The 115,343-nt window shown below is 40.5% G+C and carries 97 protein-coding genes, 2 pseudogenes and 1 riboswitch (2 of these 100 cut by a window edge); of the genes and pseudogenes, 19 read left to right on the top strand and 80 right to left on the bottom strand.

Features of this window, described 5'->3' with window-relative positions:
- On the bottom strand, positions 1–610 hold the 5' portion of the coding sequence (locus AA980_RS10565) for an SDR family NAD(P)-dependent oxidoreductase (protein ID WP_024031257.1). The gene continues 128 nt to the left of window position 1, outside the view; the window shows 610 of its 738 coding nt (coding positions 1–610); it begins with the start codon at positions 608–610; its stop codon lies off the left edge, out of view.
- 195 nt (positions 611–805) lie between these two features.
- Here AA980_RS10565 and AA980_RS10560 point away from each other — a divergent pair, with 195 nt between their 5' ends.
- Positions 806–1,414 (top strand): TetR/AcrR family transcriptional regulator, encoded by a 609-nt coding sequence (locus tag AA980_RS10560; protein WP_024031258.1) that lies wholly within the window; start codon positions 806–808, stop codon positions 1,412–1,414.
- A 189-nt stretch (positions 1,415–1,603) separates the two neighbouring features.
- Here the strand turns inward: AA980_RS10560 and AA980_RS10555 are convergent, their stop codons facing one another.
- From AA980_RS10555 to AA980_RS10510, 11 genes are all read right to left on the bottom strand, one after another.
- Entirely contained in the window at positions 1,604–2,578 is a 975-nt protein-coding gene (locus AA980_RS10555; RefSeq protein ID WP_024031259.1) for a hypothetical protein, read from the bottom strand.
- Positions 2,579–2,641: 63 nt separating this feature from the next.
- A complete protein-coding gene (locus AA980_RS26895; RefSeq protein ID WP_152681127.1) occupies positions 2,642–2,824 on the bottom strand; it encodes a hypothetical protein in 183 nt (60 codons plus the stop codon).
- On the bottom strand, positions 2,802–2,981 hold the full coding sequence (locus AA980_RS10550) for a YajG family lipoprotein (protein ID WP_034725460.1): 180 nt from the start codon (positions 2,979–2,981) through the stop codon (positions 2,802–2,804). Before AA980_RS10550 ends, AA980_RS26895 begins: the two co-directional genes overlap by 23 nt.
- 298 nt (positions 2,982–3,279) lie before the next feature.
- On the bottom strand, positions 3,280–4,542 hold the full coding sequence (locus AA980_RS10545; protein WP_024031260.1) for an MFS transporter: 1,263 nt from the start codon (positions 4,540–4,542) through the stop codon (positions 3,280–3,282).
- Between the two features lie 296 nt (positions 4,543–4,838).
- On the bottom strand, positions 4,839–6,032 hold the full coding sequence (locus AA980_RS10540; protein ID WP_024031261.1) for a thiolase family protein: 1,194 nt from the start codon (positions 6,030–6,032) through the stop codon (positions 4,839–4,841).
- A 25-nt stretch (positions 6,033–6,057) separates the two neighbouring features.
- On the bottom strand, positions 6,058–6,372 hold the full coding sequence (locus AA980_RS10535; RefSeq protein WP_024031262.1) for a DUF3870 domain-containing protein: 315 nt from the start codon (positions 6,370–6,372) through the stop codon (positions 6,058–6,060).
- A 72-nt stretch (positions 6,373–6,444) separates the two neighbouring features.
- A complete protein-coding gene (locus AA980_RS10530) occupies positions 6,445–7,575 on the bottom strand; it encodes a muconate cycloisomerase family protein (protein WP_024031263.1) in 1,131 nt (376 codons plus the stop codon).
- Positions 7,576–7,577: 2 nt separating this feature from the next.
- Positions 7,578–8,246, bottom strand: a complete 669-nt coding sequence (locus AA980_RS10525) for a 3-oxoacid CoA-transferase subunit B (RefSeq protein WP_024031264.1) — start codon at positions 8,244–8,246, stop codon at positions 7,578–7,580.
- Positions 8,243–8,929 (bottom strand): CoA transferase subunit A, encoded by a 687-nt coding sequence (locus AA980_RS10520; protein ID WP_024031265.1) that lies wholly within the window; start codon positions 8,927–8,929, stop codon positions 8,243–8,245. Before AA980_RS10520 ends, AA980_RS10525 begins: the two co-directional genes overlap by 4 nt.
- Positions 8,930–8,945: 16 nt before the next feature.
- Positions 8,946–9,665, bottom strand: coding sequence for a carboxymuconolactone decarboxylase family protein (locus AA980_RS10515; protein ID WP_024031266.1), 720 nt, complete (start codon positions 9,663–9,665; stop codon positions 8,946–8,948).
- A gap of 16 nt (positions 9,666–9,681) precedes the next feature.
- Positions 9,682–10,542 (bottom strand): alpha/beta fold hydrolase, encoded by an 861-nt coding sequence (locus AA980_RS10510; protein ID WP_024031267.1) that lies wholly within the window; start codon positions 10,540–10,542, stop codon positions 9,682–9,684.
- Between the two features lie 706 nt (positions 10,543–11,248).
- Here AA980_RS10510 and AA980_RS10505 point away from each other — a divergent pair.
- The 3 genes from AA980_RS10505 (at position 11,249) to AA980_RS10490 (ending at position 13,253) form a co-directional block, all read left to right on the top strand.
- Positions 11,249–11,902: a GntR family transcriptional regulator gene (locus AA980_RS10505; RefSeq protein WP_024030953.1), complete on the top strand. Its 654-nt coding sequence runs from the start codon at positions 11,249–11,251 to the stop codon at positions 11,900–11,902.
- 281 nt (positions 11,903–12,183) lie between these two features.
- Entirely contained in the window at positions 12,184–12,591 is a 408-nt protein-coding gene (locus AA980_RS10495) for a CidA/LrgA family protein (protein ID WP_034725232.1), read from the top strand.
- Positions 12,561–13,253, top strand: coding sequence for an LrgB family protein (locus AA980_RS10490; RefSeq protein ID WP_024030993.1), 693 nt, complete (start codon positions 12,561–12,563; stop codon positions 13,251–13,253). The genes AA980_RS10495 and AA980_RS10490 overlap by 31 nt, the downstream gene beginning before the upstream one ends.
- A 193-nt stretch (positions 13,254–13,446) precedes the next feature.
- On the opposite strand, the gene AA980_RS10485 is transcribed toward AA980_RS10490, so the two are convergent.
- Positions 13,447–15,009: a right-handed parallel beta-helix repeat-containing protein gene (locus AA980_RS10485; RefSeq protein ID WP_024030992.1), complete on the bottom strand. Its 1,563-nt coding sequence runs from the start codon at positions 15,007–15,009 to the stop codon at positions 13,447–13,449.
- A 204-nt stretch (positions 15,010–15,213) separates the two neighbouring features.
- Positions 15,214–17,925, bottom strand: coding sequence for a beta-glucosidase (locus AA980_RS10480; RefSeq protein WP_024030991.1), 2,712 nt, complete (start codon positions 17,923–17,925; stop codon positions 15,214–15,216).
- Positions 17,926–18,981: 1,056 nt separating this feature from the next.
- On the opposite strand from AA980_RS10480, the gene AA980_RS10470 reads away from it, so the two are divergent.
- From AA980_RS10470 to AA980_RS10460, 3 genes are all read left to right on the top strand, one after another.
- Complete coding sequence (locus AA980_RS10470; RefSeq protein WP_047771538.1) at positions 18,982–19,200, top strand: DUF1659 domain-containing protein; 219 nt, start codon at positions 18,982–18,984, stop codon at positions 19,198–19,200.
- A 42-nt stretch (positions 19,201–19,242) separates the two neighbouring features.
- Positions 19,243–19,461 carry a DUF2922 domain-containing protein gene (locus AA980_RS10465; protein WP_047771536.1) on the top strand — a complete coding sequence of 73 codons (219 nt, stop codon included), beginning with the start codon at positions 19,243–19,245 and terminating at the stop codon, positions 19,459–19,461.
- A gap of 251 nt (positions 19,462–19,712) precedes the next feature.
- The gene (locus tag AA980_RS10460) at positions 19,713–20,471 is read left to right on the top strand and encodes a YheC/YheD family protein (RefSeq protein WP_024030871.1); all 759 of its coding nucleotides are present in this window, start codon (positions 19,713–19,715) and stop codon (positions 20,469–20,471) included.
- 286 nt (positions 20,472–20,757) lie between these two features.
- Here the strand turns inward: AA980_RS10460 and AA980_RS27210 are convergent, their stop codons facing one another.
- The 3 genes from AA980_RS27210 to AA980_RS10450 all read right to left on the bottom strand — a co-directional run bounded on the left by AA980_RS27210 (position 20,758) and on the right by AA980_RS10450 (position 22,762).
- Positions 20,758–20,925, bottom strand: a complete 168-nt coding sequence (locus tag AA980_RS27210) for a hypothetical protein (RefSeq protein ID WP_156351216.1) — start codon at positions 20,923–20,925, stop codon at positions 20,758–20,760.
- A gap of 36 nt (positions 20,926–20,961) precedes the next feature.
- Positions 20,962–21,885, bottom strand: a complete 924-nt coding sequence (locus AA980_RS10455; protein ID WP_034725144.1) for a CPBP family intramembrane glutamic endopeptidase — start codon at positions 21,883–21,885, stop codon at positions 20,962–20,964.
- A 499-nt stretch (positions 21,886–22,384) separates the two neighbouring features.
- Positions 22,385–22,762: a hypothetical protein gene (locus tag AA980_RS10450; protein ID WP_152681126.1), complete on the bottom strand. Its 378-nt coding sequence runs from the start codon at positions 22,760–22,762 to the stop codon at positions 22,385–22,387.
- A gap of 1,081 nt (positions 22,763–23,843) precedes the next feature.
- Between AA980_RS10450 and AA980_RS10445 the strand changes: the two genes are divergently transcribed.
- Complete coding sequence (locus tag AA980_RS10445) at positions 23,844–24,530, top strand: GNAT family N-acetyltransferase (protein WP_024030867.1); 687 nt, start codon at positions 23,844–23,846, stop codon at positions 24,528–24,530.
- A 735-nt stretch (positions 24,531–25,265) separates the two neighbouring features.
- Here the strand turns inward: AA980_RS10445 and AA980_RS10440 are convergent.
- The 9 genes from AA980_RS10440 to AA980_RS10395 all read right to left on the bottom strand — a co-directional run bounded on the left by AA980_RS10440 (position 25,266) and on the right by AA980_RS10395 (position 40,812).
- Entirely contained in the window at positions 25,266–26,261 is a 996-nt protein-coding gene (locus AA980_RS10440) for a LacI family DNA-binding transcriptional regulator (RefSeq protein ID WP_024030866.1), read from the bottom strand.
- Positions 26,262–26,296: 35 nt separating this feature from the next.
- Positions 26,297–27,187, bottom strand: a complete 891-nt coding sequence (locus AA980_RS10435; protein ID WP_024030865.1) for a DMT family transporter — start codon at positions 27,185–27,187, stop codon at positions 26,297–26,299.
- Positions 27,188–28,864 carry an amylo-alpha-1,6-glucosidase gene (locus tag AA980_RS10430; protein WP_024030864.1) on the bottom strand — a complete coding sequence of 559 codons (1,677 nt, stop codon included), beginning with the start codon at positions 28,862–28,864 and terminating at the stop codon, positions 27,188–27,190. It abuts the gene before it with no gap.
- Positions 28,865–28,974: 110 nt separating this feature from the next.
- Positions 28,975–32,034, bottom strand: coding sequence for a glycoside hydrolase family 2 TIM barrel-domain containing protein (locus tag AA980_RS10425; RefSeq protein WP_024030863.1), 3,060 nt, complete (start codon positions 32,032–32,034; stop codon positions 28,975–28,977).
- A gap of 55 nt (positions 32,035–32,089) precedes the next feature.
- Positions 32,090–32,911, bottom strand: a complete 822-nt coding sequence (locus tag AA980_RS10420) for a carbohydrate ABC transporter permease (RefSeq protein WP_024030862.1) — start codon at positions 32,909–32,911, stop codon at positions 32,090–32,092.
- Positions 32,908–33,840: a carbohydrate ABC transporter permease gene (locus AA980_RS10415; RefSeq protein WP_024030861.1), complete on the bottom strand. Its 933-nt coding sequence runs from the start codon at positions 33,838–33,840 to the stop codon at positions 32,908–32,910. Before AA980_RS10415 ends, AA980_RS10420 begins: the two co-directional genes overlap by 4 nt.
- 88 nt (positions 33,841–33,928) lie before the next feature.
- Positions 33,929–35,164, bottom strand: a complete 1,236-nt coding sequence (locus AA980_RS10410) for an ABC transporter substrate-binding protein (RefSeq protein ID WP_047771533.1) — start codon at positions 35,162–35,164, stop codon at positions 33,929–33,931.
- A 1,417-nt stretch (positions 35,165–36,581) separates the two neighbouring features.
- Positions 36,582–39,281 carry a penicillin binding protein PBP4B gene (gene pbp4b / locus AA980_RS10400; protein WP_024031192.1) on the bottom strand — a complete coding sequence of 900 codons (2,700 nt, stop codon included), beginning with the start codon at positions 39,279–39,281 and terminating at the stop codon, positions 36,582–36,584.
- 577 nt (positions 39,282–39,858) lie between these two features.
- Complete coding sequence (locus AA980_RS10395; RefSeq protein ID WP_024031193.1) at positions 39,859–40,812, bottom strand: aldolase catalytic domain-containing protein; 954 nt, start codon at positions 40,810–40,812, stop codon at positions 39,859–39,861.
- A 1,173-nt stretch (positions 40,813–41,985) separates the two neighbouring features.
- Between AA980_RS10395 and AA980_RS10390 the strand changes: the two genes are divergently transcribed.
- Positions 41,986–42,435, top strand: a complete 450-nt coding sequence (locus tag AA980_RS10390; protein WP_024030947.1) for a DUF4362 domain-containing protein — start codon at positions 41,986–41,988, stop codon at positions 42,433–42,435.
- A 377-nt stretch (positions 42,436–42,812) separates the two neighbouring features.
- Here the strand turns inward: AA980_RS10390 and AA980_RS10385 are convergent, their stop codons facing one another.
- Together AA980_RS10385 and AA980_RS10380 are read right to left on the bottom strand one after the other, a co-directional pair.
- Entirely contained in the window at positions 42,813–43,052 is a 240-nt protein-coding gene (locus tag AA980_RS10385; RefSeq protein WP_034723009.1) for a hypothetical protein, read from the bottom strand.
- Between the two features lie 37 nt (positions 43,053–43,089).
- Positions 43,090–44,220 (bottom strand): Fic family protein, encoded by a 1,131-nt coding sequence (locus AA980_RS10380; protein ID WP_024026238.1) that lies wholly within the window; start codon positions 44,218–44,220, stop codon positions 43,090–43,092.
- Positions 44,221–44,818: 598 nt separating this feature from the next.
- Between AA980_RS10380 and AA980_RS10375 the strand changes: the two genes are divergently transcribed.
- On the top strand, positions 44,819–45,130 hold the full coding sequence (locus AA980_RS10375) for a hypothetical protein (protein ID WP_047771529.1): 312 nt from the start codon (positions 44,819–44,821) through the stop codon (positions 45,128–45,130).
- Positions 45,131–45,254: 124 nt separating this feature from the next.
- On the opposite strand, the gene celB is transcribed toward AA980_RS10375, so the two are convergent.
- From celB to AA980_RS10345, 6 genes are all read right to left on the bottom strand, one after another.
- A complete protein-coding gene (gene celB, locus AA980_RS10370; protein WP_024028616.1) occupies positions 45,255–46,532 on the bottom strand; it encodes a PTS cellobiose transporter subunit IIC in 1,278 nt (425 codons plus the stop codon).
- A 42-nt stretch (positions 46,533–46,574) separates the two neighbouring features.
- Positions 46,575–47,663, bottom strand: a complete 1,089-nt coding sequence (locus AA980_RS10365) for a DUF871 domain-containing protein (RefSeq protein ID WP_024028617.1) — start codon at positions 47,661–47,663, stop codon at positions 46,575–46,577.
- A 75-nt stretch (positions 47,664–47,738) separates the two neighbouring features.
- The gene (locus tag AA980_RS10360) at positions 47,739–48,062 is read right to left on the bottom strand and encodes a PTS lactose/cellobiose transporter subunit IIA (protein WP_034724089.1); all 324 of its coding nucleotides are present in this window, start codon (positions 48,060–48,062) and stop codon (positions 47,739–47,741) included.
- A 43-nt stretch (positions 48,063–48,105) separates the two neighbouring features.
- Positions 48,106–48,435: a PTS sugar transporter subunit IIB gene (locus AA980_RS10355; RefSeq protein WP_024028619.1), complete on the bottom strand. Its 330-nt coding sequence runs from the start codon at positions 48,433–48,435 to the stop codon at positions 48,106–48,108.
- 182 nt (positions 48,436–48,617) lie between these two features.
- Entirely contained in the window at positions 48,618–50,555 is a 1,938-nt protein-coding gene (locus tag AA980_RS10350; protein ID WP_024028620.1) for a BglG family transcription antiterminator, read from the bottom strand.
- 879 nt (positions 50,556–51,434) lie between these two features.
- Positions 51,435–52,604 (bottom strand): MFS transporter, encoded by a 1,170-nt coding sequence (locus tag AA980_RS10345; RefSeq protein WP_024028621.1) that lies wholly within the window; start codon positions 52,602–52,604, stop codon positions 51,435–51,437.
- A 104-nt stretch (positions 52,605–52,708) separates the two neighbouring features.
- A riboswitch (purine riboswitch) is annotated at positions 52,709–52,808 on the bottom strand.
- Positions 52,809–53,155: 347 nt separating this feature from the next.
- On the opposite strand from AA980_RS10345, the gene AA980_RS25780 reads away from it, so the two are divergent.
- Positions 53,156–53,647, top strand: coding sequence for a universal stress protein (locus AA980_RS25780; protein ID WP_024028622.1), 492 nt, complete (start codon positions 53,156–53,158; stop codon positions 53,645–53,647).
- A 260-nt stretch (positions 53,648–53,907) separates the two neighbouring features.
- Here AA980_RS25780 and AA980_RS10335 read toward each other — a convergent pair whose 3' ends face one another.
- Positions 53,908–54,153 (bottom strand): hypothetical protein, encoded by a 246-nt coding sequence (locus tag AA980_RS10335; protein ID WP_024028623.1) that lies wholly within the window; start codon positions 54,151–54,153, stop codon positions 53,908–53,910.
- 298 nt (positions 54,154–54,451) lie between these two features.
- Between AA980_RS10335 and htpX the strand changes: the two genes are divergently transcribed.
- Positions 54,452–55,330: a protease HtpX gene (gene htpX, locus AA980_RS10330; RefSeq protein ID WP_024028624.1), complete on the top strand. Its 879-nt coding sequence runs from the start codon at positions 54,452–54,454 to the stop codon at positions 55,328–55,330.
- 376 nt (positions 55,331–55,706) lie between these two features.
- On the opposite strand, the pseudogene AA980_RS10325 reads toward htpX, so the two are convergent.
- The 7 genes and pseudogenes from AA980_RS10325 to AA980_RS10295 form a co-directional block, all read right to left on the bottom strand.
- Positions 55,707–56,156: pseudogene (locus AA980_RS10325) on the bottom strand (FGGY-family carbohydrate kinase); the annotation flags it as partial.
- An 850-nt stretch (positions 56,157–57,006) separates the two neighbouring features.
- Positions 57,007–58,668, bottom strand: coding sequence for a sulfatase-like hydrolase/transferase (locus AA980_RS10320; RefSeq protein WP_053005474.1), 1,662 nt, complete (start codon positions 58,666–58,668; stop codon positions 57,007–57,009).
- 845 nt (positions 58,669–59,513) lie between these two features.
- Positions 59,514–61,235 carry a hypothetical protein gene (locus tag AA980_RS28145; protein WP_053005473.1) on the bottom strand — a complete coding sequence of 574 codons (1,722 nt, stop codon included), beginning with the start codon at positions 61,233–61,235 and terminating at the stop codon, positions 59,514–59,516.
- Positions 61,236–61,485: 250 nt separating this feature from the next.
- Positions 61,486–61,974 (bottom strand): DinB family protein, encoded by a 489-nt coding sequence (locus AA980_RS10310; RefSeq protein ID WP_024031234.1) that lies wholly within the window; start codon positions 61,972–61,974, stop codon positions 61,486–61,488.
- A gap of 276 nt (positions 61,975–62,250) precedes the next feature.
- Positions 62,251–63,447: an MFS transporter gene (locus tag AA980_RS10305; protein ID WP_024031233.1), complete on the bottom strand. Its 1,197-nt coding sequence runs from the start codon at positions 63,445–63,447 to the stop codon at positions 62,251–62,253.
- Complete coding sequence (locus AA980_RS10300; protein ID WP_024031232.1) at positions 63,447–63,872, bottom strand: MarR family winged helix-turn-helix transcriptional regulator; 426 nt, start codon at positions 63,870–63,872, stop codon at positions 63,447–63,449. Before AA980_RS10300 ends, AA980_RS10305 begins: the two co-directional genes overlap by 1 nt.
- A gap of 235 nt (positions 63,873–64,107) precedes the next feature.
- Positions 64,108–64,602 (bottom strand): LURP-one-related/scramblase family protein, encoded by a 495-nt coding sequence (locus tag AA980_RS10295; protein WP_024031231.1) that lies wholly within the window; start codon positions 64,600–64,602, stop codon positions 64,108–64,110.
- Between the two features lie 1,262 nt (positions 64,603–65,864).
- On the opposite strand from AA980_RS10295, the gene AA980_RS26890 reads away from it, so the two are divergent.
- Positions 65,865–66,092 carry a hypothetical protein gene (locus AA980_RS26890; RefSeq protein ID WP_152681125.1) on the top strand — a complete coding sequence of 76 codons (228 nt, stop codon included), beginning with the start codon at positions 65,865–65,867 and terminating at the stop codon, positions 66,090–66,092.
- Positions 66,093–66,168: 76 nt separating this feature from the next.
- Here the strand turns inward: AA980_RS26890 and AA980_RS26885 are convergent.
- Both AA980_RS26885 and AA980_RS10290 read right to left on the bottom strand, forming a co-directional pair.
- Positions 66,169–66,291 (bottom strand): annotated as a pseudogene (locus tag AA980_RS26885) (cupin domain-containing protein); the annotation flags it as partial.
- A gap of 64 nt (positions 66,292–66,355) precedes the next feature.
- Positions 66,356–66,706, bottom strand: a complete 351-nt coding sequence (locus AA980_RS10290; protein ID WP_024030928.1) for a DUF3139 domain-containing protein — start codon at positions 66,704–66,706, stop codon at positions 66,356–66,358.
- A gap of 853 nt (positions 66,707–67,559) precedes the next feature.
- On the opposite strand from AA980_RS10290, the gene AA980_RS26280 reads away from it, so the two are divergent.
- The 5 genes from AA980_RS26280 (at position 67,560) to AA980_RS10270 (ending at position 70,485) form a co-directional block, all read left to right on the top strand.
- Complete coding sequence (locus AA980_RS26280; RefSeq protein WP_328586723.1) at positions 67,560–67,958, top strand: CotD family spore coat protein; 399 nt, start codon at positions 67,560–67,562, stop codon at positions 67,956–67,958.
- Positions 67,959–68,439: 481 nt separating this feature from the next.
- The gene (locus AA980_RS10285) at positions 68,440–69,429 is read left to right on the top strand and encodes an acyltransferase family protein (protein ID WP_024030926.1); all 990 of its coding nucleotides are present in this window, start codon (positions 68,440–68,442) and stop codon (positions 69,427–69,429) included.
- A 359-nt stretch (positions 69,430–69,788) separates the two neighbouring features.
- Positions 69,789–70,007, top strand: a complete 219-nt coding sequence (locus AA980_RS10280; RefSeq protein ID WP_024030925.1) for a DUF1659 domain-containing protein — start codon at positions 69,789–69,791, stop codon at positions 70,005–70,007.
- A gap of 42 nt (positions 70,008–70,049) precedes the next feature.
- Positions 70,050–70,268 (top strand): DUF2922 domain-containing protein, encoded by a 219-nt coding sequence (locus tag AA980_RS10275; RefSeq protein WP_024030924.1) that lies wholly within the window; start codon positions 70,050–70,052, stop codon positions 70,266–70,268.
- A gap of 79 nt (positions 70,269–70,347) precedes the next feature.
- Positions 70,348–70,485 carry a YvrJ family protein gene (locus tag AA980_RS10270; RefSeq protein ID WP_024029820.1) on the top strand — a complete coding sequence of 46 codons (138 nt, stop codon included), beginning with the start codon at positions 70,348–70,350 and terminating at the stop codon, positions 70,483–70,485.
- A gap of 403 nt (positions 70,486–70,888) precedes the next feature.
- On the opposite strand, the gene AA980_RS10265 is transcribed toward AA980_RS10270, so the two are convergent.
- From AA980_RS10265 to AA980_RS10240, 5 genes are all read right to left on the bottom strand, one after another.
- A complete protein-coding gene (locus tag AA980_RS10265; protein WP_235815175.1) occupies positions 70,889–71,629 on the bottom strand; it encodes a GntR family transcriptional regulator in 741 nt (246 codons plus the stop codon).
- A gap of 20 nt (positions 71,630–71,649) precedes the next feature.
- Positions 71,650–72,435 carry a fructoselysine 6-kinase gene (gene frlD, locus AA980_RS10260; RefSeq protein WP_024029822.1) on the bottom strand — a complete coding sequence of 262 codons (786 nt, stop codon included), beginning with the start codon at positions 72,433–72,435 and terminating at the stop codon, positions 71,650–71,652.
- Positions 72,436–72,462: 27 nt separating this feature from the next.
- Complete coding sequence (locus AA980_RS10255; protein WP_024029823.1) at positions 72,463–73,182, bottom strand: GntR family transcriptional regulator; 720 nt, start codon at positions 73,180–73,182, stop codon at positions 72,463–72,465.
- A gap of 292 nt (positions 73,183–73,474) precedes the next feature.
- On the bottom strand, positions 73,475–74,293 hold the full coding sequence (gene frlC, locus AA980_RS10245; protein WP_024029825.1) for a fructoselysine 3-epimerase: 819 nt from the start codon (positions 74,291–74,293) through the stop codon (positions 73,475–73,477).
- Positions 74,294–74,417: 124 nt separating this feature from the next.
- Entirely contained in the window at positions 74,418–75,413 is a 996-nt protein-coding gene (locus AA980_RS10240; protein ID WP_024029826.1) for an SIS domain-containing protein, read from the bottom strand.
- Between the two features lie 315 nt (positions 75,414–75,728).
- Here AA980_RS10240 and AA980_RS10235 point away from each other — a divergent pair, with 315 nt between their 5' ends.
- Positions 75,729–77,276, top strand: coding sequence for an amidohydrolase (locus AA980_RS10235; RefSeq protein ID WP_024029827.1), 1,548 nt, complete (start codon positions 75,729–75,731; stop codon positions 77,274–77,276).
- A 108-nt stretch (positions 77,277–77,384) separates the two neighbouring features.
- On the opposite strand, the gene AA980_RS10230 is transcribed toward AA980_RS10235, so the two are convergent.
- The 31 genes from AA980_RS10230 to AA980_RS10080 form a co-directional block, all read right to left on the bottom strand.
- A complete protein-coding gene (locus AA980_RS10230) occupies positions 77,385–78,764 on the bottom strand; it encodes an amino acid permease (protein WP_024029828.1) in 1,380 nt (459 codons plus the stop codon).
- A gap of 301 nt (positions 78,765–79,065) precedes the next feature.
- Complete coding sequence (gene rhaA / locus AA980_RS10225) at positions 79,066–80,322, bottom strand: L-rhamnose isomerase (RefSeq protein WP_024029829.1); 1,257 nt, start codon at positions 80,320–80,322, stop codon at positions 79,066–79,068.
- Between the two features lie 25 nt (positions 80,323–80,347).
- Positions 80,348–81,787: a rhamnulokinase gene (gene rhaB, locus AA980_RS10220; protein WP_024029830.1), complete on the bottom strand. Its 1,440-nt coding sequence runs from the start codon at positions 81,785–81,787 to the stop codon at positions 80,348–80,350.
- 143 nt (positions 81,788–81,930) lie between these two features.
- On the bottom strand, positions 81,931–82,626 hold the full coding sequence (araD, locus tag AA980_RS10215) for an L-ribulose-5-phosphate 4-epimerase (protein ID WP_024029831.1): 696 nt from the start codon (positions 82,624–82,626) through the stop codon (positions 81,931–81,933).
- Positions 82,623–84,308: a ribulokinase gene (gene araB / locus AA980_RS10210; RefSeq protein WP_024029832.1), complete on the bottom strand. Its 1,686-nt coding sequence runs from the start codon at positions 84,306–84,308 to the stop codon at positions 82,623–82,625. The genes araD and araB overlap by 4 nt, the downstream gene beginning before the upstream one ends.
- Positions 84,309–84,335: 27 nt before the next feature.
- On the bottom strand, positions 84,336–85,289 hold the full coding sequence (locus AA980_RS10205) for a sugar phosphate isomerase/epimerase family protein (protein WP_024029833.1): 954 nt from the start codon (positions 85,287–85,289) through the stop codon (positions 84,336–84,338).
- Between the two features lie 102 nt (positions 85,290–85,391).
- Positions 85,392–86,426: an autoinducer 2 ABC transporter substrate-binding protein gene (locus AA980_RS10200; protein WP_024029834.1), complete on the bottom strand. Its 1,035-nt coding sequence runs from the start codon at positions 86,424–86,426 to the stop codon at positions 85,392–85,394.
- 74 nt (positions 86,427–86,500) lie between these two features.
- Positions 86,501–87,463, bottom strand: coding sequence for an ABC transporter permease (locus AA980_RS10195; protein WP_024029835.1), 963 nt, complete (start codon positions 87,461–87,463; stop codon positions 86,501–86,503).
- A 16-nt stretch (positions 87,464–87,479) separates the two neighbouring features.
- Positions 87,480–88,463 (bottom strand): ABC transporter permease, encoded by a 984-nt coding sequence (locus tag AA980_RS10190; protein WP_024029836.1) that lies wholly within the window; start codon positions 88,461–88,463, stop codon positions 87,480–87,482.
- The gene (locus tag AA980_RS10185) at positions 88,460–90,010 is read right to left on the bottom strand and encodes a sugar ABC transporter ATP-binding protein (RefSeq protein ID WP_024029837.1); all 1,551 of its coding nucleotides are present in this window, start codon (positions 90,008–90,010) and stop codon (positions 88,460–88,462) included. Before AA980_RS10185 ends, AA980_RS10190 begins: the two co-directional genes overlap by 4 nt.
- A 42-nt stretch (positions 90,011–90,052) precedes the next feature.
- Positions 90,053–91,003: a ribokinase gene (gene rbsK / locus AA980_RS10180; protein ID WP_024029838.1), complete on the bottom strand. Its 951-nt coding sequence runs from the start codon at positions 91,001–91,003 to the stop codon at positions 90,053–90,055.
- 2 nt (positions 91,004–91,005) lie between these two features.
- Positions 91,006–91,698 carry a ribulose-phosphate 3-epimerase gene (gene rpe / locus AA980_RS10175; RefSeq protein ID WP_024029839.1) on the bottom strand — a complete coding sequence of 231 codons (693 nt, stop codon included), beginning with the start codon at positions 91,696–91,698 and terminating at the stop codon, positions 91,006–91,008.
- A 187-nt stretch (positions 91,699–91,885) separates the two neighbouring features.
- Positions 91,886–93,520 (bottom strand): response regulator transcription factor, encoded by a 1,635-nt coding sequence (locus AA980_RS10170; RefSeq protein WP_024029840.1) that lies wholly within the window; start codon positions 93,518–93,520, stop codon positions 91,886–91,888.
- 21 nt (positions 93,521–93,541) lie between these two features.
- Positions 93,542–95,332, bottom strand: a complete 1,791-nt coding sequence (locus tag AA980_RS10165; RefSeq protein WP_024029841.1) for a cache domain-containing sensor histidine kinase — start codon at positions 95,330–95,332, stop codon at positions 93,542–93,544.
- On the bottom strand, positions 95,322–96,371 hold the full coding sequence (locus AA980_RS10160) for an autoinducer 2 ABC transporter substrate-binding protein (RefSeq protein ID WP_024029842.1): 1,050 nt from the start codon (positions 96,369–96,371) through the stop codon (positions 95,322–95,324). Before AA980_RS10160 ends, AA980_RS10165 begins: the two co-directional genes overlap by 11 nt.
- 131 nt (positions 96,372–96,502) lie before the next feature.
- Positions 96,503–97,801, bottom strand: coding sequence for a class II aldolase/adducin family protein (locus AA980_RS10155; protein ID WP_024029843.1), 1,299 nt, complete (start codon positions 97,799–97,801; stop codon positions 96,503–96,505).
- 123 nt (positions 97,802–97,924) lie between these two features.
- On the bottom strand, positions 97,925–98,686 hold the full coding sequence (locus AA980_RS10150; RefSeq protein ID WP_024029844.1) for a DeoR/GlpR family DNA-binding transcription regulator: 762 nt from the start codon (positions 98,684–98,686) through the stop codon (positions 97,925–97,927).
- 165 nt (positions 98,687–98,851) lie between these two features.
- Positions 98,852–100,921: a bifunctional rhamnulose-1-phosphate aldolase/short-chain dehydrogenase gene (locus AA980_RS10145; RefSeq protein WP_024029845.1), complete on the bottom strand. Its 2,070-nt coding sequence runs from the start codon at positions 100,919–100,921 to the stop codon at positions 98,852–98,854.
- Between the two features lie 190 nt (positions 100,922–101,111).
- Positions 101,112–102,902 carry an L-fucose isomerase gene (locus tag AA980_RS10140; protein WP_024029846.1) on the bottom strand — a complete coding sequence of 597 codons (1,791 nt, stop codon included), beginning with the start codon at positions 102,900–102,902 and terminating at the stop codon, positions 101,112–101,114.
- A gap of 27 nt (positions 102,903–102,929) precedes the next feature.
- A complete protein-coding gene (locus tag AA980_RS10135) occupies positions 102,930–104,402 on the bottom strand; it encodes a rhamnulokinase (RefSeq protein WP_024029847.1) in 1,473 nt (490 codons plus the stop codon).
- 23 nt (positions 104,403–104,425) lie between these two features.
- Positions 104,426–105,076, bottom strand: a complete 651-nt coding sequence (locus AA980_RS10130; RefSeq protein ID WP_024029848.1) for a class II aldolase/adducin family protein — start codon at positions 105,074–105,076, stop codon at positions 104,426–104,428.
- A gap of 19 nt (positions 105,077–105,095) precedes the next feature.
- A complete protein-coding gene (locus AA980_RS10125; RefSeq protein ID WP_024029849.1) occupies positions 105,096–106,079 on the bottom strand; it encodes a Gfo/Idh/MocA family protein in 984 nt (327 codons plus the stop codon).
- Positions 106,080–106,091: 12 nt separating this feature from the next.
- Positions 106,092–106,829, bottom strand: a complete 738-nt coding sequence (locus AA980_RS10120) for an SDR family oxidoreductase (protein WP_024029850.1) — start codon at positions 106,827–106,829, stop codon at positions 106,092–106,094.
- Between the two features lie 77 nt (positions 106,830–106,906).
- Positions 106,907–107,860 (bottom strand): ABC transporter substrate-binding protein, encoded by a 954-nt coding sequence (locus AA980_RS10115; RefSeq protein ID WP_152681128.1) that lies wholly within the window; start codon positions 107,858–107,860, stop codon positions 106,907–106,909.
- Positions 107,861–107,952: 92 nt separating this feature from the next.
- Positions 107,953–108,939 carry an ABC transporter permease gene (locus AA980_RS10110; protein ID WP_024029852.1) on the bottom strand — a complete coding sequence of 329 codons (987 nt, stop codon included), beginning with the start codon at positions 108,937–108,939 and terminating at the stop codon, positions 107,953–107,955.
- Positions 108,940–108,970: 31 nt separating this feature from the next.
- Positions 108,971–110,473: a sugar ABC transporter ATP-binding protein gene (locus AA980_RS10105; protein ID WP_034724665.1), complete on the bottom strand. Its 1,503-nt coding sequence runs from the start codon at positions 110,471–110,473 to the stop codon at positions 108,971–108,973.
- Positions 110,474–110,716: 243 nt separating this feature from the next.
- A complete protein-coding gene (locus tag AA980_RS10100) occupies positions 110,717–111,148 on the bottom strand; it encodes an RbsD/FucU family protein (protein ID WP_024029854.1) in 432 nt (143 codons plus the stop codon).
- Positions 111,149–111,437: 289 nt separating this feature from the next.
- Entirely contained in the window at positions 111,438–112,946 is a 1,509-nt protein-coding gene (locus AA980_RS10095) for a xylulokinase (protein ID WP_024030079.1), read from the bottom strand.
- A 30-nt stretch (positions 112,947–112,976) separates the two neighbouring features.
- A complete protein-coding gene (locus AA980_RS10090) occupies positions 112,977–113,696 on the bottom strand; it encodes a LutC/YkgG family protein (RefSeq protein WP_024030078.1) in 720 nt (239 codons plus the stop codon).
- Between the two features lies 1 nt (position 113,697).
- The gene (locus tag AA980_RS10085; protein WP_024030077.1) at positions 113,698–115,122 is read right to left on the bottom strand and encodes a LutB/LldF family L-lactate oxidation iron-sulfur protein; all 1,425 of its coding nucleotides are present in this window, start codon (positions 115,120–115,122) and stop codon (positions 113,698–113,700) included.
- An 85-nt stretch (positions 115,123–115,207) separates the two neighbouring features.
- Positions 115,208–115,343, bottom strand: partial view of a (Fe-S)-binding protein gene (locus AA980_RS10080; RefSeq protein WP_024030076.1) — the 3' end only. Its footprint extends 587 nt past the window's final position; 136 of the gene's 723 nt are visible here — the last part of the coding sequence; its start codon lies beyond the right edge, outside the window — the gene reads right to left on this strand; it ends in the stop codon at positions 115,208–115,210.

Raw genomic sequence — 115,343 nt, 5'->3', positions numbered from 1 at the left:
CTGCAGCTAAAACTTGCTTGCTTTCTTCCGGTATAATCGGTGTATCAATAAAACCAGGGCATAATGCGTTAATACGAATATTTTGTTCTGCATATTCAAGTGCAAGTGAACGTGTTAAGTTGATCACGCCACCTTTTGCTGCGTTATAGGCTGCTGAACCGGGCGACCCAACCCAACCGTACATAGATGCTGTATTAACAATCGTGCCGCCACCTGTTTTTAGCATTTCACGAATGGCTTCACGTGCTACTAAGAAGACACCATCTAAGTCAACATTTACAGTGTTGCGCCATTCTGAGTATTCTAATTCATGTGATGGATGAACACGGCCAATACCCGCATTGTTGAAGACCACATCCACTTTGCCGAACGTTTCAACGGTTTGTTTAAAGATATTTGCGACTTCTTCTTCACTCGTAATATTTGCTTTTATAAAAAGAGCTTCAGCATTAAGTGTTTTCAATTCTGCTTCAAAAGCTTTCCCTTTTTCTTCATTTAAATCAACAAGAACCACTTTGGCTCCTTCTGAAACGAATAAACGTGCTGTCGCTGCCCCAATACCAGATGCTCCACCGGTAATCACGGCTACTTTATCTTGTAATTTTCCCATCCCAAGACCCTCCTAGTATTAAAATTGCCTTACCATATTCTCGAGAAAAATAATAGACAAATTCATGATTTGTACTATTTTGTTCACAATTTAATTGTACTCTTTTGTTCACATTTAACAATCATTAAGATATCATTGAGTGTCTACTTGGTAGACACTTATGATTACTTTGTCTATATTAAGGGAGGTTTATTCATGAATAATGAACAAACTACGACATCTCAACGACAAAATCGGACAAAAATACATTTAAAGCAAGCATTGATTGAACTCATAAAAGAGAAGGGTTACCATGCCGTTACTGTAAAAAACATTGTCGATCATGCAGCTTATAATCGCAGTACCTTTTATATCCATTACCCAGATAAAATTGAATTAGCTGAAGATTTACTTGTTTCCATGCTTCAAGGGTTAGAAGCTTCCGTAGGCAAACCGCATGTACCTGGTCACAAAGTTTATACTGCCACGCTAAATGCACCATCTTTTAATATCGTTTCTTATATCTATAAAAACCGAAATTTTTTTGAACTAATTAACTACGATGACACGTTACCAGGATTACACACACGGTTCCCTCAAACGATTTTAAAAATCTATCAAGAACAATTTATTTTTGAAACAATCAACAATATCCCTGTCAATATGGATTATTTTAAACGTTATACTGCCTACGGCTTTTACGGACTCCTTCATAATTGGATCCAAGATGGCTTCAAAGTAACCCAAGAGGAATTTATCCATGAAGTCATTGATCTAACGAAAACGCATATGTATTCATTTAAATATATTGGAGATCACCAATAAGGGCATGTCAATTTCTAGCTCGAAATCCACGAAAACCTTTAAGTAGAGGAGTTCTACTTCTTATATTATTTTTATAAAACAAAAAGGCAATTGAATGTTTGAATAAATCAAACATTCAATTGCCTAATATAAAAGGACTTTTCAGTGGCACCCGTTAAAGCGGTCGGGGACTGTCCCTATTTTTTCATCTTACTCAGGAACCCATTCGGTCTCAAAGCCTTGATTATCTTTATAAACCTTAAAGTCGCCCGAATTCACGAATAGCCTGAAATCGCCTGATCGATCGTCTCTCGTACAGTAAAAGGCATAATAGGTTTGACCATTGGTATCTAAATCCCCATCATACGCGACAATACTAGCAATGCCTTCAATCTTCTCATTTACAATCGCCATGGCTTTATTTAGAGCTGCATTTTTCTCGTCTTCATCCGTCGTAGCAGGCTGTTCCAAGACGTGATTGACAGCCGGAGTTTCCGTTTGATACGCTTCTTTCATTTCAAGACCGGAAACAAAGTCGGATAAATACCTTTGGAAGTCAGCTCCCCCATTAAATTGGAGAATATCAGGGTGATCATTAACCAGTTCAGCAACCACAGCTAGCATCGCTAAACGATTGGCGATCTCTTCCTCTCTCCACGACTTATCTTCCTTTTCCCCTTTTTCATACTTCTCACGATACCACTTGATTTCATCAATGATGGTACAAACTTGTCCATGAAAATAGAGATCCTCACTTGAATCGGGTATGACGGTCCGAAAACTATTCAAATCAGCTTCTAGCTTATTCATCATGGTAATTGGACTCTTCTTCGTCTGAGAGACAGCATAATACCGTTTCTCAAAATTCATATATAACTTAAGATAGGCCTGATGTGATACTTGGTCTTTTACGTTTCTAAGACTATATATAAGGTCATGACTTGATATGATATGCGGCTTTTCCGTTGCCGTATATGGTGTGGTATTAAAGGCTGGATCGATAGCGTTCACCATCTTAATCACCTTCTCTGGAAAAGCCTTTTTCGGATCCTCATAGACACTCCATGTCCTTAAAGCTTCCACGATACCTGTATTGACCATCACCATATCTTCCTGCTTGGTACATGCTGTTGCTATGCCTGCTAGCATCACAACCATACAAAACCCTAGTACATACTTCCTCACTTTCTATTCCCCCAAAGTTGTCCTATTTCTCTATCAATCGGATTAAACAATAAGATTTTCCAGCTATTTTAATGTAATCGAATCAAACGGTGCACCGGAAAACGCTCCATCACTTCTAGCAACAAATAGTGAGTGATTTCCAATCGTGTAATACAACGTGTACGATGAGTCTATCTCACTCATCCCTTCTTCAGCAGGTTTACCTAAGGCCTGAATCACTTCATCATACGATAGATGTATGACCAATTAATTCATAGGAAACCGCTTGTTCGGCTACTGCTTTTTCCGTCGCTGACATATTCGGATTAAAATCACCCTTACCTACCTTCTGTGAAGAATGAGAGCATGAAGTTAACATAAACAGTAAAATCAGTGCCCCCATCCATTTGTTCCATCTACCCACGAAAATCCCCCTATATTTCTCAAGGTTGTATGTATGTTTGTTTGTATACCTTCCATCTTTATTATTTCGGAATAAACTTCTAATTATTTAGAATAATTAGTCCTTCATCTACCTATGAAGATACGGTAGAATTCCAATCCACAATCAGTCACTCGGGTGGTGACTTGACACCGTAACTATTACAAAAAAAATGCCCCTATAGGTAGACTTTTTGTGTCTACTCTATAGGGGCATTTTAACTATCTGAGTTAGTCTTTTAAGTTTTTAAAATTATATAGGAGCAAGGACAAGGTCCCACTCATGCAGAATGACTTTTGGAATTGCCTCCAATTGTTGTTTTGGAGGTGTCTTTTTGAAATGGATCATACATTTTTTCTTTGATAAACAAAGCTGGAATAATTCCTGCTAATGCATAAGCAACCCCAAGTATGGCTAAACCAAATCCAATTGATTGAGCTTGTGAAATAATGCCAATGCTAACAGGTGCGATCGCAGCACCAAACCGCCCAATGTTATACGCCCCTCCAGCAGCAGTTCCACGAATATGCGTCGGGAAACTTTCACTCATGTACGTACCATTAACCCCGTATGGTGTACCATAAAGAAATCCAAAAATAGTGAGTAAAATAATTATATTACTTGGTGTGTGATACATAATAAGGAATGGCAAGAAAATGGCAGTGGATACACCACCAATGACATATACGGCACGGCGGCCAATGACATCTGCTAACCAACCAGCAAGTATCTTACCAAAAATTAAAGCTGTATAGGTTCCAACAAGATATCCAGTCATCTTTTTGAAATCAAAACCTAAATCCTCAACAAGGTACGTTGGCAGCCATGTTCCTACACCATAAAAACCAAACTGTAAAAAAGTTGAAGTAAAAATCCAGAACAAGAAAATAGTTCTTATTTTTGGGTCTTTAAAGATCATGACCCATTCATTTTTCTTGACCTTTTTAGGTGCTTGTTTTGCTTCTATCCACCCTTGAGGTTCTGGTATCTTACGTCTGATATAAATGGCTAAAACGACAGGTACAATCGATATTAAGTAAAGAGGTCTCCATCCGTAAATTGGCAGGATGGCATTTGCTAATAGGGCTGCCACTAGGTATCCCACTGAATAGGCTGCTTGCAATGACCCTAATATCGTCGTGCGGTTTTTGGTTGGTACATATTCTGCCATAAGCATCATGACGATAGAATATTCTGCCCCTATCCCTAGTGCGGATATAAAACGAATAGCTAGAAATTGCTCGTATGTGTGAACAAGCCCTAGCAATCCAGTACCAATACAGAAAAGGACCAACATATAGGTTGCCATCCTTACCCGACCAAATCGGTCAGATAGCCACCCACCTACGATTCCGCCAAGAGCCATGCCGATTAAAGATAATGTGCTGATAAATCCTGCATCTGCTTTTGTAATTTGGAATTCATCCATTAAACTAGGAATGGTTAATGCTAGCACCTGTATATCCATTCCGTCTACTACGAGACCTAGAAAACAAGCAATAAATACAATAACCCACTTGCGATTTGATTGAGTTTTTTTCATAAATACGCCCCTTTTTTCAAAAAATATTTAAAGCGTTTACATAATTGCAATAAAAATGGCTATCCTAAACGTTACTATCAAAAAAAAATGATAGTGGTTGTTTAAGATAGCCATTTGGTTCACTAGTTTATATTAAAAAAGGTTATTTTTTTAATAGCTAATGAATAGGCGATAACTATTTCGATAATTCTACCTTACATTAATTTTTTGATAATTTCAACACCTTTTTTTTTGAAAGAAAAGTGAAGGTTCTTACGGTTCTTGACGTAAAGCAAGAGAATCCCTATGCTTCACTTCTAAACTTGTAAATTTTCCACTATTGTTGATATACCTAACCCACCTGCGATACATAAGGTTACCAATCCATATTTTTTTCCTGTTCTTTCTAGTTCATGGATTAATTTTGTGAATAGAATGGCGCCGGTTGCGCCGATAGGATGTCCCATTGCAATCGCTCCACCATTCGGATTCACTTTATATGGGTTTAATCCTAATTCTTTCATACACCCAAGAGCTTGAGCAGCAAACGCTTCGTTTAACTCGATGATATCTAGGTCATTTATTGTTAAATCAGTTTGTTTTAGTGCTTTTAATGTTGCATGGACCGGCCCCATCCCCATGAATTCGGGAGAGCATCCGGCTGCTGCTTGGGCAATGATACGCACTTTTGGTTTGTAACCGCGTTTAAGCGCTTCTTCTTCTGACATTATTAGGAGCGCTGCGGCTCCATCGTTACGACCGCTTGAATTGCCAGCAGTTACAGTACCGCCATCTTTAAAAACAGGTTTTAAACTGGCAAGTTTGTCTAACGTAGTTTCTCTTGGATGTTCGTCTACTTTAAATGTAACAGTTCCCTTTCTGCCTTTCATTTCATATGGGACAATTTCCTTTTCAAAATATCCTTTTGTAATAGCATTATGGGCATTCACTTGGCTTCTTAAAGAAAATTCATCTTGTTCTTCTCTGGAAATAGAATATTTTTCAGCAATATTTTCTGCTGTCACACCCATTATTAAATCTCCATATACTTCTCTTGGCTGGGATCCAGGTTGACTAGCGGTATTTGGATCTTTTAATAGAGTATCCCCTGCTTTTATACCGAAACGAACATGGTTCACATAATAAGGGGCTGTACTCATCGACTCAGCTCCACCCGCAATAATGATATCACTTAAACCCGTTTGAATTTGTTGAGCAGCAGAGTTAACTGCTTGAACACCGGAACCACATTGTCGGTGCACTGTGTATGCCGGAACTTCAACCGGAATCCCTGCCCTTAGTGCTGCCACTCTGGCTAAGTTAGAAACATCAGCACTTTGTTTTGCTTGGCCCATGATGACTTCTTCAATCGCATGTTTATCTAAGCTCGTGCGGACAATTAACTCTTCGATTACCTTGGCTCCAAGAAAGTCGACGTTTTCATTTCCAAGTGTCCCGCCTAATTTACCAATAGCTAACCGAACTGAATCTACAATTACAACGCTCTTCACGTTATCATCCCCAGTATGATTAAGTTTATAAAAAGTTATCGTGATATTTTTGATGGGCTACTTTTAAGGCAACGACTAAAGCTTGTTGTGACTGAATTATACAATCATTTTCAACATCCGTAATTAGCGGACTAATGTCTTTGCTAAAGTCTGTTCCTACAATAAGGCGCTTTATATAATCCTTTGCTAACGCTGTGATAAAAGTAGCATCTACATTCACGACAATATGATTTTGTTTATGGATTTCAAGCATTACACCGATTTGTTTATTATTCTCGTACATCGGTGTATTTTGTGGAGCTTTTGCATATGCAGAGATAAAAACAGTTGACAATCCCATTCCTTAACACCCTTTCAAGAGAAAATATAGTTATGCTTTATTTTACCAAAACTCCTGATTGATTATAGGAACTTAATTTAAGCTGTACGAATATTCCCTTGAATAATGCTTCACTTTTTCTAGATCTATTTCCATGCCGAAACCAGGTCCATCCGGAATAACAATTTCAAAGTTGTTAAATTGGATGTCCTTCACGGTAATCCGATCCTTAAATAACATTGGACCAAATAATTCAGTACCGAATTCAAATTCAGGAATCGTTGCATAAACAGAAGCACAGACAGCTGTCCCTAAACTAGATTCAATCATTGTGCCGCCATATAACCCAAAGCCCGCTCCTTCTGCAATCGCGGCTACCTTTTTCGTTTCTATTAACCCGCCGTGTTTACATGGTTTAAGAGCAATTGAATTTCCAAAACGATGCTTGGTAATCTGGTATATTTCTTGGACAGAATTGGCCGATTCATCTGCCATAATCGGCACTTTGAAACGTTCGGTTAATCGAGCCATTCCTTCAACATTCCATGTTGGTAATGGCTGCTCAACCATCGAAACTCCACCCTCTTGTAACGCTTCAATACAATAATTAGCAGTTGTTTCATCCCAAGCCTGATTGACGTCAACTGTTATACGGGCCTGATCACCCACTGCAGCAATGATTTTTATAACATGATCGACATTTTTATAAGGATCCCCTTTACCAATTTTCAATTTAAAGATCTTGTGGCGTTTTTGGCGTAAAAATTCTTTCGCTTCTTCAATATCCTTTACTGTATCGCCGCTTGCTAACGTCCATGCTAGCGGTAAAGAGTCATGAATTTTCCCACCTAATAGTTCATAAGCCGGGATATTTTTGCTTTTTGCCAATAAATCAATCATCGCGGTTTCCACAACCGCTTTTGCAAAATAATTTCCCCTTACTGCTTTCGAAATTTCAAACATGATGTTAGAATAATAAATCGGGTCTTTACCAATTAAATGCGGTGTAATATATTTATCAATATTGGCTTTTATCGCTTCCGGGGTCCCTTCACCGTAAGAAGCACCACCAATGGTTGCAACTTCCGACCAGCCTTCTAAGCCTTCATCATTGATAATTCGGCCCACAACAATCGATTGCTCTACAATTGTATGCATCGCTAACTGATGGGGGCGGACTGTCGGAATATCAAGTATGTATATATCAACTGAACGTATTTTCATCGTCAGACATCTCCTAAACTATCAATAAAATCGGCTTCGGTTTTTTCACGAACCTCTTCGATTGTGACACCGGGCATTAATTCAACCAATCTCAATGTTTTATTTACTACCTCAAATATAGCCAATTCGGTAATAATCTTATCTACACTCCTAGTAGAGGTAATCGGATACGTACATTCTTTTAAAATTTTTCTGCTTCCATCTTTATTTGTGTGTGTCATCGCGAGAATGACTTTTTTCGCCCCTACTAATAAATCCATTGCACCGCCAACACCCATAATATTTTTTCCCGGAACGGCCCAGTTTGCAATCACACCGGTTTGGTCTACTTGAAGTACCCCTAAGATTGCAACATCGATATGCCCGCCGCGAATCATGGCGAATGAATCCGCACTATTAAAATAGGAGGCTCCAATTGCTTCCCCTACTGGTAATTTCCCTGCATTTACTAAGTTGGGATCCATATCTTGTTCTTCTACATCTGTTACACCTAACAGCCCATTTTCTGTATGTAAAAAAACATTTTCATCATGAATATATTCTGCTACCAGAGTCGGGATCCCAATCCCAAGATTGACGATACAGGGACCTTCTAATTCTTTAGCCGCACGTTTTGCGATTAAATGCTGAATTTCTTTTTTATCTACTATTGTTTTTTCTCTGGTACTCATTTGTTTACAACTCCTTCCTTAGTTAATACTTGTTGTGCTTCAACAATATAATCAACGTATAAATGAGGTGTAATAATTTCTTCAGGTGAAAGCTCGCCGGGTTCCACAATTTCATCAACTTCTACAATCACCATATTTGCGGCGGTTGCCATCACCGGATTAAAATTACGGGCTGTTTTGTAATAAGAAAGATTGCCTAATCGATCTGCTTTATATGCACGAATAAGGGCAACATCCGCGCGAATGGCTGGTTCAAATATATACTTTATCCCGTTAATCTCACGTTCTTCTTTACCTTCAGCCAACTGAGTCCCAACACCCGTCGTTGTATAATACCCACCTATACCAGCACCACCGGCGCGCATTGATTCAGCTAATGTACCTTGTGGAAGTAATTGTAATTCAATTTCACCCTTTTGATATTTTTCACCCACATCACGGTTACTGGTAAAATAGGAACCTATCGCTTTTTTTATTTTATTTTGATTTAATAGAATACCTAACCCTTTGCCTGATTCACCAAGGTTATTACTGATGATCGTTAAATCTTTTACGTCCTTCTTTGTCAAACCATCAATTAAGGTTAAGGGAGCGCCTACTAAGCCAAAACCACCAACCATTACGGTATGACCATTTTTAATACAAGATAACGCATCATGAATATCCTGCCTTATATTTGCCATCTCTTTTCCCTCCGTTCTATTGATTGGGCAATTTCAGGGAATCACTAAGTTCAAACCAGGTAGGAATTCCTGCGGTAAGAATACAAATCGACCCCAAATCTGCCAAATCGGCTTCTGAGACACCCGCTCGCCTTGCCTTTTCAATCCATGCGACAGCCTCTTTACCTCTTAATTCCACAATGTAATTTCCTACCATATTTAAATATTTTAAACGTGTTGAGACTTTTCCCTCACCAAGAACTTTCTCTTCTATCGCAGCCTTCTTGCCTGATTTAATTACCTCAAGGGTTTCCTCTATGAAACGAGTATCTTCATCACCCATCCACTTTACAAATACTTGGATAATCTCTTCAATGGTTTCAGGGGATGTTGATAGCTGCTCAACATCTACCCCTTTAAGCTGCAATGCATAGGAGAAAGCTTCTAATGACGTTTTCAATGCTGCAGCGTTGTACAGATAAGCGACTAGAAAATATTCAACCAATTCTGGAAGAGTGAGTCCATGGTCAATAGCACCTTTCGTGTGGTACAACATACTTCGCGGGTATAAACGGGCAGCATTCATACTAGCAATCAACACATCTTTTTCTTTCCGCGACAATGCCCCGTCACTAAATGCCTCTCCCCTTATCGCTGTATACGTATCAAGCATCATAGGATTATAATCATGCATTTTTTGAACCCAGTCGGGCACTGTATCATACACCTCTTTGAAATAAGTTAAGCCTTTAGTCATTTTTTCATACCTCCACTCAATTTCGAATCGGGGACAATGCAGTTTCACACTTCTTAAGAAACGACTCAATATAACCATTAATATCTTCGCGGTTTTCAAACACCATGGTGTAATGGTTACAATCCGAGATGACTGTTTCTAGCTTCTTTGTATAGAACTGTGTTTCTTCGTAATGGTTTAAGTAGAACAATGGCGGCATTGTACCAATATCGCCATTTGCATAGACAAGCAAGACTGGACAAGTAATATTAGGACAGATTTGTTTAGGATCAAACTGATAAAAGCTTTCAAAATCGGCTAGAATTCTGGATTCCGTCGACTTATTTTCCCAATGGTCACCAACAGACCCAACTTCATATTCAACTGCACGTTGGAGTGTCTTATCCCAAGCAATCCCCAAATTGCCGTAAATTCTTTTGATTTCTTCAACATAGTGTTCCTGTGATTTGTATTCCCTGCTAATTCGACCTAGGGAGGGGGTTACAATGCCTTGTTGGTGATCAGACATTTTGGCAGCACCATCAAGAAGAATTACTGCTTTGACTGTGTGCAATCTACTTGCAACGATTGATGAGATAAATGCACCCATTGAGTGTCCTAGTAAGATAGGATTCTCAATCTTTAGTTCCTTGATTAATCCCAAAATATCCTCAGCATGTTTAAATATTGATGGTTCTGGATCGGTTTCCGCACTATTACCACGGCCACGTAAATCAACCGCAATAAATCTATATTTACCTTTAAACTTTTCAGCATAGTAGTGCATGTTTTTATAAGTTCCTGTTAAACCATGGATAGCAATGATTGGACCTTTCTCTCCTGGGTAGTCCGCAATCTGAATATCTTTGCCATTAATCGTTTTCTTATAAAATTCCATAACTGCAGCTCCTCATTTTTTGGAATAGGCTGTGTTAATGTACATTGTTGATTTTGAGAACAATGTTGATTGGAGTGGAAGGCGCGAGACTCCTGCGGGAGCAGCGGGACAGGTGAGACCCCGCAGGCGCATGAGCGCCGAGGAGGCTCACCGCCCGCCCCGCGGAAAGCGAAGCGCCTGGAACGGAAATCAACATCCACTTTTAACACAGCCATGAAATAAAAAAGGCCTTTTAAAAATGGCAGATAACATTTGCAAACAAATGAAATCGCTCATTTTTAAAAGGCCGTTATGTTTATTAATGTATATTAAAAAGGGTTACTTTTTAATAGTTAATAAACAGGCATTTTTATGTGGTTATTCTCTATTATGATACAATTTTAGAAATATTACAATAGCTTTTCGAATGAAAGCAAGAACGCTGGACCCTTCCACTCAAATGTTCAAGTAGACGGATTCTATTTCGATGTTTGGACCCAAGCTCCACTCAAACATCATTATTTGGGCTAATAGCCTGCTGAATTCTTCTTAAAAGCGAGTGTTCGGTAGCTTATCAAAGCAGGGGGCTGACCCCGATATACGAGGTTGCAAAAAAATGCAACAAATGATAAACTTCTTAAATTGGCATCTGGTATTCCAGATGCCACATTTCTTTTCCCCTTTTTTTAAATTTTTAATAATACTGAATGATAAAGGATGAAAATAGATGAGTTTTTTAAAGGCGGAACAGCCCCAATTATTTAAAGATCATGCATATAAAGAAATTAAAAAAGGAATCATTCAACACATAGTTGAACCTGGATCGATGTTATATGAACGTTCACTTAGTGATAGCCTTGGAATCAGCCGCACCCCATTAAGATTAGCTTTGCAACAGTTAGAACTAGAAGGCTGGATTCAATCTGTACCAAGAAAAGGAATTTTGGTCAAAACCATTAATAGACGCGATGTTGATGAAGTTTTCCAGCTGCGAAAGGCTAACGAAGTATTGGTCATCGAACTTCTGATTCCTCTTCTCGATAATGAAACGATCTATCAGATTGAGAAGATGGATAAACAGCTATCCGACTTTAAGGAAGATCCTATAAAGTTTGTATACTATGATACTTCCTTTCACTTGTTCCTCGCAGAGCTAAGTCAAAATAAGCGACTATATCAATTAATCGAAAACCTCATTGACCATTTTAATTGGTGTGGATTCGCTGCATTAAAGACAGGATTGAGCTTAGATAAGGTTTATGACGAACATAAATTAATTATTGAGGGGCTAAAAGCAAGGAATTTACGGCAAACAACGGATGCTGTTTTGAGCCATCTTAATAACACATATAGCACCATAATCGCAAATCTTACGGAGTAAAAAAAAAAGGCGAAATGATGAAATTCATTTTTTAGTCAAAAGGCTATGTTAAAGAACATTGTTGATTATGAGCACAATGTTGATTGGAGTGGAAGGCGCGAGACTCCTGCGGGAGCAGCGGGACAGGTGAGACCCCGCAGGCGCGCAATTCGCCGAGGAGGCTCACCGCCCGCCCCGCGAACCGCACGCGCCTGGAATGGAAATCAACATTCACCTTTAACACAGCCAATCAAAAAAAACGAAAGAAGGGAAGTTGCTTCCAAAAAGAGGAGCAACACAACATGAAAAAATTTCTCAATATCCTTTTGCAAATATGCATTTTATTTATTTTTTCCTACATCGGAGCCGTTATTCACAACCTATTTCACCTCGTCATTCCGGGTAGTATAATCGGCCTCCTATTACTTTTCATTTGTTTATGCTTGAAAATAGTTCCAGTAAAGTATATAGAAAATGGGGCCGGTTTTCTGTTAAGTACATTAATGTTATTTTTTATTCCTTCAACAGTTGGAATCATGAACTATCCTTCCTTACTTTCTATTCAAGGTGCATTACTCGTTGCTGCCATCCTATTAAGCACCATCATTACCATTGCAATAGCAGGAACGGCAAGTCAATTTTTTGAAAAAAAAGCACAAGAAAGAAAGGATGATAAGGAATGCAGCAAATTCTCTTCGCATTCTGCATGATTTTATTAACCATCGTCGTGTATTTTTTAATGACTAGAATTTATAAACGGTATTCTTACTCATTTTTAATTCCGGTTTTAACTGCAACTACTCTTATTATCGTTATCCTTTCAGTGTTTCATATTCCTTATAAAAGCTATATGATTGGCGGGCAATGGATTAGTTCACTCTTAGGTCCATCCGTTGTCGCACTTGCTTACCCTTTGTATAAACAACGTCATTTTTTAATAAATAACTTATTCTCCATATTAGGTGGAGTTTTGATCGGTGCAATTTCCGGAATGGTCAGTATTGGCCTCCTGGCTAAGATAATCGGGATAAATCAGACATTAATTCTTTCCATTATCCCTAAATCCCTTACTACTCCTGTTGCGATAGAAGTAACTAAAGGATTGGGAGGAAATGTCTCAATGGCAATTGTTGGCGTTATGGTGGCAGGAATCTTTGGTGCAATTGCAGCTCCTACTATCTTTAAAATTATGCGGGTGTATAGCCCCGTTGGCAGAGGTATCGCTCTTGGCAGCGCCTCACATGCGATGGGAACTTCTAAAGCTGCCGAATACAGTGAACTGACCTTTTCGATGAGCTCCGTTACGATGACATTGTCTGCAATCATTGGCTCCTTTTTAGGACCAATTGTCGTGTGGATTTTTCACATTTGAGAAAACCTCTCACGAATAAAATATGTAAGAAACCTATCTCCCTACAAAATAAAAGTCCAATTTCCTTTATATACTCCTTGGAAATTGGACTTTTACATTTGGTATCGATTTAAGAAAAGGCGCTATTCTGCCCAACTAAGTAAGAGGGGGTCTCCAGGGAGGAGTCACCGACGGCGCCGCGGTGCTGGCGCCCTTACCGGGCGCTTTCCCGCGATCTCGATACCCCTGATGCCCTGGTGGAGCTGGACCCCTGGGCCGACCGGCTCACCTCGATCCCGTCGGCCACCCTCAGCTTGGCTCCGCCGATGTCGTCGACGACGTTTTCGACCATGCTGAGGTCCTCCCCGGCATCGATCCTGATACCGTTGGCCGCCTGTCGAATGACGTTGTACTCGACCCTGAGGCCGGAGGGGATTCCTTTGCCCCGTCCATCAGTACCGCGGTCCTCACTGAGCTGGATGGCCCAGAACCTGTCAGTTCCTCCAGTGATGAGGTTATCGCGCAATACCGTGCCCGGCGCATTGCGGACCTCGATGCCGGTCTTCGAATCCTTCCCGGCGGTGATCCTGTTGTCCTCGATGAGGGTGTCAGGAGTTCCCAGGATGACGAGGACTCCCTGACGGTTTCCAATCAGGTCATTTGAGTGCACCCAGTTTCCAGGTCCTGAGGCGTCGTGCTTGTTCTTGGCCCCGCCGGGATTGCCCAGAGCGATGCCCGCCCGCTGCCCGCCGATGACTGTGTTGTCCCGGACCTCGTTCAAGTATTCACCCTCGCCGTGCAGGTCGATAGCGTCGAGGAGGCTGCCGACGATGGTGTTCTCCGCCACGAGATTGTTGTGCGTGGGGAACTGCAGTAGAATGGCGTGCCTTAGGTGCCTGCCATCGAAGGTGTTGCCGATAACAACGTTGTGCCGGGAATCGTTGGCGGCATCCGGGTCGTGCTGATCCGCTGAGCCCTCGATAGCGATGCCGTAGCCCTGGCCGCCGGGACCAACGGCAGTTGCCTCACTGATGTAGTTTCCAGAGAGGGTCACTTCACGGCTTGCCTTTACGGAAATGCCGTGGCGCTCAAACCTGCGGATGCCCAAGTTCTCCACTAGGATCCGGGAGCTTGCCTTCCCTTCACGGGCTCCTATGTGGATTCCGTACATCGGGCCGCCACCCGTGTCTCCGTCGTTGGGGTCGTCGCCGAGTGGTCCCTCATGACGGGAAGTGATGGTGAAGTCAGCGACAATGACATCGTGGACGCCGGAGCCGCGGATTACCCGACTGTCTTTCTCGCCGTCAAGCGAGGTCAGCAGCACGGTGCGCTCCTGGCCCTCGCCGCGAAGGTGCACGCCGTTGCGCAACACGATGTTCGCCGACTTGTCGGCTGGGTCAGTGGAGCGCAAGTCATACGTGCCGGCCGGCAGGAAGACTTCGTCACCCGGTTCGGCTGCGTCCAGGGCCTTCCTGATGGCTGGTGCGTCGTCGTGTGAGTCCGGATCCGGATCTGCCCCGAAGTCCGTGACGTCCAGCGTCTTGCCCGTGGCCGGCTCCGGCGTCGGCACCTCAATTGGCGCCCCGGACCGGTCCACCAAGCCGGGGACCTGCCAGTCGCCGTGCCCGGACGGGGCGGGCTCCACGACGTCATTGCTCCCGACTGGCTCTTCGGTTCCCTTGACGGTGCATGCGGTCAAGAGAACCACTAAGCCAAGGGCAACCCACCACAAATGAGCCGGACCTCGCCGGCTGCTCCGAACGGATTCCTTCATCATACCTCTCACATCCTTCCTTGACTCTTTTTGTTCCCTTTCGTCGCCCTTGGAGGCGTCGAGAAAAGCGGTAAGCCCGCGAGCTCGGCGTTTCACGCCGAGGTCCGCGGGCTCACTATATTCGGGATGCCTGACGCCACTTACCGGGTCGCCGACGTCATCCCTTTGCCAGAGGCCTAATGTTAGGAGTTATTTCCATTAACCACATTATGTCCATTGTTTCCATTGTTTCCATTGTTTCCATGGTGTCGGTTGTTTCCATTGGTTCCATGGTCTCCATTGTTCCCATCGATTCCACTGTTTCCAATATTTATCGATATTTTCATATTTCCCATTGTTTACATTATTTACATTGGTACCGATGGTTCCGATGGTTCCGTTATTTCTATTTTTTTCATGCTTTTCATTTTTTTCATGTTTTTCGTTATTTCCGTTGTTTCCATTGTTCCCGTTATTCCCATTGTTGCCGTTGTTTCCGTTGTTTTCGTTGTTTCCGTTATTTCCATTGTTGCCGTTGTTTCCGTTCCCCTTGCTGTCATCCTTGCTGAGTTTGAAGTTCAACGGGACGTCCTTTTCCAACGGGGTGTCTGCCGAGCAACCACCGACATGCACGCGGTACTTTCCGTCAACAGTAGCCCACTCGCCGTCAGCCCAGTTCGCCAGGTTGTCTGGTTCTTCCGGAATGAAATAAGAGAACGGGTGGTTGGAGTCAGCCTGGTTAATCCTTACAGTCACCTGTTGGCTTTCACCCGGCTCAAGGTCAACCTTCTCGAAGTTGACAAGTCGCTTAGTCGGCTGCCCCGCCTCATCCGGCAGTGTCAGGTAGACCTGTGCCGCTTCTTTACCGGCAACCTTACCAGTGTTCGTGACAGTGAAGGACACGTCAATACCGGACAACGAGCCGTTATTGCCTTTGCCTTCACCGCGGACCTTCTTCACCTTCAGATCATCATACTTGAAAGTCGTGTACGATAAGCCGTATCCGAATGGGAAGACCGGCTTCACGTCGTTGGCTTCATACCAGCGGTAGCCCATCTCTAGACCCTCAGTGTACTTGGCAATTAGTTGGTCGGAACCGTCACCGTACGGGCCAGGGCCACCTGGCTTGCCAGTGTCTTGACGAGTTCCAGGGTATTGCTCCTCAGTCGCGAAAGCAGCTTCACGCTCGGTAGCACCAAACGTCATAGGAAGCTTACCGGATGGATTAACCTTACCATAGACTAGGTTAGCAACGGCATTGCCATCCTCCATACCTGGGTACCACGCTTGAAGAACTGCAGGTACCTCATCCAACCACGGCATTATCGACGTACCGGAAGTCTTCATTACCACAACAGTATTCTCCCCGTTAGCTTCCATAACTGCGTCGATCACCGGCTCCTGCTCAGCCAAGCCCGTTTCGAGGTTCAAGGCTGGGAATCCAAGGGTATCACGGTCCACAGTCTCATGTGGGTTGTCGCCGACCATGAGAAGCACGACATCGGACTCAGCAGCTAACTTGGCAGCAGCTTTCGGGTCACTGCCATTGTTGTACGTCACTTTAGTGTTGTAGCCCATCTCTTCGATAACATTCTCTAAGCCTTCTTGTGGTGTGACAGTATATGGAGTCACTACATAATCATTGTCGTCACGAACAGAGCGAGGTGACATCTTTGCCTCACCAGCGTACGTCTCAATGCCGATCAACGCGATCGACTTTGGCTCGCCGTCCAGTGGCAGGAAGCCGTTGTCGTTTTTCAACAGCACGGAGCCTTCCTCGGCCATCTTCAGTGCGCTAGCGCCGTTGGCCATCGGATCGACGATCTCCGGCATAAATTTGTCGTAAGGTTCATCCATGTGGCCAAACTCGATCATCTTGATGTAACGTGGACGAAGTAGATTGTCGATGTCGTCCTCAGTTACCGCACCTGAGTCGAGAGCCCTTTGGATCTTCTCTTGAGTGTAGTACTGTGGTGCCCAGTCGAGCTCGACATTCGTACCCGCTTTGATAGCAGCTACTGTGTCGTGAATCGCGCGACGGTCACTCATGACGTAACCATCAAAGCCCCAGTTGTCCCGCAGGGCATCTTGAAGCAGTTCAGAACTGTCACATGCATAAGTTCCGTTAACATCCGGGAACGAGCACATCACGGAGGCTGGGTCAGCATCCCTGACGGTCATCTCGAATGGCAACATGTACAACTCGTTCATGGCCCTTGAGGGAACCTGGACACCCATCGTCCAACGCTCGGTTTCCTGTTCGTTTCCTGCCATGTGCTTGAGCTGGACCTGGACTCCCTGGTCCTGGATGCCCTTTGTTTGCTCAATCGCAAGGATACCTGTCAGATACGGGTCCTCACTGAAGTACTCATAGTTCCGGCCACCGTACGGGTGACGAATAAGGTCCATACCTGGTCCGAGAAACACGTGATGCGCGAATGCCCGTGTCTCCTCACCAAGGATTCGGCCGGCCTCATAGTTTAGCTCGCGGTCGAATGTCGCAGCCAAAGCTGGAGTAGACGGAAGGCCAGTCGCCACTGGGTCGTTGTGACACGATCCGCCCTTAACGCCCGTACCACCGTTGGTCATGCGAACTGTTGGGATACCCAGTTCTTCGATTCCCTTAATTTGACGGCCAGTGTCCTGCCACTCACAACCAGGCAGTGTACCCTCTGGCGCGAATTCGCCGTTCTGGTACTTACTAGTACCGCCCTTTTTGATGACGACCGTCTCACCTTTGTCGTTCTCATTGAAGCGCGAGATGGCGATTTGCTGGATCTTCTGTTCCATCGTCATCGCATCGAGAAGCAGCTCGGTGCGCTCCTCAGCAGAGAGCTGGGTGTTCATCCAGGGTTTGGTCTCTTCCGCATTAGTAGGAATTACTAATGAAGACATGGAGATCATTGCTGTCATAAAAATTAAAGAAATCCGTTTTATCATCTTATATCTCCCTTTATTATCTATTTGTCCATTAGTAGTTAAATCATTCGGTTTATCAATTTAATCTCTCCCTTACCGACGAACTTGTATACAAGTATAACGAAATACTATTACGCTACAATGAACGGCTAATTACAAAACAGCAACAAAAAACACGAGATTAGTAATGCTCCCAAAGTCCCCAATGGCATTAAAAGCCCTATAAATCAATGATTCTCCAAAATATACAATCAAAACAAATGAAGTTATACTTCATTATTTTAAATATATTTAAAAGGTTGGAAGAACTTCTATTTATTCGATAAATTATTATCTCAATATTATTTTGAATACGAAGGAGGCATGAAATAATTTAAATACGTACTGGAGTGTTATTGGAGGATATTGTGGCGTAAGTTCGAAAAAATGGAGTGGATGGGCACAATCGGCGGGGGATTTTGACCGTTCCTTCGGTAAAATCGGGGGGACGGGCACAATCGGCGGGGGATTTTGACCGTTCCTTCGGGAAAATCAGGGGGATGGGCACAATCAGCGGGGGATTTTGACCATTCCTTCGGGAAAATCGAGGGGACGGGCACAATCGGCGGGGGATTTTGAAAGAGAGGGGTTCTACTTCAACTTTTTGGCGCTAACTCCACGAAAATACCTACGTAGAGGGCTTCTACATCGACTTTGTACGTCGCAATCGGCTGAAAATATGTCGTAAATTCTCGAAGTTCCAGACATTTTCCAATTAATATCCAGGAAATGTCGTAAGTTCTGAAAAAGAGGTAATAAGTGAACGGAATTATGTCGTATGTTTCAGAAAATATGTAGTAAGCGGCCAGAAATATGTCGTAATTAACAGCGATTAGTCCTTCACCAAACAGGTGAATACAAAATAAGGAGAACATTAAGACACTCTTACGGGTTTTATCATGAATCAAGAAGGTTCAGGTGTGAGTGGACCAAGCGACTGGGACAACGCTCCTGTCCCCTCATCCCAAAAATTATTTTCCCTACCCTGTCCTTTTTCCCTCTAAAACTATAAATAGAAGGTGAAAGGAGGTGGCGACAATGGCAATGGAATTATTACTAGGAACAAAGCTTCGCTTGGTGTTTGAAGCGGGGATTAATGACGAAGGAAAGCCAGTTTACAAAGCTAAAACGTTTAGTAATGTGAAAAATGAGGCAACGACAGATCAGTTGTTTCAAGCTGCACAGGCAATCTCTGTTTTGTGCAAAGACACGCTAAACAAAGTGGAACGCAATGACAGTACTGAGATTTTAGCTTAACTGTTTGGCTTGGTGAAATTTGAATGATCGGAGGTGAAGGAAATGGCAAAATCATTGGTATTACAATTTGATACGGAGTTTGGAAAGACGGCAAGCATTTCGGTAGACAATCCAAGAGAACCGGTTAATGAAGTTCTCGTGAAACAATCGATGGAACAGATTATTGCATCGGGAGTTTTCACAACAGCCAGTGGAAAGCTAGCGGCTGCTAAAGGAGCACGAGTCATCGAACGCAATGTAACGGATTACGAACTTGTTTAATAAGGTAGAGGCCGGATTCGCAACAAACGAAGCCGGCCTTTTAAGTGGTTTACTTGTAGGATACCTTCCTCTCCCTCCGATCCCCCCGCCTCCTATTCAATTGCCGCCCCTTTTTGCGGCGGGTTAAAATGTAAAAGTCCAAAAGGACAGTCTCAAATGAAAATTTTTCTAATCATTTACCGGTCTCCCCATACAAATTAAAAGCATTTTAATAAAATAATAAGACAATATTTTGTGAGGTGGTGAGAAATTTGGTTCAAAGATTAGGTAAACTGGAACAGTTTAAATTATTAAACACTAGCAGATTAAACCCCAAATATATTCCAACAACTACTGAATATTCACTAAAAAATTTACGGCTTTTCTTAACTCAATTTGACGTCATCTACATTAAACACGCTACCTCCGGCCAAGGAAGAGGAGTTTTTAAAATCACTAAGGGGCAAAACCAATTTCATTCCCTAAATGGCTATTCTATGCAGGGAAAGCCGATTAATCAAAAACTGACCATTGAACAGATCCATAAACTATTACATCCATTTGAAAGCTTCGGGAGATTAAACCCTTATATCATTCAGGAAGGGATTCAAAGCGTAACTAAAACTGGACAACCTTTCAGTATTCGTGTTCATGTCCAATTTGTCAGTGGCGAGTGGAAGGTTGGCGGCATACTTGCAAACTTTAACTCTGAACGACTTGATAACAATGGTATCGTAAATAGACGTCGCGGCTCAAAGATTTTACCTATTCAGAGACTTTTGAAACATTACCTTAGGTTAAATCCAAAAGAAGAAAGAGAACTTTTAGAAAAAATAAATGATGTATCCATTGAAGCTTCCGAAATAATAGCAAACAAATACCCTGGAAGAGAATTTGGAATTGATGTTGGGGTAGACACTAATTTAAACCCAATAATCTTTGAAGTAAACAAAAACGCGGGGATTGCAGGATTTTACCTTATAGACCCAAAGCTCTGGCAGGAAATTGTTCAGAATCGCAAAAGCCTCTAATTCGTCAATTGTTATTATTTACTCCCCCTATTCCTTATGAATTTCTTGGACAACCGGCCTCCCATAAAGTCGTATAAATCCACTTTATAGGAGGCAGTAAAAATTGAAAAAAATATCCTTGTTCTAATCGGCACCATCCTGTTCAACTGCAACCCTTCTTTTTTTGGTTCGATTAATTTAATAGAATCCAATTTTTCGAAAAATGTTGTTTAACAACCGCACCCATAACAATAAAGAAAGGGTGCAATTCACGTTCTAGAATCGCACCCGTTACCTTAATAAGAAATCACTTTGTTTTGTCTTTTTTATCCCAAAAATAAATCCCTAAAGATAATCCTAATGCCACTGAAAAGGCTGTAATAACGTTTAGATTATGTTTAAAAATAGCATTAGGTATTAAACCCACTATAAAGAAAATCGAAAAATTCAAAAAAAACCTATGTAATGGTTTCATTATTGCGTACCACCTTTCAAGAAGCATAAATAAATGCTATCTTCCGGCATTTACATTTTCAGCAAGTACGGTATAAGAATTTTTATCATATCCAAGCTTACCACGAGTGGAGATGAGAGCAATTAGAGCCAATAAAACAAATACAATCATGAACGATACATCCATATCTTTCAAAGAAGGATTTGTAGCATATGGTTGTATCATACTAAACGTATTTATACTTGCATGAACGAGCATCACACTAAACAGATTTCCTTGCTTTTTGTTATAGATCCAGGTCAGAATAATCGATATCGCTATGCAGCATACGATAAAGATGGGAAAATTGGTTGCAAAGGTGTTAAAATGGGTGCCCGGACCGCCATGCTGCGCGCTGGTTAAGAATTGCGGCAGATGCCAACAGGCCCATAGTAGTCCCAGAAGTAAAGTTGCTTTTAGTGCGCCAAACCTTTTTTGCATCCTTGGCAGCGCAAAACCCCGCCATCCGATTTCTTCAGGAAACGGTCCGCCTCCAAAGAAAACAACCACAAGATAAATAGGGTATGTTACAAAAAACTTTGATGAAAGACCTTCGAATTCAGGGGCCCCGCTATTTACTATCACCATTCCAATATACATGACAGCAGGGATGACTAAAAGGGCGAATATGTACCATTTCAAGCCGATTCTGACTTGCCATATGCTTTTTCGGATATTTTTCCAAGCCTCTTTTCCTTCGAGCGTCCGAATCATAATATAAGCTGATAGCATCGGACCAACGAAAACATTTGCAACGTGGAAAATAGCTAAATTTTGCGATTTCGGCAAGATACCCCATTGCCAAAGGATATAAGGGATTAAGCATAGCCAAGAAAATAAAAACGCCATGATAAAATATGAGCTTAACGGATGAGATACTAGAAATTCCTTTAGACGTGATGTTTCATTTTTTAGTTCAGATAATGCTTTCAATAAAACCATCCTTCCTATGATAAAAGACCTAAATATATATATATATTAATTCTTTATGAAGTTTTAAAAACCCTTTCAAAAATATGAATTGCAACTATTTTTTGAAATAAATCCATAACTTTTTGAATAAAATTTGTTTCCCGCTCGATATAAAAAGTGACCTAACGATTAGATAAAAAACTGAAAATATGAAATGAAATTATACAACGATTTGATCAAGCCTATTTTTTAAAAATTTGTTACAAAACAAACGAAATCAGCCCATTGTGGGGCTGATCTCTTATACTTTATTTTAAATTAAAGTCCTTATAAGCAGCGGAATTCATTCTAGTTACACCTTTTACTTCGCAACTGGCGGGAAATTTGTATCAATAAATCTAGCATTCCCTTCCACCTCCCCGAAAGACGTTTCAAAACTATCTATGATCTTTAACTATTGCGACCGTTAGTTAAATTGAGTGCGCTCGGCGAGCAAGGTAAACTCAAGCATTAATATATAAACCTTTTCCTATTCTTTTATTAAATTCCCATTTTCATCATATAACTTATACTTATATTCCCCAAATTTTTGTTTAGGTAAATCAACCCACGCTGCTGAACTTTCGTGTACTTTTAATTCCTTTTTAAAGAATTGGCCGTTCACGGCTAATTCCACTTTTGCAATCTCGTTATCTTCATTAGTCACGAACAAAAACTTTAAATTAGGTAACTCCTCACCTTTGAGATGGACCAAGAACGAAGCAAAGGAGTGATTTCCGGTCTTCTCAATATGATTCCATTCATAGTTCCCTCTTTTATTCTTGGAAAACTGAATATAACCAGGATTATTATTTATTAAAAACGGAACAACCCGTTCACTAATGAGCAAACTTTCTTTTTCACTCATGTTATATGGCGCAATAGTTATTTTCCCAATTGATGACGGTTTTTCTTTTTCTACTCCTGCGCACCCTGTTAGCAACAAGGTGAAAATTATAAACAACCAGCAGATTTTAATGTATCCCAGTCTTTATCCCCCAATTAATCAATGTTCCACTAAATTATTTCAAATTATTCCAATTTTTGCAATATATCATTCTATTAATAATTTCATTAGCCATCGGGGTGCTTTTTATTCGAAAACAAGTGTCATTAAATGTCGAACGATAGTATTTGTTAGCGAACTACCTTTGCCTGATAATATAAAGCAGAATAGTTAGTATTTCTAGTATCCATAATGACGTAAGGTGGAACAAGTAATGTTCAGTTTATTTGAAAATAAATGTAATATGTGTAAGAGAAAGATAAAACCTTTGCGAAAATATAAGAACGATAAAGGAAAGACTATAAAAATTTGTCTTGATTGTTCTGTTTATGCAGAGAGAAGGGCATTTAAAAAAGTCAATTAATTTTTATTTTAATAGGATCCTAGGTAGCATACCTACTCTTAAAATTGTTACAAAACAAACGAGATCAGCCTCATCTGGGGCTGATCTCTTATACTTATTTTAAATAAAAATCCTTATAAGCAGAGGAAAGCTCCTTGGTTGACCCATAAACCTTTTCCAGTGCTTCCACCGTTCTTGTATTTAGTATATCTAACTTATGTTCAGACCTTTATCAAAATATTGTTCTTCAAAAAAACTCCTCCCATATGTAATAAGATAAAATGTGATTGTCGCCCCTGACGCCCTGGAGACTTAGCTAATTTGAAACATAAAGCTGCTTCATCCCTCTTTTATCGCAAAAGTTCTTATATTTTTTAGACGTATACTATCTAGAAAAAGGTTACATTATTCACCTGTTTAATTCTCGAATTATTAGAATATAAAAAATATTTTATACCCATTTAAATAGAAATTCTTTAAGTGTAAATTGCTTCTTTCCTTGTTCAACTAAACCGAGCTGGATAGTTGACCAAGGATAGCATAAGTTATTTTGCAATTTATGGTACAATAATTGAATATTTTTAAAAAGGTGGTACCGTGATGACTATTAGATGGGATGAAATAACCTATGATAATTTGACTAACATAGAAAAGGCGTTAATTATTTATGACCAAGCATTTCCTATTGAAGTGAGAGAGTCACACAATATTTTTTTTGAAAGTTTACAGTATGCAAAATGTAGGAAGCCAAATAGTTTTCGGTTCTTGGTTGGTTTTGAAGGAGGGCAGCTTGTCTCGTTTGCAACAGGGCACTATTTAGCTGATACTAATTTGGGGTTTATCGTTTATTTAGTTACTAATCCTGATGTACGAAGTAAGGGATTAGGTTCAAAAACATTATTGAAAATAGAAGAATTATTAAATAAAGATGCCATTTCAGCAGGAAATGTATCATTAAGGGCCATAATCCTGGAAACAGAAAAACAAGAATTAGTACATACGGAGGAAGAAAAAGTAGATTGTATCAAAAGAAGTCGATTTTTTGAAAGAAATGGCTATTATCAATATAAAGAAATCAATTACATACAACCACCTTTACATAACGGTGAATGCAATGTACCTTTAAATCTCTTTATTAATAAAAATGATATATCCAAGGAAGAAATCAAGGATTTTATTCGAGTTATGTATCAAGAAAAATATTGCTTAGTAAATGGAATTGATAAAAAGGTTCTTAGGACTTGCTTAAAAGAGATGAGTGTTGATGAATTAACCTTCTTCAACTAACTGGTCCTTTACTTTAAGATCAGGCTGCCTTAATTGGCGGCTTTTTATTATGCAACTAACGGCGTTCTTTAGCTGCACATTTGGAGGAAACTCCGTAATAAAATCACTTAAATTTGATTGATTCCCATTTAATATCCAGCAAATGTCGTAAGTTTTGAAAAATAGGTGATAAGTGAGCGGAAATACGTCGTAAACGGCTTGAATTCTGTAGTAAGTACTCAAAATTAGGTCATAAGTATCCGAGGTTCTCAGTAAATTCCAATTGACTCCCAGTAAATGTCGTAAATGCTAAGGTTGGCGAGATTAGTCCAAAAATCGGCGAGAATCCCCGTCTAGCGGAGCAAGAAAAAGCCGGTTTGGCGAAATAAATCGTGAATTTGGCGAGATCCTTCTCCGGTTTGGCGAAATAAATGCCAAGTTTGGCGAGATTAATTCAAAGTTTGGCGAGATTATCCCAAAAATCGGCGAGAATCCCGTCTCGTGGAGCAAGAAAAAGCCGGTTTGGCGAAATTAATTCAAAGGTTGGCGAGATTAGTCCAAAAATCGGCGAGACCCCTATCTAGTTCATTAAGAAATCCTCATTTGTACATGTTCACTTTTTAGACTACCCCTAATCCCTACTAAAAACAGAAGGATTAGTCCTTCATCATGCTCACGAAGGACTAATCCCTATTAAAAATACAACCTTTTGTTCTTCATCACGCCCGCGAACATCAACACAGCCCCCACCACCATTTACTTCTTCACGGCTGCGGCGCTGTCTCGTACGATTAGTTTTGTGTGAATGGTTACTTTTTTGCAAATTTCCCGTTTTGATGCAATTCTTTCTAATAGCAGATCGACGGCCGTTTCGCCCATTATTTCAGTGTATAGTTTTACAGTCGTGAGCGGCGGAACCATGTATTGTGCGGATGATACATCGTTAAAGCCGACGATGCTAAGGTCATCCGGAATACGGACTCCTAATTCATAAGCTGCTTTATAACACCCTACCGCAATGGTATCGTTGGCCACAAATACGGCTGTTGGTTTTGCATCACCACTTAGCATTTCCTTTAAGATGATGTAGCCATCCTTTGGATTATAGCCGCCGTTTTTGACGAAATCTCCATTGAAAATACCTTTTTCCTTTAAATAGGACTCAAAAACATCCTCGCGCAAATCTTTGAAGCGGTTCCCGTACATATCCGTTTCGACTCCACCGATAAAACCGATGTTTTGATGACCTAATTCAATTAGATAATCCAGCGCACTTTTCGTTGCGGAATGGAAATCAATGATGACCGAATCAAAGCAATTTTCATCAGGGTTGGCGTCGACAAACACAGACAGCTTCTCAAAACTCTTAATTAACTCAATATCTGCCTTCTTAAATGTGCCAAGGCAGATGATCCCATCTATTTTCGAAATACTTCTCTTTGTATCATCTTTTGTAATGTTATAGAGTTCCATCCCCATACTCTCGAGCTTTTTCTCTAAAGCCACCCGAATGGATAAATAGTAGGTGTCAAGCAATTCCTCTTCAAGCGAATAGGAATAGTAGAGGCCAATGTGTCCCTTCTTTTTGCTCTTCTTTTTCGGGGGTACGACGTAATTTAATTCCTCTGCCGTCTCAAAAATCCGCTTTCTCGTCTCCGGTGCAACATTCAATGTTTCATCATAATTTAACACTCTGGATACTGTCGCCATTGAAACCTGTGCTAAATCTGCTATATCTTTAATCGTTGCCATTATACATACCCACTTAACTCGTATTTAATATCCACTTACTCCAGTACTTCTTCAAGGGTTTTCTTTTTGAAAAAATGGAGCTTCGTTTCAGAAATAATAATGGCACAAAGAACCAGGATGGCACCAATGCCCATTCTCAACGTGATAAATTCACTTAATAAAATGATCGAGAAGACCATCCCCCATAAAGCTTCGGTCGATAAAATGATGGCCGCATTTGTTTCGGTTGTGTATTTTTGGGCGACTGTCTGCAGTAAAAATGCAATTGTTGTCGAGAAAACACCCAGATATAACACATTGGAAACGCCTTCCACACTCGTCGAAAAGCTTGTTTCCCCCTTGAAAAGAACGACAATAAACCCTAAAATTGCAGCCATTGCCATCTGAATAACCGTTAAGAGAATCGGATCCTCATCCTTTACAAACTGTGCTGTATAGAAAATATGGAAAGCAAACCCTACCGCGCATAACAATGTAAGCAGGTCCCCGAAATTGACTTCAGACGAAAACTTCAGTGAAATGACGCCGACCCCTGTTATCGCCATAATCGCTCCAAAAAGCTCAAACTTATCCATTTTTCGCTTATAAATAAAAAACGCAATAAACGGAACAATTACTACATTTACCGCGGTTAGAAAGGCATTTTTGGATGGGGTTGTATATTGCAATCCCACCGTTTGCAGGGCAAATGCCACATATAAAAAGATGCCAATAATCGAGCCTTTCATAATCGTGCTCTTTTTAATCATTTTTAATTTCTTAAAAAATACAATACTTAACAAAAGAACACCAATCAAAAACCGAATCGCCAAGATCTGGTACGGTGTGTAGTGCTCAAGTGCAATCGCACTTGCCACAAACCCGCTGCCCCAAATAATCGCTACAATCGTAAGACCGATTTCCCCAATATATTTACGCGTGCTCATTTAATCATCCTTTAATTTTTTCTCGAAAAATTCCAGAAACACACTCGATGTCCATGTAAAAGAGGTATCGACGAGTCCCTTTCCTGAGATTGGGTCAAAATTCTCTGCCATACCGCCTACTAACGTAAGATTTAAAAACTTATCTCTTATTCTCTTTCCAATTTCACTGTAGCCAAAACTTGTTAAAGAATCAACAAAAAGATAAGTAACCGGCGCCCAAATCGGACCAAGCCAGTAGCCATTTTCTTGATACAACGGACTGGATGGCATTTCTGTTGCGAAACCATACGTGGTTTCAAAGTTTTCTACCAGGTCGCAAACAAGCTGGTCCATCACCTTTTTCTCTAAACGATAGCCAATTAAGACAGGCAATCGTAAAATCAAGCTAGAACGGAAGTCGATCTTTTCGGCATTTTTTCCGACACGCCCAAAGAAACCATTTTCGTCATAAAGTCGCTCCATCAGTAACACAAATAAAGAATCTGCCTTTTGAGTAAATCGAATCGCTTCGGCCTCTTCTCCAAGCATCACGGCAAACCGAGCTAAACTATCATACGTTCTGATTAAAAAGCTTGCTAAATCTGGTGCTTCGACCGGCATACCTTGATGGAACAATGATGCATTATCCCAGCCCGAGTCATTTCCATGCTTATAATGCGGGAGTCTGCCTTCATAGGTCCGATATACATCATAATACTGGATAACTTTTTTTGTAGAATCATAAATTTCACGTAACCGATTGGGATCCTTGAAATAGTCATTCATATCCATTAGCTTTTCATATACATACGTAAAGATCGGCGGTTTAATGCAGTTATAAGAAACAAATTTATCATTGACAAAATCAGGATACGTCCCTGAATCGTCCTGGGTATCGATAAAAATTTTTAACTGTGAATAAGCAAGCTCCGGATAGTTCGCACCCAAATGCAAGGCATTAAAACAGTTATCCCATGACCAAATGTTTTGCATCCACAGCTTCGACATATACATCGCATAATCTTTCAGGATGCCGTGGGGATGGACGACACTTGACCAGGTAATGTAAGCGGCACGATCAATTGAAGGCTGGTAATGCTCGCTTGCCTTCGTCAAGTTCGTTACCCATTCCCGGTAAAGCCCTTCGACCTTTTCTTTCCCTGCTTCAAAGCTTGCGTATTCCTTTTGCTGATAAACAGTACGATAGCTTTCGATGACAAAATGGCCATTTTTCATCCGAATGTCGATAAAGTCATTTCCAATCACATTCCATGGCGCCTCAACCGACATCTCACCTGTAAGGTTACTGATCATCAGCTTTAATTCCTTCGGATAAATGTGGTATTCAAACATCCCATCTTCATATTCATGTAAAGTATCGTACTTCACTTTACTTGCCTGCAAACGGACCTCCACTCCGCTTGTTTCAATATGAAGTTCATCCTCCTCCGGAATAATGATTTCCGCATACTTCTCTTCATCGCCCACTAATTGAAAGCGCAAAGCCGTTTCCGTTGCAAGTATGTCGAAATCTTTCTCCACGCCATTCTGTAACAGATCTAGTTTAAAAAGCTTGGATGGTGCGTCATCCCCACCGTGTACATCCCGGAGATAAATTTCATCGGAATCTTTTTCCTGTGATACACAAAAATACGATCCAAATCGGGAAAAGGGAATTTCTCTAATATCAAGTTTCATGGATTCATTCTCCTTTTTAGAAAAGCGCAAGCGCTTGGGCGCTGGAGCTGGACAATTCTCAAACTAATATTCTCCTATTTTATAATAAGCAGGGTTTCCCCTGCTTACGTTTAACGTGCGATAAAGAATTTGCTTTCTTCTACTAAATTGCCCTTCTTGACTTTTCTCATTTCAAATTGAAGGTGGAAATCTTCTACTCCTACTCGGTACGGAGGAAGCTGCTCTTCGCCGCAACTATTGCTGCCCACACCGCTTTGCTTATAATCAATCGTCAACACATTGTAAGCTGACTTTTTGATGTTACCGCGATGCTTCGCCTCTTCAAGAGAACTTGTTTCATAATCATGGATCGTGAAATCATGTTCTTCTTTAAAATTAACTAGGTACATGTCTTCACCTTTTGCAACTGCTAAGAAAGAAGTGTCACAGCGTGAACCATTTTCCTGTGGATACACATAATCAATATGCATTTCTTCAACCGTCTTGCTGTATAGCCCAATCGGCTGGCTGCGTTTCGTGTCTTGATACGATTCAGAATCGCCGCGTCCATACCAAGTTACCTCGTTATAATCCTGATTAAGCTGTATGGTGACGCCGATTCGTGGCAGCATCTCAGGAATTTCGTTGCCGCGCACAACCTTTTTGCCTTTAAGGTCAACGTTAAGCGCACCATTTTTCGCGATGCGGTAGTTGTAAGTGAGGTGGAAGCCCCACGCTTGGTTTACAGTTGATAGATAGTTAGTGATTTCAATATCGATATAGTCTTCAACCGCTTCGTAGGTAATCGTTCCTAGCTGTTCCTTTGTATTTTTCAGGAAGTACTTATTAATCCAGTCATCCTTTTTATACATATCATTGTCAATAATCGCGCGCCAAAGTGTTACCTCAGGGCCTTTATGGATGATTTCCTCTCCTTCTACTGTGAAGGATTCCAGGCTACCAAATACCTTTGAAAAAACAGCCTTGAGTTTGTTGTTTTCAATGGTAAGCTGAGCCGCCCCGTCTTCGATGATAAAGTCAGATCCGTCAGATACGACAGCTTTTACTGTTTTCTTCACTTTAGTAGCAGCAAGCAAGAAACTTGCCTTCGTAATCTCATGCCCTTTGTCTGCATGGAGGGTATCTTCCGCTTCACGATAGCTTAGATAGATACGAACATCGTCATAGCGGGCTGCTTTTACTAAATCTACTGGTAAAACAAGCTCCGCTTCTTCCTGCGCCTCGATGCTTGGTAATTTGATTTCTTTTTTCTCAATGAGAGTATCAAAGGATTTGACTGTAACATGAAGAACGATCCCACTTAAATTCCTAAAATCGTATAAGTTTTTAACAAGAACCTTTCCTTCTTGTAAATCTACTTCCTCCGTTACAATCGGCTCAATGACTTTTTTATACTCAATCAGTCCAGGTGATGGCGTTTTGTCCGGGAACACAAGCCCGTCAATACAGAAGTTTCCGTTCGTTGGGAAATCTCCGTAGTCTCCGCCGTAAAGATAGATAGTTTCGCCATTTTCATTCGTCGTTTCAATCCCATGATCACACCATTCCCAAATGAAACCGCCTTGTAATCTTGGATACTTCCGCATGACCTGTTGATATTCGGTTAAGCCGCCAGGGCCATTCCCCATTGCGTGGCCATATTCACATAGAATATGAGGCTTCTTGCCTTCAGCATCCTTGCCGATTTCTTCAAGTGGCGCCAAACGGGTGTACATCGTTGTGTATACATCACTATAAGCTGCAACTCTATCACCCTCGTAATGGACGAGTCTTGTTGCGTCGATGGCCTTGATGGCATTGTTCATAGCAGTGAAGTTACGTCCTGCGCCTGACTCATTTCCCAGTGACCACATGATGACACTTGGGTGGTTGCGGTCTCTTTTCACCATCCGGACAGCACGGTCCACATATTGTTTTTCCCACAGCTCATTATCAGAAATCCAATTGTAATTGCCTGTATTTTCAAATCCGTGACACTCAAGATCGGCCTCATCAATCACATATAAACCGTATTCATCACACAAATCATAGAACACATCATTATTTGGATAGTGGGCAGTCCGAACAGCATTGATATTATGCTGCTTCATCATTTTGACATCCTTGAGCATATCCTCATAGTTCACCGTTCTACCGGTCTTTGGATTGGCATCATGTCTGTTTACACCGTTAAAGAAGATCCGTTTTCCGTTGACACGAATTTCGTTATCGATGATTTCAATCGAACGGAAGCCGATTCTGAGCGGTACAATCTCCTTTCCACCGGTTGGCAATACATATTCAAACTCAAGTGTATAAAGGTTCGGCTCCTCAGCATTCCAAACATGCGGATTTTCTACCAATCTACTGAATTCGAAGCGGCCATCGACCACATCAATCGCAAATTCAGCGACTTTTTCATCCCGATGTCGAAGAGTCACGTTAACATTTTTTACATAATTACTAAAAAACGCTCCGCCAATTTTCAATGTAAAATTTTCATAGTTTTCATCCGGCAATGTTTCAACAAATAGATCCTGCAGTGTGTCCTTATTGATGGTAAATAGCTCGACGCTACGGAAAATCCCGGAGAGCCACCACATATCCTGGTCTTCTAAATAGGTACCATCGGAAAATTGATACACTCTTACGGTTACACGGTTGCTTCCTTTTTTCACAAACTCCGTAATGTCAAATTCGGAAGGCATTCTGGAAACCTTACTGAAGCCAACATGCTGGCCATTTACATATAAATCAAAAGCAGAATCGACCCCATTAAAGGTTAGAATCAGCGCTTCTTCCTCTGAAAGTTCGTCGATCACGATCTCCTTGAAATAAATCCCAGTCGGATTTTCCTGCGGCACAAATGGCGGATTGATCGCAAAAGGGTACAACACATCGGTATAATGCATCTTGCCATAGCCCTTCATCTGCCAGCTGGATGGTACTTCAATATCATCCAACTTCGCAATCGCAAAATCCTCTGTCTCGAAGCCCTTTGGAGAAAGCTCAGGTGCATCTACAAAGAGAAACTTCCAAACTCCATCGAGCAATCGATAGCCAATACTATTTTCTCTATTGAAAGTGGTCGCATTCTCTCTATTTTCATATCGATAAAAATTGGTATGGGCGGGAAGTCGATTGATCCCTGTCAGATGGATATTTTCCCATCTTTTCATTTCACGTAGCATAATATCTTCCTCCGAATAAATCTTAGTTGAAATTCTAGGCCTTTTTATACGAAAATTACTTAATCGATCCACTGGTTCCTTCCACAATATACTTCTGCGCAAACAGGAAGACGACGACAGGCGGAACAATCATCACGAGTGTAATCGCCATAATCGGTAAAATTTGCAGGGTATGAACTCCCTTAAACGCTGCAAGTCCTAGTGCTAACGTATATTTTGATTGGTCCTGAAGGTAAATTAATGGACCAAGATAGTCGTTCCATACTAATAAAATATTTAATACCGCGATTAAGATCAGTGGCGCCTTCATGATCGGAACGAATATCTTAAAGAAAATCTGAAATTCATTGGCCCCATCAATTCTTGCTGCATTTTCCAAATCCTTAGGAATATTCATCAAAAACTGTCTAAGCAAAAAGATATAATAAGCAGACCCAAAAAACGCCGGGACAATTAATGGTTTTAAAGTGTTAATCCAACCGAACAGATTAAATTCCATGTATAAAGGAATCATCGTAACATCCCATGGAATCATCATCGTTGCAAGCAAGAGAACGAACAGGATATTTTTATATTTAAAATCATATCTGGCAAACCCATAGGCAACCAACGAACAGGAAATCAATTGTCCTAACGTCGTCATCACCGTAACGATCACCGAGTTCATCAGATACGTTCCAAAAGGCTGGCTGTTCCAGGCATCCACAAAGTTGTGCCACTGCGGAACTTTTGGAAAAATCTTTGGCGGAAAACTGAAGACCTCAGCTTGCGTTTTTAAAGCAGAAAGGATTACCCACACAAATGGCAATAAGAAATAAAGTGAAAATAATCCGAGAAGGCCGTATATGATTACTTTGTGCTTCTTTGACATCTTCATTTTTTCTTCTTCCCTTCTTTTTTCACTTCATTTTCATAAAAGACCCAGGTGGAGGATGATTTAAAGATGATCATCGTTAAAATCAAAATTACGATGAACATGAACCAGGCGTTTGCACTTGCATATCCTAAACGATGGTGCTTAAACGCGTTATTAAATACATATAAACCGTAGAAATAGGTTGATTTTAACGGCCCTCCGCCCGTTAACAGGATCACCAATGTTAATTGCTGTAATGCTGCAATGACCGATGTAATAACGTTAAATAAAATCGTTGGCGTAATACTTGGGATGGTAATGCTGATGAATTGACGAAGCGGGCTGGCACCATCAATCGCTGCTGCTTCATAGATTTCTGCCGGAATCCCCTTGATATCCGTATAGAAAATCAGCATCATCGTTCCTACGCCCCAGGCACTTGCGATGACGATTGTCAGGATCGCCCATTTGGGATCAATCAGCCATCTTGGCCCGTCAATGCCAATTAAGGATAAAATATAGTTTAAAATTCCGTATTCGGAGTTGAAAATCCATCCCCAAATAATCGAAATCGCCACACCGGAAACAACCGCCGGCATATAGAAAATTGTACGGAAAAATTTCATTCCTTTTACAGGTTGAGTAATTAGGAGAGCAAGAATTAATGCGATAACCAAATTTAACGGAACGAAAATAGCGGCAAATTTCAAGGTAATCCATAAGGATTTATAAAATTGGGGATCGTTTGTAAACATTTTTTTATAGTTGTCGATCCCAATAAATGTCGCGTCACTCGTAATTGGCCAATCAAAAAAGCTCATGACTAAAGAAAAAGCCAATGGTCCCAAGGTAAACACCAAGAACCCAATGATCCACGGTGAAATAAATAAATAGGGTACTTTCCTACCTACTAGTTGATAGCTATTCGCTTTCTTCGATTTACCAAACATAAGATGACCCCTTAAAGTTCAGATTAAAATGAAGGAAAGCACCCAACATTTGATGTGAAGTGCTTTACCTCATTACAGATTTACCATTTTACTCGACAACACTGCTTAATGCTTTTTTTGGATCCATTAATGAGCTTGGGTTAAAGATTTGCTCGAATACAAGATTTAGATTATCAGAGACTTCGCTCCAGTCATCCACGATGAAGGAAGATGGGGTGTAGCCGTCACTCTTTTCCAACATGGAGTAGAACACACTTCTCAGTTCATCTTGCTCAAGCTTTTCACTTTTTACGACAGATTTTAAAACTGGTAATTCAAAAGCAATTCTCGCTTTATTCGCTTCTTCATTCGTCCAGAATTTAATAAACTCAAACGCTTCTTTTTTGTGCTTAGAATCCTTCGAAACAGAAATACCTGAAGAGCTTAAAATACTTACACTTTTTCCATCTTTAAACTTCGGTAATTCAACGACGCCGTAATCAATACCAGCTTCTTTTAATGGAGTTAATCCCCATGCTCCATAGACAAACATGGCTACTTTACCAGACTTCATTTCTGTATCGCCTGAACCTTCAGAGGTAATCGCGATCCCACTCTTCTCCATCTTTTGGAACATTTCAAAAACATCAACTGATTTCTTTGAATCCAGGTTCCCTTTTAGCTTTCCATTCTTATCAACATAGGCCGCATTGTTGCCCCATAGGTACATTTCAAAATCATATGGATCCGGCTTACCAGAGAAAGCAAATCCCGTTACCTTTGTTTCTTTATTTGTTAGCTTTTTGGCTGTCGCTTGGAGATCTTCCCAAGTCCAACCCGCTTTAGGATATTCAACTCCTGCTTGATCAAAAAGGGCTTTGTTATAGTAAACAACATGCGTTGTATATCCAACTGGCAGCCCAAGGACTTTTTCATCTACTGAATTGTAGTTCCAAAGGGTTTCATAGAAATTGTCTTTGTACTCTGCACCCTCTTTTTCAATATAAGAATCAAGAGGCTCTAATGCATCCTTGTATTGCGGATAGTTCCACATATACATAACATCCGGTGCATCTTTTGCACCCATACCAGCGGTGATTTTTGTATCATAATCACTACCATAAGCTTCTAAAACAACGTTAATATCTTTATGAGTTTCATTAAACTTATCAATCAAACCTTGCTGTAATTTAACATCGTCGCCAACATCCCATGTAGCAAATCGAATTTTGACTTTTCCATCGGCTGTTTTATCACTGCCGCCATTGCCTGACGATGAACTACAACCCGCTAAAAGTAATCCTGATGCAATGGCTACTGATAAAATTGATTTTACTAGCTTCATAGTGATCCTCCTTTTATACTGACAAATACATTGTATTCTGAATTTTACTAAATGTAAACGGTTTTATTTGCATTTTTACTAAAATATTTAGGCGAATTTATAAGAATTATGTGATATGAAAAGGTTTTGTGAAATTTATACAAGTTTGGAAAGTAGTTAACTTTAAGTGAGTGGGAGGTAAACGGCTTTTTTACGGAGGATACTTTTAGTAAAATTAGTGTTCTTTTGTTTGGCATTTGGAGGATATTGCGGCGTAACTTCTTAAAAATTGAGTGAATGGTCACTATCGGTTGGTTATTGTGACCGTACCTTCGGAAAAATCGTTTGGATGGGCACAACCGGTGGGGGATTTTGACCGTTCCTTCGGTAAATTCGGGTGGACGGGCACAATCGGCGGGGATTTTGACCGTTTCTTCTGTAAAATCGGATGGATGGGCACAATCAGCGGGGGATTTTGACCGTTCCTTCGGTAAAATCGTGCGGATGGGCACAATCAACGGGGGATCCGTTCCTTNGACCGTTCCTTCGGTAAAATCGTGCGGATGGGCACAATCAACGGGGGATTTTGACCGTTCCTTCGGTAAAATCGGGTGGACGGGCACAATCGGCGGGGGATTTTGACCGTTCCTTCGGTAAATTCGGGTGGACGGGCACAATCGGCGGGGGATTTTGACGGAGAACGGTTCTACTTCAACTTTTTGGCTCGAAATCCACGGAAACACCTACGTAGAGCAATTCTACATCGACTTTTTAACTCATTCGCCTCGGAAACACCTACGTAGAGATGGTTTCGTCGCATCCTGTATGTCGTAATCGGCAAAAACTCCGTCGTAAAGTCCATATTATGCAAATGAAGAACTATCTTTTTAAAAATGTCGACGATTTGTCCTTCATCTTTTTTACTTTCTTAGCTACGGTGGCTTATACCTTATTTAAGCTACCCAACTTGGACAAATTCCTCGGTTTCGGGCGCTTATACCCCTTATAAGCTACCCAACTTGGACAAATTTCTCGGTTTCGGTAGCTTATACCCCTTATAAGCTACCCAACTTGGACAAATTCCTCGGTTTCGGGCGCTTATACCCCTTATAAGCTACCCAACTTGGACAAATTTCTCGGTTTCGGTAGCTTATACCCCTTATAAGCTACCCAACTTGGACAAATTCCTCGGCTTCGGGTGCTTATAGCCCTGTTAGGCTACCCAACTGAGACCTCGATTTGTCATGAAACAAGAATGTTCAGGTATCAGTGGACCAGACGAGGTGCCTGTCCCAGTACCACTGAATAAGTTATTGCTTTGAGCAATATATTTAACAAAAAAAGAAGTTAGCCACCTATATTATAGTAGGTGATTAACTTTCTTTTTCTCATTTCATGGACGTTGTCAGTGCCCTCTGCCTGTCCCTTTGTCCCTCTTCTAATCAGTCAAAGCTTCAATTAAAGTGTTCACTTCTGTTCCTAGAGCCTGTTTTGCATTTTCGGTAATATGTTTTTGCAATCCTTGATTGTCCATATGCTTCAGGAAGTCCTGCGCACTCTTAATGGCCTGTGGTAAGTGTCCTTTTTTATATTGATCTTCTGACTGTTTAAGACTGTTTGTTAGCTGCACCTTCATTGGACCGCCTAATTCCCCGGAGTCAGCAAATTTTTTGATGAGTTGCCCGATCATATCGTACATATCGCTAACCGATACCGTAGCTGCATGCGCAGGATCAGATTGTGCTGATTCACCGACACTGTTGATAGCCGTAACCTTGTAGTAGTAATCTGAACCAGGGTGTAAGCCCGTATCAGTAAAGGAATTTGTCGTTAGCGGTTCGGTATTGATTTTTTCGAATGCTCCATCACGTGTCGTTGAACGATAGACGTTATAGCTGTCCGCACCGGAAACGGTGTTCCAGCTAAGATCCACTGTTTTGATGCCGGTTGCTTTTGCAGACAATGATGTCGGTGCATCGGGACTGTATTGCTCTTTATCCGAGATCAATGAATCGTAGACAAGGGCAGAAATTGGAACTAAATTAGCGATTGGAAAGTTCGACCCGGCAAATCCATTTGGAGGACTAACAACAGGCGAATGCCTTAAGTTAGTCAGTATCGTAATACTCATATTATAAACCGGATCGATAATCGTTAACGTTCCTGTCCAGCCTTGATGCCCGTACGTGCTTCGGCTCGGACCCCAATTGAAATAGTAATAAGCAGCAGCGCTTTTTGAATGTACCCTCCAGCCCAAGCCAGTGGTTGATGAGTCTATCTTGTTTGGATCGGGATCATATGGTGTCGTAAATTCATCAGCAACTTCTTTGGTGAAAAATTGTGTTCCGTTATAAATACCGCCGTTAAGCATAAGCTGTGTTAAAACGCCCATATCACCTGCCGTGGAGAATAATCCGGCATGTCCGGCAACTCCAGCCATTGAGTACCAAGCCTTCTCATCATGGACCTCACCTTGTAACGTATATTTTCTGATATTAACCGGTGAATTGTCATCCATTTTTCCGAAGTTAATAAAACCATCACGGGTATTACCATTTAACTCTGTTGCCGCAATTTGCGATTTTGAAAAGCCTTTTGTTAATGGGTTAAATACAGAGTGCGTTAATCCCATCTTATTATAAATATGCTTTTCCACATATTGGTCTAATGGCATTCCGGTAATCTGTTCCACTAGTAAACCTAGAATCATAAAATCGACATCACTATAAGCGTACGTAGTTCTAGGAGTATATTGCAATGGAGTTTTACAAATGACGTCGATTACTCCTGCTCGATTCGTATGATCAATAGTTTGATACCATAACTCACCTGCTGAATTCTTATTTGGATATTCCGGATCGGGAATAAGTCCGCCGTAGTGATGGAGGATATCACGGATCGTAACCGTTTCTTTTCCGGTCCGCGGTGTTTTATTTAGCCCGCCGCTGCCTCCTAGTGTCCACTTACCGGTGTAAACAGTATAGCTATCTTTAAAGTTTTCCCAGCCAGGAAAAGAGCTTAGTGGCTGATCTAAGTTTAATTTCCCCTCCGAGACGAGTTTTTGGATGGCATAGTTTGTTGCATACATTTTCGTGTTGGAAGCCATATCAAATAATGAATCTACTTTTGCTTCTTCCCAGTCGGATTTAGGCAAAAGTGTCGCAGGTTGATAGGCTCCATCGACAAATGGGGTATCATACTTTTTCAAATAGCCATACGCGGATTCTTTGACAACTTTTCCATCCTTCACGACTATCATCGCTGCCGCTGGAAACCCACTCTCGACTTGTTGATTAATATAATCATCAATTTTACTTAGTTTTTCAGAAGAAAAGCCTACATCTTCTGGAGCTTTGGCACGGGTTACTTGATCATAAGCAACGTTTTGTTGCTTGAGCAAAAGTACCTTATTATGATCAGCGAGGGCGGCAACTTGAAATAATCTCTCGATGTAGCCTATCGATAAATAATAGTTGTTCCCATCCTTATATCCGTCTACGTCATGGAAAACGAGGTCGGTATAGGCAGAGGTCATATTTCCAGTTACATTAGACCCGATTCGGTTCGTATTAATATTAATCTCAAAATAGTCACGATCATGGTAGATGGTTAAAATGTCGGCGGTTCCGGTATTCGCGCCGTCAAATTTGTACGTGTTCTTCCCATATTTATAAGTCAGATTTAATACATCTTTTAAATCTTCAACGGCCACGTACCCTTTATTGTCCTTCTTAGTAACAAGCTTAGAATCGATGGAAAGAGGTTCATTGTATACGCGAGGGTCGCCATCAATCAGCCATATTTCAGCTTTTCCGTTTTTGGCTCTTACAAATCTTTTATCTTCAGGAAAAACGCTGTCTTCTTTTACGACAACTCCTATGTAGGCATTGTCATCGCTGTTTGGAAAATTGTACGTCATTTTTAGTCCGAATCCATCCGTAGTTTTTTCTGCCACGGTACCTTTTATCTGACCATCTAGAGTAACCGCCTCCAAATTTCCTGTGTAGTTGCCACCTTTTTTATGATAGTGGACGATGAGTTGCGTATTTGTCGCTGCGAAGATGGAAGAGCTGGCTGGAATAAAGGTTAATACCATTGCAATAATTGTCATCATGGTTACGATCCCTTTTCTTGTCAATGTTTGCACCTCTTTTAATTATTTTTCCGTGGTCATTTGATTAGCTGAATTAGATAATGTTGGACGCCAATCACTTGCCGGCAATCGTCAAAAGGCTAATCTGATCAGGTTTTACCAGCGGACATCACTCCTTGAATAGTTTTCTATGATTCATCTCCAGCTCAAAAAGCACGAAAATAAAACCACCTTGTTCGAATAATCCGTACAAAAATGGCTGCCATTATATTCAGATTATACGGAATATTATTTCATATTAGAAGGTTAAATTGTGAAATTTTGTTACATTGGTTCCTTTATACCATTTTTCTGTTATAGGTCTAGGAAAAAGGAAAGGGGATATTTTCGACAAATATCGGGGCGTGACAGGCACCGGAATCTAATTTCCAATTTTATCAGCGAGATAAGAGCTTAATAAAAAAAAAAAGGTTCACAAGCATGATTATACTTTGTGAACTATAAGAATAGCGCCTAGTCACTCCCCGAATTAAGTCGAAAAATTTCACATAATTCGGGTGTTGACAGGCACCGCAATTTAACAATCTTCGACAAACTTCGGGGCGTGACAGGCACCATGTACCTAAACCGGAGCCAATGTAGATTCAGGTGTGGTCATTTTGTCATAAAAATCGATGAATTTATTACGGTCATCACTTTCGCGGTACGCCATGGCGACACGTGGGTGTTCATTTAATACACCAGAAATCATGTAAGGAATAATATAGCCCCATTCCCACTTTTGACGCATTCCGAGCATGTGTTTTTCGATCATGCCAAGAACTGGTTTTAGCTTATAAGAAGATTTCGGGATATAGCTGACAAGAAGCTCTGTATTACAATTACCGGCCGCACGTCCCATCCCATAAACAGATGAATCTAGGAATGTAACGCCATTTCGCATCGCAGCTATCGTATTAGCGAAAGCTAATTGCAAGTTGTTATGTGTGTGAATTCCCAGTTGTTTGTTGGGAAGCATCGCTTGGAATTTTTTCACTTGATGGGTAATATCCGCCGGATCTAAGCTTCCAAAAGAATCCACGATGTAGACAACATCAACGGGACTGTTCTTTACCATTTCAAACGCTTCGATTAGCTGATGTTCTGGAACACTAGATAACGCCATAATGTTAAGAGAAGTCTCATAACCTAGGTCGTGGAACATTTGAACAAGCTCTAACCCTTTATTTACTTCGCGGACGTAGCAAGCCACCCGAATCATATCTAATACACTTTGCTCACGAGGCAGAATATCATTTGGGTCCACACGGCCAATATCGACTAAAGCAGAAAGCTTCGTGAACTTTTTCTCAGGAATGATTTCTTTCAGAAAGTCGTCATCAAGAAATCGCCACGGATTAGGCTCAGTCGCTTTCAGAAGCGTAGCAGAGTTTTTATAACCAATTTCCATATATTCAACGCCTGCTTCACTTAGTCCATTATACAAATCTTGAACAAATTCGATGCTAAAATCCCAATTGTTCACCAGCCCGCCATCACGAATGGTACAGTCAATAATTTTAGTAGAATTCCCCATGATCGTCATCTCCTTGTGTTTATCCTGCATTTTTCACTAGTTATCCCAGCAGTGTCATACCCTGCAATCAGGGCGACACTTTTACGCCTTTACGCTTTTAAGTGTTAAATTTTTTTATTAATACTAGCATTCTTAACTGATGATGTCTACGAAAAAAGGGAAAATTCTGAAGAATAAAATCTAAGTCACTATATTCATATCTATTTATCGACAACTGACTTTGCCGCTATGTAGTTGTATTCTAAAGAATTCCCGGAAAATCACTTAATATAAATATTTAACAATTCATAACATCTCTCTTTCGTGAGTCTTAGAACTGTACCAGCCCTATTGCTATTGTACCGAAAAGAGTAATTTTTAGGAAGAATCAATTAATTTGTTTAGAGAATACATCTTTAAGTCAGTATGGTGACTATTTGCTAAGTTTTCCTCTTGTAAACTTAATTCGTGGCAAAAATGGGGGTATCCCACTAATGGGGTGACCGTACCTTCGGAAAAATCGTTTGGATGGGCACTACCGGTGTGGGATTTTGACCGTTCCTTCGGTAAATTCGGGGGGGCGGGCACAATCGGCGGAGGATTTTGACCGCTCCTTCGGGAAAATCGGGGGGGCGGGCACAATCGGCGGGGGATTTTGACCGCTCCTTTGGTAAATTCGGGGAGACGGGCACAATCGGCGGGGGATTTTGACCGCTCCTTCGGTAAATTCGGGGGGACGGGCACAATCAGCGGGGGATTTTGACCGTTTCTTCGGGAAAATCGGGGGGGCGGGCACAATCAGCGGGGGATTTTGACCGTTCCTTCGGGAAAATGGGGGGGACGGGCACAATCGGCGGGGGATTTTGACGGAGAACGGTTCTACTTCAACTTTTTGGCTCGAAATCCACGGAAACACCTACGTAGAGCGATTCTACATCGACTTTTTAACTCATTCGCCTCGGAAACACCTACGTAGAGATGGTTTCGTCGCATCTTGTATGTCGTAATCGGCTTGTAATGTGTAGTAAGTGACAGAGAATGTTTTTATTTATGATAGTTCGCTTGATATTCAGCGGACTTATTTTTTTGATAAGGAAAAATAAAATGGAAATTTTATGCTAAAATTAGATTAAAAGTATATCTAAAAAGGTGTGGAAATGAACTTAATTTGCTAATCCGTTTGGAGGGGAAGAAGTGAAGAGATTTCTATTAGCAATGATGTTGCTTTCGATTGTTATTAGCACTATTGGTTGCTCAAGCAACGGAGCGTATAGTTCTGAGGAAGCTATTAAAAGAGGCGACATTGTTTATCAGGGTGAAGCAGCTAATTTAGAGAGGTTTGAACAGTTCTTACTTAACCTATCCAACAAAAAAGAAGACACTATACGAGTTACAGGTTATACAGACGAAGGAGACCCTATATTCAAAGACTTGCAATTTGATGGAAAGGATATTCAATATACGTATGATAATTCAAAGGATGAGTATGGTGGAAAAGATAAAGGAATAGTAAAAGATGTTTGTACAGAAATAACTAAGAAGGAAAATGAACAAGGCGAAGTTGAATTCTTTATAAGTGGCTGTTCAAAGGGAAATGACGGATTTCTAATTCGTGTAGAAAAAGATAAATTAAAACACAATTGAGCGAGAATTTAAGCAAAATAATAATAAATAATTGAAAAACGCTTGGTTGATGTCCATTGGATTGGGAAATCAGAATTTCGTAAATTGCGACGTAAGGATACACAGTTATCCAAAATAAAGCAGGTGAGGAAAGTAATCCACAAAAAAAGGATATAGAAGGGGACTTTCGAGAGGCATGCCTGGCACCTGCATCTTGTGCGAATTAGCATACCAAAAGCTCGTTTTTTTATTAGAAATCCCTTAATAACAACAAAAAAGGACAACCAAATCGTTGCGATTTGATGTCCCTTTTCTAATGATTTTTTATATTTTGTACTGGAAAACAGAACCTGTTAACTTTATTGGCAGTTTTTAAGCACTTATATTAAAAAGGTATTTTATCCTCTTGTGTAAGTTACACGCCATTTTATCGTTATGCCCTCTGTGGTTAGTCGATATAGTCCGAAAACAGCTGGATTGATCTGCACCAATCCAATACGCAAAAGGTCTTTGAGTGCCTCTTGTACGTCTGATAAATTTCCAGATGCTTTTGGAAGCTCATTAACAATCTGTATCGGTGTCTGCCATTCAGTAGTTAGTGTTAGCAGCACAATTCGTTGCTTTGAGGTCAAGTTCATACTTTCTCCTTTTCTAGCTGAGTGGGGGACTGACCCTTTAATCTCTCAAAATCCTCATCAAATCATAGTTCCGGTACTTCTTATTCCGTTTCACTTCTTCATCACTAAATAATAATTTTTTCTCAACTAATGAATTCAACGCACTTCTAACTGTATTTTTTGAAATGGGCAGATGTTCTGAAACAGTATGGACTGTTGTAAAAGGGTCTGAAAATGTATATAGCCATACTCTTTTTTCTGAATCAGTAGTGCATTGGGAAATTCCTTGTTTCGCTAATTCCTCTGCAGCTTCTAATTTACGGTGAATTCGTTCAGCCATTCGATTACAAGCATTTAGAAAAAACAAAATCCAATCACCCCATTTAGGATCATTTCCTCTTACCCCATTTAACATATCGTAATAACGTGGTCGTTCTTTCTCGAGTTCTTCGCTTACAAAGAAAAAGGGCTTTGTCATTGTTTTGGATTGAACCAAGGACAACACGATTAAAATCCTGCCTAATCGCCCATTTCCATCTAGAAAAGGGTGAATCGATTCAAATTGGGCATGTGTGATGGCCGTCTTTACTAAAGGATCAGATTTCTCATTGAAAGTGTAATCACCATTCTTAATATGGGCAGTTGATAACGGTTCATTATATGGATGCCCATTAATAAAATACTCGAGATTTTGCATGTATTCATCTATTTTCTCTGCTGTAATTGGGATATAACTAGCATCTTCAATCCGATTGGTGGGTCCAATAAAATTTTGGATTTTTCTAAACTGACCCGCTGCTTGAGTGGAGCCTCTTGCACCTAACATTAAAATTTCATGGAGTTCTTTAATCAATCTCGAAGATATCGGATACCCATTTATAATTCGTTCATACCCTTCCATAAGGGCTTGATGATAGTTTCCAACTTCAATGATCTCCCAGCGTGGATTTTTATCATTTTTTTCTTCAACCATATCCGTAAAAGTAACTTGTGTTCCTTCAATCCTTGTGGATTCTACAGATTCACTTAATGAAAGAATCTGTACTAATGCTTGGCTGACAACAGAATGATTAAATTTTTCTTCTAACCGTCCAATTTTATTATTAACTTTGGAAAGTATCTCCATGATTTTTAAAGCTTCTGTTGTATTGACACCTATTGGAAGTTTAGAAACTCCTTGCTTAACCACTTAACTCAACACCTCACATATTTATATATTAATTATAGTGTTTTATTTGTATTAGCGTAAAAATAGCAAAATATTGATCCAATATATATCCATTATATCCTACTTCTCACCTTTTAGACACTACAAAATACTACTTCTAACTATTTTGGGGAAGCAGGGGGACGGTTCTTATGCTTTTATAATTGAGCTGTTTTTCTGTTATAGTTTTAGAAAAAGGAGATGGAAGGGTTTAATGTTTTTTTAAGACCATTAGATTGAATGGATGCTGCGGCACTTCTAAAAATACAAATGGAAAAACGTGAATTCTTTGATTATCCCCACCTTTTCTTACTCAGAAAGAAGACTGACAACCAACCGCCCTCACAATATTCTGTTGCACCTCTAAATTATCATTTATTTCTGCTCTAACAACCTATCAATCTTGGACAAATTTCTCTGCTCTTATAGCTACCCAATTAGGACATTCGCCGTTTGAGTCACACTTGGAGGAAACTCCGGCCTTAACTTCTTAAAAATTGAGTGAATGGTCACTATCGGGTGGTTATTGTGACCGCTCCTTCGGAAAAATCGGGGGGATGGGCACAATCAGCGGGGGATTTTGACCGCTCCTTCGGTAAAATCGGGTGGACGGGCACAATCGGCGGGGGATTTTGACCGTTCCTTCGGGAAGATCGGGGGGATGGGCACAATCGACGGGGGATTTCGACCGCTCCTTCGGGAAATTCGTGAAGAAATTTCTATTGGCAATGATGTTGCTTTCGAAGATAAAGGAATAGTAAAAGATGTTTGTACAGAAATAACTAAGAAGGAAAATGAACAAGGCGAAGTTGAATTCTTTATAAGTGGCTGTTCAAAGGGGAATGACGGATTTCTAATTCGTGTAGAAAAAGATAAATTAAAACACAATTGAGCGAGAATTTAAGCAAAATAATAATAAATAATTGACACAAAGAAGCTTGGTTGATGAGCCAAGCGTTTTTTGTGTCAATTATACTTCGAAGCAGAAAATCATACGTAGCACGTTACATCGACCTTTAAACCGTTTTTGATAGTTCAACTGACTCCTCTTGAGCTTCTTCTTTTAGCTGAGATTTATCAGAGAGTTTCACAAATGGGTAGTAAATAGCTATTGTTACAGCAAGAGTAATGATTTGAATAACAGCACCGCTGATTTTACCTCCTGTTGCCAGATACCCGCTTATGATTGGAGGCATGGTCCATGGCACGACAATGCCGATTGGTTTTGCTACTAAACCTGCAGCCATGCTAAAGTAAGTAATCAGCGCAGCGGCCATTGGAGCGAGAATAAATGGGACGAGCAATTTGAAATTTAAGACAATTGGCAGTCCAAATAACGCTGGTTCATTAATATTGAATAGTCCTGGTGCAACCGTGAGTTTTCCCATTGCTTTATTGTTTTTACTTTTTGAAAATAACCAGAGGCAAATAACCAGTCCAATAGTTGCTCCGCCGCCGCCGATCCAAACGAAGTTAAACATAAATTCATTTGTAATAATATGCGGCAATTCCTTGCCAGCTTGAAATGCCAGTCGATTGGCATCCGTATTTTGTAACCAAATCGGCTGGATTACCGGGTTGATGGTGTTTGCACCATGAATTCCCACAAACCAAAAGATTGAATTTAGTGCAATGATCACCAATGTGCCCCATAAACTTCCACCAAGAACACTAAGTGGTTTCCCTAGCGTATTTGTTAATAAAGTATGAATGTTATCAATCCCTGCTAGTCCTAAGAATAAATAAACGAGACCCCAAAACAAGATCACCATTAATCCTGGTAATAAGGCAGCAAATGACTTCTCTACTGCTACCGGTACGCCCTCTGGCATTTTTACGGTAAAATTTTTCTGGACGAAGAATCTAAAGATTTCCGCAGAGATCAAACCTACTACGATGGCTACAAACAAGCCGCCGCTACCGAGGTAGGTATAGGAAATGCCGTAACCCGCTTTCGAAATGAGGTCTGGCGTCACGATGACAAAACTGGATAAGGCAATAACTCCAGCGGCAACGCCATCCACTTCATAATGCTCAGCTAAACTATGGGCCATTCCAAATACAGCAACAAGCGCCATCAGTCCAAAAGAGCCATTAACGATTTTGCTAAAAATCGGCGCTAAACCGATGTCAGCCAACCAATCCGTGTATCCACTGATCGGCAGGTTTCCTAATATAAGAAAGATAGATCCGATAATAATAAGGGGCATACTTAATAAAATTCCATCCCGTAATGACCGGAGATGTCTTTGGTTACCAATTCTCCCGGCGATTGCTTCCACTTTTTCTAACAACTTCCTCACTCCTTTATTAAGTTTTTATCTAAAAAATTCTTTTTATGAAAGGGTAAACTTAAAGCTAGACCAAGGCTTTAGATAGTCTAATAGAAAGATTGATTCTTCTGTAAGATGGCCAATGACATTCCTATCTCCGTCATTTTCCATATCTTTTAACGCGATTTGAGTTTCACCTTTATATTGGCCAAAACGATTGTTACAAATCAAAATATCACCTTTTTTGATAGGGTGGGTATGATGGGCCGGAATATCCTCATTCGTATATTTAACACGTGTGGCAGAGGAGCGAATCATGTATTCGGAGCGGTCGCCTCGATACTGGTGAACCTCATCGAGAATCATCTTCCTTTCTAATTCTGAAACATTGGCTGAAAATTCAATTTCAAATGTCGGGTGGGTGTTTAGATATGCCTCTGACATCGCCCTTAATTCTTCTTCCGTAGCATACGCATTGCCAATTAATAAATCATCAATCGTTCCCATTAATCGATAATGGGTAACTTGAGTATGAATCGATAGATTTCTATGTTGTTCCAGTGTGGATAATCCTGTCTGAACCGGCCACGGTCCCAAATCGCCCTCTTGAGAGGTGACAAAAGCCCCCGTATGGATATGATGTTGATTAAACATACTTGTTGTTTGTTCAAAATGGCGCTGGGAAATCCCCGAATACTTTTGCGGATAAAAGTTATGTGAAGCATAAAAATAATCCATATTAGGCTGGTAACTCATAATCGTATCGATATATCTAGTGCCGCTGCTCATATTGACTTCAATGATTAAGCCATATGGATTTTTTGTCATTTTCGCTTCCTCTGCTCCGGTAAAACCCAGGTCCAGACGAATTCCTGTCGCACCTAATTCTTTAAAAAAGGCAAGATCGTTATAACTGACATTTAACTGCTCAAATAATGCGGGATTAATATCCAAGATAGTTTCCATACCAATGGAATTGCCATATTCGATTATGTTTTTAAACTTAGTAACCACTTCATCTTGTTCGCCGTCAATTTCTAACAAACTAGTAAAAATTCTTGTATATCCATACTTTCTGGCAAGGTCCAGATAGTCCTTGTCACGTTCAAAGCTGCTCTTTGCCGGATAAATCGATACACCAATACGTTTCATGTCTATTTGCCTCCTGTTTCGTTCAATGAACTTTTGAAAAAGCAACACTTTCATCCAAATCGGTTTGGATATATATTAATCACGTACATTCACTTTTTTATGCACATCAATTAGTTCCTTTACCAAATCTAAAAATGTAATCGCATTCATTAAGTGGTCTTGTGCATGAACCATTAATAACGTAACCTCGAATTTTTCCCCGGAAGCTTCTTGAGTTAACAAACCAGTTTGTGCATGGTGTGCGTTTACTAATTCCTCATTTGCTTCTTCAAGTTTTTGGTCAGCCTTTTCGAAATCCCCTTCTTTAGCAGCCTGGACGGCCTCCATTCCAAAGCTTTTGGCATTCCCGCTATGCATAATTAAACCCATGACAGCTTCTAAATTTTTTGGCTCTTCCACTGGATGCATCCCTTCCTCTTAGCTTGTTAGATGTCCCTAACAATTAATTTCCATTGTTTTCAATCAATTCTAATGCAGTGGCTAACACTTTTTCGCCATCCATTTTACCGTAATCTTTCATATCAATAACTGCGACTGGAATATGGGAATCAGCCACTAATTTTTCAAATTTACTTTTCATGAAACGGACTTGCGGACCAATCAAGATAACATCTGCTTTTTCCTTTGCTAATAGCTTGGTCGCTTCGTTAGAAGACAGCGCCTTAACTTCAGCATCGATCCCTTTTTCCTGTGCTGTTTTTTGCATTCTAGTCATTAATAAACTTGTACTCATTCCCGCAGAACAGACAAGTAGAATTTTCTTAGTGCTCATTTTTCATTTCCCCTTCATCTTTTATCATGTCAATTACTTTACACTGTAAGCATAAGATGTAACCGCTTTATTTTTAAGTTGAGATATTTCCTTTGGGTAACGGAAAGAAGTACTCGTTGAATGAAATGATGACTCCTGAAGTGGCAAATGAATATAAAAAAGCCAATTGCTTTTGTAAGCAATCAGCTCAGGTCACTAATTTGTTCATACATTGTTTTGATGATTTCCTCTTTGGAACTGCTTTTAATTAATTTCTGAACAATCGATTTATGTTCGATAATTTGAATTAATTGCTGATACATGTAATTTAAATTACCGGTATCGCCTTCTTTAATATTTAATAAACAAACAAATTGAACCATTTTTTGTTCATCCCATTGGATCGGAGATTTTAACGTACACACTGTCCAAAAAGTTTTATTTGTTACGGGTTTAATGGGATGGGGGATCGCAACTAAATTGCCAAAACAAGTAGATGCCAGGTTTTCCCGCTCTAATACAAGCTCTACATAATCCGTTGATACAAGACCTTGTTTAGATAATTCATGACACAAGAATCGAATCGTATCTTCCTTGGAATCCAATTCGTGGTGAATAAAAATTCGGGATGGATGTAAATATTCCTGTTGATCGCTTTTAGAGGAAATTAATTCTTTCTTGATAGTTGTTATATCTTCCTCTTCTAAAAATGTATGGACCACAAGAACCGGGATACCTAAGCTTTCCTTAATTGGAATGGTGCTAATAATAAAATCTATCCCCGATAAGTTATAGGTGGTTAGATTATAGAAACTGATTGTATCCACTATTTCGATGTCACTTTTAAATACATTTTGCAAGTGATAGAACAGAAGCTGTGCACTTCCCATACCGGTTGCACACACAAGTAAAACCCTTTTTGCTTGTTTTTGTTTTTCCTTCATCCGTTCAAGGGCCGCTCCAATATGCAAAGCAATATAGGCGATTTCATTTTCACCTGTTTCTTTATTTAAGTAATCCTCGATACATTTACTTGCCACAACAGCGCCTTCAAATGCGCTTGGAAATTTAGTCTTCGTTTGGTTTAATAACGGATTTCGCATATTTAAACCGTATCTTAATCGATTCATCGCTGGCCGGAGATGTAAGGTGATCCCTTTGATAAATTCTATGTCATTATGGAAGTCCCAAATAAACTCCGACCTTAATTTCTCAATCATGCAATTCACAAGAGTATTTACTTCATCAAATTCGCCAAAATCGGTTACTTCCTCTCGGGTTAATAATTTTGTCCCTAATAAATGGACCATAATATAATCGATTTCCGATTTCGGAAAAGATAACCCGGTAATCGTCTCGACTTCTTTGATAACTTCCAGTGAAACCATTTTTTCAAATGCGTGTTCATTCCCTAATTGAACACCCAATGGATCGATAATAAAGCCTTCTTTTATTCTTTTACATGCAATCACAATATGAATGGTTAAGTTTTCCAGTTCAACATCCGAAATGTTAATCTGATGATCATTTACCTTTTTTATCAAAACCTCTTTTATTTTTTCAAAAAGTTCGCCTTCTACTAGTTGTAAGGGACCACCCTTCAAGGAAATATCCCCATTTTCCCTTAAGATCAAATTGGATAAACAGGATCTTTTCTTGTACTCGTCCCCTTCTACCTTTGTTCCGTAGTGAGGGCGGTTCGTGATTTTCAATTTATATTTTTTTATCATTTGCCGGACTATTTTCAGGTCTTGCTGCAGCGTTGATCTGGAAACAAACGTTTCTTCTTCTAACGTTTCAAATCTAATAAAATCCGGAGCCAGCAGCAATCGTTTTAATAGATATCGCACCCTGTCTTCCTGTTCCATAAAAGTGGCAGACTGGTTATTCTCTTCAAACAATAAAGAGGATTTAGTTGAAAGAAATTCGGAGTTCAGCACTTTCATTTGATAGCCTTTTCCCCGTATGGATTCAATCTCAATCCCCAGCATACCGCTGTCTTGCTGCAACAGTTTCATCTCTTTACGGACGGTTCTGTCACTAATACCTATTTCTTTCGCGATCCATTCAGCCGTTATCGGTTCAGAGGACTCTGTTAGAAACTGTAGAATATCTTTTTGGCGTTTCGTCAACGATAACATTCAAATCAATCCTTCCAGCAAATGCTACTATGACTTAATTGTATCAAACTTTGCCAGGCACGACCCGAATTTGGGTCGGTTAATAACCCCTTCATCCCACTTCAACGACCGCTTTTAACCTCCAATTCTGGAAGAAAATGTTGAGACCCTTCTTGTTCGCCGGCGTTCTTATACCCTTCCCGGCTATTTATCATTTGCGGTGTCGAGTCACTTTATATACATGTGGTCACTTGGTTTTTTTGAAACAAAAGAGGTCCTATCCTTAATTTAGTTATTAGTGATAGTTAAAATAAGCGGAGGTTTTCCGGCTAAATGCGGAATAGAGCTCGTTCTGGGGAAAATAAGCGGAGATTTTCCGATTAAGCAAAGCAAAATGACCGATTTTCGCGTTTTTTGGGTCAATAAGCGGAATTTCTCCGTCTATTTAAGCTACTTTTAGCGCTATTTCATAATTAAGAGAAATTTCTTCGCTTATTTATCAAACCATGCTGATTCCCTCAACTTGGTCCGCCCTTTTACCAAGAATTAGATGGCTCAGTGAACTGAGCCATCTAATTCTTCATTACAAAAGAAGATATAAAATACAGTACAAATTGAGCTGCATTTTCATGTTTTTCGACAGGAAACGGAACCCGTTACTAATTTAGCAGTCTTTTTTCCATACTGTACTGTTGAAAAGGAATCTTCAATAGACCTTTTTCATTACCGATAATTTCACTAATGAGAACTAACTAAAATTCCAATAATTTCTTTATTTAAAAGGTATTCTGTAAGGAAGTACCTTAACGAATATTTGTTAAGCTAAACGCTAAAGTGCTAGACCCCCGGAAAAGTAACACTATACTCCATCAGGGGTCCAGCACCAGCACTTTGATGAGACTAGACTGTCGTTCTATTTTCTCTTGCAATGGCCGGTCTAGTTAAAGAAAAGACGGCGCATCCTAAGGCTATAATGACAATAACACTTCCAACCCAAGCAGTACTGGTTACTGTGCCAGTTTGATTTAACACTAGACCGCCAATTGCTGACCCAAGCGAAATACCAATTTGCAAGGCGGAATTATTAAAGCTTTGCTGTATATCTGATGTAACAGGATCTGTCTGAATTAAATAGCTTTGCTGCGGTGGAGCCAGACTCCAGCTTAATGCTCCCCAAACCATCATCACCGGAATGAATAGAACAAGTGAAAACGTCGTAAATGGCAATAAACATAGGACAATAGCAAAGGCACTAATGACGATTATAATGCTTTTTGGCGCGCCGATTCTATCTGAAAGTGTTCCACCGAATGCCCCTCCGGTTACGGCTGCAACTCCAAAAACAAAATAACAGATACTAATCCAGTATGAATTCAAATGAAGACTTGTTTCCAAAAATGGGGTGAAATAGGCATAAAGTGTATAATGTCCTGCGAGCATAAACAAAGTAGCAAGATGGGCAGAGCCTATTTTCGCACTTCCTACTGCTTTTATTTGTTGCGAAAGTGGAATCGTATTTTCCCCAGGAATGCGCTCCAAAAATAATGAAATAAGCACCATTGACCCGATTGATAATGCCGCGATTCCAAGGAAAATTACACGCCATCCAAAAGTATTGGAAATTAAGATTCCTAATGGCACACCCAGCACCAGCGACGAACTAATGCCCATATAAATAAGGCCCAAAGCCTTTGCCCGGTGAGCAGGAGCAACCACTTTTGCAGCAATCGTCAACGAAAGCACAACGATAAGTGCTGTACTCGTGGCAGTTAACACCCTTGCAACCATCATAAAGGTAAAATTCGGACTGAAATAGGTCATGATATTACCTAGAAAAAAAACGAATAAGGAAATAAGATACACTTTCTTCCGTTCCATCTTGCTAGTTAACACAAGCAAAACCGGCCCGGCAATGGCATAGATAAGCGCAAACACTGTAATCAGCTGTCCCGCAGAGCTTAAGGAAATACTGAAATCTTCGGCGATGGACGGCAAGATCCCGCCTACGACTAATTCAACTAATCCAACTGCAACCGTCGATAATGCTAGTATAAAGACTTTTAAATTCATTGTCGGTTTCTCTTCCTTTCTTACTAGAATGATTCTAAATGAAAAAGGCTTGAAGTAGAGGGTTCTTTTTTTCAGAAAATAACAAAAAATCCTGATTACAAAAAACGAATAAATTCATTTTCTGTAATCAGGATTTTATGGTTCCTGGTAGAGACCCTCAAGCCATATTCTTGAGGTTATACAGGTACTATATAGTTTAATAGTATGCACTTTGAACACTTTACCACGATGCATTCTACTTTTCAAGTGCGTATATTTTCCATAGAGCTTGGTGCCAGACTCAAGGTACAGGGACGCAAAAAGCAGCGCATTGGCTGCTTTTTTAATTTTTTCTTATCACGTTATTGCCTCTCAATACCCCTTATAAGCTACCCACCTTGAGCAAATTTCCCGCTTTCGGCCGCTTATAGCACTGGGGAACGGTTCCCAAATTCACGAAGGATTTACTTTATCCTACTTTATAGCAGAAACAGACTGCAGCGATGCAGTGATTTATTCAAAAGAAAAAAGGGTATAAATATAATAATTTTAAAAACGAAAGGAAGATGAACATGTATAATCATATTCTTATAGGTTTTGATGATTCCGAAGATAGTATGAAAGCGTTGGGAAGGGCCGCACAATTCTATATGCTGAACCCTAACTGCAAAATTACGGTTGCTCATGTTATTCAACAGCACATATATGATATGGCTTATAATTATGATTTTTCAGTAGCACCAAATATAGCTGGAGGGGTTTACCCAACTCAAATCCCTGTTCCTGATAACGAACTTCCCCTAGAAACACAAGAAACCATCCGAGACAGTCAGATTTTGGATCATGCGAAGTCATTTTTACTGAGTAAAGGGGTACCTGCCAAATTTGAATCATTAGGCGGCAAACCTGTTAATGATGACTTATGTGATTTTGCCTCGGAGCAAGATGTGGATTTAATTATTGTGGGTAACAGCGGAAAAGGTGCGCTCAAAAAACTGCTAGAGGGCAGTGTCAGTGAAAAGGTAATGAAAAAAGCGGAGATGGATGTTCTTATTGTAAAATAAAAACCGCCAATTTCTACGGAAACTACAGGGACGGTTTTGATGGCCTTCTTCTTTCCTCTGTTGATCGAAAAAAAGCCACCAGAACCGCCACCTTGGTCTTTGATTACATTGGTTTGATTTCTTTATTATTTTTATCAAAGAGATAAACGCATTTGAATGGAAATCACCTCCGAAATTTGCTCCCTTGATTGAAGGAATGCTGTCACATGTTTAATGATGAAAAAAAGCATTGACCTCACCAGACAGTATAGCCTTCGATTTCATTTATTTTTATGATTAGAATTCAGTAATTCTGCCTCTATTTCTTCGTCTGACACAAATACATCTTCTTTGTTTTGGCTCTTACTATTAGGAATTAACAATAAAATGCCCAAGATTAAAACAATTAAAATTAGCCCAACAGAAATGGTATGCAACCCTTGCCCTGCTACCATAGCAACTTGCCATACAATTGAGGCTGTAAGCAATGATAAACTAATTATTAAAAATCCAAATAACCTATACATAACATCCCCCTTTCAATTCCAGTGTATAAAGTCGTTACTGCTATTTATTCTAGAAAATTATTAGTTTTCCTTCTTCGACTAAACTGCTTACGGTTAAGTACATCTTTCAAAATACTGGTAATTAATTTGTCCTAAATGCCCATAATCGACTTGAAATGGGATGTAAGAAAATAAGTATCTGCATGGACCCGTGTTACCTGTTCACATCACATCATTTGTATTCCCTACTGGAACAGTTATAATAGACACATATGATTAGCTCATTTGAACTCAAAAATTTTTATAAAAGGGTGAGATAATGGGGAAACGAATTTTTCTTTTTCTTTTGACGAATGTTTTAGTATTAGTCACCATCAGTATTGTGCTATCTCTTACAGGTGCGGGAAATTATTTTAATGCCCAAGGCGGCATTGATCTGATTTCACTATTAATATTTAGTGCTATCGTTGGTTTTACAGGGGCTCTCATATCCTTGGCGATGTCACGCTGGATGGCAAAAATGATGATGAAGGTTAAGGTTTTAGACCCTAACGCATCATTATCACCAATGGAAAGAACCATTGTCGAAAAAGTCCATCGCCTTTCAAGGGCCGCTAGGTTAACTCACATGCCAGAAGTGGGAATTTACAATTCACCAGAAGTAAATGCGTTTGCCACTGGTCCTTCGAAAAAACGATCACTTGTTGCAGTCTCAACCGGGTTGCTTCATGAAATGGATGATGCAGCTATTGAGGGCGTAATTGCCCATGAAGTAGCACATATTGCCAATGGTGATATGGTAACTATGACCCTTCTGCAAGGTGTAGTGAATACATTTGTAGTTTTCCTTGCTCGGATTGCAGCTTGGGCGGTGTCACGCTTTGTAAAAGAAGACATAGCACCAATCGTTCATTTCATTGCCGTTATTGTCTTCCAAATAGCCTTCTCGATTTTAGGAAGCCTTGTGGTATTTGCTTATTCAAGACATCGTGAATTCCACGCTGACAGTGGCGGAGCAGACCTAGCGGGCAAGGATAAAATGACTCATGCATTACAATGTCTAAAAGCTTATTCAAATCGGATGAAAGATGAAGAGCAAACGGCGATTTCTACTTTAAAAATTAACGGAAAACGTAAATCAATGCTATTTTCAACACATCCGGATCTTGACGAGAGAATTAATCGATTGAATAGATGACGCTTCAGGTGATGAGGCGCCACAATACGAAAAAACCAAAGGAATCCCCATGCTTTTTAAAGCAGGGGATTCCTTTGGTTTTATTTGGTAGGCTCTGTTATTATTCATTGTTGATTTTCATGTAGGTATGAGCATTCATAAGCGGAGAATTTCCGGCTAATGTCTATAGAGGAAGCTTAAGAGCCGATATAAGAGGAGATTTTCCGATTAACTGCTCTAAATTAGGCAAAATCCAACGATTTGGATCATATAAACGGAAAAACTCCCTTTATTATTAAGGAAATATGGGTATTTCCCAATTTAAACGGAATTTTTCCGTTTATTTTTTCAAACACAGTGAAATCAATATTCAGTTATAACAGATTCTCTCACTTCTTCAGTGTCGAAACTTCACCAATCGATGGTTTAGAGCCTTCGTTTGTTTGTAAATCTCTTTGTAGATATCAAACAACTCACGGTACACAGCCACATTTTCCGGGTTTGGTTCGAACACTTTGTCTTCTTGTAAGAATTGGTTCGCGCATGCTGTTAGCGATTCAAACCAGCCGCAGCCGTATGCGGCAAGCATAGCCGCTCCCATCGCGGGGCCTTGTTCGCTTGAGAGTTTTACGATTTTCGCATTAAAAATGTCTGCCTGGATTTGGAGCCAGTCCGGATTCTTTGCTCCCCCGCCGATTGAAACGACGGTATCAATGTTTTTTCCACAGTCACGAAAGATTTCGATGGACTCATTCAATGAGAAGGTAATACCCACCAAAACCGCTCGAACAAAATCTTTGCGATTGTGCGAAGCGTCTATGCCAATAAAGCTTCCACGGATTGCGGCTTGGACGATTCGGTCTACTACTGTTGGAATTCCTAATGGACGTTTCGAACCATCAGCTTTTGGAATGAAAACTCTTCTGACTGGTTTTGCACGATATGATTTCAAACGCAAAGATTCTTGGAGCATTCTTAAGTTATGTTCCAATTCTATTTCATAATCTTTAATCGATACTTTATCCACACCATGTGCCCCACGATTTTTCTTTACGTCATAGAAAGCTTGTTCTAAGTTTTGATAATTCCATAATTAATCCATTTAGTACATGACGAGTAAATAAGTTCGTATTGCTTTTCTTCCATGGACAGACGGGCTTCGCATCAGTTCACTGCCTTTTGGGTCAATGTCTGCCTTACCAACTTCGTGGTAAGTCACTTGTCTTTGCGGCCTTTCCGACAAGTTTATTCACTACTATCCCCTGCTCTGACTTCTCACCATCCATAGTCAATTTCTTGTCCATCGCGGCTTTGAAAAAGATTTACCACCTACGGTGGAGATGATGAGATCTCCTTGGGTCACGTCATCGCCTTTCACTCGAAGCCAGTCCTCATAACTAATAAGATACAAGTGGTATTGGACATTCCCATTTTTGGCAGGGTTATCCCATCTTACCAGCCAACCTAGTTTCAGCCACCTGTTCCGAGTTTTGCCTTCAGGTCCTCCGCACGAAATCTCACGATACTCGCACTACCTGTCAGCTATACATTTCCGCCACAACGGCATGTTAGGGACTTTCACCCATTAGAGCGATGCGCTGCCAAGCGCACCAAAAAACAGAGAGACAAGCTCTCTGTTTGGTTTTCACACTTTTACCGCATTAAACTTCAGCCGAGTGGGGGTCTGACCCCGTAAGTTAACACCTCTGCACCCCGTCCTCGAATGCTAGGTAATCCGCTATTGCTTGTCGCTGAACTGGTTGCAAGAAGCGCGGCAGGGGCTGGCGCAGTTCAGTGGCCAGTGCGCCCTTCTGAGGGTCAAACAGCTCCCGATATAAGTCGGCAAACAGCTTCGGTTCTGGCATAGATCCACCAGGGGCGTTGTTCGTCACCTCACCCATGCCATACTTCGCATAGTCATACAATTCATACTCCTGCCCATCTGTGGTGATCTGTATCGTACCAGGCGCCCAGCGGCTGTATACACCAAGCTTGGTATATTTAGTACGGTACCCTATCACGTGAGTTGGAATGGGCAGGTTCGGCAGGGGCTCTGGCGGCGGTACCTTGGTGACGAGCACATCACAGTACGGAATACCGACTTTCGGCCCTTCCTCGGGAATGTTCTCATCGCTGGTGTGGAGGACATAATTTCGTCCTTTCGCACTGTGGCTCCTTAGCATCGCTGCCAGGTTGGCCCGCCCCTTCCATTGGGCGTACTGGAATCGGTCGCGCCACTTGTTACTGCCGGAAGCAAGAGTAAGCAATAGTGGAAGAATATCGACATGGGAGGTAAGCCCATCACGGCTCGTGCCGGCTTGATCCGGCGGCACAAACCGCCCGGTAGGATCCTTTACATAAAGAGGGACATGGATGCCGCCCTCATACACCGCAAACGCCTTGCCACGCAGGCCGTTTGCACCACCATACTCACCGTGGTCTGCCGTGAAAATAACGATGGTGTTTTTAGCGTAGTCACTTTGTTCCAATGCCCGCAGCACCCGCCCAATCTGCTCGTCGACGTACTGAGTTGTGAGATAGTAAAGATCGAGGAACTCATACCATAGCTCCTCAAAATCAGGACCACGGTACGGCATGTCACCAAAGAGTAGATCGCAAATAAGGGCCCACGCCGCCTGCGCTCTTGGTTTATTCTGCTGAAACAACGCATCGGGCCACCGCTCGAAATTAGTCGGCAATCCCTCATGAAACTGGGGAATTGGCGGCGGGGAGTCCTCTCCCGTTGTCTGTTTCGAATACTTAGGAAACCACTGGATGTCGTGCGGATTGACGAGACTGACCGTCGTGCACCAAGGCCTTCCGTCGTCGTACCCTTCCAGCCAATCGATAAACAGGTCAGCAATAGTAGGATCGACATTCAACCCCTCTCCTGGGCCTCCGGTAGGGGATGGACACGGCAAGGCATCCCTTTGGAAGCCGTATCGATCCAAGGGACAATCAATCGACAGATGCCATTTTCCCCACCAGAAGGTGCGGTAACCGAAATCACCTTGCAGAATGGACCCCCAAGTAGGAAAATTCGGATTAAGGTCCGGGGTAGGAGGTACACCCGCCAATCCTTCGACATTGGTCAGGAACATGGCATTCTGATGGGTGTAAAGTCCAGTCAGCAGCGTGGAGCGCGAGGGGGAACAGGCGGTTGCCGCGGCGTAATGTGCATCGAAGCTCACCGATTCACTACGCAGCTTTGCCAGATTTGGCGCCGCCTGATCCAGAGTTGCCTGGTCGAAGCTGCCCTGGGGGAACCGGAGTTGGTCGACTAGAATAACCAGGATATTGGGCCTTCCCCTTCGGTCGTGTCCTTTGGTGTAATTCTTATTGTTACCGCGGCGGTTCATGATCTTCCTCCCTTTCAGGAAAAGTTCTATAGTTGCAAATGGAATCACCAGGAAAAAACATATACAAGGAATCGCTTGGATCATAAATCCATTTCTGACTCAAAATATCCCTTCCTTTTGTAATAAATTTGAACTGACATTAATTAATTTATTCTTAAAATTAGCTTTTGTAGTGGGCAGGGGGCCATTTGCCCTCTTTTTTGCTTAGAATAGATAAGGACAATGTGAAATGAAGGTGAATGAATGATTAAGGTAAAGTAAACAGGGGGTAGCTGCTCCACCTTTTTTTGTCATTGGCACCGAGCGCGAAATTGGATTCGCTTAAAAGGTTATTCTGCAAAATGGCCCTAAAATGGAAAAAAAGCGCTTATCCTTGCTCAAGGATAGCGCTCGTTGGTTAAACAACAGAATGTCTTGCCAGAAAAAATTAGAAACATACGCTACGGTATTCGTTAAGAAAGTGGAAGTCTTATTTGATGGAATAGTTTTCAAAGTAGATAGATTATTAAGAACGGAATATCCTTAATTTGGTAATCCGCTCAATAAAAACCGTTACTACATGTGGATTAACGCTTTTTTCTCTTGTTCAGCTGACCTGCCACTTTAGTGGATAAGAAAACGCTCGCCCCGATGCTTGAGGTATTAGGCACATCCCCTAACAAATACGCGCACTGTTACTTGCACATGCCATATTCGCCCAAGGGCCCGAGCAATGCAAACAAGCTCGGGCCCAAAGTTTAATCAACTGAGTGCTACGAACACTCAATCAACATACCTTTTTCTATTTCAGATAACAAAAAAAACGAAGAAGCAAACACTTTATTAACGTTTACCTCTTTATTGAATTAATAGTGATTGAGCTCACCTTCAGGGGTTTGAATGATAACTGGACTCTTGCTAGGATCCAGCCATTTAAGAATACCAACAACATAATTTTGTGCAGTTCCTGTGCAACCAAGCGTATAACTATTGGAAACATGGAAAAAGATAGCGGAACCTGCTCCTGGAATTCTTTCAGCTGTATTGTAATTGATCACAAATCCGTAATTATACGCTGCAATATCCATTTTTTCAGCACTGTTCCAACGTCCCCGATTTTCAGATGCCTTTTGCCACGTATTATATAAGGAGGAGTTAGAATCATCCACCCAGAGATCATCAGAAGTGATCTGACGATAAGGCAGCTTTGTTCCTGGATTTTGAAATCTTCCAAACGCTGTCCCAATCGTATATTTTCCCCTAGGAGATTTTTTAGCTCCTTCATTCATAACAGTGGCGAAGCCCTCTTTTCCAATAAAACCATCGACATTAAGTTTTTCATACCACTTATTATCTTCTTTTTCAAAGGTGCGGATTTTTGCCTTATTGGTGTTATAGCCTAATGAAGTCACCAGGATGAGCTGATTATTATCTGATACAGTTGTTAATCCATCTGCAATCGTATTCGGTACCCAGACCCCACTTCGGTTCAAATAATACCAGCTGTTTAGATAAACCCAGCCAGTCTGCATTGCACCGGAAGGATTTAAATAATACCAGTGGTTTTTTTCTAAGAGCCAGCCGGTTTGCATCGCACCGGAGGAGTTTAAATAGTACCAGTGATTTTTATCTAGTAGCCAACCAGTCTGCATCGCGCCGGAAGAATTTAAATAGTACCAGTGATTTTTATCTAACAGCCAACCAGTTTGCATCGCGCCGGAAAAATTTAAATAGTACCAGTGATTTTTATCTAACAGCCAACCAGTTTGCATCGCGCCGGAGGAATTTAAATAGTACCAGTGATTTTTATCTAGTAGCCAGCCAGTTTGCATCGCGCCGGAGGAATTTAAATAGTACCAGTGATTTTTATCTAGTAGCCAGCCAGTTTGCATCGCGCCGGAGGAATTTAAATAGTACCAGTGATTTTTATCTAGTAGCCAGCCAGTTTGCATCGCGCCGGAGGAATTTAAATAGTACCAGTGATTTTTATCTAGTAGCCAGCCAGTTTGCATCGCGCCGGAGGAATTTAAATAGTACCAGTGATTTTTATCTAGTAGCCAGCCAGTTTGCATCGCGCCGGAGGAATTTAAATAGTACCAGTGATTTTTATCTAGTAGCCAGCCAGTTTGCATCGCGCCGGAGGAATTTAAATAGTACCAGTGATTTTTATCTAGTAGCCAGCCAGTTTGCATCGCGCCGGAGGAATTTAAATAGTACCAGTGATTTTTATCTAGTAGCCAGCCAGTTTGCATCGCGCCGGAGGAATTTAAATAGTACCAGTGATTTTTATCTAGCAGCCAGCCAGTTTGCATGACACCACTGCTTTTAAGAAAATACCACTTTCCCTTGTCATAGACCCAGCCCTCGCTAGCGGCTCCGTCGTTCTGATTGAAGTAGTACCAGTTGTTGTCAATGTTAAGCCAGCCCTTTACGGCTTGATTATCCCTATAATAGTATTGCTTACCTTGCTCCTCATACCAGCCATTCTTTGCTGCATCTGAGCTATTTTCCTCGGCCGCAACCTGAAAAGCCGGTAAAATCATAGCTCCACACAAAATCATAAAAAAGAGTCTTATAAAAATTCTCATGATGAACCAGTTCCCCCTATCTCCACTCTTTCTTCACAAAAAAACAAACACCTATTAGCTAAGAAAAAAAAAGTTCTTACTAATATTATTCTATCAGAACCTTCAACCCCAATATGAAAAAAGTTGTCAATTGCACTAAGTAGAAAGCATTATGTTTAAACAATATTCGTTAGTAAAAGATAGGAGCCTTGCTAGATTTTATTGTAGTAAGGCTCCTTAAAGTTGTTTAATTTCTATTCACTTGAATAAATTAATCTTCTGTTCCTAATACATCAGTATATGGGGGCTCATAACCCATCTGACGGAGCATAGCTACTATTTGTCCCTTGTGATGAAACTCGTGAGTAATTGTGTGTATTAGCAATTTACGAGGAGTGATTGATAATAGTTCAGATCCTTCTCTCCAAGGGATTTCTCTCTCAATTAGCACGTTTAAATTATTTCCATGTATTTCTAATAATTCATTTACTATTGAATCCACTTGTTCAAAACGTGCTATTATTTGCTCTAAACTAAGATTATGTAATTCTTCCCTTGGAGTAAGTGGTTTTTTTGTCTTCAATAAAACAAATGAGCCTAGCCATGCAACATAGCAATCTGCTATATGAACCAATGTGTCTCTTACACTTTGCCAACCGAATCCATTCTTATTAGTAAAATGATTAGGATCTAATTTCCAACAAAAATCTAACAGAGTTCTTCTAGTTTGTCGAACCCATCCATATTCATGTTGAAGCATCAAAACACCACCTTAACAAATATAACTACCTATTCTATACATGTATAGAAAAACCCTTTTTTAACTGACTAAAATAAGATAGCCACAGCAATCCCTTCTTAATCCCTAAGCCCAAGCAATACAACTTGCTGATTGAACAAGAAAAAGAGAAACATATCGTGGGGCTCACCCCACTAATCCAAATGATAAACAGCTTGCGCCCTTAAAATTCAAGGCTCAAGCTGTTTATCATTTTTTTATTCTCCTGTCTATTTGACAGAATTTATTTGAGTTTTTTTAGTGTGCTAATTTCCGGAGATGGGTTTCTTTTAAGCCATGTAGGAAGAAATAAAGCACTCCAGTTACAAGAATGACCACGGCCATAATAGCATACATTTTCGCATAGCCTGTATATGGCGTGATGTAACCGAGTAAATATGGTGAAAGACCCAGTCCTGCATCGTAGAAGATGAAGTATGTTGACGTTGCAAGTCCCATTCGAGCTGGCGGCGTTTCTTTAATCGCAATTGCTTGTGTAGCAGATTGCATGTTTCCAAATCCTAGACCCATAACGGCGCCGGCAAGAAGAAGTACCCAACTACTACCCGCAACACTTAACATATACATACTAATCGCATATAAAATAAACGCTGGATACATAATGATATTGGCGCCCTTGTTGTCCATTAAAGGTCCTGAGAACGGACGCGAAACAAGCGCGATAATGGAATATACAAGGAAGAAGAAGCTTGCGGCAGTAACAAGATTAATTTCCGTTGCGTAAAAATTAATGTAAGTTAAAACACTTGAATAACCAAAACCAAGAAGTAAGATAATAATTCCAATTGGTACCGCTTTTGGTTCGATAAAGTTTTTAATTGAGATGCCTGATTTTTTCTCATTTTGTTGTACAGGTGTTTTTTGGATCGCAACAGGCACTTTTAAAATGAGACCGATAATAAAACAAATGACACCTAAAATTAAGCATAATGTAAAGATAACAGGGAAGGTTGTACTATGCAGCATATAAAGACCAATAAATGGTCCGAGCGCTGTAGCAAGCGTTGTACTCATGCTATAATAGCTGATTCCTTCTGCTCTGCGCGGCGCCGGAATAATTTGTGCCACGACTGTACCAGCAGCTGTACTTGCCATCCCATGTGTAATTCCGTGAAGGAGACGCAATAAAATTAAAAAACCGATGCCAAGAGGCACGGAATATAGTGCTGTCATCGCAATAAATAAAATAGTACCGATAATTAGTAGTCGTTTGCGCCCAATTTTATCGATAATGCTGCCGCAGACGAAGCGGCCAATCAGTGCACCGATGATGAATACACCACTGACAAGCCCAGATTGACTAACCGTTGCATGATATTCATCAATCGCAAATGTCGCAATGGTTACAACGAGTAAATAGAAAACTAAAGTGAGAAGAAAGTTAATAAGTGAGACAATAATAAAATCCTTTGTCCATAATTTCGTATGTTGCATTAATGAAGCTCCCTTTCTTTCTTAAGATTATCATTGATTTTCGGAAAAATTTCGTACGCGATTTTACGTTCATGCTCTGGAATGTTCTCCATAATACGAAATTCCAGTTCTGTGATGTCTTTACGAATATCGCGATAAATGTTCTCGCCGATATCCGTTAATTGAATAATTTTTTCCCGTTTATCATTACCTAAAATTTGTTCAACAATGCCAAGATCCATTAATTTCTTGACACGTCTTGTAATGGTTGGTTTTTCAACCTCATGTTGAACTGCAATTTCGACCAATGTAGAAGCACCGCGATGTTTCAAATGATAAATGACAATCCATTGTGAATACGTGATGCCATAGTTACTCATCAGCTCGTTCAATCTCGTAATTACCGGTCTATATAAAGCTAAAAAACGCTGTAAATAACCTTCCAAACTAAATCCTCCTTTTTAGTTACCCAGAGTAACTAAATGATTACCGAAGATAACTATATCACTTTCTCCTAAAGAATGCAAGGTACCACGGGGACGGTTCTCTAAGGGGACAATCGGAAGTTTTGTGTGAAACAGGCCCGACTAGTGGATAGGAGCTAGTCGGGCCTTAATGTTATTATTAATTTTGAATTCCTATAGAAAACCCGTCAGCCTTTTATATTGGACGGCCCCTACGTTAAGTCGCTGCTGAAGAAGCAGCTGCGTGGTCAGCCTTCACACAATCTATTGCGACAACGAGCGCAATAATGATGGCTTCCCTCTCTTCATTCAATATTTGAACCTTGTAGCTATCGCCCCAAGTGAACCACTTCTTGCTCACGTTACCGACGACTTCGCCATACTGTAATACCTGAAAATCCATATCCCACCAATTACCATGTACTTCAATGCCTGCCGCATCAATCGTATAGCGTGCTTTTAAGAAAGAAAACTCCTTCTTAATCGTTAACACCTCTCGACCATTCACCTCAACAAAAAACTTCGGCAGAAAACTAAACACCTTTTTGGTAATGAGCGCAACTTCATCTCTTGCTGTATTCATAATGGAGAATGTCTTTGGAATTTGCATAAAACTGCCCTCCACATAATAAACATCCTTCTCCTGCTGATCCTTTACTGTAAATTTTCCGCCTAGACTGAAAACCTTCTGCTTTATATAAAATTCTTTCATACTATGCCTCCTTTGATACAAAGGGAATTTTTTTGTGTATAATGGATATATATTAAAAAAGAGAAGTGCCGGTAACACTTCTCCCCGCAACTTCTACCGTCAGGGTGGTCGTTGTGGAGTTATTTATTTTTGAGAACCACTCTTATGCTTGCGACGGCGCTGGGTGGTTTTCTTGTTTTCTAGTTGCAATCTTATTTTATCATTTTCTAACCTTCTAAAAACCTATCATTCTTCGACAAAATTCCGGTTGTGACAGGCACCTAGTTTATTTTTCCTACGGAAGGGTATTTAAGTAAAAAACTCTTACGAAGGAGATGTTAATAATGGACGAACATAAGGAAGTCGAAAGGACTGAAAGGAAGTCCGATTCCAGTAAAGTAGCTTCTACTTTTATAAAATATGCTGCTTATCTAATTATTTTTTTCGGAATAATGTGGTTTATTATAAGTTATTTGATACCGATGATTAGAGGGTAGACATGAAGAGCAACATTATCATAGAGTTTATCGAGAACTTCAGGATTTGGGATGTTAAAGGGATGTTAAAGATGGCTAGAGGACGATGAAACAGCCCCTAAATGTGGGGTCAGTCGCCCGATGTGTTAAAGCGGCGGAGGACTGACCCTTTTTTCCTGAAAAAACCGGGCGATGACAGTGCCACCATAATTCTCAAACGTTAACTGGAAAAAATGCAAAACCTTCAAGTTTGTGTTCATTCACCAATTTTCTACATGGGTTAAACCATACAAACGTTTATTTAAATTTGCTAGGAACCGTGATACATTGGGATTATTGCAGTTTAGCGGACAAAAATTTTGTCAGTTAATCAAACGTTTATTTAAATTGCTGCGAAAGCCAGTGAGATCATCGATTTCACGCTATAATTTGAAAAAAAATTAGCGAAAGTTGGTTTATTGTCTGAATCCATTCCAGCATTATTATCTTCTCTCTTCAGGAATTGACACCTCTCGATACAATTGCCTTCAGAAAAACAAATCAAACGTTTGATTAAATTGGTCACGAAACCCGCTATTTTGAGATTCAACGGCTTTGGCTGGTAAAAATTTTGTCAGTTAAATAAACATTTGATTAAATACGCCGAAAAGCCCACTGTTATAGGATTAATTCAAATTAACGTCCAAAATTTTTGTCAGTTAAACAATGATGAATTCGTTTATTTTTTTGGGAATTTATTTGATAATACAAACCAAGTTAATTGACACTCATAATATAAAGTAAAACTAATTTTTAGAGGTGTGGGAATTGACTCATCATATCACAACTGGTCCAATGCCTGGACATCCTGAAGCTTGTATTGCTCAATATAATCATAAAGTTCTCAGTCACACTCCTTCTAGCTACCATTCCAATCATCATCATTCCAATCATCATTTTCCAAATCAGAATCACTTAATACCATATATTCAGCAACCAACTACAGGTTTTGTTCCTTATGGTATTCCATATTGGGGACCGCCAACTGTCCGTTAGCGGAACAACAAAAAGGCTATACTCCTCTTTGAAGTATAGCCCCTATTCGTAAAAGAAGGTATTAATTAGAATTCTATTATTCCGCCGCTAAAGCCTGTGCTTTAGTTAAATGAACCGTACCAGATGGATGTTGCGGAGGAGCATATATAGAATAAAGTTTTAAAGGGATATTACCTGTATTGGTTAGATTATACCAGGTGGATAGCCCCCAGGCAACATACCGGGGGGCTATCTAGCAGCCTTTTAAACCGGATCTCTATTGCCTATTTATCTTTATCTGGCTCTAAATGGTTATATTTTGGAGCGTCTTCTTCACTAGGTAAAGGAGTTCCTTGTCTAATCTTACCTTCAATCCGTCTATATTCATAAACATGTTTAGGTTCATCTTTAAACGTAACAAAAGCTGCATAATGATAACTACCTATTGTTAGTTGAGTTTCTATTTTTTGAATTTGGTCCTTATTATATTCTTTTAATAAATAGGCATAAGTATCATCCTTTAAAGAATTAAGTTGATATTGTATATAGCCATCAATCCCAAAATAAACCCCAAAAGGAAGAATTATGATTAACCAAAAAATAATTGTTATCAATATTACAAATTTCTTTTTCATAATATTCCTCCTCGTAATATACTTAGAGTAATTAAATTCTATATATCCTAGAAAAATCCTTCTTGGACTAACAGCCCATTACTTCAACATGAAAAAATGACCGCAGCCGTTACCATCCTTCTAAAACTCTTGCACCCTTTTGTTTCAGTACACTTTTTCACAATCTTTTTTGTAATAAAAAGGAGATGACTTTCCGAAAGGTGTTGGATTAAAGATTTAATGCTAAGCAGTTTGATAAAAGTCTTATAAGACATTATGAAGTTGCCTCATTGGTTTCAATAAAATTCTCACTTGAATTTATGATACGCAAGACAATTATTAATAAAATAAACAGGTATCTTGTCATTTTATCGTTGGTTACAGACCTAACCAGAGCTGCAAAAACCAAAGTTTTTATTATTAAGTCCATACCATTGTCCCACCCTTTCTCTAATGTAAATATATTCAAGAAATTGAAACAATGTGAGTTGTTTTCTTCCTAGTTGGTGTAAATTCGCATTTTCCCGACCCTATCCCATATAAAAAAGAAGTTTCGTTAATGATTCAACGGAGCTGTTTTTTATTGTGAAAAAACCATACTATCCAGTTTAATTAGTCTCTTTTTACCACACAAAGTTTTCCAAACCTTCATCAACTATCCAGCCCCTTTACTTGAAGACGAAAAAAGGGACTTTGCATTTGGTGTCTTTTGTTAGAATTATCTCGACCCTTTACTGCATATCTTTGTGTCCAAAAACTTCGTTGAGTGCTTCATTGAAAATTTCTAAATTAGGTATACGACTAGTCCGTACAAACAAAAGTTCACATAGACTAATGGTGACACAAGACAAATTCACAAGGAGGTTATTTACCGATGAATAGAAATTTTCCACCATCAAACATGATGCCAAACATGATGCCCAATATGATGCCAAACATGATGCCAAATATGATAGCACCAGTACAACCAATGCCAGCCCAATGTTGCCCGCCACCACCTTGTCCGCCAACATACTGTCCGCCACAAGTGTTTCCAACACAGTATGACCCAGGACTAGTTGACCCTGCGCAACAATATGTAAAAACAAACTTATTTAATAAAGTAGTCTCTCATGTCCATCCTTCTCATACGACAACAGTCAACAAGCTTCATGTTAATCATCAACATTATTTTCCCCACACAGAATCATGTGTAAATGAATGCTGTGAAACACATACAATGTGTGGATGTCCAGTCAACCCATGTTGTCCATCAGGTCCATTTGGATATTAATTTTCTCTAAGCCCCCTTTTAGGGGGTTTTGTATTTCCGTTACCAAATACTAAACCATTTCATATACTATTAAAGTTCCTGTTACATGCTCTCCTTAGGTACCTTATGGGTGCCTTTTTTATTTATGGTGTAAGTCAGTAAAAACAGGGTATATCAAAGGAATAAAGGTAAAAGGACACATCTTCAACTCAAGCCCTGTTTGTTTAAGTAGAAACATACATAAAATGAATTCTAAGACAAGAATTTATATTATTTCTTCTTTATCTTCTCTCCAAATTATTTATTAAGGTTTTTTAACCTTTATTTCATATTTTGGTAACATACTTTTAGTAAAGTATAAGAGGGCGTTTAAAGATGAGTTAGTTTGCTTTTCTACATAACTTTTTCCTTGTAAGGTGGTAGGAAAAAGTTATACTCATATATGATTTTTTTAAGATTTTAAAAAAAGGATTAAGAAAATTTTTTGGAGGTGTTCGATATTATGGATTCCTCTAAAAAAAGGAGTCTTTACTTTGACAACGCAAAATTCATTTTGATATTTTTAGTCGTTTTCGGTCATGTTATCAGTCCTTTAAAAGGTAACAATAACATTCTTTTCACTCTATATTCCGTCGTATTCCTTTTCCATATGCCAGCCTTTATACTTATTTCTGGATATTTTTCAAAGGGATTTCATAAGAAAGGTTATTTCTTAAAAACCGTAAAGAAGATTTTATTACCATACATCATTTTTCAAATAGTTTATTCGATTTTTTATTACTATTTGGACGGAAAAGAATCAGCACTTAAAATTGACCTTTTACAGCCACACTGGACTTTATGGTTTTTATTGAGCCTGTTCTGTTGGAATATTCTCCTTCATGTATTTGCAAGGCTAAAATGGGTTGGATTAATTATGGCAGTTGTAGTTGGCATTGGAATTGGTTATTTCGATCATGTGGGAAGTTATTTATCATTATCAAGAACTTTTGTATTTTTCCCCTATTTTCTATTAGGGTTCTTATTAGATTCCAAACATTTAAAATGGGTTAAGAAAGTAAAATATTCAACATTCATTGGATATGCAGTTCTCCTTATTACAATTTTGATATTTGGAGCATTCTTTCCAAAGGATGCCATACCATGGCTGCTTGGTGATACTCCATATGCTGATTTAGGTATGAAGGGATTGACGGATGGTTTCATTCGTGCCTCCCAATATTTTGTAACAGTAATAGTTATTTACGGGTTTTTGGCCATTGTCCCGTCCAATGGATTTAAAATGACAATAATTGGTCAACGGACCTTATATGTGTATCTCTTACACGGATTTATTATTAAATCGATCCAAGCAATCGTCTCTGACGATATTTTAGATGGATTATCTAATCAATACTTAACGCTAATTGTTTTTTCTTTAGGCCTTTGTATATTATTAGGAAATTATGTCATCCAAAAATATACTCGTCCATTGATTGAATTAAAAATTTAACTGGGGTTGGTTATTGTGACCGTTCCTTCGAAAAAATCGCGTAGGCGGGCACATCGGCGGGGTACTGTGGTCGTTTGATCGAAAAATCATGTGGTTAGTCACATTCAGCTCAAATTCTGTAGCAGCCACTCCAAAAGTGCAGCTAACGGGGAATAAAGTTGGGATTTATAAACAGAAAAGACCAGAAATAACCTAGGTAAGTTCCCTGGGTTATTTCTGGTTTAATTTTTTTGGTAGCCCTTAAGAGCTATTCCGCGGAACAATGTTGTGAAACAAGATTATTCGGGAATTTATTTTTCCCCCACCCTGTCCTTTTTCACTCTAAAACTATAAATAGAAGGTGAAAGGAGGTGGCGACAATGGCAATGGAATTATTACTAGGGACAAAGCTTCGCTTGGTATTTGAAGCGGGGATTAATGACGAAGGAAAACCAGTTTACAAAGCTAAAACGTTTAGCAATGTGAAACAAGAAGCAACGGTTGACCAGTTGTTTCAAGCTGCACAGGCAATCTCTGTTTTGTGCAAAGACACGCTAAACAAAGTGGAACGCAATGACAGCACTGAGATTCTAGCTTAACTGTTTGGCTTGGTGGAATTTTGATGATCGGAGGTGAAGGAAATGGCGAAAACATTGGTATTACAATTTGACACGGAGTTTGGAAAGACGGCTAGCATTTCGGTAGATAATCCAAGAGAACCGATTAATGAAGTTCTCGTGAAACAATCGATGGAACAGATAATTGCATCGGGAGTTTTCACAACAGCCAGCGGAAAGCTAGCGGCTGCTAAAGGAGCACGAGTCATCGAACGCAATGTAACGGATTACGAACTTGTTTAATAAGGTAGAGGCCGGATTCGCAACAAACGAAGCCGGCCTTTCTTCACAACACATTTAAGGTAGAAAGGAGCGAGTACTCGTGGAAGAAATCATTTCATTCATCAGCCAGGTCGGATTCCCGATCGTTGTGACCCTCTATCTGCTCTATCGGATTGAATCCAAGCTAGATGCAGTGGTCCAATCGATACAGGAACTGCCCAACCGGATGAAGGCATGAATATAGAAACAGTCATTTCGCTGCGATTAAAGGTGGACTGCCCTGCTCATATCGGCGCAGGGTGGTTTTATAAGGTGCCTTCCCCGCTCTTATATGATAGATGGACCTTTATGCGGCACCGCAGACAAATTCCGACCCATTTTCCCACAAAAAATACCCATCAAACATTTGATTAAAAATGCCCTTAAGCTTGATAGATAAACCTCTGTTCCCCCTTACCATTAAAAATATTGTTATAGGATTTTTTGAAACGACACAACTAGCTACTTTCCACTTGTTGTGCCTTCTTTTACATGCAAAACATCCGATTGTTCACTATATGCGAAAAAGGGGGTATTAAATTGATGGAAGAATCCACCTAATTCGCTTCTACATGATGTTCACTATAGGAACGACCTCACGTCTAACCTTTGGTTGAGAAATTTACTTTATAGTTCGCCTTGTCCGGACGGGTGCAGCTTCGGGAGTATTCCATGACTGCTTCTGCGGCGTTATAGCTTGTGTTTGTAAATAGCAGCAATGGGGTGGAAGAATCAACGTCCAGGAACCTGGCATCTGATTGGTCTAACTGCGTCAGATCAAGGGTCTGCCGAGAATAGGCAATGTCAATATTATAAAAATCATAAATCTCATAAACCGAGAATACCGATAAATCGATATCCTCTAATTCAGGAACAACAGCGTGCGGTATATAGATTTCTTCCAGTGAGTAGGGCTCACGATCAATATAGTTAACCCGCTTAATATAAAAAATCTGATCAGCGGGATCAATAGTGAAAATCTTGCCATACTTATGCCCTGCCGGACGCAAAGACTTCGCCAATATTTGAGATGAGGGATTAGCATTTTTCTTCCTGACCATTTGCGAGAATCCTTCCAGGGTTTCCAAATCCTGCTCTCTTTTCTCTCCAAGAACGTAAACGCCCTTCCCTTGTATTCTTTTGAGCAATCCCTCATTCACAAGCGCGGCAATACCATTTCGAACAGTCAATCTATTAATTCCATAGGTTTTTGCCAATTCGTGCTCCGTGGGGATCGCCGTCCCGGGTGGAAAATCACCATCTTCAATCTTGGTTCTGATAATCTCCCGCAATTGTAAATACATCGGAGATTGATAATCTATATTGGACAAGGTCGAATTCACTCACTTTCCACTAAAATTCACTACCATGCACCCTTATATTGAATCGTGATACAGCTGTTTTTAGCGCCCATCTCCATGCATGCTTCAATTGATTTTTGCTGGAGGATTCCGCAAATAAAAGCGGCAATATAACTATCTCCGGCACCCATTGTATCAACGACCTCACACGGGACAATACCATAACGGTAAAAGTTCGCACCATCATACACCAAGCTGCCCTTTTCACCCATGGTTACAACAATCAATTGTGGGCCTTTTGCCTGCATATTTTTCATGTAGTCCTGAATAAACGCATCCTCTCCCTCATCATAGGAAAAGAACGCATAATCAACATGAGGGATAATTTCCTCCACAAGAGGATGCTCCAGCTTGTCGGCAAAGTCAAAAGCAATCGGAACCCCTTTACTTTTAATGTCGCCTAAGCTTTTTTCAATTTTCCCCCAAATTCCTGATACTACTATATCATGCGAGGCCAAAAAATCAATATCGCTATCGGTCAATGAAAACTCTTCAAGAACGCCTTCATAATAATCACCAAATACCCTGTCGTTATCAATGACCTCTACCTCTGTAATAGCAGTCTGTCCAGGTACTTCTCTGACATGTGACACATCGACACGTTTGGCCTTTAGGGCATCCTTCAATAGCCTTCCATATTCATCATTTCCAACCACACCGGTATAAGAGGCCTCTTCCCCCAGCCTTACGCAATACACGGCCACATTGACAGGGTTACCTCCAGGGAACGCTTCCCCTGTCTGCTTATAGACATCGATACAATTATCGCCGACTGCCCCGATTCTCATATTATTTTCCTCCTCTAATGCGAAATGTTAGTGTTTAAGAACGGAAGAAAAACGGATTTGATCTGCTCTTACGATGGATTTATAAAATTCAATTGTCTTTTCATCCTCGGTAAATACATGACCAGTAATATAGAAAACAGGCGTCCCATTCTCAACGTCCAATCGTTCAGCTTCCTGTTCACTTACATAGGTAACACTTAATGATTCCGAGCCATGGTCGATTTTCACATGATAGACTTCTTCCATAATCCGATAAAGAGACTCCTGTGAAAAATCATACTGTTCAATGCCCTTGAACAAGGAGTAGTCAATATAGGCCAGCTCCATCATCGCTGGAATTCCATCTATCATTCTTAATCGTTGTAAACAGTAAATTTTACTTCCTAGCGTTAATTTCATCCGTTTGGACAACTCTTTATTGCATTCGATAATATCTGTGTATAAAACCTCAGTTGATAATACCTTATTAACTGCCAATGCACTTTTTGCCAAGGACTCCATATCCTGCAGGTTACGCACCAATTTTTGCGGAGCAACAAAGGTTCCAGCTCCGCGCTTGCTATAGATGATTCCATCCATAATCAGCCGCTTGATTGCACCGCGCAAAGTCGTTCTGCTTGTCCCCAATTCCTCACAAAGCTGCCGTTCCGAGGGAAGTTTATCATGTGGACGCAATTGATTCTGATCGATAAAATATTCTATTTTTTCCACCACTTCTTCGCGTGGTTTTAAATGATTGTTGTCCATGTAAATAATACCCCTCCACCATTGATCCTTATATCGTATCTGATACTTAAAATATATCATAAAGAGCGGAGGGGGAATACAACACGGAATGAGGACGGAAACCTTATCTCTCTTGAATATAAACCAAAACCGTTCTCTCAGACGGACCATCGAACTCACAGAAGTAAACTTTGAAAATAGTCAAATCCAACCGCTCCACATCCTCATTAATACAACGATAAAAGTCCGGGTGAACATGCATATCAATAAACAAAAAAAAATCACTCTTTTCTTCCTATCTATATAGATAGGGCTAGTCCATTAATGCTTTTAAGTTGTTGATTGCCCGTCGAGCATAGAAGCGCGGCTCATTTAAGTAAGCGGTAACTAATTCAATCGTTGCTGTGCCAACGTATCCGATGTAGTTTAATTCCTGCACTAATTCTTTCAGCGGCAGCATACCCTCACCCGGAATCACATGCGTATCAGAGGTTCCATCACTATCAATAACATGGAGGTGCTGCATTTTATCCTGCAATTTATCAAAATAGGCCATGATACTTTCATGCTGTACGAACGGTGGAACAAGATCGCACATACCCACTAAATGGTCAGACTCTACTTGGGCAAATACCCTGGCCAAATCATTGGCAGTTGTACAAACATTGGATTCCATCGGCGTCAGTGCCTCGAGGATGATTTTATGATTTATTTTTTCAGCATAATCGGTTAATTCCTTCATCGATTCTATCAATCTATGCCAAATTTCCTCTTCTGTCGTCAGATAGCCGGCATGGGCTGGAGACATTAAAGTAAACTCGGCACCCATTTCCTTCCCCATCTCCATTGCTAGCTTCAAATAATCAATGGCATCACTTCGCATCTGTTCTGTACCAATCATAAAATTATAGGGATAGGCATTGTGCTCAGGTGTATAGACCCTAACTGGCATCTCATACTCTTCAATCAGCCGTTTCACCAGATTAATATCGCCATTCTTCAAGTCAGGGGCAAACGCATGCGGACGGCCGCCCCAAAGTTCTATATAGTCATAGCCAAATCTTTTTGCGTCCTCAAAAGCATGTTCCAACGGGTTTCTCTGATAACCCGATGTAAATAACCCAATCTTCATGCTTCAACCCCCTATTCCTTTATTCTATCTGATAAAGCGTTTTCAACCTTTTTTAAAAAAATACATGTAATCAAAGATTAATAGGCACTAATCTTGATTACATGTCATGTTCACTCTGGTGACTCTAGTAATCGAGCTGACGGTAATAGCGTCTGATTTCCATCGGATGGCAATTGATTTTTTCGAGATGGGCATCAATTCGCTGCGTGATGGCACGCAATAACAGATGCGAGATTCGCCCTCTAAATTCAGGACTGATTCCTTCCAATTCATAATCCTTTGTATCAATGATGGTATACCTTGAACAAATTCTTGGCAGGAACTTGGCCACACGTTCCGATAATGGACGTTGTTCATCCTCACCTACAAAAACGGTCACCGCGGTATCGCGGTCGATAACCTCTAATGTTCCATGGAAAAGTTCGGAGGAATGAATTGATTTTGAACGGAGCCAATGCTGTTCTTCCCAATAACACATCGCATAGGAGTAAACAGCGCCCCAATGATTTCCTGCCCCAACAAAATAGTGCATCGAATCATCCTTATGTTCATGTGCAAATTGTTCCCCAAACGAATCAGCTGCCTTCTCGACTTCAACTAACCCTTTGGCCAAATGCCCATCAAGCTCCTTATAGAATTGCTCATATTGCGGGAAATCGCCGTTATTGAACATGAAGCGATCAGCAACCATGAAGAATTTGATCTGTTCATTAGCCGGATAAGAAATCAGGTAATCCACACTTTGAGCAAGCGGAGCTTCTTTAACATCAATGAAACCGACAATGCGTGCCCCAACTTCTTTTACTTGGGAAACAGCTCTTACCATCTCCTCCGTGCTTCCTGTCACCGAAGAAATAATCACAACAGATTGTTCGGTTAACTTACGGTTCCCAGTCGTTAAATATTCAGCAGCATTTTCTACGTAAACAGGCAAGGCGCTTTTTCCGGTAATATAGGTCACGGCCTGCATACTGGAGGCATAGGTGCCGCCAATTCCCAAATAAAAAATATGGTCAAAACCTTCGGAATAGATCTCGTCTACTATTCGCTCAATCTCTCCCCGTAATTGAAGCGCTCCATTCACACTATCCATTTGATTGGTTTCGTTAAACTTTAACATCACATACATCTGCCTTTCCTAAGGTTATCGTCATCACACTAGCAGCCATGTGGTTTATAAAGATGTGCCGCATCCGCCATCATAAAACTAGATATGATAATGATAATTTAATACCAATTTGCTCCCGTTGATAACTGGATTATAGCACCAGTTCCAAATCAACGTCAATTTAAATATTTTAATAATTCTAGATACATAGATAGATTAGGATTGTAAACGTTTTTTTCGTTTGATAGAATGTTGAATGAACAAATGTTTAAATTGGTATTAAAAAGTACAGTTATTATTTATTACGATTAAAGGAGGAAGAAATGAATGAAGTATGCAGAAACTATTTTAAAGTCAGCGCATATTTTCACCGCAACAAAAACAGATGTCTTCTCAGGGTATATTGCCATATCTGAAGGGATCATCCTCTCCATCGGGCAGGAATGGGATGAAAGTTTGGTGGGGCCGGAAACAAGAATCATAGATTTAGGTGATCAATTCATTTCTCCAGGATTCATCGATGTTCATTGTTTCTTTTCTGGATATGCGATGAATTTCGTCGGTACGGACCTAAGCGGCAGACAAACTTCCCAAGAGATTTACACCGCTCTTATCGATTATGAGGCGACTGCGGATGGGGACAAGCCCATTTTGGGCCACGGTATAGACGCAAAATTAATCCAAACGGATAAATGGGACCATATCAACGAGAAATTCGCAAATAAACCGGTGATTTTATTTTCCGAAGGGGTAGAGGATTGCTGGCTAAATGATGCAGCCAAGAAACAATACCAATTTGACGAGCATCATTGCTACCCGGAGGCTTATTGGCGATTGATGAAGGATATTTTTAAAGACCATACTTTCATGACAGCACAATTTAAACAATATATGAACTTCATGAACAGCAGAGGGATTACATCCGTTAAGGAAATGGGGTTTGATGACTATTACGGCTTTGTCGATATTCTTAAACAACTTGAGGACGACCATGAATTAACACTTCGGGTCAACTTCATGAGTCAACCGGTGGGCGAACCCTTTAATCTTGAATTTGGCAAAAGAATGCTCGTCCAAACAACCGGGGATTTTGTCCGGTTCTCAGGCTATAACATGATGACCGATGGATCAATTAGTCAATTAATGGGGGATTTAAAAGAGCCCTACCTGTCGAATCCCGATATCCATTGCCTGGAACCAGTCAACTATGATGGCATTGCCGAGAAGGTATGGGAAGCCGACCGTAACGGGTTTCGATTCTCGCTGCATGCACAAGGCGACCGAGCTGTAGCACAAACGATCAATATCTTTGAAAAATGCCAGCGCACCCCAGACGGCAAACTGGTCAACCGCCATTGCATCACCGACTTAGAACTAACCGATCCTGAAGACCTCACCCGAATGGGGACATTGGGAATTGTAGCAGAGGTCTATCCGCAAATCAGTTCGTTATATCCTTATGACGAAAAAGTGGAACTCACCGAACGATTAGTTGGGAAAAACCGGGCCAGAAACTATTGGAACAGAAGGAAAATGGCGGATGAGAATGTGAAAATTTCATGTGCCACAGACCTGCCGTTATTATTCGATGATATCCCAGAATCGATTTACAACAGCTGCGGCGGTTATTTTAACCAGGGGGACATGCCCTTTAATCCGGAAAATACCTTATCGATCGCCGAATTATTAACCGCATGGACTGCCGGCGGTGCTTATAACCTGCATCTTGAAGACTACCTAGGGACATTGGAAGAAGGAAAAGCCGCTGATATCACCATTCTCGACAGTAATGTGTTTCATACCGATATGAAACACATGCGCGATGTAAAGGTAAGCATGACGATCGTAAACGGGAAAATCGTCTATACAAACTAATAGAAGACCTGCTCCACTCCCGCGGAAACCGGAGTGAAGCAGGTCTTTTTAATAGCATTTTAATGAAAAATAGACATAGGGGTTCGCCCCATGTCTATTTACTAAACCTTAAACAGCTGCTTTTCGATTCTTTCTTTCCCAATAATAATAAGCAGGAAGACCAGTAGCCACGGCAATCACCGCAGAAATAATCCCTGGAATCGGCGCCCACATAAAGGTAGAGGCAATCAAAGTTCCCGTTACAAGCATGGCAATCCCCGCCATCACATAGCCCATCGGCATTCTCCACATTGGATTATAGCCGGACTTCTTACGACGAAGAACAAAAACAGTTCCAAATGTAAGAAAGTTTTTCAGCAAAGCAACGATGGTGAAATACCCTAATAGATCACTAAGGGATGATGCGAATACAAGCACAATCGCAATCCCGCATTGAACGATGATTGAAATATGTGGAGTTCCCCAGCTTGGATGCACTTTTCCAAATGATTTAAAGAATAGACCGTCCTTTGCCATGGCATATGGCATACGCGGTTGGAACATGATACAGCTTGATAGAGAGCCAACGATAACAATAATGGCCATGATTGCTGTTAAGGAACCAGCAGTAGACCCTATTCCAGGGATTTGTGCCATCGCGTCAGAAACAGGCGCACTGCTTGTTGCCAATTTATCCATTGGCAGCAAACCGGTTACCACCACACTTAACAGGACATACAACACGGTGATGAGCACACCACTGATAATAAGGGCCCTTGGCATTGTTTGCTTAGGGTTTTTAATCTCTCCTGTCATATAACATACGGAAGCCATTCCATCAAACGACCAAGTCGTGGCAGAAATCCCCGCAATTAAAGCCAATATTCCAACTGGAACTTCAGGCCCTGCCGGGGTGGAGCTCATTAAGCCAGGACTGAAGTAGAAAAAGCCAACGCCAATTAATATAGCAAACATAATGATCTTGAATGCGGTAATAAACGTTTGGAACTTTCCTCCGCCTTCCACACTACGAAGGTGCATGAACATGAACACGAGAATAAGTGCTACTGCAATAAATTTCATACTTAATGGCGAAAAGCCAACAAAATAAGCTAAATAATTCGTAATTGCAATGGCCATAATCGAAATGGATGGCGGGTCAGTGGCCCAGAAACTAATCCATCCGGTTAAAAATGCCATTGGACGGGAACCCGCTTCCCGAAAATAAATGTATTGACCGCCATTTTCCGGATAGGCTGTCGCCAATTCCGCATAACAGAGATTTGCCGGTATATTAACTAATCCGCCAATTAAAAAGGCAAGAATAACAAATAAAGCCGTTCCACTTGCTGCTGCAACCTCTCCCAAGGAAGAGAAAATACCAGACCCAATAGTAGTACCAACACTAATGGCAATTGCAGCACTCAGTCCTAATTTGCGCTGAAGACCACCAGTACTTGTACCTTTTTCCACAACATCTTGTTTTACTTTTCTAACCTCACTCGCCATGGCCTATTCTCCTTTTCTATTTCTCTATCAACATGGGAAACAAAAAGGGATGAAACAATAAGTAAGCGGTATCAATCAAAGAAAAATATAAAATGGCGGGTGCGGCAGCCCATCCATTCCTACGAATTAACCAAGTTTTCTGTTTTTTAATACCACTTTAATAAAAAATACCACAGTACGAGAAATAATTCAATAGCATTTTCTATAAGATGCATGCCCACTTCACCGCATTAAACTTTAGCTGAGCGGGGGTCTGCCCCCCCCTTGCCGGGACGAGGTCCTGTCACCTCGTCCCTTTTCCTTATCTCTTTAATAATACTTCTTCTTCATAGCTTTTTACTTCAGTCAGCCAATCTTCTCTTACTGGCACACCCATTTGTTCACAATAATAATCCCACACGGCGCCAAATGGGTAGGTTTTGAATTCTTCCATCAAGGCCAGTCTTTCAGTAAAATTACCTTCCTCTTGCAGTTGTTTTAAATGCTCGTTCGGCATCAATAACGCGTATAAAAGTGCTTTAATCATGTTGCGCGTGCCAATCGTCCAGGCAGCAACACGATTAATACTTGCATCAAAGAAGTCGAGGCCAATCTTTACTTTATCGAGCGCTCCATTCCGGACAATTTCAAGACCGATTTCACGCAGCTCGTCGTCAAGGGAGACGACATGATCGCTATCCCAGCGTACCGGACGTGATACGTGAAGCGCTAGTTTATCGCTAAATAACAGCATAGAAGAAATTTTATTGGAAACTGTTTCTGTCGGATGGAAATGACCAGTATCAACCAAACAAAGTTTATTGTTCTTTAGCGCATAGCCGTAATAAAACTCATGGGAGCCGACAACAAATGATTCCGAACCAATCCCAAATAGTTTGCTTTCGATCGCGTCAATATTGTACTGCTCATCAATCTCTTCCGCGAAAATCCGATCAAGCGACTCTTTTAGGCGCTTTCTTGGAGTGAGACGATCGCTTGGGATATCTTTATAGCCATCTGGAATCCAGAGGTTGGTCAAGCATGGCGTTCCAAGTTCACGACCAAAATATTCGCCAATTTTCCGGCTCTTCATACAGTGGTTTATCCAAAACTCCCTGATCTCCGGATCCGGGTGAGACAGAGTCAAGCCGCCTTCTGCTTTCTCATGAGAAAACATGGTTGGGTTAAAATCAAGACCGAGACCCTTTTCTTTTGCCCAATTCACCCAATTCTCAAAGTGTTTTGGCTCGAGCTCATCACGCTCAACGGCTTCTCCATTCGTTTCGGCGTACATTGCATGGAGATTGACGCGGTGGTATCCTGGAATCAACGTTAGTGCTTTTTCCAAATCCATTCGAAGCTCATACACATTCCTTGCCTTCCCAGGGTAGTTTCCGGAAACACTGATTCCGCCCGACAGCTCGCTTTTGTTTACTTCGAACCCGCCGATATCATCGCCTTGCCAGCAATGAATCGAAATCGGCACACGCTTCAATGTTTCCAGTGCTTCATCAACATCAATTCCCCATGTTCCATATGCTTGTTTCGCTACTTCATATTGAGCTTTTACAATTGTCATAAAAAATCTCCCTTTCGTTTCGTATTCAACCATACTGATTAAATCGATTGATGAGTGTTTCTGTCTGAACAGCTGCTGGTATAAATTCTTTAATATCAAATGATTTCCGGATTAACTGCCGACCTTCATGTAAGTCAGCCAACTCACCTGCAGCAATCATCTGAAGCAGTAAATTGCCAATCGCCGTCGCTTCCGATGGTCCGGCATAAACTGTTTTTCCGCTAACATCGGCAGTTAATTGATTTAAAAGCTCGTTTTGTGCGCCGCCTCCAACGATATGCAGACAATCAATCGATTGCCCCGTAATTTCTTCAAGCTCTTTGATAACCATTGTGTAAATAATGGCAAGATTGTCATAAATACAACCTGCGAGCTCACCTGCTGTTTCGGGAATCGGTTGATTTGTTTCCCGGCAATAAGCTTGAATTTCCACAGCCATATCTATCGGATTGATAAACCGGTCATCGTTAAAGTTGATAAACCGCTGGAATCGTTCCACTTTTTTCGCTTCTTCCACAAATTGCGAATAATTATAGTCCTGCGGTAAACTTTTGCGAACTTCTTGAATAATCCACATGCCGATAATATTTTTCAAAAAGCGGAAGGACTGAAAAGTTCCCCATTCATTTGTGTAATTATTTTCAAGCGACAAGTCGGTGATTACCGGCTCGCTCGTTTCAATGCCAAGCAAAGACCATGTGCCGCTGCTTAAGTATGCCCAGCCCTCTCCGATTCCAGGGGTTCCCGCAACCGCCGATGCTGTATCATGAGAAGCAACCGTGACAATTTTGCAATCTGGCAGATCATAGGAAGGAAACCATTCCTTTTTAAGCCTGCCCAATTCCTGTCCCGGTTCAGAAAAATAAGGAAACTGCTCTTTTTTTACTGAAATCAGCTCGAGAAGGTCGTCATCAAAATCGCGTTTCTTTACATTAAGAAGTTGCATTGTCGAAGCATTTGTTACTTCAAGCACTGCATTTCCCGTAAGCCGAAAACCTAAATAGTCCGGCACCATTAAAATCTTATCCGTTTTTCGAATCAGCTCGGGAGCTTCTTCAAACAGTTGATAAATTGTATTGAATGGTAAAAACTGAATGCCTGTTTTTTCATAGATGAATCCCTTAGAGATCTTCTTTGTCAGTTTTTCAATTGTTTTTTCTGTTCGCTTATCACGATAGGAGACTGCCTCTTGTAAACGGTTACCTTTTTCATCGATCAGGACATAATCAACTGCCCATGTATCAATACCAACTGTACATGTTTCATATCCGAGTTTCTTTACAGTTGCAAGGCCTTTGACAATTTCCATTAATAAATGATCAATATCCCAATATGAAGTTCCTTCTCTTTCCATAAAACCATTAGCGAATCTATGAATTTCTTTAATTTCTAGTTTGTTTTCTTTACGTTCTCCGGCAACTAATCTGCCGCTCGATGCCCCGATGTCAACCGCGATATGTAACAATTCGATCCCCCCTTTTAAAAGTGGAGCAAAAATTCAACTGATGCTGAATCTCCGTCGTTTGCAAGAAATCACTACCTTTTAAAAAAGCAATTGATTTCATAGATAAAAACCAATTACTTTTTTTATAAAAGAATATTCAGCTATTATTTCTGTCCGTAATATGCCATAGGTCCATGCTTTCTAAAATAGTGCTTGTCTAAAAGAAACTGATCCATTGCGCTCACCTGGGGATTCAATTGAACAGTATGATAGGCCATTTTTGCCACTTCATCAAGAACGACCGCATTATGGACAGCCTCACTCGCATTTTTCCCCCAACAAAAAGGAGCATGTCCAGCAACAAGCACACCCGGCACCGCCTTGGGATCAAGGTCCAGTTTTTGAAAAGTCTCAATAATGACATTGCCTGTCTCTAGTTCATAGGCATCTTCAATCTCATGATTGGTCAATTGACGTGTAACCGGAATTTCGCCATAATAATAATCTGCATGGGTGGTTCCAAGCGCCGGTATCGGCCTGCCAGCCTGTGACCAAGAAGTTGCCCATGATGAATGAGTATGAACGACACCGCCAATGTCTTTAAATGCTTTGTAGAGGACAAGATGTGTTACCGTATCAGAAGATGGACGCAATTCCCCTTCCACGATATTCCCATCCAAATCGACAACGACAAGATCTTCGATTTTCAGTTCATCATAAGCGACACCGCTAGGTTTAATCACAACGAGTCCTTTTTCTCGGTCAATCCCACTTACGTTGCCCCAGGTAAAAGTCACCAGTCCATGTTCCGGCAGCTTTAAATTCGCTTCTAATACTTCTTGTTTCAGCCTCTCAATCATAGGTCTTCCTCCCTGTTCTGAGAGTTTTTCTTAATATGCTTCAGTGTTTTCATGACATTGTTCTGGCCACGACCAAAATAGTTATACAGCTTTTCGTATTCTGTATATAGTTGTTCATATATTTTTGCATTTTTTAAAGTCGGTACATACGTCTCATCTTTCAGCCAGCTCATAACTTTAGCAGCCTCTGTAATGCTGTCATAGCCGCCACGTTCTTTTCCCGCTGCGACTGCACCAAACATGGCAGATCCAAGGGCTGGTGTTTGGGATGAGGCGGAAATTTTGATTTCCATATTCAATACATCCGCATAAATTTGCATCATGAGCGCATTTTTCTCTGCAATACCGCCACAAGCATACACCTCATTGACGGGAACACCATTTTCCCGGAACGCTTCGACAATTGTCCTCGTTCCATATGCCGTTGCTTCAATCAAGGCCCGATAAATTTCTTCCGGTTTCGTTGACAGCGTTGCACCAAGCAGAAGCCCCGTTAAGTCAGCATCCACTAGTGTCGATCGGTTTCCATTCCACCAATCAAGTGCTAAGAGACCACTCTCACCCACCTGTAGCTTGGATGCTTTTTCCGTAAGAAGGGCGTGAATGTTCATACCTTTTTCCCTTGCTTCTTCATAGTAGCTTGCCGATACACAGTTTTCCGTAAACCACTCAAAATGGTCACCTACACACGATTGTCCTGCCTCGTAACCCATATAGCCCGGAATCACGCCATCTTCTACAACTCCGCACATACCCGGAACAATCTTTTCTTCTTCCCCGAGTAAAATGTGACAGGTGGAGGTTCCCATGATCATCAGTAATTTACCAGGTTCTGTAATACCAACTGCCGGAATCGATACGTGCGCATCGACATTTCCTACTGCAACAGCTGTGCCTGGCTTCAACCCCGTCAGCTTGGCGCCATTTTCAGAGATTTCCCCTGCGTTAGAACCAATCGAAATAATTTCTTTTGATAATTTCTCTTCTACGACATTTTCCAGCCTTGGGTCAAGTGCTTTGAAAAATTCCTTCGAAGGATATCCTTCTTTTTTATGCCAAATTGCCTTATATCCCGCTGTACAGCTATTTCTAACAATCTTGCCTGTGAGTTGGGAGGTCACCCAGTCGGCCGCTTCAATGATTTGATCTGCAGCCTGATAAATCTCAGGTGCTTCATTTAAAATTTGCCACACTTTCGGAATCATCCATTCAGAGGAAATCTTCCCCCCGTAACGCTTAAGAAATTCTTCTCCGCGTTCCTCAGCAATTTCATTCAGTCTGTTTGCCTCATCCTGTGCTGCATGATGTTTCCAGAGCTTTACATAACTATGCGGATGATGGACAAATTCATCCATCAAACAAAGCGGAGTTCCATCCTCTTTGATTGGAAGAACTGTACAAGCAGTAAAGTCAATGCCTACACCGATCACATCATCCGCCGACACACCGGATTCCTCTAAAACTTGTGGAATCGTAATCTGCAAAACTTCCAAATAGTCGTTCGGGTGTTGTAAAGCCCAGTCGTGTTCTAGTTTTGTTTTTCCATCAGGCAAAAACTCGTCCATGACCCCGTGAGTATATGCTTTTACCGCCGTTGCCACTTCTTTCCCGGAATGAACCTCAACAAGCACAGCACGGCCGGATTGACTTCCATAATCAAGACCAATCGTATATTTCGTCAATTTTCTCACCTTCTATTAACCATATTTTTACTCGTCTCTTTCTAACAGACGAGTTTCCCGCTCTCTGAAATACGAAGCTGTCTGTGAAACAAGTTCATCAAGTTCCTTTGTATCAGGCAGTGAGTTCATTGCTGGATACGGATCTCCACCTGGCCCTAGCGGCTCAGGGGTTACAAATCGACCATCCTGATTGTATCCAATTAAATACAGTGCCATAATAATCGTATCTAAATCCATCACACCATGACCAAGTGCTCTCCGGTTACTATCAGCCATATGAAGATTAACAAGCTGATTCCCGGCATGAATGATCGCTTCACCTATATGCAGTTCTTCTGATTGCATATGATAAACATCCCCGTTAATATGTTGAATTCCAGGATGCCCGACTGCTTCAATATATTTTTTCGCATCAGCTATTGTATGAATGAAACTTACTTCCGCCGAACGAATTGGCTCAATCGCCCCGTGAACGTTATAGTTTTCAAAGTGATCAGCAACAATTTTGAGCGTTTCAACACTTCTTTCAAATTCCGTATCGTCATATGCATGTGGTCTGCCAACAGCACCTGGGACGACTAATAAATATTGGCCGCCTACTTTACTAGTAAATTCAAGCTCTCTCTTAATATAATCAATCGCAGCCTGTCTTTTACTTGGAATATTGCTAGAAAGATCATTCTCAGCTGAAAACATTCCACAAACGCCAGATACTTTCATTTCGTATTTCTTAAGGATTTCTAACGTTTCCTCTACTCGATATCCAAGGTCAGGTCCATAATGATTCCCGTGAAGCTCAATAAAGTTGATTCCATTCTCTTTTAATCGTTTAACCGAGTTCTCCAATGGTTCCAGTCCGAATCCCCAGTTACTCCATGATAAATTCAATTTTCTTTTAAATCGTTCCGGCTGCTCCCTTTTTAATTGGTAAAAAGCTTCTTTAATTTTATGATTCTTAATTATATAATTCTGTTCGTACATGGTAGTCATTCACTCCCTTTTTTTACGAAACATTACTTCTTATAAAGAAAAATCCCCCTCGACTGAGTATGATTCAATTAAGGGGGAAAAATTCGTTATCCGTTAGAAATTGAAGTCTTTCGCATTTTCTTTTGTGAAGTCAGTTGGAGGACCCATGATAACGGTTTTTCCGTCTTCCCATAGCTCAATTTTTCCAACCTTCGCAATGTCTTGTCCATTCTCTGGTTTTTTGCCTTCAGCCAAAGCTTTTGCAAGTGCGACGGTCAAAAATCCTAGTTTATCTGGTTCCCACAAAATGGCTACGTCTAAAGAACCATCTTCTAAATATGGAGCTGAGTCTGTTGGCAGGGCAGTTCCTACAACAGCAATTTTATCCTGCAAGCCCTTTTCTTGAATCGCTTGGGCTGCTCCTAGTGGTGCTGGAGTTGAAAAAGCCATAATTCCCTTTAGATTTGGATAAGATTTTACTAGATCCAATGTTTTTTGGTATGCTACTTGTTGTTTCTCATCGGTTGCAATTTTATCTGTTACTAATTTGATTCCAGGGTATTTTTCAGCAAGCTCTTTCTTAGCCGCATCAATCCATGTATTTAAGTTCGCAGCAGAAAGTCCGCCTGTTAAAATGGCAATTTCCCCTTCTTCAGCCCCCATTTTTTCAATTAAGCTTTTTGCAATATGGCGGCCATACGCCTCATCATCAATTTGGTGAACAGATAGTTCTACTAGTGATTGATCTGCTGGCGTGTCCCAGTCCATAACGATAATTCCTTTATCTTTTGCTTTTTTAAGCACAGGTGTTAATGATGCTGCATCATTTGGCGCTACAGCAATGACATCCACATTCTGACTAATGAGGTCTTCAATTACTTTTACTTGTTGTGCCGCATCCGCTTCTGTTGGACCCGTATAAATAACATCGACACCTAACTCTTTTCCAGCTTCAATTACTCCCTTTTCAGAAGCGTTAAAGTAAGGGATACCAATTAATTTCGGAACAACGGCAATTTTAATTTTGTCATTTCCGCTTCCCTCTTTTTTCCCTTTACTGCCCCCAGTTGCGCTCTCCTGTGATACGCATCCAGCTAACATACTGATTACGAGTACTACTGATGCAAGTAAACCAAGAAATTTCTTCATAACTTTTCCCCCTTAAGTGATAATTAAAAAATATTTATATTTATCTGAAAACCAGATAATATACGGATGATTGATTAAGCTGCTGCTGTTTTTTGGTTCTTCTCTTCAATTTTGCCTTTGACAAAATTCAGTACTAAAACAGTGATGAGAATAACCCCCATCATCACATTGACGATTGGACGCGAAACACCCATTAAGTTCAATCCGCTCGAAAGCATTTGAAAAATAATGACCGCATAGATTGTGCCAATGACTTTCCCATAACCACCTTGAATCTCAGTTCCGCCTAATACAGCTGCGGAAACACTTTGTAATAGATAGGAGGATCCTAAATCGACTTTCGCGGAATTATAACGAGAAGTCATGATGATGGAAGCAATGGCTGCAAGCATAGCCGCATATAGGTAAACCCTCATTAATACTCTACTGTTATTTACTCCAGAAAAAAGGGTTGCCACCGGGTTACTGCCAATCATATATACGCTTCGACCCCATTTTGTTTTTGCTAAAAGCACTCCTGTCAGGATCGCAAAGAAAATAAAGATAATGATAGAAAGGGGGACAATGCCCATATAATAACCATTTCCTATCAAACTATACGATTCAGAAAACCCGGAAATTGAACTTCCTTTTGTAATACTAAGGATAACCCCCTCAAACAAGACCATTGTTCCTAAAGTGACAAGGATCGGTGAAACACCAATCTTTGAAATGATCGTTCCATTGATTAATCCGCATGCCAGCCCAACGATTATCCCAACAATAATGGCTGTAAGCATCGGATACCCGTGACTTTGCATTAATGCAATAGCTACACCGGACATGGCCGCAATGTATGTGATTGACAGATCAATCCCGCCAGTGACAATCACAATCATCATCGCAAGGGCAAGCAAACCAAACTCCGGCAGCTGGAACATCATATTGTTTAAATTATTCTGTTCAAAAAAACCGGGGATAAAAAGACTCATGAGAATAAATACAATTAGCGCAATCAACCCTAGAATACTTTCTTTGGAAAATGAGACCGCCTTCATTTTTTCACCTCTTTATTTACGCTTCTACTTCAATCTTGGCCAATTTCTCTTGTGAGCGTTTGTATTGAATATGGTCATACGATACTGCTAATAAAATAATGCAACCTGTGAATACTTTTTGCCAAAATGTATCGATTTTCGCTAAAATGAGACCATTTTGAACAATCCCTAACAATAACACCCCTAGAACTGTTCCCATGATTGTTCCACGACCACCCATAATATTCGCGCCGCCAAGGACAACACCAGCAATAACTAAAAGCTCGAGGCCGAGCATTCCATTCGGATCGACTGATTTTGTATATGCCGTTTGGGCAATTGCCGCAATTCCTGCTAAAAGTCCCATATAGGAAAACACAAAAACTTGCACTTTATCAAAGTTAATTCCTACTCGTAAGGCAGATTCTTTATTTCCGCCAATTGCTAATACTTCTCGACCGATTAAGGTGTATTTTAAGATGTACCATGTGAACAAAGCCACAGCCATGAAGATGAGAATAATAACTGATACCCCAAAAACTTTAATATTAGCAAACTGAATAAATACTTTCGGGAAATTCGTGCTATTTAAATAGACACCATTCGTAATATAGAGTACTAACCCATTGATAATGCTCATCATCCCTAGTGTGACAACGATGGCCGGAATTCGAATCTTTGCCACAAGCACGCCATTAATGGCCCCAAGAAGGATCCCTAATAAAGGAGCAATTAAGAATAATAAAAGCAAAGATGAAAAGTGGTCCGGCATGACCTGCATCAGTTTACCGATAATCACACAGACAGCGCTTGTGACAGCTGCAACCGACACGTCAATCCCGCCCGTAATAATCACTAACGTCATTCCAACTGCTAATATTCCAATGACTGAATTTGCTTTCAACACATCGAGCAAGTTATCCGCCGTAAGAAAAACAGGGCTGACAAATGTTAAGGTAATACAGAGTGCTATCACAATCGCGGCAATACTCATTTCTTTTGACTTTAATATTGATTTCATACGGAAACCTCCTTACTCGCCTGCACATTCTTTTTTAAAGTGGAGGCTTTGGAGCCAAGCAATGCGTAATTCATAATATTTTCTTGCGTTGCTTCTGCAATATCCAATTCACCGGCAATCTTCCCATGGCGCATAACTAAAATACGATCACTGACAGCAAGCACCTCAGGCAATTCCGATGAAATGACGATAATCCCCAGTCCCTCTGCAGCTAGCTTTCGAAGCAATTTATGGATTTCCGTTTTTGCCCCAATATCAATCCCATTTGTCGGTTCATCAATGATCAAAATTTGCGGCTTCGTCGACAGCCATTTTCCAATAACCACTTTTTGTTGATTGCCCCCGGAAAGATCGCCTGCCGCGCGATGCGGATGAGCGGGTCTGACATCGAGTGTATCGATATAATGCTTGGCTAAATCCACTTCTTTTTTACGCTTGATTAGCCCGAATCCATTCCGTAATTCCTTCAATATGGGAAGAGAAATATTATTAGTAAGCGACTGCCTTAAAATCAAGCCTTGTGTTTTTCTACTTTCAGGGATGTAAGCAATCCCTTTTTTAACTGCATGCTCAGATGACTTAATCTGAATGCTTTCGCCATTTAACGTCATTTCTCCGCTATCAGGTTTATTGACACCAAAAATCGCTTGTGCCAACTCTGTGCGTCCCGAGCCTACTAGTCCAGTAATTCCTACGATCTCTCCGGCTTTTAATTCAAACGAAATGTCTTTGAAGTTACCAGCCTTGGTCAACCCTTTCAGTTCCAGTAACGTCTGTCCGGCCAAACCTTTTTCCGTATTTTTTTCGTAAAGCACTTTCCGACCGACCATTAAGGTGATTAATTGATCTTCATCAAGCTCTTTTGCATCATACGTACCAACATATTTCCCATCGCGTAAAACGGTAAAGCGGTCGGAAACTGCAAATAACTCCTTTAGTTTATGGCTGACGAATATAATCGAAATTCCTCGTTGCTTTAACTTATTGATGACTCTATATAGTTTTTCAACTTCTCCGGCCGAGAGTGATGATGTTGGTTCATCCATCACAATTAATTTTGAATCAAAGGCGAGTGCACGAGCAATTTCAATGAGCTGCTGCTGTGCAATACTAAGCTTTTCAACCGGTGTTTGAACATCAATCTCGAATTCAAGTTCTTGCAAAGCCTTTTTAGCAACATTCTCCATTTCATTCCAATTCACTTTTTTCCATGGCTTTTTGCCGCTATCTCGCCCGATATAAATATTTTCAGCAACGGATAAATTAGAGAATAAGCTTAAGTCTTGATAAATAATCGAAATTCCTTTTAATGTCGCATCGATTGGCTTGTTAATTTGCGCATCTTTTCCTTCAAAGAGAAAGGTAGCCCCTTGGTCAGGTTCGTACATTCCCGCCAATATTTTGATTAATGTCGATTTCCCTGCGCCATTTTCACCGATTAGAGCATGGACTTCTCCTTTTTTGACTTCAAAACGAACATCATCTAATGCTTTCACACCGGGAAATGTTTTACTAATTTGGGTCATTTGTAGTAAATAGTCGGACACCTTCGTTCCCCTCCATTCTATCTCCTTCAAGTCTTATGTTGATTAACATGTTCGGAGACCATAGTAGTTAAGATTATTCTCCTTGCAATACTCATTTACTTCAGCGATGGTTGGCAAACCTGTTTGTGCTCCCAGTTTGGATACCTTCATTGCCGCCACAATCGCTGCAAACCTGGCAGCTTGTTCAAGATCTACTTCATCTGCAAGTGCACACGCCAATGCCCCCGCATAGGAATCACCAGCCCCAACCGTATCTACCGCTTTTACTTTGACTGCCTCGATAAATTTGGACGTACCACATTCGTAAATCAAGGCCCCTTTTTCCGCCATTTTTATCACACTATTTTTTACGCCGAGTGATTGATCGAAATAGATGGCTGCTTCAATTGCTGTTTCAATGGAAGTTACCTCAATCCCTGTTAACTGTTTTGTTTCTTGAAGATTCGGTGTGATGAGATCCGCATATCTTAATGCCTGCTTTGTAACCCCCTCAGCCGGTGCCGGGTCTAAGAGAATAAACATCCCTTTGTTTTTCGCTTCAATCATCGCGCGAATCACTGTTTCTTCAGGAATTTCCATTTGAACAAGTAAAACTTTACTGCTTTCAATTTGCGAAAAAGCATGATGAATATCTTGTTCCGTTAACGAGTCATTTGCTCCTTTAACGACCAACATTGTATTTTCCGCCGAAGCATCCACAGTAATAATTGCACACCCTGTGGACTCCTGTTCAACGCGTTTTAAAAAATGGGTACCAACTTGGTTATTTATGAAATTTTCCTCAATTACTTCTCCATATGGATCCAATCCAATGGCTCCAATTATCTCTACTGATTTTCCGAGTCGGGCACAGGCAACTGCTTGATTTGCCCCTTTTCCGCCGCATAGCATTTTGACACTATTTCCAAAAAGGGTTTCACTATGACTGGGGTACCGCTCCGTGAGAGCAACGATATCGATGTTAATGCTTCCGATAACAGTAATTTCAGCCATAATTACCCCTCACCCTTTACGTTGGTAAACTCTAGTTCATGAATAAACCTGCGCAGCTTTGCTACCGCTTCATCTAGCTTCAGTTCCGGTTTAAACAAACTCGATGTCCCACAAACCAGCATGTTTGCACCATTTTCTAAGACATCCGGTATCGTTGAGTAGCCAATATTTCCATCGACTTGAATGTCAATTGTGTATCCTTGTTCGTGAATCATCTCGTTTAATAGTTGTAGCTTTTTGTTCATGAGTGGGACAAATCGTTGCCCCGCGAAACCTGGATTGACCGTCATGACGGTAATATAATCAACAACATCCAGAACATACTCAATATTTTGAAGCGGGGTTGCAGGGTTGATCGCTACTCCTGCTTTCAGACCTTTGTCTTTAATGGTTTGCAATGTTCTTTGCAAGTGATTCGTGGCTTCTGTATGAACAGATATCATATCTGCTCCCGACTCGATAAATAAATGTAAGAAGTCTTCCGGCTTTTCGACCATGAGATGGACATCGAACGGTTTCTGTGTAAACCCTCGTAATCGCTTAATAAGATCGGGACCCAATGTAAAATTGGGTACAAACTTTCCGTCCATCACATCAAGGTGGAAAAAGTCCACCCCTGCTCGATCAAGTTCAATAACCGCCTCTTGAAGATTTCCCATATCCGCACACATAAGTGAAGGACCTATCAACGCCATGTTTACACTACCTTCCTATCGCCATTGATTGTTAGCGCTTTCATCTATTGTTAATATAATCATATATGGAATAGGTTCATGTTCATAGGAGGTAATATTCAGATTGGGGTGATAATATTCGGAATGTTAAGAATTAAACGGACAAAAAAAGATTCCACATCATCTGGAATCTCATTGGAATCATTCACTATACATTTAGTTGATTGTGCTTCTCCCGATATTGTGATGGAGATTGATTTGTCCACTGTTTAAATAGTCGGCTGAAATATTTTGTATCTTGATATCCAACTCCTACTGACACATCATAAATTTTCAAGTCGGTTTTTTCTAGCAGTTCCTTTGCTTTTTTCAATCGGGTGATCGTCACATAATTTAAAACGGTTTCGCCCGTCTCTGCTTTAAAGTACTCACAAAAATAAGTAGGGTTTAAATACACATGATTGGCCAACTTCTTTATCGTGATACTCTTACCAAGATTATCATGGATCCATTCCTTTGCTTTTTGAATTGGGTCAGATTGACTAGAATCCATTTCCTTCTGCTTGGTTACGAGGCTTGTGACCCAATCTTTTATCCCATCTTTTAATTGATAGAAGTTTGCTGCCTTTTTTGTTAGTTGAATTGCTTTCATGAGCAAATTCATCTCTTCACCGAATCCGTCGTTCTCCATCCACCATTTCACGATCCGAATACATAAATATTGAATCGACTCTTGTATCAGTAAAGGTGACCGGAATGTCTCGATTTCACGGAAAAAGTGTGATAAAAGCTTGGTTACTTCCAATTGATTTTTTTCACGAAGTGCATAGACAATCTGCTCCGTAAGTTTGTATACAGAGGATGGCATCATTGACGTTTTTTCATTTGAAAGATCATCCAAGGTACTTAGATGAAAGACTTTGTTCCCACCTTCAATAAGTCGAAATTGCATTAATGAAAGTAGTTTATCTCTCATCGCAGGTAAGAGGGAAAGGTCTTCAAATTCATTTCCATATGCGATGGAAACTGTAAATGGGAAGGTATGCTGAACCCTCTTTTTTACCTTTAATAAGTATTGTTCAATCGCTGGGCCTTTCTCCGCTTGTTCCTGTAACATTAACAGCCAAAAACTTAAATTGCCTTTTTTCCAGATCCAATGCTTTACTCCTTGAAGACTGGATTCTTCATTCAGCAACTCTCCCATCATCTTTTCAACTGCTAAATGCCAGTCCCTTAACTCTAGTGATGAAACCCCTTTCATTTTTGTTAACATTTCGTCAATATCGATATGCATGAGTTTATAATGACCTTTTGGAAACTGGGAAGCCCAATCCAATAACGATAAATCTGTCTCATCATTCCATGTCAACTCACTTAAAAAGTGAATTTGTTTCGCATACGTGAGCTGCAGTGCCCTATCTTCAATGTCTCGCCTTCTAACTTCTTCTGTTTGTTTCTTCCTAATTCTTTCTTTTGCTTCATTTAATTGTAATTGAAATTTCTCCCGATCAATGGGTTTTAAAATATAATCAATCGCCCCTTCACGGATGGCATCTTGTAAATACTTGAAGTCATCATAGCCGCTAATAATCATGCTAAAAAAATCAAGTAACTGATGGTTTAATTTCTTGATCAATGTTAAACCATCCATAATCGGCATTTGAACATCCGTGATTAACAGATCAATCGATTTAAATTGATTGATTATCGCTTCATATGCTTCCTGGCCATCCGAAAATACACCGATAATTTCCCACTCTTCCCCATTTGCCTGAACTAACCTTTCAATTCCCTTTCTAATTCTTGGCTCGTCATCTACGATTACCGTTCTTATCGGCCTCACTGTTTTCTCCCCCTTACGATATTAACGTTCTTTAGGTTCCAACGTATTAGGAATTCGTAGAACAACTTCCGTTCCTTTATTTACTTCGCTCTTAAGTTCTAATCCATAATTTTCTCCAAATATCATAGCAATCCTGGCATCTACATTAATCATACCAAAGCCGGAATCCCTACTATTCATTGGGTCTGATGACAATGACTTCCTTAAAGTAACCATCGTTTGTTCGTCAATTCCTGGTCCATTGTCTCTAATAATAAAAAGAATAGCTCCCTCCTCTTCCACCACTTCGATCTCAATCATAATTTCTTTTCTTTTTTCTAATCCATATTTGATTGCATTTTCGATAATAGGTTGTAAGATAAATTTTGGGGTATAGTACTTGCTGCTATCAACACCCTCATGAATCCTAAAAGATAACCGGTCTTCAAACCTGAACTTTTGGATATTCAAATAGTCATGAATATGCTGCACTTCACTAGAAATCGAAACGAGGCTGTCTTTATTACTAATCGAGAACCTCATCATTCTCCCAAGAACAGTAATCATTCGAACTGCCTGGTCCTGTTCCCCTTCCTCCACAGCCATCCCAATTGTTTCCAATGTATTGTACATAAAGTGCGGATTAATTTGTGACTGGAGTGCATATAATTCCGCATTCCTTTGGCGAAGTTTAATAAGATAGTTTTTTTGGATCAACTCTCTTATTTTGATCAGCATCGTACGAAAGCTAAGTGCAAGCATACCTACCTCATCACTTGAATGAATTGGTACTTCTACGTCGAAATTTCCCATCTCGACATCCTTCATGAGGCTACTTAATTGTTTAATCGGCCTTGTTACTGTCCAGGCTACAAAAATAGAAATGATTGTTGTAATACAAATCACAACAATAAAGATAAAGATGGCAACATTCCGTACATGATCCGTCTGTTCAGTTAAATTTTTTATTGGAATACTATGACCTAGAATCCATGGAAGCTCCTTTGCTTCATTTAAACTAATTAGCGTACTTTTACCATTAATCGTTGCACTAAAGCTGCCATTCAATAACGGATATTCATTTATTTCTTCCACCTTTTTCCCTATTTCCTCATCATTTGTGTGATAGATGACCTTCCCTTGTTTATCCATAAGCCACATCGTCGTATTTTCTTTACGAAGTAGGTCTTCCAAATATTTTTCAAAAAAAGTAACATTAACAGCTACATATAAGGTGCCTAAATTTTTTCGATTATCAAGGTCTGTCAGTTGTTTAACAAGTAAAATATACGGTGGTTTGTTTTTAAACGTTAAATTGATTTGGTCTGGAAGAAGGATCTCCATATTTCCAACTTCAGCAATGTCTTTTTTGTATGGGAAAGAACCGTCTTTAAAGCCAAATCCTTCAAAAGGAGTTCTAGTACTGGCAAATAATCGGTTCTTTGAGAGTATAAAAGCGCCCAAAACATCAGGATTATTTGAATTAAGGTAAATGTTTGTCAAATAACTTTGAACAATATACTGTCCTTGAAGAAGTGTCGATTTATTTTGATCATAATTATACCTCAGCACTTCCATAACTTCTCCAGAGCTATAGATTAATTCGGGTATGTTTTCAAGTTTCTTAATCTCGTTTTCTATGTTTGCATTGGCCTGACTTAATAATTGTGGAATATATTCGCCAACCTGAACCTCGATGGATTTGGAATATTGGTTATACATGACAGACCCTAATAGGGCCATCGGAATACAGGTTAATAAAACATACGTGATAATCAGTTTGGTAGATAATCTAATATTATTAAAGGGCAGCTTGTTATGTTTAAAAATCATATTGGTCTACATTTTCCTTTGTAAAATCAATTGGCTGACCCATGATAACCATATCGTCATCAAACTCTATCGATCCAATATTCCGAATCTTTTGGCCGTCTTTAGGTTTTTCACCATTCAGTAAATTTTTCGCTAAGCTGACCGTTAAATACCCCAATTTTTGCGGGCTCCACAGTGTGGCCGTTTGGGCAGCTCCTTCCTTTAAGTAAGATTTCATTAAACGAGGTGATGATACCCCTACCACTTTTATTTCACTGGTCCTTCCTGCATCTTTTACAGCATATGCAGCTGCAGGAGGGTTAAGAGTAGAGACACCAATAATACCTTTTAAATCCGGGTACTTTTTTAATAGATTTCGCGCAGCCAAATACGCATTGTTTTGATCTTCATTTGTTGGTACGATTTCAACCAGCTTCATATCGGGGTAATACTCCATATTATGGATTTTAATCCACTTAATCCACTCATTTAAATTGGCTGCAGTGGACGAACCGGTCATAATCGCATAGTTCCCCTGTTCTTTGACTTCCCATGCGAGCGTATCCAAAATATGTCTCCCTAATATTTCTGGATTCACCATATTAATAAAGAAGCTTCGGAATTCTGGATTCGTATCTGAATCCCACGTGATCACTTCTATTCCAATTTCTTTTGCTTTTTGCAATACTGTGCCTAATTTTATCGGATCATTGGCTGCAACCGCGATCACATCTACATTCTGCTCAATCAATTCCTCTATTATTTGCTCCTGCTGTTCCCAGGTGGCTGTTGAAGGTCCTTTATACAGGACATTTATACCAAGATCTTCTCCCGCTTCTAATGCACCATCTCTTACAGCGTTAAAGTAAGGTATTCCCTCGATTTTAGGGACTAATGCAATCGTGTAAGGTCCATCTTTTCTATGTTCCTTAATGTCCATTGGCTTCTTTGCTCCATTTACTTCTCCGTTATAAACAATTTCATACTTCGATGATTTATTCCCAATTACTCCGCATCCAGCTAAAATGATCAGTATGAATAGAAAAAGTAAGTATTTCATTCTCACGCTGTTTCCCCCCAGCATATTTGCCGCGTAAAAGCATTAGATCGGAACGGTTTCCCCATTAAACATACTATTCCAGAAACCTGCATTCTCTATGAATGTATAGATCTCCTAAATGGAGAAAGATATTAATGTGAGACTAAATTAAATCCGTCAATAATTTCAGTTATTTCTTCTTTACTAATATTGATAACTTTTCCCACATTCTTTGAATATACTAATGCCTTAGCACTGTATTCTGCTACTTCTATCATATCAAATGAACCTAGTAAACTAGTAGCCGTGACGACTGCATACCCATTTTCCACTAATAACACAGGATTATCTTTTGCTAATTTACTAGCGATCATTTCGTCATGATCTTCACCAATGCCAAATGGAACTTTGTGAATGTCACGAAGAACAATATAGGCTTCCGGAATAATATGAGTATTATATTCAACATCGGTCACGGCAAATGCCATTAAATAACGTGGATTTGCCACGATAATAGATGTCACATCCGGTTGCTTTTCATAAATTTTTTGATGCAATTCATACAAATCACACGGGATCTTATTTTGTTCACGACAGTGATTTTTTAACAGAACCAAATCATCTGCTTCAATATAGTGGCGATCTTTTTTGTTTGGAGTAATCAAGATCGACCCATCACTCAACCGTGTAGAGAGACTGCCCGATGTACTTGTAAAAAGTTGACGCGCATATAAACGTTGAATTAAATGACACATCGCTGCTCTTGCTGCATTCTCTTCACTTGTATGGTTCGTAAGAGTAAATTCCTTTAATTCGGTTGGACGATACATTTTAATCTTTTGTAAATTTTCTTCGGACAATTCTTGTGGAGTACCCAATGTTCGCGCATGAATATCTAGATAAGCAACATCCTCTAATGTTTCAAAAAGCGAAAAGGCATCAAAAATAGTGCTTTTCCCCACAACTATACCGTGATTTTCAAGAATAACTGCGTCGCCACCCTTGGCAAATTCTTTCGCAATATTCTCCTTTAGTTTTTCACTGCCCGGAACAGCATAAGCAGCTATTTCTAATTGGCCCGCTATGTTTGTATACGCATTTGGCGTTAATTTGTAATTTGGCCCTTTTCGAGCCATGCTAAATGACACCAGCGCCGGCGGATGAGCGTGAACAATCGCTTTAATATCCGGACGAACTTCATAAATCCCCAGATGGAATGGCAGCTCGACTGACGGTTTATGAATCCCTTCGATGCTGCCATCCTTTTTCAAGCACATGATATCGGCTCGTTTCAACGCCCCTTTATCCACGCCTGAAGGAGTAATCCAAAGGTCACCATTTTCATCTTTAATGGAGAGATTTCCGCCAGAAATGGTCGTCATCCCATTTTGATAAATTCGGTTCATGATCATAACAAGCTGATCGGCCGGGTGGATGAAATTACGATTCATAACTTGTATTCCCCTTTCATTTTACAGATAATTTTTTATTATTAAATAAATAAAACCGCCTACATTAAATTGTACGCGGTTCTATTGACATTCGACTTAGCAGCAATGGTGCTAATTGTATAATCAATCAACTACTTTCAGTATTATTCCTTTTTCGTCCAGTTGTTTTGTTGTCGACTCTCCAATTTGTGAATCAGTAATAATTAAGTCAATCGTAGATAGTGGCGAAATTTGTGAAAAAGCGCGCACTCCAAATTTACTCGAATCAACCATTAGGATCGTTTCATCTGCTATATCCATCATTTTCGACTTTAATAATGCCTGCGACTCATTAAAATCACTTAAACCATTTTCAAGATGAATACCTTTACAAGAGAGAAACGCTTTATTAACGTGATACATACTGAGAGATCGCTCTGCAAGTGGTCCTACATAGGAGAGAGAATTGGATAATAAGATCCCACCAGTAGAAATAACTTTTATTTGTTCCTTTTTGCTTAGTTCGATCGCTACCTTTATCGAGTTAGTCACAACGGTTAAAGGCATATCAGGTAATTCTTTTGCGACATACCACGCTGTCGTACTTGCATCCAATATAATTTGGTCACCTTGATTGATTAAATTTATAGCCTCAATTGCAATTGCGTTTTTTTCAGCAGCATTTGTAATTTCCCGCTCCACATAGGAAGTCTCTTGTTCCTCTTTTTCCGTACTGACGGCACCACCGTGACTTCGCTGCAAAAGATGTTCTTTTTCCAGCTTTTCTAGGTCACGACGGATTGTCTCTTCAGTAACAGAGAAAATTCTGCTAAGCTCAGAGACCCGAATGCTTAACCGTTCATTCACTAATTCAACTATTTTTCTTTGCCTTTCCGCTACGAGCACGTATCCTGCACCCTTCCCTAACTAAAACAATTGTGGATTCATATTGATTTATGTTTATTTGCTTTTTTAATTCAAAAATAATATATCATAATTTTTGAAAGGCAAAAAGGCATTTATCGTAAAGAGCTGGAAGACTCCGACAATTTCGGACGTCCTCCAAACGCTTTATCTTGTAAATGCAGCAGGAACGCCACCATCAACCGTTACCATACATCCAGTTGTTTTAGCTGATTTGGATGAAGCAAAGAAGGCAATCGTTTCAGCAATATCCACAGGGTAAATATTGACCAGCAATGTTGTCCGTTTTCGGTAATGCTCTTCTAATTGATCTGGATGAATTCCATATGCCGCTGCACGTTCTTCGCGCCAGCTTGAACCCCAAATCGCTGAGCCTTGCAGGACAGCATCTGGTAAAACAGAATTCACACGAATTCCATATTCCCCGCCTTCCGAAGCGATACATCTTGCAAGATGAGTTTCAAGCGCCTTAACAGAGCTATAAGCAGCAGCGTTTTTGCCGGCGTAAACGGAGTTTTTAGAACCAACAAAAACCATATTACCACCCATTCCTTGCTGTTTCATTTGCTTGAATGCTTCACGCGCTACCAAGAAGTAACCGGTTCCTAAAACGTTCATATTTAAATTCCATTCTTGCAGGGTGGTTTCATCAATTGGACTTGATGTAGCAAGACCTGCATTGTTAACAATTGTGTCTATGCCTCCGAATGTAAGGGCTGAATGATCAAAGGCAGCTTGAACCTGTTCCTCTTTCGTTACATCCATTTTTACCGCAATCGCACGACCTGCACCATATGTTTCATTAATTTCAGCTGCTACTTTTTCTGCCCCTTCAAGATTTAAGTCGGCCAGTACAACATGGGCTCCTTCAGATACAAGTCGACGGGCTGTTGCACTGCCAATTCCGCCTGCACCACCCGTGATAAAAGCAACTTTTCGAGAAAATTCAGCTTCAGCCGGAGCTAGACTTAATTTATATAATTCCAGTGGCCAATATTCCACATTGTAAGATTCGTTTTCGCTTAAAGAAACAAAGTTTCCTAGAGTAGTAGCGCCCTTCATAACTGCAATCGCCCGATGATATAACGCACCGCTTACTCTTGAATTGGCGGCATCCTTACCTGTATTCACCATCCCGATACCCGGAATAAGGATCACACGAGGTGCGGATTCAAACATTTTGTCACCCTCATGTTTGTTGCGCTCAAAGTATTCCTTGTATTCAGCTTTATAGCTGGAAATTCCTTCTTTTACACTTGCTACTAATGCTTCTACATCCTTTGTTTGTGGATCCCAATTTATATATAGCGGTACACGTTTTGTATGAACAAGATGGTCTGGGCATGCTGCACCTACTTGTGAAAGCTCGGATGCCTTATGGCTATTCACAAATTGTAAAACATCCCCACCGCAGTCATATGTTAAGAGCATTTTCTTTTCTTCACTGACTGCCCCGCGGATAATCGGCAGCACTTTTGCTAATATACGATTAGCCTCTTCATTCGTGAGAGATTCATATTTTTGCCCGCCAAATAGGGTTTCAACATTGATTCTTGTATGAATAAACTGTTCCGCTTCATTAATAACTTCAATCGTCTTTGCATAGGACTCTTCCGACGTTTCTCCCCATGTTACGAGCCCATGTTTCTCCATTAAGACTAGTTCTGCATGTGGGTTGTTCTTTACCCCTTCTGCAATCATTTTTGATAGGGTAAAGCCAGGGCGAATATATGGAACCCAAACAAAACGATTACCGAAAATTTCCTCAGCAAGTTGCTTACCATTGTCTGCACAGCAAAGGCTAATAATGGCATCAGGATGTGTGTGATCCACATGCTTATAAGGTAAGAAAGCATGAAGTAATGTTTCAATGGAAGCTCGTGGATGCTTGCTGTCAATCATACAATGTGAAAGGTAGCTCACCATTTCTTCATCTGACATTTCATTTCTTTCAACTAGCGGGCGGATATCTTCTAATTTAAGCCCTGTAAAGTTATGTGATTTCATTGTGGCTAAATCAGAACCACTTCCCTTCACCCACATCACCTCAATGTCCTGACCGCGGAAATCTTTCTCCATCGTCTTCATAGACGTATTGCCCCCGCCCCAATTACAAACCGCACGGTCAGACCCGATTAAATTCGAACGATATACTAATTCTTCAACACCTTTTGGAAGGGATGAAGCTTTTTCATGATTCCAATTATTGTTTACCATACAAAATCCTCCGCTCTTATGTTTATTATCTTCTGTTTCATTATAATGTATTTCTGTTTATTTTTGAATATAAACAATTTAATATTTTATTTATGTTTATTTACCTTTGGTTTAAATGAAATCCTCATTCTCTTATAAAAGGCTTTATAAAAAACCCCTGGAACCCAGGGGTTTCAATACAAATATGCTATTAGCGATATAAAGGGCCGAAATTATGGCACGCCCTAAAATCCGCGCCTTCTGGATCGTTCGTACCGAACATTCCCCATGCGCTTGGTCTAAATAGTTCCTTCTCATCGACATTGTGCATATTTACTGGGATTCGAAGCATGGAAGCAAGTGTAATCAATTCGCCGCCGATATGGCCGTAACTCATGGCACAATGGTTCGCCCCCCAATTATTCATCACGGAATACACATCTTTAAATACACCTTCACCTGTTATGTTTGGCACAAACCACGTTGTCGGCCAAGTTGGGTCCGTACGTTTATCAAGCGTATCATGAACCTCTTCAGGAAGTTCTACTGTATACCCTTCAGCAATTTGAAGAACTGGACCAAGCCCTTTAACAAGATTAACTCGGGCAATTGTGACAGGCATAGTGCCCTTTGTTAAGAAGTCACTGGAATAGCCGCCGCCACGGAAGTATCCAGTTGACGATGGTCTCCAACTTGTCGCATCCAAACATTTTTGCGCTTCTTCCTCACTAATTTCCCAGAATGGTTTCATGACTGGTTTCCCGTCTCTTGTTTGTTGTCCTGTTCCATCAAGTGCGGCTGGGCCAGAGTTAATCAAATGAATGAATCCATTTTCTGCTAAACCTTCTGGTTTGTAACCTGTTACCCGCTCCACTGCATCCGGACTCCAATAGGTTCTCACGTCCGCGAACACTTGGGCCGTATTCGTTAATAAGTGACCAAAAAGCATCGTAACACCGTTCAAGCTGTCATTTTCTGTCGCAAGAAGGTACGGAGAGCGAATGCCATTCCAGTCAAAAGAGGAATTTAAGATTGCCTCCATAAAGTCGCCATTTGGGAAATGGTCCGTCCATTGGCGCTGCCCCTGAAATCCTGCCACAATCGCATTATGACCTAAGGCTTCTTCCCCAAAACCGATTTCGGCTAATTTCGGATTGCCGACCATCAGATCCCTCGCAATTAACGCCATTTTAACACTGATTTCCCAATCACGATCCTTTTCTTCCCTCGACCTTTGCATATCCTCCGGATTGTTATCTGGACCTTCCTTACAATTTTCTTTCACCCAGCTTAATGCTCTTTCATATTCTTCTTTATCGTAAATTTCGCGGTCCATTCTTCTAATAAATTCTGAGCTGTCGATGTATTCATTTCTCATGCCAAGATAGTCTTGGAAGAAACTTTCTTGAACCATACTGCCCGCAATTCCCATTGAGACACTGCCCATTGATAAGTATGATTTCCCTTTCATTGCTGCAACGACAAGTCCAGCTTTGGCAAATTGCAGGAGCTTTTCTTTTACATCCTCCGGAATGGTTGTATCGCCCACATCTTGAACATCCTTTCCGTAAATGCCAAATGCCGGGATTCCCTTTTGATTATGAGCGGCAAGTACAGCCGCAAGATAAACCGCTCCAGGCCGTTCCGTCCCATTAAATCCCCAAACCGCTTTCGGGATATCAGGAGTCATATCCATTGTCTCGGAACCATAGCACCAACATGGAGTCACCGTAATCGACACCCCAACCCCTTCACGAGCAAATTTTTCCGCGGTTTGGGCCGCTTCGGCTACACCACCAATACACGTATCAGCGATCACACATTCAACAGGTTCTCCATTGTAATGTTTTAAATTCTCCGACAGAAATCCAGAAACTAATTTTGCTAGGTTCATAGTTGTTTCTTCTAACGATTCACGAACACCATTTCTTCTTCCATCAATCGTTGGTCTGATACCGATTTTTGGTAATTGCCCATAATATCTGTTTTCAAACGTAGTCATATTCAATAATCTCCTTGTCAGTTATATTTAATGGCGAAATAATTGAAGAAACTTTCCATAAGCGTCTTGCCACTCCAATTGATTTTCGGGTTCATACGCCTTCATAGGAAAAGATTGTTCAACGATTTCCCGTCCTTCCTGCAAATCCTTCATTTCTCCGAGTGCAATCCATTGAGTTAAGGAATTTCCAATTGCACTTGCCTCAATGGGACCTGCAGTGACCATGCGCTGTGTCGCATTAGCAGTAAATTGGCAGAGAAAACGGTTTTGAATACCGCCCCCGCCCATATGGATCCTCTCGATTGGCTTACCTGTCAGCTTTTCTAATTTCTCAATGACCCACCGGTATTTAAGCGCTAAGCTTTCCAAAATACAACGTAGAAAGTCACCGTCTGACTCTGGTGTTTTTTGTTTTGTTTTTACACAGTAATCCCTAATTTGTCTTGGCATGTGTTCCGGGTTAAAGAAAACAGGATCATCAGGATCGATTAACGTTTGAAACGGTTTTGTCTTTCTGATTAATTGATCTTCTTGTTCGTAGGAAATTGGCTTTCCTTCTTTCAACCAAGCCGATCGACATTCCTGAATAAGCCATAAGCCCATCGTGTTTTTGAGCAGTCGATATTCTCCATCTGCCGTTCCTTCATTCGTGAATCCCCAATCCAATGCTTCTGCCGTTACGACTGGCTCACTCACCTGAACTCCGATTAGTATCCACGTCCCACAGCTCATAAACGCAGCATTCTCTTTTTTCACCGGTAATGCCGCCAGCGCACAAGCAGTATCATGACCCGCTCCAGCAATTACTTTTACAGGTGAAATTCCAACTTCACGATTAATCGAGTCAAGAGTTGGTCCAAGCACCGTTCCGGTCTCAACTATATCCGCCATTAAATTCGAGGGAAGATTTAATTTCTCCATGAGCGTGTGATCCCACTGACGGTGATGGAAATGATATAACGATGTTGTTGTGCTAATCGTATATTCATTGGCCTTCACGCCAGACAATAAATAGCCAATTAAATTGGGGGTAAGCAAAAGGGTATCGGCATTTTCAAGTAATCGCTGGTTTTGCTCCTTTATGGCATACAATTGACAAATCGTGTTAATGGCTGCCGGCTCTACTCCAGTCCGCCGAAACAGTTCTTCCTTTGGAACAATTTCTATTATTTTTTTAAAACTTTCGATCGTCTGGGGATCTCGATACGAATACGGATTACCAAGGAGCTCACCATTAGCAGAAATGAATCCAAAATCAACGCCCCAAGTATCAATTGATAAACTTTCCATCTTCTTATATCCCTTTTGAATACTTTTAAGCATCCCATTCTTCATTTCCTGGTAGATTCTAAGGATGTCCCAATAATAGTGACCCGTTAAGTGAACAGGATGATTAGAAAATCGATGGATTTCTTCCAAATGTAGTTTTTTTCCATCAAATCCACTGACCATTAAACGCCCATTTGATGCACCTAAATCGAAAGCCCATGCGTATTTCATTTATTCACACCCTTATGTTTCATTCACCTGGAATCCTTTAATAACTCTGAGCGAAATTTCTCAGATGATAGATTCCTTAAATCCTCACATTCCTCTTCCGTGAGAATTCTCGGTACGCCAACTGTGGAGGCAATAGAATAAACTTTAGCTGCTTCTTCGATAATCTGCATAAAGAAGTAGGCCTCTTTCATTGTTTTTCCAACTGTCAGCACCCCGTGATTCCTCATCACAACAACATCCGTATCTTGAATGACCTCTGCAACCGCATTTGCCAACACTTCTGTTGTAGGAATCAAATACTCAAGATAAGTAACATTTCGAATCATGGCTGGAAAGTCAGGAAATAAGTGCGGAATAGTTTGACCAGCAGATGAAACACCGACAGAATAGCTGGGATGGGCATGTAGGACTGCTTCTATGTCAGGGCGTTTTCGAAAACATTCAAGATGCATTAGCACTTCAGAAGAAGGCTTGATAGGATCTAATACTTCGCCCGATTCAATATCTACCCGTACCCATTGATGATCTTCAATTTCCTGAAGGTCGTAGCCACTTGGAGAAATATACATAATCTTTCCATCTCTCATACTTAAGTTTCCACCTGCTCCGACAACAAGTCCGGATCTGACAATTTTATCTGCATACAATCTTAAATCATTGATTACCTTTGACATCGTTCTCACCCCAATAAAATTAGTTAGCGGTTTGCTTGGACAATTCTCCTAATAGAGAATGAATAACCTGACTATTTACCAGCATTTGTTCACCTGTGTATACGGGCTGACGATCCTTAAGGATACAATCGGCAAAATGCTCCACTTCTAATAAATACTGATCGCCATAAATGACAAATTCTTTGGAACCATGTTCTTGAAAAAGCTGCACCACTCCGTTACCGGAATTTAAATCTGGCCGGTAGGCATGTGGAACACGAATGGTTCCTTTCGTCCCAATAATTTCATATTCATTTTTTAATGTGGCATCAAAACTGCACATAAAAGAGGTATACACATGATTGGGAAAAGTCATCACTGCTACACTTGACGTATCCACCCCATCATGATTGACCTCACCAATGATTTTTGTTGTTAAAGGTTCTTTCCCTAATAAATAACAAATCGAATTTACACAATAACAACCAATATCATAAAGAGCGCCGCCACCTAAATCAGGATTTAGACGGATATTGCCGCCCCGATTTTCCATGTAGAAGGAAAAAACAGCACGCATCATTTTGATCTCGCCAATTTCATGATTGGCGATTAATTCCTTCACCTTTTCATGCTGGGGATGAAAACGGTACATGAACCCTTCCATGAAGTGAACCCCATTGGTCTTGCAAACGGAAATCATTTCCGCAACCTTCTCAGGATTCAGTGCAGCCGGCTTTTCACATAACACATGTTTTTTCGCACGGGCTGCTTTTAGTGTCCATTCATAATGCAAATGATTTGGCAAGGGGATGTAGACTGCGTCAATTGATGGATCCGCTAGTAATTGTTCATAACTTTCATAGACTGACGGAATGTTAAATTTAGCAGCTACGGCAGCCGCTTTTCCGCTGCTGCTGGCAATGGCATGAACTTCGCCATTCGCTGATCTTTGAATAGCTGGAATTACTTGTTCAACGGCAATATTTGCTGTACTTAGAATCCCCCATTTAATGTTCTTACTCATTGTCAATCCCCCTTACAGTGGTTCTGAAATCGGTCTCATAAACAATTCTATAATTCTACTTTTTGGTGATTGCTCTAAAATAAATAAAATCGCCTTCACAACATCTTCGGCATCGAGAAATTCCTCTAGTGCCGGGTCATTCAATGTCCTTCCTGTACCGATGGCAAAGTTAGTGTTAATCCCTCCTGGACAAATGCTGCTAACTTTAATACCAAACGGACGAACTTCATGATCTAGCGCCTGAGCAAATCCAACTTGAGCAAATTTTGTCGCACAATAAATCGTTTCATTCGGAAGCCCTTTCTTGCCCGCAACTGAAGCCACATTGACAATATGTCCGTATTGATGTTCCTTCATAAAGGGCAGAACTGCTTTAGTAAAAAGGAACGTGCTTCTCATATTGCTATTCATCATCAAATCATAATCCTCAATACTCAGGTCATCTAGTAATCCATATTTTCCTATTCCCGCATTGTTTACAAGGATGTCAACTTTACCAAATTGCTCCTTGATCATATGTACTGCCTCTTCAGCTGTTTCTTCTATAGATACATCGCCTGAAAGTGGAATTAATTTTGATTCAGCGGAGTCCTGAATTTCTTTTGTTTCATTCTCTAATTCGTTTAAATCCTCCACATTTCTCGAGACCGCTATAACAGTAACACCTTCTGAAAGCAACCTCCTACTAAGCGCTTTTCCCACTCCTTTTCCTGCACCAGTGACAACAGCAACTCTACCTTTAAGGCTCATCTAAAATTCTCCTCCCACTAAATGATGGCTTTTAAAAAAAGAGGATACTCCTTGCTTTAGAGCACCCTCCCTATAACTTATTCGTAAAGAACAGCCTTGATTTCTTCGTCATCAATATTGGATTTATCGTAATAGAAGAACCCAGTGTCGATGTTTTTCTCCACTTTTTTCCCATTAAGTGCATCAACTGCAGCCTTTACCGTTTCGTAACCAATTCCGATTGGGTTCTGCGTGATAGCACCTGCCATTAGACCGCTTTTAATGGCATCAATTTGTTGTTTTCCAGAGTCAAACCCAATGACAACGATGTCCTTTTTATTAAGTTCCGATACAGCATTTACCACTCCAATGGCCGAACCTTCGTTTGTTCCAAAGATTCCCTTTAGGTTTGGATGGGCTTGCATAATGGCTTTTGCAGCATCCGTCGATTTCAGATGGTCGCCGCCGCCATATTGAATGTCAACAATTTTGATGTCAGGGTATTTTTCTTTGATTCGATCTACGAAACCATCACGGCGTTCAATCCCAGTTTTACTTACTTGGTCGTGAGCTACGACTGCAATTTCACCTTTTTGACCAATTAATTCTGCCATCTTATCAGCTGCAAGCGCTGCAGCTGCTCGGCTATCGGTTGCAGCAGTTGCTAACGGAATATCTCCCTCTACCCCTGAGTCAAACGCAATAACCGGAATTTTTTTATCCTTTGCTTCTTGCAGAAGTGGGACAGATGCCTGACTGTCTAAAGCAGCAAAACCAAGAGCTGCTGGCTTTTTATCAAGAACCGCACGGAGCATTTCAATTTGTTTATCAACTTGCGATTCACTTTCAGGACCTTCAAATGTAATCGTTACATCAAACTCTTTTGCCGCCTTATCCGCACCTTGCTTTACAGCTTGCCAGAACTGGTGCTGGAACCCTTTTGAAATAATTGCAATGTACGGTTTCCCATCTTGCTTTTTGCCACCATCGGAATTGCCAGAGCTTGTTTCGTCTGAAGAACAGGCACTTAAAATGATGGAGAATAGTAGCATTGCTCCCAAAAATATACCGCTTATCTTCTTCAATTGAGATTCCCCCTAAGTTTTTTTATATTAGTCTCTTAAACGAGAGTAATATCTTCTAATTATTTTGACTTTTTATTACGCAAAACATCTGCATACACAGCGAACAAAATGACAGCACCAACGACAACCGTCTGCCATTCTTGTGGAACGGATAAAATCCGTAACCCATTCGTTAAGACACTCATAATTAAAGCTCCAATTACTGTACCTAAGATGGTCCCCTTCCCGCCACTTAGCGAAGTTCCACCAATTACAACCGCTGCAATCGCTTCCAATTCATAGCCTTGTCCTAAAGCGGGTTGAGCTGAATTTAAGCGTGATGCCATCACAATCCCAGCGACACCTGTAAAAATCCCGGCAATAATATAAATAATCATTTTCCACTTATTCACATTAACACCAGATAGGCGAGTTGCTTCCTCATTGCTTCCAATTGCAAATGTATAGCGGCCAATAATGGTTTTATTTAATAGAATTCCTCCAATGATTGCCATAAGGAAAAAGATAAATATCGCATTTGGAATCCCCGGAATCATTTGACCCATTGCTATTTTTGTAAAGGCAGGATAAGAAGTAAAATAGATAGGTGCAGCGCCTGATATGACAAGGGCCAACCCTTTGGCAATCATCATCATTGCAAGCGTTGCAATAAATGGCGGAATCCGCATTTTTGCAATTGCTAAACCGGCGAGCATTCCTGCAGTCGCCCCAGTTAAAATTCCCCCAAGAACCCCAACAATAATAGGTAATCCCATACTTGAGATGAAAATACCTGCCATGACAGAGCAAAGCGTCATCACGGTCCCAACTGATAAATCAATTCCACTAGTAATAATGATAAATGTTGCGCCTAAAGCAAGGATTCCAATTACGGATGTAGAAAGGAGAATCCCAACAATGTTATCAAATTTAAAGAAATTCGGTGAAGCCAATGAAAAGAAAAGAACTAAAACGATTAAACTCGCAAAAGCTAAAAATTGCTGAATTGCCTGTGATGATTTCAATTGGACTTTTTTCTTTTCATTTAAAACCACCTGTGACTCCATAAGCTACACTCCTTCAGAAATTCAATGTTGTTTATCCTACTCGTTTTGTGGCCAAAGCCATAATTGATTCTTGGCTAATATTGTCATCATTTTGTAGTTCACCTGTAATCATGCCCTCACACATGACAATGACTCTATGACTTAATCGAAGTATTTCAGGAAGCTCTGAGGAAATCATGATAATGGATTTTCCTTGTTCCGCTAAATTAATGAGTAATTTATAAATTTCATCTTTGGCACCAATATCAATTCCTCGGGTTGGTTCATCAAAAATTAATATATCTGAATTCCTTGTTAACCACTTACCGATGACCACTTTTTGTTGATTTCCGCCCGAAAGATTTTTAACGAGCTGGTGTACGGATGGTGTTTTAATTTTTAATGATTCCACCATTTCATTCGCTTGATGATTTATTTTTGTGCCATTCATAAATCCTAAATTTAAGAAATCGTCCATCGAGGCAATGGCCACATTTGATTTTACATCCATCTCAACCATTACACCGTACTGCTTTCGATCCTCCGAGAGATAACCGATACCATTTTGTACCGCATCGTACGGGCTTTTGATTTGAACCTTTTTCCCTTTAATACTAATTTCACCTGAATCGAAGGGGTCTGCACCGAAAATCGCTCGGGCTACTTCTGTTCTTCCAGCTCCCATTAGACCGGCAAAACCAAGAATTTCACCCTTATTCAGTTCAAAGCTTACATTCTTAATCGTTTTACCCCTGTTGAGATTCTTTACTTCTAACACTTTTTCATGACTTCGATTTTTGATCTCCGGTTTTTGATTATGATAGATTTGACGGCCAACCATCATGGCAATGATTTGGTCGATTGTGGTTTCTTTCGTTCCCACTGTACCTACATAAGTCCCATCACGCATGACAGAAACTCGGTCGGTAATTTTCTTTAATTCTTCCATTCTGTGAGAGATATAGATAATCCCAACCCCATCACTGCGTAATTTTCGAATCATCGTAAATAGAGAATCAATTTCAGAATCAGTTAAAGCCGCTGTTGGTTCATCCATCACCAATACCTTTGAATCAAAGGAAAGTGCTTTGGCGATTTCAACCATTTGCTGCTTGGCCACTGTAAGATTTTCAACCTTCTCGCGCGGATTTAAGTTTATATTTAACCGATCAAACAACTTTTGGGTCATTTTATTCAGTTGCTTCTCATCTAAAAAAAGATTGAAGCCTTTTTTTGGTTCCCTTCCGATAAAAATATTTTGAGCGATCGTAAGATCTGGAGCTAGATTCAGTTCCTGGTGGATAATACTAATTCCCAGACTTTGTGCTGTTTTTGTATCAGGGATTTCTATTTCTTTGCCTTGATAAACAATTGAGCCTTCATCCTTTTGATAGATACCGGTCAAAACCTTCATTAAGGTAGATTTCCCAGCCCCATTTTCTCCTAAGAGAGCAAGAACTTCTCCTGATCTCAATTCCAAATCGACATTTGATAGCGCTTGTACTCCTGGGAAGGCCTTACTGATTCCCTTCATTTCAAGTATAATTTCACCCATCATACCACCTACTACCTCATCATTTTTTGAAACCGTTATCATCATCAAAGTAAAAAAAAACGTTCACCTATATACTAAAAAACAATATAAACACAAATAAAAAACGAAGAAATATTCTTTATATTTGTTTATTTATTTTGATTTTAATAAAAAATCAAAAATAAATCAATTGAATTCTTGAAAAAGTTTAAAATTTCTAATCATTTATTCCTATAGTATAGGAATATTTTCATAGTTCTTCATTTATTCCACTACTACCCCTTTTTTAAGAATAATATTTGCATAGAGAGCGTTTTCACTTGTCGCCACAATCGCATAAGCCTTTTTCGATCTTTCATAAAAACTAAATCGATCAAGCATTTCAAAGGAGGTAAAATGTTGATCGTGCTTCTTTATGACGGAGCAATAATCTTTCCAAATAAGCGGCTTAGTAGGATCGCCCTCAACCACTTGCATGAGGGAAACTGAGTTTTCACTGTACGTATCTAAAGGGAAGAACGTTAAGATTGGGTCTAAAAGTTCTTTCACTCCATGTCCATCACAGCGAATTAATCTGGATGCACATGATGCGGCGGGGAAATTTCCATCCGCTAAGACAATTTCATCTCCATGTCCCATTTCTAAAAGAACTTTCATAAGCTCCGGGCTCATAATTTTGGGTATTCCTTTTAACATGGCAAAGTTCCTTTCTGTTTTTATTTATTTTTGTTTATTTTTATTTATGGCTGTGTTAAATGAGAATGTTGATCTCCGTTCCAGGCGCTTCGCTTTCCGCGGGGCGGGCGGTGAGCCTCCTCGGCGCTAAAGCACCTGCGGGGTCTCACCTGTCCCGCTGCTCCCGCAGGAGTCTCGCGCCTGAAACGTAGAGCAACATTGTGATCAATATCAACAATGTGTTTTACACATAATTTACTAGTAAATTCTACTTTTCTTCATTTGTTTATTAACGTCTCATACGATTGATTCAGTTAGTGAATGAAAGGTCTTTTATACGATTATATAATTCTTTAAAATGCTCTAATTGTTTCTGGTATAGATCACGATGCTGCTCGTTTGGCGTAAAGCGATTTCCCGTCTTCATAATATGGGACGCAGCCTCAAAACTCGGAAACATTCCGACACCGACTCCTCCAGCGATTGCAGCCCCAATAGAAGTAGCCTCTGAAGCATTGCTGGCTACTTGAACAGGATGGTTCAAGACATCGGTAATGATTTGGATAAAACTTTCACTCTTCACCAGCCCGCCAATCATTCGAATTTCGTTTGTGGAACGAGTACGATTCATGATTTCTTCAATGCTCCCAAGTGACAAGGCAATTCCTTCCAACACTGCTTTAGCCATATCGAAACGAGTATGGTCAACACTCAATCCGAAAAAACTTCCGCGAGCTTGATCATTCCAGATCGGAGAGCGCTCACCGAGCAAGTACGGATGGAAGATGACTCCACGTGAACCAGCGGGTACCTGTTTCATTTCCTTTTCAAATTGTTCATATTCAGGTATTACCCTCATGTCTCCCCAGTCTACTATGGAAGAAAACTGCTTGATCACCCATTCATACGCTCCACCCGCTGTTTGCATTGTTCCTAGGACATTATAGTAATTCGGATTAAGGTCACAAAGGTTAAACACTCGTTTTTCCGGGTCAATAAAGGGTTTATCAACCACCTTTGAAACCCAAGCCGTTGTCCCTAAACTGATATACGTATCCTCTTTATTCACACACCCTGCACCAATCGTGGCACAAGCCCCATCTCCCCCTCCGATCACTACGGGGGTACCTTCGATCAATCCCGTTTCAATTGCTACACTTTTTTGAACATAACCAACAATCTCGGTAGAAGGGACCGGGCTCGGCATTTTAGCTATATCAAGATTAAGGTCCCTAAATAACGATGCTTCCCAAACCCGTGACGTAAGATTGAAAGCACCTGTTAATGAGGCATCAGAATAATCGGTTATTTCTAAGTTTCCTGTAAGCTTGTAGACCAAATAATCTTTCGCTTGCAGGAAGAAACTTGCTTCCCGATAGATTTCTGGGTGCTTTTTTTTCAGCCAATACATTTTTAGTAAGGGATAGCGGGAATCAATGCGATTGCCGGTGATTTCATACAACCGATCTTCACAAACTTTTTCATACACTTCAGCTTCTATTTCACTACTTCTTGTATCGGCATGAATGATTGAGCGAATGATCGGCTGTCCATTCCGATCGACTGGCAAGCAACCGTTCATATGGGCACTGAAGGATATTGCCGCAATTTTTTTCGGATCGATTTCCTTTAATACCTGTGCCGTCGTGTCCAGGAAATTTTTCCACCAGTCGTTGGGATCCTGCTCGGCTACTCCTCCAGTCGAATAAAAGGTAGGGTATGGTCTTGAAGCCGATGCAACGATATCCCCGTTCTCATGAAAGACAACACATTTATGGTTCGTCGTTCCCAGGTCATGCGCAAGAATAAAATCTGACATATTTAACCCTCCACATTCTGAATGAAAAACTTAGAGATCGTTCAGGACGATATAGCTCATTTTTACCGGGCCATGGACACCGACAACAAGATTGAGCTCAATATCCGCTGAATTACTCGGTCCGGTAATCAATTGAATACATGAAGCAAGGTGACCTGTTTCGTGATACATTTCTCGCATTTTCTTTGCAGCTTGCGTGATTCGGGGGACTAATGAACTTTTCGGAACAAGCACGATATTCGTTGCTGGCAAAAAGCTGACGGTTCTTCCTTTGTTCTCATTGCTAAATAATACAACCGTACCCGATTCGGCAAGGGTCATCTCACTAATCGTAATCCCAACATTTGCAGTTTCTGCGATTGCGATGTTTTCCTCGCCTTTTTGATAATCCCATGCAAACACCGCCATATTTTTTTGGGGCCATTCCTCGTTAAACAGGGAATCGAGCCCCCATTGGGAGAACCGTTCATCTTTCCATGTGATCACCGGCCCGCCACCGTAATCGGTGACAATCTCATTCAAGGTCGATGGTAAATCCTTAACGTCAACGGCATAAAGGTCGGTATGGATTTTTTTACACTGTTCTTTCAACACATCCAATAATTCGTCCTGTGTTGCATCCTTTAATACATCATCTTGAGGCCGGAATTTCCAATTCGGCCTATCGACCGGAGAGGAAATCCGCGGCCGTCCAAGCTGGCTAGCAATTTTATTTAAAAATGGATCCCGATTTTCGATGGTTCCATGCATCTTATCTCTCTCCCTTTTCACGGTTCTTAAACCAATCTCTGAATCGTTCCTTATGTGGAGATGGGAAGTCGCGAATCTCCGTCCATGCTTTTAATGGACCAGGTCCCTTGGTGATTTTATCGCCAACCGTGAATGGATTCATGGCCGTCGGGGCGATCTTGGATCCAATTTTATATAACGCTGGTGAGGCAGCTCCTAAACCAAATGCCTTCATCGCTAGTTTTTCAGATATCGGCGCTTTTCCTTCTTTCTCAACAATCACTTCACGGTGTTTATGAAGAAGTTGATGCAGCGGGATTTTAACTGGACACACCTCTGTACATGCCCCGCAAAGGGTGGAGGCATATGGAAGTTCTTTGTACTCGTCATAGCCGCCGAGTAATGGCGATAACACGGCGCCAATCGGACCGGAATAAATTGATCCATAGGAATGCCCTCCCACGTGACGATAGACAGGGCAGACATTGACACAGGCGGCACAGCGAATACACTGTAAAACCGACTGAAATTCTCCGCCAAGAATCTTTGAGCGGCCATTATCAACGATGACAAGATGAAATTCCTCCGGACCATCCACATCCAATTCCGCTTTTGGCCCGGTAAGCACGGTGATATAACTTGTTAACTTCTGTCCGACAGCGCTTCTCGTTAACAGCGAAACAAGGACTTCCATTTCTTCAAAGGTAGGCACAATCCGTTCCATTCCCATGACCGTAATTTGCGTTTTCGGCAACGCTGTTACTAAGTCTGCATTCCCTTCATTTGTCACTAAACTAAATGATCCTGTTTCCGCTACGGCAAAATTACAGCCGGTAATGCCAATATCCGCTGTTAGATATTCCTGTCGTAGCATTTCACGTGCATGCCAGGCTAATTCCTCTGGCTTAGATGTTTTTTTGTAGCCGAGTTTTTCTTTAAACACATCACGAATCTGCTCTTTATTTTTATGAAGAGCTGGAACCACAATGTGGGAAGGCGGATCGTGATCATCTACTTGGAGGATGTATTCACCAAGATCGGTTTCAATTACGTGACACCCCTCTTCCTCAAGGGCAGCATTTAAGCTGATTTCCTCCGTTACCATTGATTTTGATTTAACAATTTTCTTCGCTTTTTTTCGTCTAGCTATTCCCCGAATATACTCATTGGCTTCTTCTTTCGTTTGGGCAAAAAAGACATGCCCACCGCGTTTGGTGACATTCTCACTTAATTGCTCTAAATAATAATCTAAATATTGAAGGACATGCTGACGGATCTCTTCCCCATGTGAACGCCACTCTTCCCAGTTCCCTAATTCATCTGCGGCTGCTTGCCGTTTAACACCCATCCCATCCTGCGCTCCGGCAACCGCACCGCGCATAAACGAATCTTGTATTCCATGGTCCACACGTTGCTTAAACGGCTGACTGCCAATTTTCATTGCCATCTTTCCATCCCACCATTCCAAGGCATTCAATTTTAACAATTTATCCCTTATTAACAGGACAACAAGACCCTCATTGATTGAAGCTTCACTTTATCGGGTTGTTTAACACTTCAACAATATGAAGAACCTTGATTGGCTTCCCTGTTCGTCCGATGCGTCCACCAATATTCATCAAACATCCTGCATCAGCGCCAATTAAATAATCCGCACCTGTTTCCTCA

Source organism: Neobacillus vireti (assembly GCF_001026695.1).
In the GTDB taxonomy this organism is placed as follows: Bacteria; Bacillota; Bacilli; order Bacillales; family Cytobacillaceae; genus Neobacillus; species Neobacillus vireti.
This window is presented reverse-complemented; position numbering and strand designations above follow the sequence as displayed.

Bases quoted from the DNA above. Each gene is read 5' to 3' on its own strand.
- AA980_RS10385 (WP_034723009.1), bottom strand. From the start codon at position 43,052: ATGAACTTGACCTCAAAGCAACGAATTGTGCTGCTAACACTAACTACT.
- AA980_RS10190 (WP_024029836.1), bottom strand. From the start codon at position 88,463: ATGAAATCAATATTAAAGTCAAAAGAAATGAGTATTGCCGCGATTGTG.
- AA980_RS10505 (WP_024030953.1), top strand. From the start codon at position 11,249: ATGAGTTTTTTAAAGGCGGAACAGCCCCAATTATTTAAAGATCATGCA.
- AA980_RS10205 (WP_024029833.1), bottom strand. From the start codon at position 85,289: ATGTACGAACAGAATTATATAATTAAGAATCATAAAATTAAAGAAGCT.
- AA980_RS10125 (WP_024029849.1), bottom strand. From the start codon at position 106,079: ATGAGTAAGAACATTAAATGGGGGATTCTAAGTACAGCAAATATTGCC.
- AA980_RS10285 (WP_024030926.1), top strand. From the start codon at position 68,440: ATGGATTCCTCTAAAAAAAGGAGTCTTTACTTTGACAACGCAAAATTC.
- AA980_RS10240 (WP_024029826.1), bottom strand. From the start codon at position 75,413: ATGTTAAAGTTTAACGAAACCAATCAAATGGATAGTGTGAATGGAGCG.
- htpX (WP_024028624.1), top strand. From the start codon at position 54,452: ATGGGGAAACGAATTTTTCTTTTTCTTTTGACGAATGTTTTAGTATTA.
- AA980_RS10450 (WP_152681126.1), bottom strand. From the start codon at position 22,762: ATGAGTGAAAAAGAAAGTTTGCTCATTAGTGAACGGGTTGTTCCGTTT.
- AA980_RS10145 (WP_024029845.1), bottom strand. From the start codon at position 100,921: ATGGTAAACAATAATTGGAATCATGAAAAAGCTTCATCCCTTCCAAAA.
- AA980_RS10110 (WP_024029852.1), bottom strand. From the start codon at position 108,939: ATGGAGTCACAGGTGGTTTTAAATGAAAAGAAAAAAGTCCAATTGAAA.
- AA980_RS10120 (WP_024029850.1), bottom strand. From the start codon at position 106,829: ATGAGCCTTAAAGGTAGAGTTGCTGTTGTCACTGGTGCAGGAAAAGGA.
- AA980_RS10235 (WP_024029827.1), top strand. From the start codon at position 75,729: ATGAAGTATGCAGAAACTATTTTAAAGTCAGCGCATATTTTCACCGCA.
- AA980_RS10425 (WP_024030863.1), bottom strand. From the start codon at position 32,034: ATGCTACGTGAAATGAAAAGATGGGAAAATATCCATCTGACAGGGATC.
- AA980_RS25780 (WP_024028622.1), top strand. From the start codon at position 53,156: ATGTATAATCATATTCTTATAGGTTTTGATGATTCCGAAGATAGTATG.
- AA980_RS10545 (WP_024031260.1), bottom strand. From the start codon at position 4,542: ATGAAAAAAACTCAATCAAATCGCAAGTGGGTTATTGTATTTATTGCT.
- AA980_RS10525 (WP_024031264.1), bottom strand. From the start codon at position 8,246: ATGAGTACCAGAGAAAAAACAATAGTAGATAAAAAAGAAATTCAGCAT.
- rpe (WP_024029839.1), bottom strand. From the start codon at position 91,698: ATGGCGTTGATAGGTCCTTCACTTATGTGTGCGGATATGGGAAATCTT.
- AA980_RS10435 (WP_024030865.1), bottom strand. From the start codon at position 27,187: ATGAGCACGCGTAAATATATTGGGGAAATCGGTCTTACGATTGTAGCG.
- AA980_RS10440 (WP_024030866.1), bottom strand. From the start codon at position 26,261: ATGGCAACGATTAAAGATATAGCAGATTTAGCACAGGTTTCAATGGCG.
- AA980_RS10165 (WP_024029841.1), bottom strand. From the start codon at position 95,332: ATGATTTTTAAACATAACAAGCTGCCCTTTAATAATATTAGATTATCT.
- AA980_RS10115 (WP_152681128.1), bottom strand. From the start codon at position 107,860: ATGCTACTATTCTCCATCATTTTAAGTGCCTGTTCTTCAGACGAAACA.
- AA980_RS10535 (WP_024031262.1), bottom strand. From the start codon at position 6,372: ATGGGATTGTCAACTGTTTTTATCTCTGCATATGCAAAAGCTCCACAA.
- AA980_RS10470 (WP_047771538.1), top strand. From the start codon at position 18,982: ATGGCAATGGAATTATTACTAGGAACAAAGCTTCGCTTGGTGTTTGAA.
- frlC (WP_024029825.1), bottom strand. From the start codon at position 74,293: ATGAAGATTGGGTTATTTACATCGGGTTATCAGAGAAACCCGTTGGAA.
- AA980_RS10490 (WP_024030993.1), top strand. From the start codon at position 12,561: ATGCAGCAAATTCTCTTCGCATTCTGCATGATTTTATTAACCATCGTC.
- AA980_RS10085 (WP_024030077.1), bottom strand. From the start codon at position 115,122: ATGGCAATGAAAATTGGCAGTCAGCCGTTTAAGCAACGTGTGGACCAT.
- AA980_RS10195 (WP_024029835.1), bottom strand. From the start codon at position 87,463: ATGAAGGCGGTCTCATTTTCCAAAGAAAGTATTCTAGGGTTGATTGCG.
- AA980_RS26280 (WP_328586723.1), top strand. From the start codon at position 67,560: ATGAATAGAAATTTTCCACCATCAAACATGATGCCAAACATGATGCCC.
- AA980_RS10430 (WP_024030864.1), bottom strand. From the start codon at position 28,864: ATGAAACTTGATATTAGAGAAATTCCCTTTTCCCGATTTGGATCGTAT.
- AA980_RS10560 (WP_024031258.1), top strand. From the start codon at position 806: ATGAATAATGAACAAACTACGACATCTCAACGACAAAATCGGACAAAA.
- AA980_RS28145 (WP_053005473.1), bottom strand. From the start codon at position 61,235: ATGAGAATTTTTATAAGACTCTTTTTTATGATTTTGTGTGGAGCTATG.
- AA980_RS10255 (WP_024029823.1), bottom strand. From the start codon at position 73,182: ATGGACAACAATCATTTAAAACCACGCGAAGAAGTGGTGGAAAAAATA.
- rhaA (WP_024029829.1), bottom strand. From the start codon at position 80,322: ATGACAATTGTAAAAGCTCAATATGAAGTAGCGAAACAAGCATATGGA.
- AA980_RS10495 (WP_034725232.1), top strand. From the start codon at position 12,184: ATGAAAAAATTTCTCAATATCCTTTTGCAAATATGCATTTTATTTATT.
- AA980_RS10530 (WP_024031263.1), bottom strand. From the start codon at position 7,575: ATGAAAATACGTTCAGTTGATATATACATACTTGATATTCCGACAGTC.
- rbsK (WP_024029838.1), bottom strand. From the start codon at position 91,003: ATGGCTGAAATTACTGTTATCGGAAGCATTAACATCGATATCGTTGCT.
- AA980_RS10420 (WP_024030862.1), bottom strand. From the start codon at position 32,911: ATGAAGATGTCAAAGAAGCACAAAGTAATCATATACGGCCTTCTCGGA.
- AA980_RS10515 (WP_024031266.1), bottom strand. From the start codon at position 9,665: ATGACTAAAGGCTTAACTTATTTCAAAGAGGTGTATGATACAGTGCCC.
- AA980_RS10100 (WP_024029854.1), bottom strand. From the start codon at position 111,148: ATGTTAAAAGGAATACCCAAAATTATGAGCCCGGAGCTTATGAAAGTT.
- AA980_RS27210 (WP_156351216.1), bottom strand. From the start codon at position 20,925: ATGAAACCATTACATAGGTTTTTTTTGAATTTTTCGATTTTCTTTATA.
- araD (WP_024029831.1), bottom strand. From the start codon at position 82,626: ATGATTGAGAGGCTGAAACAAGAAGTATTAGAAGCGAATTTAAAGCTG.
- AA980_RS10485 (WP_024030992.1), bottom strand. From the start codon at position 15,009: ATGATGAAGGAATCCGTTCGGAGCAGCCGGCGAGGTCCGGCTCATTTG.
- AA980_RS10350 (WP_024028620.1), bottom strand. From the start codon at position 50,555: ATGTTATCGTTGACGAAACGCCAAAAAGATATTCTACAGTTTCTAACA.
- AA980_RS10090 (WP_024030078.1), bottom strand. From the start codon at position 113,696: ATGCATGGAACCATCGAAAATCGGGATCCATTTTTAAATAAAATTGCT.
- AA980_RS10290 (WP_024030928.1), bottom strand. From the start codon at position 66,706: ATGAAAAAGAAATTTGTAATATTGATAACAATTATTTTTTGGTTAATC.
- AA980_RS10355 (WP_024028619.1), bottom strand. From the start codon at position 48,435: ATGAGCACTAAGAAAATTCTACTTGTCTGTTCTGCGGGAATGAGTACA.
- AA980_RS10275 (WP_024030924.1), top strand. From the start codon at position 70,050: ATGGCGAAAACATTGGTATTACAATTTGACACGGAGTTTGGAAAGACG.
- AA980_RS10395 (WP_024031193.1), bottom strand. From the start codon at position 40,812: ATGGGGAATTCTACTAAAATTATTGACTGTACCATTCGTGATGGCGGG.
- AA980_RS10135 (WP_024029847.1), bottom strand. From the start codon at position 104,402: ATGAAATACGCATGGGCTTTCGATTTAGGTGCATCAAATGGGCGTTTA.
- frlD (WP_024029822.1), bottom strand. From the start codon at position 72,435: ATGAGAATCGGGGCAGTCGGCGATAATTGTATCGATGTCTATAAGCAG.
- AA980_RS10140 (WP_024029846.1), bottom strand. From the start codon at position 102,902: ATGACTACGTTTGAAAACAGATATTATGGGCAATTACCAAAAATCGGT.
- AA980_RS10415 (WP_024030861.1), bottom strand. From the start codon at position 33,840: ATGTTTGGTAAATCGAAGAAAGCGAATAGCTATCAACTAGTAGGTAGG.
- AA980_RS10455 (WP_034725144.1), bottom strand. From the start codon at position 21,885: ATGGTTTTATTGAAAGCATTATCTGAACTAAAAAATGAAACATCACGT.
- AA980_RS10200 (WP_024029834.1), bottom strand. From the start codon at position 86,426: ATGAAGAAATTTCTTGGTTTACTTGCATCAGTAGTACTCGTAATCAGT.
- AA980_RS10345 (WP_024028621.1), bottom strand. From the start codon at position 52,604: ATGAATTTAAAAGTCTTTATACTAGCATTATCGACGGTTGCAGTTGGA.
- AA980_RS10230 (WP_024029828.1), bottom strand. From the start codon at position 78,764: ATGGCGAGTGAGGTTAGAAAAGTAAAACAAGATGTTGTGGAAAAAGGT.
- AA980_RS10480 (WP_024030991.1), bottom strand. From the start codon at position 17,925: ATGATAAAACGGATTTCTTTAATTTTTATGACAGCAATGATCTCCATG.
- AA980_RS10310 (WP_024031234.1), bottom strand. From the start codon at position 61,974: ATGCTTCAACATGAATATGGATGGGTTCGACAAACTAGAAGAACTCTG.
- AA980_RS10095 (WP_024030079.1), bottom strand. From the start codon at position 112,946: ATGTCAGATTTTATTCTTGCGCATGACCTGGGAACGACGAACCATAAA.
- AA980_RS10365 (WP_024028617.1), bottom strand. From the start codon at position 47,663: ATGAAACGTATTGGTGTATCGATTTATCCGGCAAAGAGCAGCTTTGAA.
- AA980_RS10280 (WP_024030925.1), top strand. From the start codon at position 69,789: ATGGCAATGGAATTATTACTAGGGACAAAGCTTCGCTTGGTATTTGAA.
- AA980_RS10510 (WP_024031267.1), bottom strand. From the start codon at position 10,542: ATGGAATTTTATAAGAAAACGATTAATGGCAAAGATATTCAGATTGCG.
- AA980_RS10105 (WP_034724665.1), bottom strand. From the start codon at position 110,473: ATGGGTGAAATTATACTTGAAATGAAGGGAATCAGTAAGGCCTTCCCA.
- AA980_RS10335 (WP_024028623.1), bottom strand. From the start codon at position 54,153: ATGTATAGGTTATTTGGATTTTTAATAATTAGTTTATCATTGCTTACA.
- AA980_RS10520 (WP_024031265.1), bottom strand. From the start codon at position 8,929: ATGGCAAATATAAGGCAGGATATTCATGATGCGTTATCTTGTATTAAA.
- AA980_RS10445 (WP_024030867.1), top strand. From the start codon at position 23,844: ATGACTATTAGATGGGATGAAATAACCTATGATAATTTGACTAACATA.
- AA980_RS10320 (WP_053005474.1), bottom strand. From the start codon at position 58,668: ATGAACCGCCGCGGTAACAATAAGAATTACACCAAAGGACACGACCGA.
- AA980_RS10305 (WP_024031233.1), bottom strand. From the start codon at position 63,447: ATGCAACATACGAAATTATGGACAAAGGATTTTATTATTGTCTCACTT.
- AA980_RS10295 (WP_024031231.1), bottom strand. From the start codon at position 64,602: ATGAAAGAATTTTATATAAAGCAGAAGGTTTTCAGTCTAGGCGGAAAA.
- AA980_RS10155 (WP_024029843.1), bottom strand. From the start codon at position 97,801: ATGAATCGTAATTTCATCCACCCGGCCGATCAGCTTGTTATGATCATG.
- AA980_RS10410 (WP_047771533.1), bottom strand. From the start codon at position 35,164: ATGAAGCTAGTAAAATCAATTTTATCAGTAGCCATTGCATCAGGATTA.
- AA980_RS10130 (WP_024029848.1), bottom strand. From the start codon at position 105,076: ATGTCAAAGGTAATCAATGATTTAAGATTGTATGCAGATAAAATTGTC.
- AA980_RS10465 (WP_047771536.1), top strand. From the start codon at position 19,243: ATGGCAAAATCATTGGTATTACAATTTGATACGGAGTTTGGAAAGACG.
- AA980_RS10160 (WP_024029842.1), bottom strand. From the start codon at position 96,371: ATGAAATACTTACTTTTTCTATTCATACTGATCATTTTAGCTGGATGC.